The sequence below is a fragment of the Achromobacter sp. FW305-C-13 genome (genome assembly GCF_058783475.1).
The window spans coordinates 585,888-701,230 of the sequence record NZ_JBYSYN010000002.1 but is presented as its reverse complement, the minus strand read 5'-3'; the positions used below and the strand labels follow the sequence as shown (position 1 = coordinate 701,230).

The 115,343-nt window shown below is 65.5% G+C and carries 92 protein-coding genes and 2 tRNA genes (2 of these 94 cut by a window edge); 56 read left to right on the top strand and 38 right to left on the bottom strand.

All coding sequences use genetic code 11. The features are described 5' to 3' along the window. On the top strand, window positions 1-760 hold the 3' portion of the coding sequence (locus AC3WMU_RS14695) for a LysR substrate-binding domain-containing protein (RefSeq protein ID WP_280026704.1). Its footprint begins 146 nt before the window's first position; 760 of the gene's 906 nt are visible here — the last part of the coding sequence; the start codon falls outside the window, past its left edge; it ends in the stop codon at window positions 758-760. Between the two features lie 29 nt (window positions 761-789). Here the strand turns inward: AC3WMU_RS14695 and AC3WMU_RS14690 are convergent, their stop codons facing one another. Beyond that, window positions 790-1,698, bottom strand: a complete 909-nt coding sequence (locus tag AC3WMU_RS14690; RefSeq protein ID WP_492282571.1) for a LysR family transcriptional regulator — start codon at window positions 1,696-1,698, stop codon at window positions 790-792. A 122-nt stretch (window positions 1,699-1,820) separates the two neighbouring features. Between AC3WMU_RS14690 and AC3WMU_RS14685 the strand changes: the two genes are divergently transcribed. The 11 genes from AC3WMU_RS14685 (at window position 1,821) to AC3WMU_RS14635 (ending at window position 16,311) form a co-directional block, all read left to right on the top strand. Further along, window positions 1,821-2,414, top strand: coding sequence for an amino acid synthesis family protein (locus AC3WMU_RS14685; RefSeq protein WP_006222347.1), 594 nt, complete (start codon window positions 1,821-1,823; stop codon window positions 2,412-2,414). Beyond that, complete coding sequence (locus AC3WMU_RS14680; protein ID WP_492282570.1) at window positions 2,411-3,196, top strand: alpha/beta fold hydrolase; 786 nt, start codon at window positions 2,411-2,413, stop codon at window positions 3,194-3,196. The genes AC3WMU_RS14685 and AC3WMU_RS14680 overlap by 4 nt, the downstream gene beginning before the upstream one ends. Before the next feature lie 51 nt (window positions 3,197-3,247). After that, entirely contained in the window at window positions 3,248-4,219 is a 972-nt protein-coding gene (locus AC3WMU_RS14675; RefSeq protein ID WP_492282569.1) for a Bug family tripartite tricarboxylate transporter substrate binding protein, read from the top strand. A gap of 127 nt (window positions 4,220-4,346) precedes the next feature. Then, window positions 4,347-5,162: a PA3715 family protein gene (locus tag AC3WMU_RS14670; RefSeq protein WP_492282568.1), complete on the top strand. Its 816-nt coding sequence runs from the start codon at window positions 4,347-4,349 to the stop codon at window positions 5,160-5,162. A 79-nt stretch (window positions 5,163-5,241) separates the two neighbouring features. Then, the gene (locus tag AC3WMU_RS14665) at window positions 5,242-7,128 is read left to right on the top strand and encodes a sigma-54-dependent Fis family transcriptional regulator (protein ID WP_492282567.1); all 1,887 of its coding nucleotides are present in this window, start codon (window positions 5,242-5,244) and stop codon (window positions 7,126-7,128) included. A 227-nt stretch (window positions 7,129-7,355) separates the two neighbouring features. Further along, on the top strand, window positions 7,356-9,158 hold the full coding sequence (locus tag AC3WMU_RS14660) for an NAD(P)/FAD-dependent oxidoreductase (protein WP_492282566.1): 1,803 nt from the start codon (window positions 7,356-7,358) through the stop codon (window positions 9,156-9,158). 139 nt (window positions 9,159-9,297) lie between these two features. Continuing rightward, window positions 9,298-10,008, top strand: a complete 711-nt coding sequence (locus AC3WMU_RS14655) for a GntR family transcriptional regulator (protein WP_006222353.1) — start codon at window positions 9,298-9,300, stop codon at window positions 10,006-10,008. Continuing rightward, window positions 10,008-12,620, top strand: coding sequence for a Fe/S-dependent 2-methylisocitrate dehydratase AcnD (gene acnD / locus AC3WMU_RS14650; protein ID WP_492282813.1), 2,613 nt, complete (start codon window positions 10,008-10,010; stop codon window positions 12,618-12,620). The genes AC3WMU_RS14655 and acnD overlap by 1 nt, the downstream gene beginning before the upstream one ends. A gap of 79 nt (window positions 12,621-12,699) precedes the next feature. Further along, window positions 12,700-13,884 carry a 2-methylaconitate cis-trans isomerase PrpF gene (gene prpF / locus AC3WMU_RS14645; protein ID WP_492282565.1) on the top strand — a complete coding sequence of 395 codons (1,185 nt, stop codon included), beginning with the start codon at window positions 12,700-12,702 and terminating at the stop codon, window positions 13,882-13,884. A gap of 579 nt (window positions 13,885-14,463) precedes the next feature. Further along, window positions 14,464-16,158 carry a sodium:solute symporter family protein gene (locus AC3WMU_RS14640; RefSeq protein ID WP_492282564.1) on the top strand — a complete coding sequence of 565 codons (1,695 nt, stop codon included), beginning with the start codon at window positions 14,464-14,466 and terminating at the stop codon, window positions 16,156-16,158. Window positions 16,159-16,188: 30 nt separating this feature from the next. After that, a complete protein-coding gene (locus tag AC3WMU_RS14635; RefSeq protein WP_006222357.1) occupies window positions 16,189-16,311 on the top strand; it encodes a putative transporter small subunit in 123 nt (40 codons plus the stop codon). Between the two features lie 21 nt (window positions 16,312-16,332). Here AC3WMU_RS14635 and AC3WMU_RS14630 read toward each other — a convergent pair whose 3' ends face one another. After that, complete coding sequence (locus AC3WMU_RS14630; protein WP_006222358.1) at window positions 16,333-17,133, bottom strand: IclR family transcriptional regulator; 801 nt, start codon at window positions 17,131-17,133, stop codon at window positions 16,333-16,335. A gap of 168 nt (window positions 17,134-17,301) precedes the next feature. Between AC3WMU_RS14630 and AC3WMU_RS14625 the strand changes: the two genes are divergently transcribed. From AC3WMU_RS14625 to AC3WMU_RS14610, 4 genes are all read left to right on the top strand, one after another. Then, complete coding sequence (locus tag AC3WMU_RS14625; RefSeq protein WP_492282563.1) at window positions 17,302-18,888, top strand: acetate--CoA ligase; 1,587 nt, start codon at window positions 17,302-17,304, stop codon at window positions 18,886-18,888. Window positions 18,889-18,907: 19 nt separating this feature from the next. Beyond that, on the top strand, window positions 18,908-20,053 hold the full coding sequence (locus AC3WMU_RS14620) for an FAS1-like dehydratase domain-containing protein (RefSeq protein ID WP_006222360.1): 1,146 nt from the start codon (window positions 18,908-18,910) through the stop codon (window positions 20,051-20,053). A gap of 129 nt (window positions 20,054-20,182) precedes the next feature. After that, on the top strand, window positions 20,183-21,430 hold the full coding sequence (locus AC3WMU_RS14615) for a CaiB/BaiF CoA transferase family protein (RefSeq protein ID WP_492282812.1): 1,248 nt from the start codon (window positions 20,183-20,185) through the stop codon (window positions 21,428-21,430). Between the two features lie 39 nt (window positions 21,431-21,469). Further along, window positions 21,470-22,435 carry a Bug family tripartite tricarboxylate transporter substrate binding protein gene (locus AC3WMU_RS14610; RefSeq protein WP_006222362.1) on the top strand — a complete coding sequence of 322 codons (966 nt, stop codon included), beginning with the start codon at window positions 21,470-21,472 and terminating at the stop codon, window positions 22,433-22,435. Window positions 22,436-22,474: 39 nt separating this feature from the next. On the opposite strand, the gene AC3WMU_RS14605 is transcribed toward AC3WMU_RS14610, so the two are convergent. After that, a complete protein-coding gene (locus tag AC3WMU_RS14605; RefSeq protein ID WP_492282562.1) occupies window positions 22,475-23,863 on the bottom strand; it encodes an MFS transporter in 1,389 nt (462 codons plus the stop codon). Between the two features lie 167 nt (window positions 23,864-24,030). Between AC3WMU_RS14605 and AC3WMU_RS14600 the strand changes: the two genes are divergently transcribed. Further along, a complete protein-coding gene (locus AC3WMU_RS14600; RefSeq protein WP_006222364.1) occupies window positions 24,031-24,918 on the top strand; it encodes a LysR family transcriptional regulator in 888 nt (295 codons plus the stop codon). A 16-nt stretch (window positions 24,919-24,934) separates the two neighbouring features. On the opposite strand, the gene AC3WMU_RS14595 is transcribed toward AC3WMU_RS14600, so the two are convergent. From AC3WMU_RS14595 to AC3WMU_RS14580, 4 genes are all read right to left on the bottom strand, one after another. Further along, window positions 24,935-26,494: an argininosuccinate lyase gene (locus AC3WMU_RS14595; protein ID WP_492282561.1), complete on the bottom strand. Its 1,560-nt coding sequence runs from the start codon at window positions 26,492-26,494 to the stop codon at window positions 24,935-24,937. 215 nt (window positions 26,495-26,709) lie between these two features. Beyond that, window positions 26,710-28,371 (bottom strand): ShlB/FhaC/HecB family hemolysin secretion/activation protein, encoded by a 1,662-nt coding sequence (locus tag AC3WMU_RS14590; RefSeq protein ID WP_006222366.1) that lies wholly within the window; start codon window positions 28,369-28,371, stop codon window positions 26,710-26,712. Between the two features lie 106 nt (window positions 28,372-28,477). Beyond that, window positions 28,478-35,932, bottom strand: coding sequence for a YDG domain-containing protein (locus AC3WMU_RS14585; RefSeq protein ID WP_492282560.1), 7,455 nt, complete (start codon window positions 35,930-35,932; stop codon window positions 28,478-28,480). Between the two features lie 254 nt (window positions 35,933-36,186). Beyond that, window positions 36,187-38,238: a sensor histidine kinase gene (locus AC3WMU_RS14580; RefSeq protein WP_035212261.1), complete on the bottom strand. Its 2,052-nt coding sequence runs from the start codon at window positions 38,236-38,238 to the stop codon at window positions 36,187-36,189. 69 nt (window positions 38,239-38,307) lie between these two features. Here AC3WMU_RS14580 and AC3WMU_RS14575 point away from each other — a divergent pair, with 69 nt between their 5' ends. Together AC3WMU_RS14575 and AC3WMU_RS14570 are read left to right on the top strand one after the other, a co-directional pair. Further along, window positions 38,308-39,015, top strand: a complete 708-nt coding sequence (locus AC3WMU_RS14575) for a response regulator transcription factor (protein ID WP_088590781.1) — start codon at window positions 38,308-38,310, stop codon at window positions 39,013-39,015. 123 nt (window positions 39,016-39,138) lie between these two features. Further along, window positions 39,139-40,356, top strand: coding sequence for a benzoate/H(+) symporter BenE family transporter (locus tag AC3WMU_RS14570; RefSeq protein WP_424626152.1), 1,218 nt, complete (start codon window positions 39,139-39,141; stop codon window positions 40,354-40,356). 9 nt (window positions 40,357-40,365) lie between these two features. Here the strand turns inward: AC3WMU_RS14570 and pdxR are convergent, their stop codons facing one another. The 4 genes from pdxR to AC3WMU_RS14550 all read right to left on the bottom strand — a co-directional run bounded on the left by pdxR (window position 40,366) and on the right by AC3WMU_RS14550 (window position 44,880). After that, window positions 40,366-41,865 carry a MocR-like pyridoxine biosynthesis transcription factor PdxR gene (pdxR, locus tag AC3WMU_RS14565; protein WP_424626151.1) on the bottom strand — a complete coding sequence of 500 codons (1,500 nt, stop codon included), beginning with the start codon at window positions 41,863-41,865 and terminating at the stop codon, window positions 40,366-40,368. Between the two features lie 68 nt (window positions 41,866-41,933). Continuing rightward, window positions 41,934-42,710 carry an SDR family oxidoreductase gene (locus AC3WMU_RS14560; protein ID WP_492282559.1) on the bottom strand — a complete coding sequence of 259 codons (777 nt, stop codon included), beginning with the start codon at window positions 42,708-42,710 and terminating at the stop codon, window positions 41,934-41,936. Between the two features lie 31 nt (window positions 42,711-42,741). Beyond that, a complete protein-coding gene (locus AC3WMU_RS14555) occupies window positions 42,742-43,656 on the bottom strand; it encodes a beta-keto acid cleavage family enzyme (protein ID WP_280026679.1) in 915 nt (304 codons plus the stop codon). Window positions 43,657-43,665: 9 nt separating this feature from the next. Then, the gene (locus tag AC3WMU_RS14550) at window positions 43,666-44,880 is read right to left on the bottom strand and encodes an ABC transporter substrate-binding protein (protein ID WP_006222374.1); all 1,215 of its coding nucleotides are present in this window, start codon (window positions 44,878-44,880) and stop codon (window positions 43,666-43,668) included. A 226-nt stretch (window positions 44,881-45,106) separates the two neighbouring features. On the opposite strand from AC3WMU_RS14550, the gene AC3WMU_RS14545 reads away from it, so the two are divergent. Further along, the gene (locus tag AC3WMU_RS14545; protein WP_006222375.1) at window positions 45,107-45,781 is read left to right on the top strand and encodes a Crp/Fnr family transcriptional regulator; all 675 of its coding nucleotides are present in this window, start codon (window positions 45,107-45,109) and stop codon (window positions 45,779-45,781) included. Window positions 45,782-45,873: 92 nt separating this feature from the next. Here AC3WMU_RS14545 and panB read toward each other — a convergent pair whose 3' ends face one another. From panB to AC3WMU_RS14495, 10 genes are all read right to left on the bottom strand, one after another. Then, window positions 45,874-46,749, bottom strand: coding sequence for a 3-methyl-2-oxobutanoate hydroxymethyltransferase (gene panB / locus AC3WMU_RS14540; protein ID WP_492282558.1), 876 nt, complete (start codon window positions 46,747-46,749; stop codon window positions 45,874-45,876). A gap of 118 nt (window positions 46,750-46,867) precedes the next feature. Next, complete coding sequence (locus AC3WMU_RS14535) at window positions 46,868-47,923, bottom strand: RNA methyltransferase (RefSeq protein WP_492282557.1); 1,056 nt, start codon at window positions 47,921-47,923, stop codon at window positions 46,868-46,870. Window positions 47,924-47,995: 72 nt separating this feature from the next. Further along, entirely contained in the window at window positions 47,996-48,718 is a 723-nt protein-coding gene (locus tag AC3WMU_RS14530) for an SDR family NAD(P)-dependent oxidoreductase (RefSeq protein WP_006222378.1), read from the bottom strand. Window positions 48,719-48,720: 2 nt separating this feature from the next. Further along, window positions 48,721-49,764 (bottom strand): histone deacetylase family protein, encoded by a 1,044-nt coding sequence (locus AC3WMU_RS14525; protein ID WP_492282556.1) that lies wholly within the window; start codon window positions 49,762-49,764, stop codon window positions 48,721-48,723. A gap of 30 nt (window positions 49,765-49,794) precedes the next feature. Further along, entirely contained in the window at window positions 49,795-51,393 is a 1,599-nt protein-coding gene (locus AC3WMU_RS14520) for an ABC transporter ATP-binding protein (RefSeq protein ID WP_006222380.1), read from the bottom strand. Between the two features lie 3 nt (window positions 51,394-51,396). Then, complete coding sequence (locus tag AC3WMU_RS14515) at window positions 51,397-52,233, bottom strand: ABC transporter permease (RefSeq protein WP_006222381.1); 837 nt, start codon at window positions 52,231-52,233, stop codon at window positions 51,397-51,399. After that, window positions 52,230-53,207, bottom strand: coding sequence for an ABC transporter permease (locus tag AC3WMU_RS14510; protein ID WP_202803386.1), 978 nt, complete (start codon window positions 53,205-53,207; stop codon window positions 52,230-52,232). Before AC3WMU_RS14510 ends, AC3WMU_RS14515 begins: the two co-directional genes overlap by 4 nt. A 15-nt stretch (window positions 53,208-53,222) precedes the next feature. Continuing rightward, a complete protein-coding gene (locus tag AC3WMU_RS14505; RefSeq protein WP_492282555.1) occupies window positions 53,223-54,815 on the bottom strand; it encodes an ABC transporter substrate-binding protein in 1,593 nt (530 codons plus the stop codon). A 77-nt stretch (window positions 54,816-54,892) separates the two neighbouring features. Further along, complete coding sequence (locus AC3WMU_RS14500) at window positions 54,893-56,173, bottom strand: aspartate aminotransferase family protein (RefSeq protein ID WP_052017805.1); 1,281 nt, start codon at window positions 56,171-56,173, stop codon at window positions 54,893-54,895. A gap of 56 nt (window positions 56,174-56,229) precedes the next feature. Then, window positions 56,230-57,336, bottom strand: a complete 1,107-nt coding sequence (locus tag AC3WMU_RS14495; RefSeq protein WP_006222385.1) for a phosphotransferase — start codon at window positions 57,334-57,336, stop codon at window positions 56,230-56,232. Window positions 57,337-57,556: 220 nt separating this feature from the next. Between AC3WMU_RS14495 and AC3WMU_RS14490 the strand changes: the two genes are divergently transcribed. Beyond that, a complete protein-coding gene (locus AC3WMU_RS14490) occupies window positions 57,557-58,360 on the top strand; it encodes a GntR family transcriptional regulator (RefSeq protein ID WP_192816718.1) in 804 nt (267 codons plus the stop codon). A 94-nt stretch (window positions 58,361-58,454) separates the two neighbouring features. Here AC3WMU_RS14490 and AC3WMU_RS14485 read toward each other — a convergent pair. Next, a tRNA-Gly gene (locus tag AC3WMU_RS14485) sits at window positions 58,455-58,528 on the bottom strand. A 185-nt stretch (window positions 58,529-58,713) separates the two neighbouring features. Here AC3WMU_RS14485 and trmB point away from each other — a divergent pair. From trmB to lysM, 5 genes are all read left to right on the top strand, one after another. Continuing rightward, window positions 58,714-59,538, top strand: coding sequence for a tRNA (guanosine(46)-N7)-methyltransferase TrmB (gene trmB, locus AC3WMU_RS14480; RefSeq protein ID WP_006222387.1), 825 nt, complete (start codon window positions 58,714-58,716; stop codon window positions 59,536-59,538). Continuing rightward, on the top strand, window positions 59,538-60,479 hold the full coding sequence (pip, locus tag AC3WMU_RS14475; protein ID WP_006222388.1) for a prolyl aminopeptidase: 942 nt from the start codon (window positions 59,538-59,540) through the stop codon (window positions 60,477-60,479). Before trmB ends, pip begins: the two co-directional genes overlap by 1 nt. 11 nt (window positions 60,480-60,490) lie before the next feature. Then, complete coding sequence (thiS, locus tag AC3WMU_RS14470) at window positions 60,491-60,691, top strand: sulfur carrier protein ThiS (RefSeq protein WP_006222389.1); 201 nt, start codon at window positions 60,491-60,493, stop codon at window positions 60,689-60,691. A gap of 332 nt (window positions 60,692-61,023) precedes the next feature. After that, a complete protein-coding gene (locus tag AC3WMU_RS14465) occupies window positions 61,024-61,344 on the top strand; it encodes a hypothetical protein (protein WP_006222390.1) in 321 nt (106 codons plus the stop codon). Between the two features lie 45 nt (window positions 61,345-61,389). Next, window positions 61,390-61,836, top strand: coding sequence for a peptidoglycan-binding protein LysM (lysM, locus tag AC3WMU_RS14460; protein WP_006222391.1), 447 nt, complete (start codon window positions 61,390-61,392; stop codon window positions 61,834-61,836). A 118-nt stretch (window positions 61,837-61,954) separates the two neighbouring features. On the opposite strand, the gene ffh is transcribed toward lysM, so the two are convergent. Next, window positions 61,955-63,361 (bottom strand): signal recognition particle protein, encoded by a 1,407-nt coding sequence (ffh, locus tag AC3WMU_RS14455; RefSeq protein WP_006222392.1) that lies wholly within the window; start codon window positions 63,359-63,361, stop codon window positions 61,955-61,957. A gap of 106 nt (window positions 63,362-63,467) precedes the next feature. Between ffh and AC3WMU_RS14450 the strand changes: the two genes are divergently transcribed. The 4 genes from AC3WMU_RS14450 to AC3WMU_RS14435 all read left to right on the top strand — a co-directional run bounded on the left by AC3WMU_RS14450 (window position 63,468) and on the right by AC3WMU_RS14435 (window position 65,892). Continuing rightward, a complete protein-coding gene (locus AC3WMU_RS14450; RefSeq protein WP_035212267.1) occupies window positions 63,468-64,310 on the top strand; it encodes a cytochrome C assembly family protein in 843 nt (280 codons plus the stop codon). Between the two features lies 1 nt (window position 64,311). Further along, window positions 64,312-64,569, top strand: coding sequence for a PP0621 family protein (locus tag AC3WMU_RS14445; protein WP_006222394.1), 258 nt, complete (start codon window positions 64,312-64,314; stop codon window positions 64,567-64,569). A gap of 104 nt (window positions 64,570-64,673) precedes the next feature. After that, window positions 64,674-65,252, top strand: coding sequence for a 1,6-anhydro-N-acetylmuramyl-L-alanine amidase AmpD (gene ampD, locus AC3WMU_RS14440; protein WP_492282554.1), 579 nt, complete (start codon window positions 64,674-64,676; stop codon window positions 65,250-65,252). A 19-nt stretch (window positions 65,253-65,271) separates the two neighbouring features. After that, complete coding sequence (locus AC3WMU_RS14435) at window positions 65,272-65,892, top strand: glutathione S-transferase family protein (RefSeq protein ID WP_006222396.1); 621 nt, start codon at window positions 65,272-65,274, stop codon at window positions 65,890-65,892. 24 nt (window positions 65,893-65,916) lie between these two features. Here the strand turns inward: AC3WMU_RS14435 and AC3WMU_RS14430 are convergent, their stop codons facing one another. Further along, on the bottom strand, window positions 65,917-66,738 hold the full coding sequence (locus AC3WMU_RS14430) for an IclR family transcriptional regulator (RefSeq protein ID WP_492282553.1): 822 nt from the start codon (window positions 66,736-66,738) through the stop codon (window positions 65,917-65,919). 248 nt (window positions 66,739-66,986) lie between these two features. Between AC3WMU_RS14430 and AC3WMU_RS14425 the strand changes: the two genes are divergently transcribed. From AC3WMU_RS14425 to AC3WMU_RS14410, 4 genes are read left to right on the top strand one after another with little or no spacing between them, the layout of a single operon-like run. Next, complete coding sequence (locus AC3WMU_RS14425; RefSeq protein WP_427939528.1) at window positions 66,987-68,012, top strand: 2-dehydro-3-deoxygalactonokinase; 1,026 nt, start codon at window positions 66,987-66,989, stop codon at window positions 68,010-68,012. A gap of 9 nt (window positions 68,013-68,021) precedes the next feature. Then, on the top strand, window positions 68,022-68,675 hold the full coding sequence (locus AC3WMU_RS14420) for a 2-dehydro-3-deoxy-6-phosphogalactonate aldolase (RefSeq protein ID WP_280026671.1): 654 nt from the start codon (window positions 68,022-68,024) through the stop codon (window positions 68,673-68,675). Beyond that, window positions 68,672-69,820: a galactonate dehydratase gene (dgoD, locus tag AC3WMU_RS14415; RefSeq protein ID WP_006222400.1), complete on the top strand. Its 1,149-nt coding sequence runs from the start codon at window positions 68,672-68,674 to the stop codon at window positions 69,818-69,820. The genes AC3WMU_RS14420 and dgoD overlap by 4 nt, the downstream gene beginning before the upstream one ends. A gap of 26 nt (window positions 69,821-69,846) precedes the next feature. Further along, on the top strand, window positions 69,847-71,157 hold the full coding sequence (locus tag AC3WMU_RS14410; RefSeq protein WP_280026670.1) for an MFS transporter: 1,311 nt from the start codon (window positions 69,847-69,849) through the stop codon (window positions 71,155-71,157). A gap of 38 nt (window positions 71,158-71,195) precedes the next feature. Here the strand turns inward: AC3WMU_RS14410 and AC3WMU_RS14405 are convergent, their stop codons facing one another. Together AC3WMU_RS14405 and AC3WMU_RS14400 are read right to left on the bottom strand one after the other, a co-directional pair. Beyond that, a complete protein-coding gene (locus tag AC3WMU_RS14405) occupies window positions 71,196-72,374 on the bottom strand; it encodes an amidohydrolase (protein ID WP_006222402.1) in 1,179 nt (392 codons plus the stop codon). Between the two features lie 35 nt (window positions 72,375-72,409). Continuing rightward, window positions 72,410-73,636, bottom strand: coding sequence for an MFS transporter (locus tag AC3WMU_RS14400; protein ID WP_454677904.1), 1,227 nt, complete (start codon window positions 73,634-73,636; stop codon window positions 72,410-72,412). A gap of 367 nt (window positions 73,637-74,003) precedes the next feature. Between AC3WMU_RS14400 and AC3WMU_RS14395 the strand changes: the two genes are divergently transcribed. Genes AC3WMU_RS14395 through AC3WMU_RS14380 form a run of 4 tightly spaced genes read left to right on the top strand, consistent with a single transcriptional unit; the run spans window position 74,004 to window position 79,791 of the window. Further along, window positions 74,004-74,714 carry an ABC transporter ATP-binding protein gene (locus AC3WMU_RS14395; RefSeq protein ID WP_006222404.1) on the top strand — a complete coding sequence of 237 codons (711 nt, stop codon included), beginning with the start codon at window positions 74,004-74,006 and terminating at the stop codon, window positions 74,712-74,714. Further along, window positions 74,711-76,099: an ABC transporter permease subunit gene (locus tag AC3WMU_RS14390; RefSeq protein ID WP_454677905.1), complete on the top strand. Its 1,389-nt coding sequence runs from the start codon at window positions 74,711-74,713 to the stop codon at window positions 76,097-76,099. The genes AC3WMU_RS14395 and AC3WMU_RS14390 overlap by 4 nt, the downstream gene beginning before the upstream one ends. Window positions 76,100-76,110: 11 nt before the next feature. Beyond that, window positions 76,111-77,571: an ABC transporter permease subunit gene (locus tag AC3WMU_RS14385; RefSeq protein WP_492282552.1), complete on the top strand. Its 1,461-nt coding sequence runs from the start codon at window positions 76,111-76,113 to the stop codon at window positions 77,569-77,571. Window positions 77,572-77,616: 45 nt separating this feature from the next. Beyond that, window positions 77,617-79,791 (top strand): TonB-dependent receptor, encoded by a 2,175-nt coding sequence (locus tag AC3WMU_RS14380; RefSeq protein ID WP_424626575.1) that lies wholly within the window; start codon window positions 77,617-77,619, stop codon window positions 79,789-79,791. A gap of 48 nt (window positions 79,792-79,839) precedes the next feature. Here AC3WMU_RS14380 and AC3WMU_RS14375 read toward each other — a convergent pair whose 3' ends face one another. The 3 genes from AC3WMU_RS14375 to AC3WMU_RS14365 form a co-directional block, all read right to left on the bottom strand. Next, a complete protein-coding gene (locus AC3WMU_RS14375) occupies window positions 79,840-81,036 on the bottom strand; it encodes an MFS transporter (protein ID WP_035212272.1) in 1,197 nt (398 codons plus the stop codon). A gap of 162 nt (window positions 81,037-81,198) precedes the next feature. Continuing rightward, window positions 81,199-81,972 (bottom strand): IclR family transcriptional regulator, encoded by a 774-nt coding sequence (locus tag AC3WMU_RS14370; RefSeq protein WP_280026666.1) that lies wholly within the window; start codon window positions 81,970-81,972, stop codon window positions 81,199-81,201. Next, window positions 81,962-82,759 (bottom strand): IclR family transcriptional regulator, encoded by a 798-nt coding sequence (locus tag AC3WMU_RS14365; protein ID WP_427958189.1) that lies wholly within the window; start codon window positions 82,757-82,759, stop codon window positions 81,962-81,964. Before AC3WMU_RS14365 ends, AC3WMU_RS14370 begins: the two co-directional genes overlap by 11 nt. Before the next feature lie 213 nt (window positions 82,760-82,972). Here AC3WMU_RS14365 and AC3WMU_RS14360 point away from each other — a divergent pair, with 213 nt between their 5' ends. The 5 genes from AC3WMU_RS14360 to AC3WMU_RS14340 all read left to right on the top strand — a co-directional run bounded on the left by AC3WMU_RS14360 (window position 82,973) and on the right by AC3WMU_RS14340 (window position 89,565). Continuing rightward, window positions 82,973-84,139, top strand: a complete 1,167-nt coding sequence (locus AC3WMU_RS14360) for an acyl-CoA dehydrogenase family protein (protein WP_492282551.1) — start codon at window positions 82,973-82,975, stop codon at window positions 84,137-84,139. Between the two features lie 92 nt (window positions 84,140-84,231). Beyond that, a complete protein-coding gene (locus tag AC3WMU_RS14355; protein ID WP_280026665.1) occupies window positions 84,232-85,215 on the top strand; it encodes a Bug family tripartite tricarboxylate transporter substrate binding protein in 984 nt (327 codons plus the stop codon). After that, window positions 85,212-86,402 (top strand): acyl-CoA dehydrogenase family protein, encoded by a 1,191-nt coding sequence (locus AC3WMU_RS14350; protein ID WP_280026664.1) that lies wholly within the window; start codon window positions 85,212-85,214, stop codon window positions 86,400-86,402. The genes AC3WMU_RS14355 and AC3WMU_RS14350 overlap by 4 nt, the downstream gene beginning before the upstream one ends. 18 nt (window positions 86,403-86,420) lie before the next feature. Next, window positions 86,421-87,416: an acrylyl-CoA reductase family protein gene (locus AC3WMU_RS14345; protein ID WP_492282550.1), complete on the top strand. Its 996-nt coding sequence runs from the start codon at window positions 86,421-86,423 to the stop codon at window positions 87,414-87,416. Window positions 87,417-87,459: 43 nt separating this feature from the next. After that, entirely contained in the window at window positions 87,460-89,565 is a 2,106-nt protein-coding gene (locus AC3WMU_RS14340; protein ID WP_492282549.1) for an acetate--CoA ligase family protein, read from the top strand. Between the two features lie 133 nt (window positions 89,566-89,698). Here the strand turns inward: AC3WMU_RS14340 and htpG are convergent, their stop codons facing one another. Then, on the bottom strand, window positions 89,699-91,597 hold the full coding sequence (gene htpG, locus AC3WMU_RS14335; protein ID WP_006222418.1) for a molecular chaperone HtpG: 1,899 nt from the start codon (window positions 91,595-91,597) through the stop codon (window positions 89,699-89,701). A gap of 123 nt (window positions 91,598-91,720) precedes the next feature. After that, window positions 91,721-93,058, bottom strand: a complete 1,338-nt coding sequence (locus AC3WMU_RS14330) for a DKNYY domain-containing protein (protein WP_492282548.1) — start codon at window positions 93,056-93,058, stop codon at window positions 91,721-91,723. A 228-nt stretch (window positions 93,059-93,286) separates the two neighbouring features. Between AC3WMU_RS14330 and AC3WMU_RS14325 the strand changes: the two genes are divergently transcribed. From AC3WMU_RS14325 to AC3WMU_RS14310, 4 genes are all read left to right on the top strand, one after another. Beyond that, a complete protein-coding gene (locus AC3WMU_RS14325; RefSeq protein ID WP_492282547.1) occupies window positions 93,287-94,675 on the top strand; it encodes a uracil-xanthine permease family protein in 1,389 nt (462 codons plus the stop codon). 164 nt (window positions 94,676-94,839) lie between these two features. Continuing rightward, window positions 94,840-94,924 (top strand) — tRNA-Leu (locus AC3WMU_RS14320). Between the two features lie 138 nt (window positions 94,925-95,062). Then, on the top strand, window positions 95,063-96,310 hold the full coding sequence (locus AC3WMU_RS14315; RefSeq protein ID WP_492282546.1) for a hypothetical protein: 1,248 nt from the start codon (window positions 95,063-95,065) through the stop codon (window positions 96,308-96,310). An 88-nt stretch (window positions 96,311-96,398) separates the two neighbouring features. Beyond that, window positions 96,399-96,866: a MarR family winged helix-turn-helix transcriptional regulator gene (locus tag AC3WMU_RS14310; protein WP_006222422.1), complete on the top strand. Its 468-nt coding sequence runs from the start codon at window positions 96,399-96,401 to the stop codon at window positions 96,864-96,866. A 73-nt stretch (window positions 96,867-96,939) separates the two neighbouring features. On the opposite strand, the gene AC3WMU_RS14305 is transcribed toward AC3WMU_RS14310, so the two are convergent. The 4 genes from AC3WMU_RS14305 to AC3WMU_RS14290 all read right to left on the bottom strand — a co-directional run bounded on the left by AC3WMU_RS14305 (window position 96,940) and on the right by AC3WMU_RS14290 (window position 103,124). Then, window positions 96,940-98,256 (bottom strand): MFS transporter, encoded by a 1,317-nt coding sequence (locus tag AC3WMU_RS14305; protein ID WP_035212280.1) that lies wholly within the window; start codon window positions 98,254-98,256, stop codon window positions 96,940-96,942. A 62-nt stretch (window positions 98,257-98,318) separates the two neighbouring features. After that, on the bottom strand, window positions 98,319-101,336 hold the full coding sequence (locus AC3WMU_RS14300) for a c-type cytochrome (protein WP_492282545.1): 3,018 nt from the start codon (window positions 101,334-101,336) through the stop codon (window positions 98,319-98,321). Beyond that, complete coding sequence (locus tag AC3WMU_RS14295; RefSeq protein ID WP_035212282.1) at window positions 101,333-101,854, bottom strand: (2Fe-2S)-binding protein; 522 nt, start codon at window positions 101,852-101,854, stop codon at window positions 101,333-101,335. The genes AC3WMU_RS14300 and AC3WMU_RS14295 overlap by 4 nt, the downstream gene beginning before the upstream one ends. Before the next feature lie 112 nt (window positions 101,855-101,966). Then, window positions 101,967-103,124, bottom strand: coding sequence for an FAD-dependent monooxygenase (locus tag AC3WMU_RS14290; protein ID WP_006222426.1), 1,158 nt, complete (start codon window positions 103,122-103,124; stop codon window positions 101,967-101,969). Window positions 103,125-103,165: 41 nt separating this feature from the next. Between AC3WMU_RS14290 and AC3WMU_RS14285 the strand changes: the two genes are divergently transcribed. The 6 genes from AC3WMU_RS14285 to AC3WMU_RS14260 all read left to right on the top strand — a co-directional run bounded on the left by AC3WMU_RS14285 (window position 103,166) and on the right by AC3WMU_RS14260 (window position 109,231). Beyond that, entirely contained in the window at window positions 103,166-103,330 is a 165-nt protein-coding gene (locus AC3WMU_RS14285; protein ID WP_492282544.1) for a hypothetical protein, read from the top strand. A gap of 116 nt (window positions 103,331-103,446) precedes the next feature. After that, entirely contained in the window at window positions 103,447-104,223 is a 777-nt protein-coding gene (locus AC3WMU_RS14280; RefSeq protein ID WP_006222427.1) for a maleate cis-trans isomerase family protein, read from the top strand. Beyond that, window positions 104,220-105,071, top strand: coding sequence for an alpha/beta fold hydrolase (locus tag AC3WMU_RS14275; protein ID WP_492282543.1), 852 nt, complete (start codon window positions 104,220-104,222; stop codon window positions 105,069-105,071). Before AC3WMU_RS14280 ends, AC3WMU_RS14275 begins: the two co-directional genes overlap by 4 nt. Before the next feature lie 45 nt (window positions 105,072-105,116). Beyond that, on the top strand, window positions 105,117-106,190 hold the full coding sequence (locus AC3WMU_RS14270; RefSeq protein ID WP_492282542.1) for a 2,5-dihydroxypyridine 5,6-dioxygenase NicX family protein: 1,074 nt from the start codon (window positions 105,117-105,119) through the stop codon (window positions 106,188-106,190). Then, window positions 106,187-106,873: an isochorismatase family protein gene (locus AC3WMU_RS14265; RefSeq protein ID WP_006222430.1), complete on the top strand. Its 687-nt coding sequence runs from the start codon at window positions 106,187-106,189 to the stop codon at window positions 106,871-106,873. Before AC3WMU_RS14270 ends, AC3WMU_RS14265 begins: the two co-directional genes overlap by 4 nt. Window positions 106,874-106,915: 42 nt before the next feature. After that, entirely contained in the window at window positions 106,916-109,231 is a 2,316-nt protein-coding gene (locus tag AC3WMU_RS14260) for a xanthine dehydrogenase family protein molybdopterin-binding subunit (protein ID WP_492282541.1), read from the top strand. Here the strand turns inward: AC3WMU_RS14260 and AC3WMU_RS14255 are convergent. Genes AC3WMU_RS14255 through AC3WMU_RS14245 form a run of 3 tightly spaced genes read right to left on the bottom strand, consistent with a single transcriptional unit; the run spans window position 109,213 to window position 112,376 of the window. Beyond that, a complete protein-coding gene (locus AC3WMU_RS14255) occupies window positions 109,213-109,758 on the bottom strand; it encodes a GAF domain-containing protein (protein ID WP_006222432.1) in 546 nt (181 codons plus the stop codon). The two genes, AC3WMU_RS14260 and AC3WMU_RS14255, sit on opposite strands and share 19 nt — an antisense overlap. Then, window positions 109,755-111,110, bottom strand: coding sequence for an MFS transporter (locus tag AC3WMU_RS14250; RefSeq protein ID WP_006222433.1), 1,356 nt, complete (start codon window positions 111,108-111,110; stop codon window positions 109,755-109,757). The genes AC3WMU_RS14255 and AC3WMU_RS14250 overlap by 4 nt, the downstream gene beginning before the upstream one ends. 36 nt (window positions 111,111-111,146) lie before the next feature. Then, on the bottom strand, window positions 111,147-112,376 hold the full coding sequence (locus tag AC3WMU_RS14245) for a metal-dependent hydrolase family protein (RefSeq protein WP_492282540.1): 1,230 nt from the start codon (window positions 112,374-112,376) through the stop codon (window positions 111,147-111,149). Window positions 112,377-112,550: 174 nt separating this feature from the next. Between AC3WMU_RS14245 and AC3WMU_RS14240 the strand changes: the two genes are divergently transcribed. The 3 genes from AC3WMU_RS14240 to AC3WMU_RS14230 all read left to right on the top strand — a co-directional run. Continuing rightward, window positions 112,551-113,498 (top strand): LysR substrate-binding domain-containing protein, encoded by a 948-nt coding sequence (locus tag AC3WMU_RS14240; protein WP_006222435.1) that lies wholly within the window; start codon window positions 112,551-112,553, stop codon window positions 113,496-113,498. Window positions 113,499-113,608: 110 nt separating this feature from the next. Next, complete coding sequence (locus AC3WMU_RS14235; protein ID WP_035212286.1) at window positions 113,609-114,628, top strand: amino acid ABC transporter substrate-binding protein; 1,020 nt, start codon at window positions 113,609-113,611, stop codon at window positions 114,626-114,628. Between the two features lie 138 nt (window positions 114,629-114,766). Next, window positions 114,767-115,343, top strand: the beginning of a protein-coding gene (locus AC3WMU_RS14230; RefSeq protein ID WP_492282539.1) for an ATP-dependent helicase. The gene runs 1,559 nt beyond the window's last position; 577 of the gene's 2,136 nt are visible here — the first part of the coding sequence; it begins with the start codon at window positions 114,767-114,769; its stop codon lies beyond the right edge, outside the window.

Genomic DNA, 115,343 nt, shown 5'->3' with positions numbered 1-115,343 from the left:
GCGCCTGTTCGACCGCCACCCGCATGGCGTCACCCTGACGCCGGAAGGCCACAACTTTCATCGACGCACGCAGGACATCCTGGATTCGCTGGACGACGCCATCCGCGAACCCGGCTTCCAACGCTATGCGTTGCGCGGCACGGTGCGGATCGCGGCCTCCTATACCGTGCTGGGATATTTCCTGCCCGACCTGCTGGCGCGCTTTCGCCGGCGCTATCCCGAGGTGGTGCTGGACCTGGTGGACCTGGACCGCCCGGAGATCGAAGCGGCGGTGGCCAGTGGCGACGTGGAACTGGGCGTGGCGCTGCTGTCCAACGTGGAAAAGCGCGACCGTTTCGGCCATCAGGTACTGGTACGGTCGCGCCGGCAACTCTGGACGGCCTCGGGCCATCCGCTGCTGTCGGCCTCCGCGCCGTCGTTGGCCGACATCGCCCGCTATCCCTACATCCTGCTGGAAGTGGATGAAGGCGAGCGCTCGACGCTGGGCTATTGGCGCACCCACGGCCTGCAGCCCGACATCGCGCTGCGCACCCGGTCCATGGAGGCGCTGCGCGGGTTGGTGGCGCATGGCTTTGGCGTCACCATGCTGTCGGACATGGTCTATCGCCCCTGGTCACTGGAAGGCCGCAAGATAGAAGCCATGCCGATCACCGACGCCGTGCCGCCCATGGAGGCGGGGCTGCTCTGGCATCCGCGGGCCACGCTGGCCAAGCCTGCCGACGCCTTCCGGCAATTCATGATGGTGGCCTGCGGCGTGTAGGCGCAAGGCCCGGGAAGGCCAGACCCCGGCTAGACCAGCACGGCGCCCTTGCGGCGCGTGAACTGCGCAAGCGACTGCAACGCCAGCGCGTGCATGGCCGCCACCGACGGCAGCAGGGTTTCCTCCTTGCGGGTCAGCACCCCGACGATGCGTTCCACCGTCGGTTCGGCCAGCGGCACAAAGGCCAGGCCTGATCCGACGGACGGCCGCGCCAGCACGGGCAACACCGTCACCCCCAACCCGCTGACCACGCTGGCCAGCAGCGACGCGCGGTTGGACACCACCATCGCGGGGTCGTCGATGCCCCCGCCCAACTGACGGTTCTTCAAGGTGTCGAACGTGGCGTTTCCGATCAGCCGTTCGGCGTCCAGCGCCGACCAGGGCACCGCCCCCCGCCGGCGCGCCAAAGGATGCCCCTTGCGGCAAACCAGCCCGAAGGCGTCGCGCGCAACGGGCGTGAACGCGACTTCCGCCGTGCGTGGCACCTGCCCCGCCACACCAACCTGCACTTCGCCCGTCAACACCAGCCTGTGCACATCCTGCGACGATTCGTCCACGGCACGGATACGGATATCCGGGTGGCTGCGCGCATAGCGTTCCAGCAGCTTTGGCAGCCACTCATCCGCCAGCGACGGCATCACCGCCAGCGACACTGGCCCGGTATGGCCCTGCCCCAACTGGTGCGCGGCATCCAGCACGCGGTCATGCGTGGCAAGCAATTCGCGCAGCAACGGCGCCACGGCATGGCCCAACGGCGTCAACTGCGCGCGCTTGCCGGCTTCGAACAACGGCGCGCCCAGTTGCTGCTCCAGATCCTGCATGGCGGCCGACACCGCCGCCTGCGAACGGTGCGTGCCCTCGGCCGCCAGGCGAAAACTGCCGTGGTCAGCCGCCAGCAGGAACTGGCGCAAATGTTGGATCTTCAGAGGCTGGGGCATGACGGTGGGCCAATCAAATTCAGGTTTTCCGAAATTAACTTACGTTAATTTGGATTGTCAAAATTCCGTGCCGGCTTCAACAATGCACCCATCGTTCATCACATATGCATGGGAGCAATGGAATGGCTTTGCAAGTGCGAAAAATCGTCAGTTACGTCGAGAAGACCTGCATTGAAGGCGGCAAGGCGGCCGAGCGGCCGCTGATCATGATCGTGGCGGCCGCCGTGATCCGCAATCCGTGGGCCGGCCTGCCCTTCCAGGAAGACCTGCGCCCGCAGATCCTTGAAGCCGCGCCGCCGCTGGGCGAACTGCTGGTGGCAGAGATCCTGCGCCAGGCCGGTTCCGCCGACCAGATCGAAGCCTACGGCAAGGCTGCCGTGGTGGGCACCGCTGGCGAAGTCGAACATGCCTCGGCGCTGATCCACACGCTGCGATTTGGCAATGCCTACCGCAATGCCGTGGGCGGCACCAGCTACCTCAGCTTCACGAACACGCGCGGCGGACCGGGCTGCGTGATTTCGGTGCCGTTGATGCACAAGCAAGACGAAGGCCTGCGGTCGCACTACCTGACCGTGCAGACCAACATCAACGACGCCCCGGCCCCGGACGAGATCGTGATTGCCTTGGGCGCCGCCACCTCGGGCCGGCCACACCACCGCATCGGCAACCGCTATTCCGATCTGCAGGAACTGGCGCAAGAGGCGCAATCGAAATGAGCACGCCGCGCCGCCGTTCCGGCCAGGGCGCGCCGCTGGTGCTGTTGCACGGCGTCGGCCTGGACCACACGTTGTGGGATGACTTGGTCCCGCTGCTGGAACCGGATTTCGACGTGCTGCGCTATGACCTGCTGGGCCATGGCGCGGCCCCCGGCATCGCAGGCCAGGCCCGCGTGCAGGACTTCGTCGCGCAGTTAGACGCCGAACTGGATCTGGCCGGCTGGCCGCAAGCCAACGTGCTGGGCTATTCCATGGGCGGCCTGATTGCGGGAGCTTATGCGGCGGCCCGGCCGCGGCGCGTAAGCCGGCTGGTGTTGCTAAGCACTGTGTTTCAGCGCACGCCGGAAGAAGTCCGCGCCGTGACGGCCCGCCTGGCCGCCGCCGCGACCCAGGATGTGGAAGCCGCAGCCGCAATCTCGCTGCAGCGCTGGTTCACGCCCGGCTTCCAGGCCGCGCGCCCGGAGCGGGTGGCGGCCATCGGCCAGCGTCTGCTGCGCAACGACCGCGCGAATTTCCTGGCGGCTTACCGGCTGTTCGCGCAGGGCGACCCGATCCTGGCGCAGGCTGCGCCCGAAATCGCTTGCCCCACGCTTGCCATGACGGGCGAGGAAGACGTCGGGTCCACCGCCCGCATGACGCGCGGCCTGGCACGTGCGCTGCCCGACGGCCGAGCCCGCGTCGTGGACGGCCAACGGCATATGCTGCCGGTGGAAGCTCCGGCCGTGGTGGCTGCGGCACTGCAGGCCTTTTTACTGCCGACAACCGCTGAATCGTCCGCCTGACAGAGACGATCGGCCAACGCCCCGAAAGGGGCCGGAGAGGGAGACAAACCCATGCATCGCAGAACCCTACTGAAGCATCTGGCCTTGGCCGCCGCGGCGCCGGCGGCCCTGTCGCTGACCCGTCTTGCCGCCGCGCGCGAGGCGCCCTTGCGCGTGATCGTGCCGTTCCCGCCGGGCGGCGGCACCGACGTGCTGGGGCGCGTCATCGCCGCCACGCTGGAAGGCGCGCTGGACCGGTCCATCGTGGTCGAAAACAAACCCGGCGCCAGCGGCATGCTGGGCGCTGACTACACCGCCAACGGCGCCAAGGACGGCAGCGTGCTGCTGTTCGCGGGGCTGGTGCCGTCGGTGCGCTACTACGCCCGCCCGCCGGAAGAGGTGTTGAAACAGCTGGCGCCCGTCTGCCCGATTGCGCGCTCGCCCTATATGGTGGCCGTGAACAGCGACCTGCCCGCCAAGACATTGGCGGAACTGGTGGCCCAGGCCAAACGCGAACCCAAGGGTCTGACGTTCGGATCACCGGGCAACGCCACGCCGCAACACCTGGCCACCGAGCTGTTGCAGGCCGCCTGCGGCATCGACATGCTGCATGTGCCGTATCGCGGCACGGGCCCCATGATGACTGACCTGTTGGGGGGCCAAATTCAACTGGTGGTGGCCACGGTTGCCGCCGTCGAACCGTATTTGAAAAGCGGCCGGTTGCGCGTGCTGGCGGTGACCAGCCGCGAGCGCCTGACCAAATACCCCGACATTCCCACTGTCGCCGAAAGCGGTTACGCCGGCTTCGATGCGCAGATTCAATTCGGCACTTACTGCGCGGCGGGCACGCCCGAAGCTACGATTGCCGCACTGAATCAGGGCATCAATCGCGCGCTGCAAACCGACGCCGTCCACGCCAAGCTGGCCGAACAGGGGTTCCAGCCGACCGGCGGCACGCCCCAGCAGTTGCAACAGGCGTTGCTGTCCGAAATCCGCGACGTGGCCGGGCTGGTAAAGGCGGGCAAGGTGCGGGTGGACTTGTAGCGATCTGTAGCGGCCGGTAGCGAAAGGGGCGCAACGCCGGCGGGTGGCGTGATTAGAATTCGGTCTTCTTCGTCCCTGCCCGCCTACGATGCCCCGCCCCCTATCCTTCTTGACCGGCGCCCTGACCTTGTCCGCCCTGTTGACGGTTGGCGTGGCACACGCCGCAAGCGGCCCCTGCCCCGAGGCGGCCGACATCGTGCGCAGCGTGTATCAGAACCAGGACAAGCCCGACCGCGAGGGCCGCATCCGCTTAAAGCAAGGCCACGCCGTCGTGACGCTGTCTGACGCGGACGTCGGCGCGCCCTTCGCGGTGGTCTGCAAGGCCTGGCCGGCCAACCCCGACTTGCTGCTCGTGGCGGTGCCGTTGATGCAAGACACGCCCGACCCCGAAAACGGCCACGAAGGCGATCTGGAAGTGCTGGTGCTGGACCGCCAGACGCTGCAAGTGCGGCAGCGCCACACGCTGGTCGATCTGATGTCGGACGATGCCTTGCGCATCGCCAGCCTGTCGTTCGATACGGCGCGCTATGACGTCACGGCCGACCGCCGTGCGTTTGGGATCCGCATCGAACGCGAAGGCGCCTCGCGCGCCAATCCCCTGGACGAAACCAGCTTGCGGCTCTTCACCGTGGAAGACAAGGAATTGCGCCTGGTGCTCGACGGCCTGATCGTCAACCACTCGTCCGGCCAGTGGGACACCAGTTGCGCGGGAAAATTCACCGAACGCGCGGTGAGCCTGGCGATCGGCACCGCGCAAACCAAGGGCTACCGCGACTTGGTTGCCACGGACGCGCACTCGTCCAGCCGTGCCGCAGTGCAGCAAGGCGGGTGCGAGGAAAAAACCGTCAGCCAGGGCAAGACCCGCCACACGCTGCGCTTTGACGGCACGCGTTATCGGATTCCCAAGGGGCTGCGTTCGATAGACAGCGAGACCGCTGGATAACCACCATTTACAAGCGGGTCCGTCTCTGGGCATGCTGCCTTGTTGATCCGACGCAGATCGGGCGCAACATGGAGACGACATGCCTAGTCAGGAATCCCTGCATTCCGCCCATATCCGCGAGATCGAACAGGTAGGCCGCGGACGCCCCACGCAGCGCGACGCGCATGTGGTGCGCAGCTGGCTGCGCTGCCTGGATCAATACCAGCTGGACCCGGCCCAGGCTTGCGAAGCCTACATCGTGCCGGACGGCCGGCTGCGCGAACATCGCCAACAATCCGAAGCGCTGATCAACATTGCCCGCAGCGGGCTGGATCATCTGTTCAAGCAAGTGGCGGGCCAGAACTACGTGCTGCTGCTGGCCGACCGCCAGGGCGTCACCGTGGAATTTCTGGGTGACCCGTTACAGACCGACAAGCTGCGCAAAGCGGGCCTGTACCTGGGGTCTGAATGGTCCGAACCGCGCGCCGGCACTTGCGCCGTGGGCGCCTGCCTGGAAACCGGCGAAGCGCTGACTATTCACCAGACCGACCACTTCGACAACACGCACACACCGCTGTCCTGCACCGCCGCCCCCATCTACAACGCCGATGGCGAATTGGCCGCCGTGCTGGATATTTCTCTGCTCAGCTCGCCCAGCCTGAAAACCAGCCAGAATCTGGCGCTGCACCTGGTCAACAGCACCACGCGCCGCATCGAACTGGCCAACCTCATGGCGCGCACGCGCAATGAATGGGTGCTGCGCTTTGCGCGGTCACCCGAGTTTCTGGACGTGGACCCGGAAGCGGCGATCTCGCTGGACGGCACCGGCCGCATTCTGGGCATGACGCACTCCGGCGCCAAGTTGCTGGCGCGCGCAGCCGGGCTGGACTGGCGCAGCCCGGCCGGCCTGATCGGCCAGCCCGTAACCCGCTTCTTTGATGTGCAACTGGACGACCTGCCGCACTACACGCGCGGCCACGCGCCGCAAGACCGCCTGATCGTCGCCCGCGACGGCAATGCGCTGTTCGCGCACGCCATCGAACCCAACCGCCACCTGCGCGGCGCCACGGTCGCCGTGCGCGCCACGCCGTCTGCGTTGCGCGGGCTGGACGGCGGGGATGCCAAGATGGCGGCGCTGCAAGTCCGAGCCGCGAAACTCGCGCGCCAAGGCCTGCCCATCCTGCTGCAGGGCGAAACCGGCGTGGGCAAGGAATACCTGGCCCGCGCCATCCACGACGACAGCCGCCGCCCGGGCAGCTTTGTCGCCGTGAACTGCGCGGCCATTCCCGAATCCCTGATCGAAAGCGAACTGTTCGGCTACCTGCCGGGCGCCTACACCGGCGCTGCCCCCAAGGGCCGCAAGGGCCTGATCGAGGAATCCGACGGCGGCACCTTGTTCCTGGACGAGATCGGCGACATGCCGTTGCCGCTGCAAAGCCGCTTGCTGCGCGTGCTGGCGGAGTCCGAAGTCACGCCCATCGGCGCCAACGCGCCGCGTGCCGTGCGGCTGACGCTGGTGTCCGCGTCGCATCGCGACCTGGGCGCGCTGGTGCGCGAGGGCCGCTTTCGCGAAGACCTGTATTACCGCATCAACGCCGCCACGCTGACCGTGCCGCCGCTGCGCGAACGGCAGGACCTGGACTGGCTGATCGCCCGCATGCTGGCGCGGCATCAGGGCGAGTCCGGTGTGCCGGTGCTATCGCCTGCGGCGCTATTGGCGCTGAAGGCGCATGCCTGGCCGGGCAACATCCGCGAGCTGGCCAACGTCATCGCGGTGGCCGCCGCCTTGTGCGAAGACGGCGTCATCACGCCGCAAGACCTGCCGGACACCTTTGCCCCGGCGGGCGCGGCGCTGAGCGCGGAAGAAGCCACGCTACGAACCACGCTGGCCCGCTGCGGCGGCAACGTGTCGGAAGCGGCGCGGCAGCTGGGTGTGGACCGCTCTACCGTCCACCGCCAGATGCGGCGCTACGGGCTCACGCGTTAGACGCGAACTCGGCGCCTGGGCCACACCCTGCTGCAACAGGTGTGGCGCGGTGCGACAGTGCATCGCGCCGCCGTCAGCCGCGCGCCCCGTCGCCACGGCCGGTCGCAAGCTGGCACGGCATTTGCATGTGCAGTCTTGACGCCCCAGCGGCCGGCACAGGCCAGGGCGTCAATGGACGGAGCCATCCGCCATGACCACGACGCCCGCCCCGGGCAAGGAGACAAGACATGCAGACAGACCCCGCCAATGCCGCTCTGGACGCGGTGCTCGCCCGCCTGAACACCGCGTTGGGCAACAAGGAGATTGATGCCGTTGCCGGCCTGTTCCAGGACGAATGCTATTGGCGCGACCTGGTGCTTTTCAGCTGGAACCTGCGCACGCTGGAAGGCCGCGACCAGATCCGCGAGATGCTGACGCAACAGCTGTCGCAAGTGGAGCCGGTACGCTTCACCCGCGACGAACGTGAGGCTGTTTCCGACGATGGGGGCCTGCTGCAAGCCTGGCTACATATCGACACGAACCTGGCACGCGGCTATGGCCACATCCGCGTGAAAGACGGCAAGATCTGGACGCTGCTGACCACCATGTCCGAACTGAAGGGGCATGAAGAACCGAGCGGCACGCGCCGCCCCAAGGGCGCCGAACACGGCCACGACCGCGACCGCCAGACCTGGCTGGAAAAGCGCGAGCAGGAGGCGGCCGAGCTGGGCTACAAGTCGCAGCCCTACGTGCTGATCATCGGCGGCGGGCAAGGCGGCATCGCCCTGGGCGCGCGGCTGCGACAACTGGACGTGCCCACCATCATCATCGAAAAGAACGAGCGCGCCGGCGACAGCTGGAGGAAGCGCTACAAGTCCCTGTGCCTGCACGACCCGGTCTGGTACGACCACCTGCCCTATATCCCCTTCCCCGAAAACTGGCCCGTCTTCGCGCCGAAGGACAAGGTCGGCGACTGGCTGGAGATGTACACGAAGGTGATGGAGCTGAACTACTGGACCTCCAGCGTCTGCCAGTCGGCGCGCTACGACGAACAGAAAAAGGAATGGGAGGTCACGGTGCTGCGCGACGGCAAGCCCGTGGTGCTGCGGCCCAAGCAGCTGGTGCTGGCCACCGGCATGTCGGGCAAGCCGAACATCCCGCGCTTTCCGGGCCAGGACGAATTTCAGGGCGAGCAGCAGCATTCGTCGCAACACCCCGGGCCTGACGCGTACCGGGGCAAGAACGTGGTGGTCATCGGCGCCAACAATTCGGCCCACGATATCTGCGCGGCGCTCTGGGAGGGCGGCGCCAACGTCACCATGGTGCAGCGTTCGTCCACCCACATCGTCCGGTCGGACACGCTGATGGACATCGGCCTGGGCGGGCTGTATTCCGAACAGGCGCTGGCCAACGGCATGACGACCCGCAAGGCAGACCTGACGTTCGCGTCCCTGCCCTACAAGATCATGGCGCAGTTCCAGATTCCGCTCTACGACCAGATGCGCGAGCGCGACGCCGAGTTCTACGGCAAGCTGGAGAAGGCGGGCTTCATGCTGGACTGGGGCGACGACGGCTCCGGCCTCTTCATGAAATACCTGCGTCGCGGATCGGGCTATTACATCGACGTGGGCGCCTGCGACCTGATCATCGACGGCAGCATCAAGCTGCAATCCGGCACCGACGTCAGCCACCTGGCGCGCGAGGCCGTCGTGTTGAAGAACGGCGTCACGCTGCCGGCCGACCTGGTCGTCTACGCCACCGGTTACGGCTCGATGAACGGCTGGGCAGCCGACCTGATCAGCCCGGAAGTGGCCGACAAGGTGGGCAAGTGCTGGGGCCTGGGTTCGGACACCACCAAGGACCCCGGCCCCTGGGAAGGCGAGCAGCGCAATATGTGGAAGCCCACGCAGCAGGAAGGGCTGTGGTTCCACGGCGGCAACCTGCACCAGTCCCGGCACTATTCCCAATACCTGTCCCTGCAATTGAAGGCACGGCACGTGGGGCTGCCCGTCCAGGTCTATGGCGTGCAGCAGGTGCATCACAAGCGGTAGCCCGCCCGCCGAGCACGGCGCAAGCGGCCGCCCCGCCGCTTGCGCCCACGGTCCACCCAAGGTAAATTGTTGACAATCTGGCGCCATACAGCGCCTTATCCCGAATATTTCTCCTTAATCCGGATAGATTGTTGACACTATGAGCAAAGTGCTGACCCTGCCGGGCACCCCGCCCGGCGATGGCGAAACCTTGTCGGATCACATCTTCAAGAAGATCCAGGCCGCCATCGTCAAAGGCGAGATCGCCCCGGGCAGCAAGATTTCCGAGCCCGAACTGGCGCGCCAACATGGCGTCAGCCGGGGTCCGCTGCGCGAAGCCCTGCATCGGCTGGAAGGCCAGAAGCTGCTGGTGCGCGTCCCGCACGCCGGTGCGCGCGTCGTGTCGCTGTCGCAGCAAGAGCTCTCCGAGCTTTACGAGATCCGGGAATCGCTGGAAGGCATGGCCTGCCGCCTGGCCGCCGAGCGCATGCCGCCCTCTGAAATCGCCGAACTGCGCGGCGTGCTGGAAGCCCACGAACGCGACGCCGCCTTCCAGGCCGGCCTGGGCTACTACCAGCAGGAAGGCGATTACGACTTCCACTACCGCATCGTCAAGGGCAGCGGCAACCAGATGCTGTTCCGCATGCTGTGCGACGAGCTCTACCAGCTGGCGCGCATGTACCGCATCCAGTATTCGACAACGCCCAACCGCCCACGGCAGGCCTACGCCGAACACCACCGCATTCTTGACGCCATCGCCGACCGCGACGGCGAGCTGGCCGAAATCCTGATGCGCCGGCACATCCGCGTATCCCGTATCAACATCGAACAACAGATCGCCCAGAGCAACCTGCGGCGCACGGAGGCATGATGAACCACTCGTACCGCAAGACCCTGCCCGGCACCCGCCTGGACTATTTCGACGCGCGCGCCGCGGTTGAAGCCATTGCCCCCGGCGCCTACGCCGGCCTGCCCTATACGTCCCGCGTGCTTGCGGAAAACCTGGTTCGCCGCTGCGACCCGGCCATGCTGACCGACGCGCTCAAGCAACTGATCGAACGCCGCCGCGACCTGGACTTCCCGTGGTTTCCGGCACGCGTGGTCTGTCATGACATCCTGGGCCAGACCGCGCTGGTGGACCTGGCCGGCCTGCGCGACGCCATCGCCGAGAAAGGCGGCGACCCCGCCAAGGTGAATCCGGTCGTGCCGGTGCAGTTGATCGTGGACCACTCGCTGGCCGTGGAATTCGACGGCAACGACCCCGGCGCCTTCGCCAAGAACCGCGCCGTGGAAGACCGCCGCAACGAAGACCGCTTCCATTTCATCGACTGGACCAAGCAGGCCTTCCGCAACATCGAAGTCGTGCCCCCGGGCAACGGCATCATGCACCAGATCAACCTGGAGCGGATGTCGCCCGTGATCTACACGCAGGACGGCGTGGCGTTCCCGGACACGCTGGTGGGCACCGACAGCCACACCCCGCACGTGGACGCGCTGGGCGTTATCGCCATCGGCGTGGGCGGCCTGGAAGCCGAAAACGTCATGCTGGGCCGCGCCTCGTGGATGCGCCTGCCGGACATCATCGGCGTGGAACTCACCGGCCGCGCGCAGCCCGGCATCACCGCCACCGACGTGGTGCTGACGCTGACCGAATTCCTGCGCCGCGAAAAGGTCGTGGGCGCCTACCTGGAGTTCTACGGCGAAGGCGCTGCCAGCCTGACGCTGGGCGACCGCGCCACCATTTCGAACATGGCGCCCGAATATGGCGCCACCGCCGCCATGTTCTCGATCGACCAGCAGACCATCGACTACCTGCGCCTGACCGGCCGCGAAGACGAACAGATCGCCCTGGTCGAAACCTATGCCAAGACGGCGGGCCTGTGGTCCGACAGCTTGAAGACCGCCGAATACGAACGCGTGCTGCGCTTCGACCTGTCCACCGTGGTGCGCACGCTGGCCGGCCCGTCGAACCCGCACCGCCGCCTGCCGGTGTCCGACCTGGCCGCGCGCGGCATCTCGGGCGTCGTGGAAAACGAACCGGGCCTGATGCCTGACGGCGCCGTCATCATCGCCGCCATCACCAGCTGCACCAACACCAGCAACCCGCGCAACGTGATCGCCGCTGGCCTGTTGGCGCGCAACGCCAACCGCGCCGGTTTGACGCGCAAGCCCTGGGTGAAGAGTTCGCTGGCCCCCGGATCGAAGGCCGTGCAGCTGTACCTGGACGAAGCCGGCCTGACGGAAGACCTGGAAAAGCTGGGCTTTGGCGTGGTCGCCTTCGCCTGTACCACGTGCAACGGCATGTCCGGCGCGCTGGACCCCGTGATCCAGCAGGAAATCATCGACCGCGACCTCTATGCCACCGCCGTGCTGTCCGGCAACCGCAATTTCGATGGCCGCATCCACCCGTATGCCAAGCAGGCGTTCCTGGCGTCGCCTCCCTTGGTCGTAGCCTACGCCATCGCCGGCACGATCCGCTTCGACATCGAACGCGATGTGCTGGGTACGGGCGCCGACGGCCGTGAGATCCGCCTGAAGGACATCTGGCCCACCGACGAGGAAATCGACGCCGTGGTCAAGGAATCCGTCAAGCCAGAGCAGTTCCGCAAGGTCTACGCGCCCATGTTCGGCATCCAGGACGACCGCAAGGCCGGCGTCAGCCCGCTGTACGCCTGGCGCCCGCAAAGCACCTACATCCGCCGCCCCCCGTACTGGGAAGGCGCGCTGGCAGGCGCCCGCACGCTGCGCGGCATGCTGCCGCTGGCCGTGCTGGGCGACAACATCACGACCGACCACCTGTCGCCGTCCAACGCCATCATGCTGGACAGCGCGGCCGGCGAATACCTGGACAAGATGGGCCTGCCCGAAGAAGACTTCAACTCGTACGCGACCCACCGCGGCGACCACCTGACCGCGCAACGCGCCACCTTCGCCAACCCCAAGCTCTTCAACGAGATGGTGACGAATGACGACGGCACCGTGAAGCAAGGCTCGCTGGCGCGCGTGGAACCGGAAGGCCAGGTCATGCGCATGTGGGAAGCCATCGAAACCTATATGGACCGCAAGCAGCCGCTGATCATCGTGGCCGGCGCCGACTACGGCCAGGGCTCGTCGCGCGACTGGGCCGCCAAGGGCGTGCGGCTGGCCGGCGTGGAAGCCATCGTGGCCGAAGGCTTCGAACGCATCCACCGCACCAACCTGATCGGCATGGGCGTGCTGCCGCTGGAATTCAAGCCCGGCGTGAACCGCAAGACGCTGGCGCTGGACGGCACGGAAAGCTATGACGTCATTGGCGAACGCGAACCGCGCGCCGACCTGACGCTGGTGATCCATCGCCGCAACGGCGAAACGGTGCAGGTGCCCGTGACCTGCCGCCTGGACACCGCGGAAGAGGTATCCATCTACGAAGCCGGCGGCGTCCTGCAACGCTTTGCGCAAGACTTCCTGGAAGCCGAATCCGCCACCACCAAGAAGGCCGGCTGAGACCCAACCGGACTGGCGGGCGCCCCGCACGCCCGCCGCCCCAGACTCCGATACCGCACCAAGACATCAGGACGATCCCATGGCCCATGCTCCCCAAACCAAGATTGCCGCCACCTACATGCGCGGCGGCACCAGCAAAGGCGTGTTCTTCAAGCTGGATGACCTGCCCGAATCCGCCCGCGTGCCGGGCGCGGCGCGCGACGCGCTGCTGATGCGCGTGATTGGCAGCCCCGACCCCTACGGCAAGCAGATCGACGGCATGGGCGCCGCCACGTCCAGCACCAGCAAGACCGTCATCGTCGGCAAGAGCACCCAGCCGGACCATGACGTGGACTACCTGTTCGGCCAGGTCTCCATCGACCAGCCCTTCGTGGACTGGAGCGGCAACTGCGGCAACCTGTCTGCCGCCGTCGGCCCCTTCGCCATCACCAACGGCCTGGTCGACCCGGCGCGCGTGCCCGCCAACGGCATCGCCGTCGTGCGCATCTGGCAGGCCAACATCAAGAAAACCATCATTGCCCACGTTCCGATGACCGACGGCGCCGTGCAAGAGACCGGCGACTTCGAACTGGACGGCGTGACCTTCCCCGCCGCCGAACTGCGGCTGGAATTCATGGACCCTGCCGAAGACGGCGATGGCGGGTCGATGTTCCCTACCGGCAACCTGGTCGACGACCTGGAAGTGCCCGGCGTGGGCACGTTCAAGGCCACGATGATCAACTCGGGCATCCCCACCATTTTCCTGGACGCCGAAGCGCTGGGCTACACCGGCACGGAACTGCAGGACGACATCAATGGCGACGCCGCCGCGCTGGCGCGCTTCGAGACCATCCGCGCGCACGGCGCGCTGCGCATGGGCCTGATCGACAAGCTTGAAGACGCCGCCAGCCGCCAGCACACGCCCAAGGTCGCCTTCGTGGCGCGCCCCAAGGCCTACGTGTCATCCAGCGGCAAACAGATCGGGGCGGGCGACATCGACGTGCTGGTGCGCGCGCTGTCCATGGGCAAGCTGCACCACGCGATGATGGGCACGGCGTCCGTCGCCATCGGCACCGCCGCGGCGGTGCCCGGCACGCTGGTGAACCTGGCCGCCGGCGGCACCGAGCGCGACAACGTCAACTTCGGCCACCCTTCCGGCACGTTGCGCGTAGGCGCGCAAGCGCAGTTGGTGGACGGCGAATGGAAGGTCACGAAAGCCATCATGAGCCGCAGCGCGCGCGTGCTGATGGAGGGCCGCGTCCACGTGCCCAAGGAAGGCTTCTGAGCCGGTATCCGTAGATTGCGGGCCGCGAGCAAAGGCTCGCAATTTACATTTTTACCCCGGGTTTTATGGCTGCAAGGGTAGACGCTGTCCCCGTCTACCCCTATACTTAACAAATGTTGTAATTCATCACCGGACCCCGCCGATGCTCTGTCATCGAGGGCACCCGTCACATGGCCGCGCACAGCGGCCCGGCGTCAGCGCCGAAACACCACCACCCAGCCGCCGGGCCGAAAGCCGGCGGTTGCGGAACAAAAACCTGCTTACCCAGCAGGACCATTGCTCACCGCATTGAGCCGCCCCGCGTCAACGGCATCCGTGTCCGCGACGCCCCGGCCCCATGCCGAAGCAAGGCACCAATACGGTGTGTCTTGTGTTTGTCCGATCCGGGCTGCCACCCCTTGCCCGGCTGGGCAGGCACGCGATCGCGCGCTCGAAACAAAAACGAATAGCCCGCGGTCCATTGGTGTTTCGCCTGCGCCATGGGAAGGCTTGCCGCCCATCGCACTCCGCGGAAACGGCACTCACGCAGCCCCGGCCGGCAGGCCGCGACCAGGCTGTCGAGGAGTAAGGACCCACAAGATGCAAGAGACAGTTTTCTTCCAGCTATCGGCGACCACCGCCATCCTGTTGCTGGCCGGCTTCTACGGCGCGACCTTCCTGATGTCGCTATTTATTGGCGAAAAAAACGAGAACGTCGACGGCTTCATGGTGTCGAACAACGCAGTCGGCTTCGGCCTGTCGACCGCCAGCATGATCGCTACCTGGATCTGGGCCGCCTCTTTCTACGCCAGTGCCACGTCCGGCTACAAGTACGGCTTGTCCGGCCCGCTGCACTACGGATTCTGGGGCGCCCTGATGATTCTCTTCATCTACCCCTTCGGCAAGCGCTTCCGGCAACTGGCGCCGAAAGCCCACACGCTGGCAGAAGTCATTCACGCGCGCCACGGCAAGTCCAGCCAGATGATCATGGCGGTGTCGAACATCGTGGGCAGCTGCATCAGTCTGATGGTGAACTTCACAGCCGCCGGCGCACTGGTGTCAATCCTCAGCCCGCTCACGTTCATCCAGGGCGTGCTGATCGCCGGGCTGGGCGTGCTGTCCTACACCCTGTGGTCGGGCTTCCGCACCTCGGTCATGACCGACTTCGCGCAGCTGGCAGCGATGATCATCGCTGCGGTCATCATCATCCCGCTGATCTTCTTCAACGCCGGCGGACCGGACATGCTGCAAGCAAACATGTGGCGCTTGAACAGCGACCAGGCCGACTTCTATTCCTCGAAGGCGATCCTGGAGCAAGGCGCGCCGTACTTCGTCGCCGTGCTGGCCTATGCCATCGGCAACCAGACCATTGCGCAACGCCTTTTCGCCGTGCGTGAAGACCTGATCAAGCCCACCTTCCTGACCGCCACGGTCGGCTACGGCGCCGTCGTGATCGGCCTGGGCATGCTGGGCTTGCTGGCGCTGTTCGTCGGGCTGGAGCCCGCCAACGGCGACATGAACAACATCATCCCGCAGATGGCGTCCACCTATCTGCCGCCCTTCGGCATCGCGCTCTTCTTCCTGCTGGTCGTGGGGTCGCTGTCCTCCACCGCCGACTCCGACCTGGCGGCGCTGTCTGCCATCGTCATGACCGACGTCTACGCCAAGAACCTGGCGCGCGGACGCCCGGACCCGCGGCGCATGCTGTGGTGGGGCCGCGCAACCATGATCATCGCCACGATGATCGGCGTGATCTTCGCCAGCCTGCGCCTGGACATCCTGGTCATGCTGGTGTTCGTGGGCGCGCTGTGGGGCGCCATCGTCTTCCCGGTGATCGCCAGCTTCTACTGGGACCGCGTGAACAACCGCGCCTTCGTCGCGTCGGTGTTGTCGGCCGTGGTGCTGTTCACCATCGTGCGCTTTGAATTGCTGCCGATTACGGGCGTCATCGCCGTCTTCTTCGAAATCTGCGCAGCCATCGGCGGCGGCGTGGTGTTGGGATTGATGGCGTTCGGCTTCCTGGGCCGCACCGTCGCCATCACCGTGGGCACGATCGCCGTGGTGGTCATGCTGCCCGTCTTCATCGGCAGCCTGCGCGACTACATCGTGCTGATGGCCTCGCTGACCGCCTACGGCGCGAGCGCCACGATCTGCGTAGCGCTTAGCCTGCGCAACCGCGAACGATTCGATTTCAGCGTGCTGGCCGACCGCGTCACGTCCTTTCACCAAAAGCAGGACGACCTGGCGCGCGAAGCGCCGTCCAACCAACTTGCCGCAGACACCGCCGGACGCTGATCCGCACCCATTGAAAACAAGGAGATCGATATGTGGTTGACCGTTTATTTTCTGATCTGGCCGGCCCTGTCCGCGGCCATCCTGGCGCTCTTGTGCGTGACGTTAGGCAAGGACATCCGCGCCGCCCGGCGGAGCGGGCAGGCGATGGTGTAGCCGGCGAGGTCGCGTATCGGCTCAGCTGCGGGCGGACAGCAACTGTGACAACGTGTGCGCTTCGGCCTGCAGGTCCTTGGCCAAGGCGTGGGCGCGGGCGTCATCAAGCTGTTCCGCCAGCCCCGCCGCGACCAGCGAGTGCGTCATGCGGTTCTGGCTGTTCAACACAGGCACCGCAATCACCACGACGCCGTTGATGTAGTTGTTGCGGTCCATGCTGTAGCCGTCGCGGCGCACCGCCTGCACGTCCGCTTTCCAGGCTGCGAATTCAGGCGCCTGGTCCCATCGCAATGCCTTGAAGCGGCGCTCCAGTTCCTTGTCCGTCAGGTCTGAGAACGCCGCCACCAGGCGGCCGGTCGCGCTGATCAGCGCGGGAAAGCGGCTGCCCACGTCCACATGCAGCCGGAACGGCGCCGTGGAACGGGACAAGGCCAGCACCACCATGTGGTCCCCGCCCGCCACTTCCACGCCGATCGCGGTCACGTTGGCCGCGCTGGACAGCTTGTCCAGCACCGGTTGCACCAGCGTCGGAAAGGGGCTGCTTTCGATCACGCTGCGGGCCAGCGTCAGCATGCCCACGCCCAGGCTGTAGCGCTTGGTGCCGGTATCGACTTTCACCAGCCCTTCCTCCACCAGGACCCGAAGGATATGCAGGCAGGTGCTGGTCACCATCTCAAGCTCCTGCGAAATCGCCTTCAAGGTCATCGGCGCACCGCCGCGCCCCAGCAATCTCAAGATGGCGATCGACCGCGTGACGGCGGGCACGGGACGGACACGCGGCCCCGCTGCGGCGGCGGGTTCCTGGGGACTGGACTGGCTCATCTGACTCTCCGTTTTTATTGCGGCAAGCATACCCTGCGCACGGCAGGTTCTGCCTGGGACCGCCCGCCTTTAATTGTCTATAGACAATCAATAGACGTCATTGACAATTTTAAAAGCGACGCGCAATATCGCTTCAACAGATTGCGGACCCCACACAGGCACGACGACATGACGACGCTGACGCAGGCCACTTCTTATGCGGACGCGCAGGCGCTCTGCACGCCGGACAAACTCTGGGAACTGTTCGACGGCGACCGCGAATGGATGAACATCGCCCATGAGTGCATCGACCGCCATGTCGGCCAGACGGAGCCGGCGGTGATTCTGGTGCGTGCCGCCGGCGGCGACGAGACCTACGGCTTTCAACAGCTTTCCGACGCCTCATCACGCTTCGCGCACTATCTGGCCGCGCAGGGCATCCAGCCCGGCGACCGGGTCGCGGTGATGCTGGAGCCGTCGTTGGCGTTCTACGTGGCGATGTTCGGCGCGATGAAGATGGGCGCGATCGCGGTGCCGCTTTTCACGCTCTTCGGGCCGGACGGCATCCGGCTGCGCGTGCAGGACTGCAAGCCGCGCATGTTGGTGACGAATGCCGAAAAAGCCCCGCTGGCCGGCGGGCGCGACGACATGCGCGTCGTTATCGCGGACGAAGACTTCATCGGCACGCTGGCTGCGTTCCCCTCCCGCTACGAATGCCGTACACGGGCAGACGATCTGGCCATCTTCCAATACACCTCGGGCACCACCCGCGAACTGCCCGACGCGGTCAAGCACACCCACCGCGCGCTGGTGACGCTGATGCTGGCCGCCCTGTACGGCACGGGCGTGCGGCCCGGTGACCGCTTCATGTGCCCATCGTCGCCGGCCTGGGGCCACGGACTTTGGCACGGCACGCTGGCCCCGCTGGCCCTGGGCGTGACCATCGGCGCCTACGCGGGCAAATTCAACGCCGAACGCCTGCTGCAGGCGTTGCAGGACCACGGCTTCAACAACATCTCGGCCGCCGCCACTCACTACCGGATGATGCGCAACTCGGGCGTGGCGGACCAGTACCGCTATCAGCTGCAGAAGGTGTCCTTCACCGGCGAGCCCATCGACAGCGAAACGTCCGCCTTCGTGCAGGCCGCCTTCGGACGCCCGGTCTGCAGCATGTACGGAACGACGGAAATCGGGGTGTGCCTGGTGAACTACCCGGGTGCCCCGGACTTCACGGTCAAGCCCGGGTCGCTGGGCAAGCCCGTGCCCGGCCTGCGGGTGCAAGTTCAGGACGCCAATGGTGCGCCCTGCCCGCCCGGCGTGACGGGCGAACTGAAGCTCTGGCGCCGCGACGCCTGGGTCGCCACCAAGGATCTGGGCCGCGTCGATGAGGACGGCTACTTCTGGCACGGCGGCCGTGCGGACGACGTCATCATCTCGGCCGGCTGGACGATGAGCGCAGTCGAGATCGAAGACGCCATCCTGAAACACCGCGACGTGACCGAAGCCGCCGCCATCGGCGTGCCGGACGCCTTGCGCGGCCAGGTCGTCAAAGCCTTCGTCGTGTCCGGCCGCACGGGCGACGACGCCTTCGTCGAAGAGATCCAGAACACGGTGCGCAGCCAATTGGCCCAGCACGAGTATCCGCGCCAGGTGGTGTTCGTCCCCGAACTGCCGAAGACGCCCGCAGGAAAGATCCATCGCCGGAAACTGCGGGAGCAAGAGCTTGCGACCGCTGATGCTTCAACCGTAAACGCCGCGCCCGCCGCGCACGTCTGACCCATCCCCAGGAGACATCATGCTGACCAAGACCAAGACCGAAAGAAGCTTCCCCAAAATCACCGAAAGCGGCCTGGATGAACTGCGCGCCCGCATCGGCGTGAAGATCGGCGCCACTGCCGAACCGTGGTGCTACGAGGCCACGCGCGACAACATCCGCCACTACGCCCACGGCATCGGCGACGACAACCCCCTGTGGTCCGACCCGGAATACGCGGCCAAGACCCAGCACGGCGGCATCATCGCCCTGCCCAGCTTCCTGTTTTCGACCAGCCGCATCGTGTCGGGTTATGTGGGCGGGCTGCCCGGCGTGCACGCGATGTGGTCGGGCGCCGACTGGACCTGGCACAAGACCGTCAAACGCAACGACGTGATCTCGACCGAAGCGCACCTGAAGAACCTCATCGAGCACGAGACCCGCTTCGCCGGCCGTGCGGTGCAGCAGATCTATCACGTGGACTTCTTCAACCAGGATGGCGACAAGGTCGCCGAGGCCGACAGCTGGTGCTTCCGCACCGAGCGCGACCACGCCCGCGAACAAGGCAGCAAATACAAAGAGGTGCGCGCTCGCGAACCCCGCCGCTACAGCCCCGAGGAAATCAAGGAAGCCTACAAGCTGTATGCGCAGGAAGAAGTGCGCGGCGCCACCCCCCGCTATTGGGAAGACGTGAAGGAAGGCGAAGCCCTGCCCGTGATGTTCAAAGGCCCCATGACGGTGACGGGTTTCATCGCCTTCGCGCAGGGCTGGGGCGGCCTGTACATCCGCGCCAACAAGCTCGCGTGGCAACTGATCGACGCGCACCCCGGCGTGGGCATCACCAACCGCTTCGGTATTCCCGACGTGCCCGAGCGCGTGCACTGGGAAGAAGATTTCGCGCTGGAAGTCGGCGCCCCTGGCGCATACGACTACGGTCCGGAACGCAATTCCTGGCTGACGCACCACCTGACCAACTGGATGGGCGATGCGGGGTTCCTGCGCAAGTCCACGTGCAAGATCCGCCGCCACAACCCCGAAGGCGACATGCTGTTCTTCAAGGGACGCGTCACCCGCAAATACATCGAAGACGGCCGGCACCTGGTGGAAATCGAGCAGGAAGCACGCAACCAGGACGACGAGCTGTCTGTATTGGGCTCCGGCGTGGTTGAATTGCCTGCCCGCGGATGACGCGCGGGCCGCCAGACGCACGCCGCGCCTGGCGGTCTGATCTCCGACGGCTGACCGGCCGCCGCTGCCTGCCATGATCACGCGCCCGCGGTTCCCGCCCGCGCGTCGGACATGACCAACTCGAGGTCGATGATGTCTGGTTCAACGGAGCATGCTGCACATCCCCCAAACGCCCGGGCCGCCGGCGTGCTGGAGGGCATTCGGGTCATCGACCTGTCCCGGGTACTGGCGGGTCCGCTGTGCACCCAGATGCTGGCTGACCAGGGCGCGAACGTGATCAAGGTCGAGCCGCCTGGCGGCGACGAGACCCGCACGCTGGGGCCTCCCGTCAACGCGGAGGGCGACGCGGCCTACTTCACCGCCGTCAACCGCGGCAAGCGGGCGATCGGGCTGGACCTGTCGCTGGCGGGCGGGCGCGACGTCCTGCTGCGCCTGCTGGAGGACGCCGACATCCTGGTCGAGAACTTCATCCCCGGCACGATGGCCAGGTGGGGGCTGGATTACGAGACGGACCTCAAGCCGCGCTTTCCGCAGCTGATCTACTGCGCCATTTCGGGATTCGGCGACGACGGACCGCTGGGCGGGCTACCGGGCTACGACGCCATCTTGCAAGCCATGTGCGGATTGATGAGCGTGAACGGAGACCCCGCCAGCGGCCCCACCCGCATCGGCATTCCCATCGTGGACCACCTGACGGGCTACACCGCGCAAGCGGGCATCCTGCTGGCGCTGTACCACCGCGCGCGCACCGGGCGCGGCCAACGCGTGGATGCCACTCTGTTCGACACCGCGCTCAGCCTGCTGGTGCCGCACGCCGCCAACTGGATGCACACACAACACGTGCCCGGACTGCTGGGCAGCGCCCATCCGAATATCGCGCCTTATGACCGCTTCGCGTGCCTGGACGGCGAGATCTTCCTGGGCGTCGTGAACGACCGCCAATTCCGCAAATTCTGCGATTACGTCGGCCTGGCGCCCCTACTGGAAGACGATCGCTTCACGACCAACCGCCAACGGCTGCAACATCGCGACGCGTTGCGCGAGGCGATCGAAACGGCGCTGTCGACCCGCACGCGTGACACCCTCTGCCAGGACCTGATGCAGCGGGGCGTCCCCGCAGGCCCCGTCCACAGCGTGCCCGAAGCTTTCGAACAGGCGCATGCGGCGCATCGCGGCATGCGTATCGACCGCGATGGCTACCACGGCATCGGCGCCGCCACCCGGCTGGCCGAATCGCCCGCGCGCCTGCGCCGGCCACCCCCTGCCTATGCGCAGCACACCGACGAGGTCCTCCGGGAGGCCGGCCTCGACGACACCCATATCGCGGCCCTGCGGGAACAGGGCGTCCTGCCGCGCTGGCCTCCTCCCAAGCTGTAGCCCCAAATCGCTACCCATAAAAACATCGAGGAGACCACCATGAAACCCTTACGCCTCATCGCCGCGCTAGCGGCGTCCCTGCTATTCACGCAGCCCGCCGCGGCGGCGGACAAATATCCGTCCAAACCGGTGCGGGTCATCGTCCCCTACCAGGCCGGGCAAGGCACCGACGTGGCCGGCCGCTATCTGGCCGAGTACCTGGCCAAATCGCTGGGCCAGGCCTTCATCGTCGAAAACCGCCCCGGCGCGGGCGGCAATATCGGCGCGTCCGAAGTCGCCCGCGCCGCGCCGGACGGCTACACGCTGCTGATGGGCACCAACGGCACGCACGTGCTGAACCAATACATGTATGCGTCCACGGCCTTCGACCCCGAGAAGGATTTTGAACCGATCATGCTGGTCAGCTCGTTTCCGATGGTGCTGCTGTCCCCGCCAGGATCGCCCTACGCCAACTTGCCGGACCTGCGCGACGCTGCCAAGGCGAAGTCCGACAGCGTCAACGTCGGCATGCCCAGCACCACCGCGCGGCTGGTCTTCGAACTGCTCAAGCAGCAAGGCGTCGATAGCATCCGGGGCATTCCCTACAAGGGCTCGGCCACCGCGACGACGGATCTGATGGGCGGGCAAGTGCAAATCGGCATCGATACCGTCAGTGCCGCGCGTTCGTTCATCACGGGCGGCAAGCTGCATGCGGTGGCGGTGACCTCGCTGAAGGAATCCGCCCTGCTGCCGGGCGTGAAGTCCGTCGCTGAACAAGGGCTGCCGGGATTTCAGGTCATCGCGTGGAACGGGTTATACGCGCCGAAGGGCACGCCCCCCGCCGTCGTGCAGAAGCTGAACGCCGAACTCGCAAAGATTTTGGCGCGCCCGGAGGTGCGGCAACGCCTGCTGGAACTGGGCCATGAACCGGGCGGCGGCACGCCTGCGGAATTGGCCGAATTCGCGCGTAGCGAACGCCTGAAATGGCAGCCGCTGATCGTCCAGGCGGGGTTGAAGGCCGAGTAGCGGAAGCAAGGCGATCTCGACTGGCGTAGCGAGGGCCACCTAGTCCCGCCCCCGCACAATAATGACCAAGGACAGCACCAGCAGTACGGCGGCCAGCGCATAGGTCCAGCCCATGCCCGCAGCCAGCGCGGCGGGCGAGGCGATCCGAAGGTCGCCCGCCCCCGATGCCCAAGCGAATACCGCGCCCATCAACGACGCACCGGTAATGAACCCCAGATTGCGCGACAGGTTCAGCAACCCGGACAAGGCGCCGCGCTGGTCCGCGCCGGCACACTGCATGACGGCGCTGCTGTTTGCCGCCTGGAACAACGCATAGCCCGCAGTGGTCACGGCCAACGGCGCCACGTAACCCAGCGCGCCGAACGCCACGGGCGCCAGGGACAGCAAGGCCACCCCCGCCACCATGACGGCCAGCGCCACGCGCATCACGCGCTGCGCACCGTAGCGGTCCACGCCGCGGCCCGCCGGCACACCCGCCAGCGCCGCCACGGCCGGACCGCAAGACATCACCAGCCCCACCCGCGCCGCGTCCAACCCCAACGCCCCCGCCAGATAGAACGGCCCCACCACCAAGGTCGTCATCATGACCGTCGAGACCAACCCGTTGGCGGCCACGCCCGCGCTCAGCACGGGGTGGCCGAACAGCGCCAGCCGGATCAATGGCGAAGCCGACGTCGCCTGCACCCGCACAAACGCGATGGCCAGCCCCCCGGCGGCGGACAGCAGCGCCCCGATCATCCAGCCCCCGCCGACCGCCCCGGTCATCGCCAACGCATACGCCGCAATACCGGCGGCCAACAACAGCGAACCCCGCATGTCGAAAGTGGCCTGCGGCCGCCCGCTGCCCGACGGGTCCGCCGGCAAGTGGAACCAGGCCAATCCAAATGCCAGCGCGCCCAACGGCACGTTGATCAGGAAGATCGACGACCAACCCGACCCCGCAAGCAGCAATCCACCCAGCGAAGGGCCAAGCGCCGTGCCAATGGCCGACATCGTGCCCAGCAGGCCCATCACGCTGCCGGTCTTCTCCCTGGCGACGGCATCGCTAGCGTAGGCCATCGTCAACGCCATCATGATGGCAGCGCCCAAGCCCTGCAGGGCGCGTGCGGCAATCAAGCCACCCAGCCAGGGCGTGGCGCCGCACAACGCCGAGGCCACGGTGAACACGCCAATCCCCGCCAGCATCAGACGGCGCCGGCCTATCAGATCGCCCAACCTGCCGACGCTGACAATCAGCGTGGTCACGGCCAGCAGATAGGCCAGCACGACCCATTGGAGAGCGTGAAACGGCGCATCGAAGGCTTGCGCCAGCGTCGGCAAGGCGACGTTGGCAACGCTGGCGCCCAGCGCCGGCAGCAACATCGACACTGACAGGCAGGCCATGACGGGCAATGACGAGCGGGCGGAGACTAGCGGGGAAGAATTCATGGGCAACACGGTCTGGCCTACGGAAAGTCCGGGACGCCACATGACGCCCTGCACCCATCCTAGGCGCAGCCGGCATCAGGCGGAAGGCGCAGCATTTGCACTGAATACCTGCATCAAACGCCATGCCAAAGCGCGCCATCACGCGCGCGCCGTGCTACGGTTGCGGCATGGCCACCCCCGATTTAAACCTGCTGATCACCCTGGACGTCCTGCTGGCCGAAGGCAGCGTCGCGCGCGCCGCCCGCCGCTTGCGGCTAAGCCCGTCCGCCATGAGCCGGGCGCTGGCCCGTCTGCGCGACGCCACGGGCGATCCGCTGCTGGTGCGTGCCGGGCGCGGCCTGGTGCCCACGCCGCGGGCGCTGGAACTGCGCGACCGGGTTCACGTGCTGGTGCAAGACGTGGAAGCGGTGCTCCGCCCCGCAGCGCAGCTGGATGTCACGCAGTTGTCGCGCACCTTCACGCTGCGAACCAGCGACGGTTTTGCAGAGAATTTCGGTCCGGGCTTGCTGGCACGCCTGGGCGCCGAAGCGCCTGGCGTGCGGCTGCGCTTCATCCAGAAAACCGATAAGGACAGTGCCCCGCTGCGCGAAGGCGCCGTAGATCTGGAAACCGGCATCGTCGGCGTTGCGGCCAGCCCCGAACTGCGCACCCGGGCGCTATTCCAGGACCGCTTTGTCGGCGTAATGCGTGCCGGGCATCCGCTTAGCCAAGGCAAGGTCACGCTTGCCCGCTATGCGTCCGCGCGTCACATCCTTGTGTCGCGGCGCAACCTGGACAAAGGGCCGGTCGACGATGCGCTGGCCTCGCACGGCCGCGAACGCCACGTCGCCACCATTGCAGGCGGCTTTTCCACCGCGCTGGCGCTGGCACGCGGGTCCGACCTGATCGCCACCGTACCCGAACGCCACACCGGCAGCTTGCGGGCAGGCATGCATAGCTTTCCCCTGCCCTTCGCCATGCCGGCATTCACCCTGTCGATGCTGTGGCATCCGCGCATGGACGGCGACACCGCCCATCGCTGGCTGCGCGGATGCGTGCTGGACGCCGTCCGCTGACGGCGCCAGCCCGCGCTTACTTCGCCTTCGCTTCGCTGGCCGCGAGCGCGTTGAACTTCTTGTCCAGGTCCGCCAGCGACGTGTTGATGTGGTCGCGGCGGTCCTTGATCCACTTGCCTTGCGCGGTCAACTGGTCGCGTGCCTCTTTCAGCATGCGGTCCATCTCAGCAGGCTGCGGGCCGCCGCTGGTGGCGCGGTTCTTCACGATGGCCACGGGATCCAGCGTCGAACGGAATTCCGCTTCGCTCATCGGCAGCTCGTTGCCGTACTTCGAATCCTTCATGGCGTCGGCGTAGATGCGGCGGGCTTGCTCGTACGGGAAGTCCAGCGGCTTGATGTTGTTGGTCTTGGCGTACGTCACGACTTCGGAAGCAAAGTGGTGGCCGTCGCGGAACGGCAGCTTGTACTTGCGCATCAGCACATCGGCCAGTTCCTGCGAGGCAGTCCAGTCGCTGTTCAACTCTTCCAGCGCGCGGTCCGGGCTGATGACCATCGCCTTCAACACGCGGTCCCAGCGCTTGAGCGCCGAGATGCCGCTATCCACCATCGCGGAGTTCTGCTTCACGTCTTTCGGGTCGCTCATCCCCGGCGTGATGTTATGCGTTTGGATAACGGGGCCCATCGCCAGGGTCACGGCGGTAGACGCATCGCTGCGGGTGTCGTTCAACAGCCCGGGGTTGCGCTTTTGCGGCATGGCGCTGGACACGTAGGTGTTGCCGCCGCCTTCTTCCAGCAGGATCCAGGGACGCGACTGCGCATACTGCGTCATGACGTCTTCGACGAAGTTGCCCGTGCGCAGCGCGATGCTGGTCACGATCGAAGCCACCTCCACCGGCTGGTCCATGGACGAGATCTGCGAGGCGTCGTAGGCGTTGTCGACCAGTGCTTCAAAGCCCAGGTATTGCGCCATGCGCTTGCGGTCCAGCGGCCAGCTGGTGCCGTTGAGCACCGTCGTGCCCATGGGCGAACGGTCGATGCGCACATACGCTTCGCGTATGCGCTGCGCGTCGCGCGCGAGGCCGGCCGCCTGGCCCAGCAGATAGTGGCCATAGCTGTTGGGCTGCGCGGCCACGCCGTTGGTGTAGTTCGGCACGATCGTGCCCGCATGCTTGGCAGCCAGCTCGACCAGGGTGGTGGACGTCTTGTTCAACTGGTCGGCCAGTTCCAGCAGCTTGTCGCGCAGGATGGCGCTGCGGTAGGTGGCGTGCATGTCCTGGCTGGAACGGCCCGCGTGCAGCAAGGTCACGTCTTCGCCCGCCGCCTTGATCAGCAGCGGCTCGAAGGTGATGACGCTGGCAGGCCGCTTGGCGCCCGGCTGGTTGCCGTCGTTGATCACCTTGGCGACGCCCGCGGCCAGGCGCGGCGCGATGGACTTGTCCAGCAGGCCTTCATCGGTGTTGATGACCGCGGTGGCCTTGTTGATTTCTCCCAACCAGAAGAAGGGATCGCGCGGCACGGCGGTGGCAGCAGCAGGCGCGGCCGAGGAAGCGGCGGCGGGCGCCGGTTGGGCCAGCGCGGCATGCGTGCTCAGCGACAAAACCAGGGCGGCGCCCAGGGTGGGAAGAAACTGTCTCATGGCGTTCTCGTTATGGGGATCGTTATCGGGGTCGATACAGGGGCGGTCCGGTAGTTTATGGAAAAGCCTGTACCCCGAAAACCGGGTATTACACGGATAGCCCGCGAATGCGTTACAAGAACCGTCGTGGCTGAATGTTTCCTGACGCGATGACGCGACGCGAAAAAAAGCCCCTGTCCCCGGGAGGAAGACAGGGGCCAAGCCGGCGCGCTGGCTTAGAACAAGTACTGCGCGCTTACCCAGAACAAGGGTTTGTGGTCCCGGCTGTCGGACTGCGGCGCGCCGCCATCGGTGCGCCAAGCGACCGTGGCTTCGCCTCGCCAACCGCCCACGGCAACGCGGGCGCCGACGCCTGCCCCGGCGACGCGGCGGAAGTTCTCGCCGGCCTGCCAGGGATGGGAGGAAATTTCTACCCGGCCCGCGTCATAAAACGCGAACGGGGTGACAGCGCCTGCCGCGTAGCGGACTTCCACCTGCGCCAGCCAGCCCCGGTCACCGTAGCCTTCGCCCACAGGGTAGGCCCGCACGCCAGCGGGTCCGCCCAGACCGAAGTCTTCGGACGAATCCAGGTTGTCGTTGGTCCATTGGCCGCTGAAACGGCCAAACAGGCTCCAGCGCGACGACACGGATTGCAGGCGCGCAATGTCAAGATTCAGCTTGCTGTAGTGCCCCGCCGAGTTCGCGCTCAGGCTGTCGGCGGTGGCCAGATTGCCGTCCAGCTTCAAGGTGCCCGGCGTCCAGCTCAAGGCGCCATACGTCAGTCCGCCGCCACCCAGGCTGTCGCGCACATCGAACTGCGCCGCGATCGGCACGCTGTTGCTGAACTTGTTCTGCTCGATCTCGGCGGCGCGATAATCGTCGCGCAGCTTCTTGTGCAGGAAATCGATGCCGATGGTCAGGTTGCGGCTTTGCGAACGGATTAGCGGATAGCTCAGGCCCACGCTGGCCACCTTGGCGGTGCCGTGCGCATCCAGGTCGCTGAATTCCTTGCCCAGCTCATAGCCGGTGTAACCGTAGCCGACGCGGCCGCGCAGACCCGAACTGCCCAGCGGCGCGCTATAGCCCACATCGCCGTAGTTCAGGCTTTCGCTGGTGCGCTGCGCGCGCAGCGTGATCTGGTCGCCCAGCATGAAGGGGCTGTTGATCGACAGCGCTGCGTTGGCGCGGTACTGGCCCGTGTAACGGTTTCCCTGGTTGTCCAGGCCGACGCTGCCGTTGACGCGGTCGCCGCGGTCCACCTGCACGACGAGGTCTCCCGTACCCAGTTGCTGACCGGGACGGATGATCGGGCTGGCGGTCACGCCGGGCAGGTCCGACAGCAGCAGCGCCGCGCGCTCCAGCGAGGCGCTTTCGATGATGTCGCCCGATTTCAGCGGGCTCAAGTAGGCCTGGGCGCGCGCAGCCAGACCGGCATCGCCTTCGGTCTTGACCTCGCCGTAACGGCCTTCGACGACTTGCAGGCGCAGCACGCCGTTTTCCAGCCCTTGCGCCGGAAGATAGACGCGTGCAAACGGATAACCGGCATCGCGGTAGTAGCGCGTCAGCTGATTGGCCAGGTCTTGCATGCCGGCCAGGTCATAGGACTTGCCTTGATAGTCGCCCAACCGCGCCAGCAATTGCTCGGTCGAGAAGGCCTGGTTGCCCGTCAGGTCAATGCGGGTCACGCTGGCTTGCGGGCCGCCCGGCGCAACGGTGCCGGGAACGGGGCTGCTCAGGTTCAGTTCGGGCGACGGGGCCGGCGGCTGCGGCTCGGTGGCCTGTTCCTGCAGGATGCGGCCCGCGTTGGGGATCTGCTGGGCGGAAGCCGCCGCAGGCAGCAGCGCGGCAAGCGCCAGGACCAGGTAGTGCGGACGTGCGAAAGATGAAACTTGCGTCATGATCTTGTGAGAATCGGGTGTTCGGAGCGGCTGCCCACGCCCCCGTAGGGCAATGGACAGCCGGCAAGCGGATAAGTCGTGGAGTTCGCCGTGTCAGGGGCCGGGATCAGATTCCGCCCTGGACAACGCCCTCCGGCAGGCGGATACCGCCGTCGATCACCAGGACCTGAGCGGGGCCCTGCATGCTGCGCGCGCCCTGGCCCGCATTCGGCGCCGGTTTCGCAGTGCCGCCCTGGCCTTGGTTGCCGGATTCGACGGGCACGAAACTCAGCTCACCCGACAGGGTCGGCGGCGTCGTGTTGGCGGTACCCACGGCCGCCTGCAGCCATTGCGCCGTCGACAGCGCAGCGTCCCGACGGGTGTCGGGTTGCACGGCATTGCTGATGACCAGCGTGCCATCCTGCGCAGCAACCAGGTAGTTGCTGTTGGACAGGCCGCCCGCGCCGATCACGTAGTTGCCTGCCGTCTCGCCCGCCGCGCGGTTCAACACGCCAGCCAACGTGTCGCTGCCGACCAGGTTGCCCTGCGTGACGCGCCACGTCAGCGCCGGATCCACATCGCCCGCACGCTTGGTCTTGTCGTCGGCCGCGACGGTGATGGCGCGGCGATCGATGACAGCCTGATGCTGCGTGTCGGCCAGCACATAATTGCTGGCCAGGCCGTTGTCGCCGTCGGCCAAGGCGTAACGCACGTTGGCGTTACGGTTGCCGGCGTTGGCGCTGTCGAACGTTGCCGTGGTTCCCACACCCAGCGATTCGCCTTCGACCAAGTTGGTCAGCGATCCCGCGGATGCCTGGGCGGCCGTGCTGCCGTCGTAGACCTTGCCAGCAACCGTGGTGCCCTCGACACCGAGCACGCGACGCGCAATGGCGGCGCGCGCATCGGCGGCGTTCAACACATAGTTGCCGGCGTCGCCGCCAGTCAGGCCGAAGGCGACCGTCTTGCCCTCGCCCGCGTTCTTGTCGGAGAAGCTGCCCGCGACCCCCAGCGAATCGCCCGCGATGATGCCGGCAATGGCATCCGCGCCGGTAACCGTTGCCACGGTGTTGCCGTCGTAGACCTTGTCCAGCGCGCCGAGCGCGCCGTTCAATTGGCGCGCCGCGATCGTTGCCGTGGTCGTGCCGTTGGCGCTGACCGTGTAGTTGCCGGCGTCAGCGCCCGTCAGCGAACCGCTGACATTCACCAGCTTGCCGATGGCAGCATTCTTGTCCGCGAAGGCGCCCGTCGTCGTCAGCGCAACGGTGTCGCCCTGGACCACGCCGTTGAGCGAGCCCGACGTATCGGCGGCAGTGGTGCCGTCATAGGTCTTGCCGGCGGCCGTGATGGCGCCCGTCAAGGCCTTGGGCGTGATGTTGGCCAGCGTCGTGGCGTTGGTGCTCAGCAGGTAGTTGCCCGCATCGGCACCGGTCAGGACACCGTTCACCGCCACCAGCTTGCCATTGCCCACGTTCTTGTCGCCGAACAGGCCCGTGGCATTGACGGCGACGTTGTCGCCCTGCACCACGCCGTTCAGCGTGCCGGCGGCGGCGGCATCGCGCGAGCCGTCGTACACCTTGCCAGCGGCTGTCAGCGCGCCAGTGATTGCCTTGGGCGTGATGTTGGCCGTGGTGGTCGTATTGGCGACCAGCGTGTAGTTACCGGCATCCGCTCCCGTCAGCGAGCCGCCGACGTTCACCGTCTTGCCGTTGCCAACGTTCTTGTCTGCGAACGAACCGGTGCTCGACAGCGCCACAGCATCGGCCAGGATCTGGCCGGTCAGGCTGCCCGACGTGCTGGCGGCCACAGAGCCGTCGTAGACCTTGCCCGCCGCCGTGATGGCGCCGGTGATCGTCTTCGGCGTAATGGTGGCGACCGTCGTGCCGTTGGCGCTGACCGTGTAGTTGCCGGCGTCCGCACCCGCCAGCCTGCCGTTGACGTTGACTTGCTTGCCCACGCCGGCATTCTTGTCGGCGAAGGCGCCCGTTGTCGACAGCGCAACGGTGTCGCCCTGGACCACGCCGTTGAGCGAGCCCGACGTATCGGCGGCAGTGGTGCCGTCATAGGTCTTGCCGGCGGCCGTGATGGCGCCCGTCAAGGCCTTGGGCGTGATGTTGGCCAGCGTCGTGGCGTTGGTGCTCAGCAGGTAGTTGCCCGCATCGGCGCCAGTCAGGACACCGTTCACCGCCACCAGCTTGCCGTTGCCCACGTTCTTGTCGCCGAACAGGCCCGTGGCATTGACGGCGACGTTGTCGCCCTGCACCACGCCGTTCAGCGTGCCGGTGGTGGCGGCATCGCGCGAGCCGTCGTACACCTTGCCGGCGGCCGTCAGCGCACCGGTGATCGCCTTGGGCGTGATGTTGGCCGTGGTCGTCGCATTGGCAGCAAGGATGTAGTTACCCGCATCCAGGCCCGTCAGCGACCCACCAACGTTCACCGTCTTGCCGTTGCCGACGTTCTTGTCCGCGAACGCACCGGTGGTCGACAGGCCGACAACGTCGCCCAGGATCACACCCGTGACGCGGCCTTGGGTCGTGGCCGCGACGCTGCCGTCGTAGACCTTGCCCGCCGCGGTGATGTCGCCGGCAAGGGTCGCCGGCGTGATGTTGGCCTTGCCCTTGGTCACGCCGTTGCCCAGCGTGTAGTTGTTGGCGTCCGCACCGCCCAGCACGTAGGCCACGGATTTGCCGTTAGCCACGTTCTTGTCGCTGAAGCTGCCGCTGACAGTCAAGAGGTCGCCCGACAGCAGGTTCAGGCTGTTCACGCCCGTGACCGAAGCCAGCGACGAGCCGTCGTACACCTTGTCCAATGCGCCGAGAGCGCCCGTCAATTGACGGGCCGCAATGTCGGCGGTCGTGGTGGTGTTGAAGGTGACCGTGTAGTTGCCGGCATCGGCGCCTGCCAGCATGCCATTGACGTTGACCTGCTTGCCCGCGCCCGCATTCTTGTCTGCGAACGCGCCCGTCGACGACAGGCTTACCGTGTCGCCGGCGACCTTGCCGGTAAGTGTTCCGTTCGTGTCGGCCGTCAAGGTGCCGTCATAGGTCTTGCCAGCGGCCGTGATCGCGCCGGTCAGCGCCTTGGGCGAGATGGTGGCCGTCGTGGTGCCGTTATACGACACCGTGTAGTTGCCTGCATCGGCGCCCTGCAGCAAACCGGTCACCGCCACGGTTTTGCCCACGCCCGCATTCTTGTCGGCGAACAGGCCCGTGCTTGCCAGCGTGACGGTGTCGCCTTGAACGGCGCCCGTCAGTTGGCCCGATGTGTCGGCATCCCGTGTGCCGTCATAGGTCTTGCCGGCGGCAGTGATCGAACCGGTCAAGGCCTTGGGCGTGATGGAGGCGGTAGCGGTGCTATTGACCGACACCGCATAGTTGTTGGCGTCTGCGCCCAGCAGCGTGCCGCGCGTCGACACGGTCTTGCCCTGGCCCACGTTCTTGTCCGAGAAAGTGCCCGCGCCGTAGATCTGCACGTCGTCGCCCTGGATCAGGCCACCCGTCATATAGGCGCCGGCATCCGACTTGGTCGTGCCGTCATACACCTTGTCGGAAATCGTGACCACGCCTGTCAAGGTCTTGGGCGTGATGTTGGCGGTACTGGTCGCCAAGCCGCTGCCAAGCACGTAATTGCCCGCGTCCGCGCCCAGCAGGCCGAGCGTGACCAATTTGGCTTGCCCCACATTCTTGTCGGCGAAGTTCGCGGACAAGTAGACCAGATCCGTGCCGACCATCCCTTCGATCGTCGCCGAGAACGATGCGTTGGTCAGGCCGTCGTAGACCTTGTTTCCGGCCGTCACCTGGCCCGTCAACGTCTTGGCGTTGATGGTTGCCGTCGTGGTGGGCGACGTCACCGAGGTAATGAAGTAGTTGCCGGCATCCGCGCCAGTCAGCGTGATGCCGCCGACCGTGACGGTCTTGCCGGCCCCCGCGTTCTTGTCCGAGAAATTGCCGACGCCGATGGCGCCCAGGTTATCGCCGGCGATCATGTCGATGCCAGCCTGACCCCTTACGACGGCGTTGGTGGTGCCGTCATACGTCTTGTTGTCGGCCGTGACGTCCACCGTGACGCCCTTCTTCAGGACGTTCAGGCTCAAGCCATCGGCATAGATGATGTCGTAGCCTTGCTGGTTGGAATACAGGCCGCCATTGACGGTCAACGAGCCGTCCGCCACGCTGTAAGTGCCGGCGTTTTTCGAGTTGGAGGTGTAGCTGATGCTGCCGCCCAGTTCCGCGCCGGGTCGGGAAGCGATGTAGCCGACGCCCCCCGAGATCTGGCCGTCATAGACCTTGTCGGCAAGGCTGACGGTAACCTGCTTGAGGAAGCCGCGCAGCAGCGGGCCACCCGCGCCTTCGTAGATGCGCCACATCGCGCCGGTGCCGCCCGCGTTGTCGATATCCCAGCCCGCGTCCTTGAACGTAGACAGTTGGGACAATTCCGCGTACGTCTTCATGCCGCTGGCGACGTTCACGGTGCCGCCGTTCGAACCGACCAATTGCAGCGGCATGACGGAAGCCGGGTTGCCCGCGGCATCCGTGCTGGCTGCAAAGCTGTCATTCACGAAGCCGCCGTTATAGCCGACCAAGGCTCCATTGCCTGGATAGGGAAAAATGGTGTCGATCTTGGTTGTGGAATACGACTTATTGATGGTCCCCACGTTGTACCCGACCAAACCGCCGACCTGACCGATGAGGGGGCCGTTGGTGGAGACCGTACCGGAGGAATAGGCGTTGGAAATGGTGCCGAAGTTCTGCCCGACCAGCCCACCCACGCCGTTACCTAACCCTTGTGTAGACACCTTGGCGTTGGCATAGACGTTGTCAATCGTGCCGTAATTCACCGCCGCCAGGGCGCCAGCCTGAATGAAGCCCCCGACCACGGCATTCTCAAGCCCGACGCTTCGAACCGTGCCGGTCTGGCCGATGATCCCGAACAATCCCGAGAACGGCATGTTGGTGCCAACCGTCAGGTTGGAAATCACGTGCCCCTGGCCGTCAAGGCTGCCCGTGAACTGCACGCCACTGCCGATCGGGCTGAAGTTACCCGTGCCCCACATTCCGCTGCCGACGGTGCCCGTCGCCTTCGCATCGATATCGCGAACGATGTTGTAGCTGGCGTTCAGGTCATAGGACATCAGCTGCAACTGGTGGTCATTGGAAACCGCCAGGCTGTACTCGCTTGCGAGGAAGGGACGCGTCTGCCCTTCGATCATGATCCATTGCGCCTTGCCCGCCGCGTCCTTGGCGACCCAGACATTGTTCGAGTTCGGAACTTGGGACCACGTCCCCAGGTTGGCGTAGGACGTGTAGGAAAAAGCGTTGCCAACCGCCGCGGTGCCTGTCACCGTACCCCCGGCGTCCAACCCCGTGGCGTTGGCCTGGCCCGTCGTTGCGGCGTCCCAGCGCGCGTTTTCCAACACGATGCCCGTACCGGAGAACATGCCGACGATGCCCCCGGTGCGGTTCGCGCCTTCGACGCGTCCGCTTGCGAATACATTCGAGATGACGCTGTTTTCCCGCGCAGACCCGACCAGACCGCCAATGGCAAGGCCTAAACCGTCTGCGGCGGCGATCACGTTGCCCGTGGCATAGGCATTTCTGATCGTGCCGCTGTTTGCGCCGACCAGCCCGCCGGTGTCGGTGTTGCCGCCGGACACGTTGCCGGTCGAGTAAGCGTTGTTGATCGTCGCGCCTACGCCGTTATTGCCTACCAAGCCACCCAGAAAGTAGCCCTTCGACGTGCTGGTGACAGTGGTCCGTGCGTTCGATCCCGTGATCACGGAGTTGTTGGCGGCGACCAATCCGCCCAACGTCGTCTCCCCCGTGACGCTGCCCGACACAGCCACGTTGCGGATGGTGCCTTCGTTAGTGCCCGCCAGCGTGCCCAAATAGCCGGTGCCGACAATCGTGGCATTCGTCACCGCCAGGTCGCGGACTTCGCTGCCGTTGGTAATGGTGCCGATCAGGCCCAGGTTGCCGCCATTCGTCGTGCTGATGTTCAGGTTGTCGATGGTATGGCCCAGGCCGGCCAGCGTGCCTTGCAGATTCGACACCAGCGCAGTCGAGAACGTGCTGCCCTTCAGGTCAAGGTCCTGCGCCAGTGCGTAATAGCCGAACCCCAATTGGTCCAGCGACCGGATATCCTGCACAGAGCGCAACAGCGTGTAGCCCTGTCCGTTGACCTTGAACGTCGACTGCGCGCCGCTCAACGTCACCGGTGCGTTGGCCGAATAGGAGCCTCCGCTCGAGTATCCCCGCTGCTTGAAGCCACCCAGATTCAGCTCCAGGCCCGCCTCGGCGCCCGTGGCGGTAATCGGCGCGTTGATGTTGACGTCGCCATGCGCGCTGAGCGTCAGCTTCGTGCTGGCACTCCATTTCACACCCGAATTCACGTTGATATTGCCGGCCTGCGAGCCGTTATCAACGGTCCTCAACTCTACGTTGCCGTTGTCCAGGTTGGCCGACAGCGTATCGGCGCCGATGCCGCTGTCCGTCTGACCCGCCGTGCCCGCGCTGACCGTGAAGTCCGTCGGATCGATCAGCCACGATCCATGCTGGCCGCTGACCGCCTTGGTGGTGATCACGGCGCCTGCCGCCACTGTCACCTTCGCGGCCGACGTTTCCACAAAACCGCCCTTGCCGCCGTTTGGTGCGCTGGCGTCCAGCTTGCCGGCCACGGCGATGCGGTCATTGACCATGTCGCCCAGCAACACGATCTTGCCGTTCTCGCCGGTGGCCAGCGTCTTGGCTTGCGTGATGCCGGTGTGGTTGATGACGGTGCTGGCCAAATCGCCCGCGGCCTTGGCCGTCAGGTAGACCACGCCGCCGTCAGCGCGGATGGCGCCGCCTTGTTCAATCAGCGCGTCGATCGCGCCTTGTTCCACTTCAATCTTGACCGGGCCGCCCAGGTCCAGCTTGACGCGGCTGCCGGCGCCCAGCAGGACGTTGCCCTTGTCGGCCGTCAGGTTGCCGGTGTTGGTGATCTTGGCCGCGATCAGCGCAATGCTGCCGCCCGGGGCCGCCGTGATGTTGCCCTGGTTGATGATGGCGTTGCTGCTGGCGCCTTCAAACTTGTAGTTGCCCGCCAGGAAATCCTGGGTGCTGATGTTGAGCGTACTGGCGACGATGCCGCCCACGTTCACCTGCGCCGTCGGCGTGAACACCACGCCGTTCGGGTTGACCAGGAACACCTGGCCGTTGGCGTTCAGTGCGCCCTGGATTACCGACACGTCCGGACCCAGCACCCGGTTCAGCGCGACCGAATCGCGGCCCGGCTGGTTGAACGTGACGCTATTGCCCTTGCCGATGGAAAAGCTCTGCCAGTCCACGGCCATCTTGCCGGTCTGCTGGTTGATGGTCATCGCCGAGCCGTTCTGGCTGATCGACCCCGCCCCCGCCACGACATTGCCCCCGGTGGGCAGATCTGCGGCCAATGCCGGCCCTGACAGCAACAATGCCGCGGTCAATGCCGCGGCAGACCCGCTGCTGCGCTTGCGACGCGCGCTGGCGTGTTCGGCAACCGGCACGTACACGCCCAGGGCGTCATTCCAGACCAGGCGGAAGATGTGGTTAAGGGAAGGCTTTTTCATCGGATATTCCTGAATCGGACAGCGTCACAATTTGTAAATTTCGCTGCTGAAATATACCGACGATTGCGTTTTCAAATCTGAGCAAATCTAAGCAAGTCGAAAATATTCGACGGTTTGGGCTGCAAGCTTCGCAATAGCGCGACGTAGCCAGAAATTAGGCGTAGTTACCCCACCAGGCAACACTTAAGCCAGAAACATATAGATGCTTTTATGCAACAGATTGTCGGATGTCGACAACACAGGCGGCGCCGCACTCAGTCCGCCCCCGCTCCTTTCAGCCGGCGCGGCAGGCTCAGGCAGAAACACACCGGCTCAGCCCCACCCGCGCTCTTCAGGAACACCGAACCGCCCAGGCGCTCGGCGATTGTCCTGACCAGGTATAGCCCCAGACCGGCGCCCGGATGGCGCAGGGCGTTCGGACCCCGGTAGTACTTCTGGAACAGGCGGCCTTGCTCAGCGGACGCGATACGGTCGCCCGAGTTGGCCACGTCGATATGCAGGTAGTCGCCCTCTTCGCGCAGCGTCACCCGAACCGCCCTGCCCGGCGCGCAATGCCGATCCGCGTTGGCCAGCAAGTTGCGCAACGCGATGCGCAACATGCCCGCGTCGCACAGCAAGACGTGTTCGCCCGCACCATAGACGCACTGGATGCGGCCCGCAGGAAACTCGCGGTCCAGATCCGCCAGCAGCGACAACAGGTCACATTGCGTCAGGCGCAATTCCGCGCTGGGTTCGCGCATGCGGTCATGGGTCAGGTATTCGTCGACCAACGCCAGCAGGCGCATGGCCGCATCGCGGATATTCCCGCAGCGCGCCAGGCTTTTCTCGACGGGCGCGGCCAGATTGCGGCCCAGTTGCTGCGCCGATGTGGTGATGATGGCAAGCGGCGTACGGAATTCATGGGACACCATCGCCACGAATTCGCGTTGCTCGGCGAACACGCGGCGTTCCTGTTCCAGCGATGCCCGCAGCTCATCCTCAAGTTCGACCCGGCGCTGGATCTCACCCTGCATTTCGGCGGTGCGCAACGCCACCTCCTGCTCCAGCCGATGGCTGTGCTGGCGCGCCATGTCGGCCGCCAGATTGGCCTGCTGGCGCTCCATGTCGCGGCGCTGGCGCTCATAGCGTCCCACGATGAACAGGCTGAGCAGCAGCATATGCAGCATCGTGCCCAGCGTAGAGACGTATTCCGTGAACACGTTGACTGGGAGCACGCCCAGATTGCGCAAGAAGGCAATCAGCACGCCGATATAGAACACCCCGAAGGCCAGGGCGAAAAACCGCGCCGGACGCCAGCCCTTTTTCAGCAGATAGGCGGCCAGCGTCGTAAACCCCACGATCAGCGCCAAGGCCAGCAACTGAACTGGTTGCATGCCCCACCCGTAGTGCCCCGACACCACCAGCGCCGAGCACACGGCAGCGATGCCCCAGAACAGCCGCTCCAGCCAGCGCACCGCACGCGGATACAGCGCGCCCAGATTCAGCTGGGCAAACGCAATCCGCAACGCCACAGGCAAGCTCACGGCAATACCCACGCCGAGCATCCGGTCGCTCCAGCCCACCGGCAGTCCCGTCAACTGCTGTACCAGCCCCAGCGACATCACTTCGTTGAAAACACAATTGCCGATGTAGGCCAGGAACAAGCCGCTCATGGGTGCGCGCGTGGCCCACCAGAATACGGCGTGCACGCAGATCAACAGCAGATAAAAGCCAAAATACAGCCCGAACAGCAGCCCTTCGCGCCGCGATTGGTTATCGAACGCCAACCGCTGCCAGACCTCCAGGCGCGTCGCCAGGGCGTTCTTGCTTTGCAGCCGCGCCAGGATCACATAGGACCCCGGCGTGGGGGGATCAAACTGAATCACCGGGGTGCGATAGTCCACCGGCCAATCGCGCCGCCGCACATCCTCCCCGCTGTACCCCAGCGGCCTCCAGTCGCCATCCTGATGGACGTATAGGCGCACATCGTCCAGCAGCGCGTTGCTCAGCCGCAGCATCCAGCCCCCGCGCGCCAGATCATCCACCTGCACTGGCAGACGCAGCCAGACGGTGGTCGGGGTGAAACCCGCGCTCAGGCCAGCCGGCAGGCCAGCCCACCCCGATGCATCGGCCGCTTCGTCTACCGTCAACGTACCGGCCGGATCGTCCAGGCGTTCCAAATGGCCCGCGGCGTCCGCCAGCCGCACCTGCGCGTTCAGATGCAGGGGCTCTGCGCGCGCCTGCCCGGCGCCCGCCAGTGCGGCGACCAAGGTCAGCGCCAACAGCATCAATCCCGCCCACACCGTGGGGTAATATTTCCGTTTCATCGAGTCGCAATCCCGTGCAGCCACGCAGATTACACCACCCCTCCGCCGGTTTCCGCGCAGGCGCGTCCCATGCCTGAGGTCATCCTGCTGGAAGACGAACCCGTCTTGCGCCAAGAGCTGGGCGAGTTTCTGGAAGAGCTTGGCTACGCGCCCAGCTGCGTGTCCAGCCTGCAAGAATTCGACCGGCATTTCGACGCCGACCGCCATCGCCTGGCGGTGATCGACATCGGCTTGCCCGACGGTTGCGGCCTGGACCTGATCCAACGCCTGCGCCAGGAAGGTCAGCAAGTGGGCATCGTGGTGTTCAGCGCGCGTCAGACCAGCGCAGACCGGATTTCCGGACTGGGGCTGGGTGCCGACCACTACCTGGGCAAGGGCTGCGACCTGGATGAACTGGCCGCCGTGCTGGCCGCCCTGGAGCGCCGACTGGGGCTGCAGCGGCTCCCGCCGCCTGCAGTCCAACCGACAGCGCCCAACTGGACCCTGGAAGTGGGGCCCCGCCGCTTGATCATTCCCGGCGCGCCGGCCGTGCCGCTGTCGCAGCAGGACCTGTTGGTGTTGCGCTGCCTGATGAGCCAACCCGGCGAGAACATCAGCCGCCGGCAGATCATCGAAGCACTGGGCTTTGACTACCTGGACTACGACCAGCGTCGCCTGGATACGCAGATGCGCCGATTGCGGCGTCGCGTGGAAGACGTCAGCGGACAGACGCTGCCGGTCAAGACGCTGCGCAACAGCGGCTATTGCTTCTACGAGCCCGCGAAGGTGCAGGCATAGCGCCAAAAGCGGTCTGTTGAAGCATTCCTATGTGGCATGAAATGCCAGTCCACATCACTCCTACACTTTGCGCCTTGTTCCGGCTGCGCGCCCTGCGGCCCCTTTCGCAATCTGGAGTGATTCATGACGACATCGCCGGCTCGCCTTCGACCCGCCGACTTCTTTTCGCCCACCGTCGCCGCCCTGATCTCGGTCCTCGTTAACTACGGCGGGACCTTCGTGCTGGTATTCCAGGCGGCTGAACTGGCCCGGCTGACGCCCGCCCAGACGGCGTCCTGGGTGTGGGCCGTTTCCATCGGCGTCGGCGTCACCGGGGCCCTGCTCAGCTTTCGCTACAAGGAACCCATCATCACGGCCTGGTCGACGCCGGGCGTGGCCTTCCTGGCCACCGTGATGCCGTTCACGCCCTATGGCGAAGTGATCGGCGCCTATGTGATCTCGGCATTGGGCTTCATTCTGCTTGGCATGTCCGGTGCGTTTGAGAAACTGGTGCGCATGATCCCCGGCGGCATCGCGGCCGGCCTGCTGGCCGGCATCCTGCTGCAGTTCGGCGTCAACGCATTCGGCGGCGCCAGCGTCGACCCGCTGCTGGTCATCGTGCTGGTCATCTCGTATGCGCTGCTCAAGCGCTATACCTCACGCTTTGCGGTGGTCGGCATCCTTGCAATCGGCGTGGCGATGCTGATCGCACAGCACCGGATCGACTTCTCGGCCATCCACCTGCGCCTGGCCGCGCCCGTCTTCGAAATGCCCCGCTTTTCAGTGCAGGCGCTGCTGGGCGTCGCACTCCCTCTGTTCATCATCACCCTGACGGGCCAATACATGCCGGGCATGCTGGTGCTGCGCAACGACGGGTTCAAAACCAGCGCGAATCCCATCCTGACGGTGACCGGCCTGGGTTCGCTGATCATGGCCCCGTTCGGCGCTCACGCGTTCAATGTGGCCGCCATCACCGCAGCCATCTGCACGGGACCGGACGCGCACCCGGATGCGCGCAAGCGCTACGTTGCGGGGCTGGCCTGCGGGGCGTTCTACATCCTGGTGGGCACCTTCGGCGTGACCCTGGCCACGTTGTTCATGGTATTGCCCAAGGCCTTCATCACCACACTGGCCGGGCTGGCCCTGTTGGGCGCCATCGGCGGCAGCCTGGCCAACGCCATGGCCGACGCCCGCACCCGGGAAACCGCGCTGATCACCTTCCTGGCCACGGCTGCCAACGTCACGCTGCTGGGCGTGGGCGGCGCCTTCTGGGGGCTTGTCGCCGGCCTGACGGCGCACCTGCTGATGCACGGCGGCAGCCGCGCGCGGATCCCAAATTCGGCCAACCCGGCCAAACCGTAGCCTCGCCGCCTACCGCTTCCTGAGCGCGGCAGACAAGCGCCGCATGGCGGTGTCGATCTCGTGCGCGGTCAACGACGAATATCCCAGGATCCAGCCTTGCCGCTTGTCTGCACCGGCATACAGGCGGCTTAGCCCCGGCAGCAACAGGCCGGCGCCGGCCGCCTGCCGGATGGTTTTTTCTTCGGACCAGCCGCGGGCAAGCAGGCAAGGTATCTGCAACCCGCCTTCCGGCCGCAACGCCACCGCAATGCCGTCCATGTGCTTGTCCAGCGCTTGCAGCATGGCGTCGCGACGCGATGCGTACAGCTTGCGCATGGCGCGGATGTGGGCGTTGTAGTGCCCGTCTTCCATAAACCGAGCCAAGGTCAGCTGCAAGATCTGCGGCGTGTGCCCGTCCAGGATGCTGCGTGCATAGGCAAAGGCGCTGACCAGCTCGGTGGGCAGCGCCATGTAGCCCATCCGCAGGCCCGGATAGAGCGTCTTGCTGAAGGTGCCGATATAGAGCGTGCGCTGATACTTGTCCAGGCCCTGCACGCAGGCCGTCGGCAAGCCTTCGTAATGGAACTCGCTGTCGTAATCGTCTTCGATGATCCACTTGCCGTTCTCTGCCGCCCAGCGGGTCAGCTCCAACCGGCGCGCCAGTGACAGCGTCGCCCCCGTGGGGTATTGATGCGAGGGCGTCACGTAGACGCAGTTGGCGCCGCTGCGGTCGGCGCGCAGCAGATCCGTGCGAATGCCCTGCTCGTCCACGTCGATGGGCACGATCCTGGCCTCGGCCGACTCGAAAGCCTTCTTCGCGCCGAAGTAGCCCGGGTTCTCCAACAGGATCGGCTTGCCGGCATCCACCAGCAATTGCGCACACAGGAACAGGGCTTGCCGCGTGCTGCTCAGCACCAGGATCTGGTCCGCCGACACGTTGGCGCCCCGCTCCAGGTTCAGATAGGACGCGATCGCCTTGCGTAACGGCGCGGCGCCTTGCGGGTCGCCATGCAACAACACCTGGCCGCGATGTTCCTTCAGCGCCTGGCGCTGCAAGCGTTCCCAGATGTCGGTTGGAAACGTCCGGGTCTCGGGCAGTCCCGTGGCAAAGGCCCGGACCGCCTGCTGATCCGTCACGCCGCCGCTGTCGAATATCATCCTGCCCCGGCGGCTCAGGCCCGCGCCGGGCGCTGCCGCCTCGCGCTTGTCGTCGACCAGCTTGATGCGGCGCCTTGCGGCCCCGCGCAACTCCGCGCCCACGGTGTCGGACACGTAGCTGCCCGACCCCGCACGCCGCACGATGTAGCCGTCACGGTGCAACTGGACGTAGGCATTTTCGACCGTGTCTCGCGCCACCCCCAGCGAGGTGGCCATGGCGCGCGTCGCGGGCAACTTCATGCCCGGGTCCAGCGCGCCGTCCAGGATCAGGGCGCGCAGCGCCCGCTGAATGCGCTGATGCAGATCCAACGGCTGAAGGTCCGCATCGTTCATGCGGATCTTCAGCGTTTCAAGTTCGAATGCCCGGGTCATGCGGTCTGCTCGCCAGAAGAATAGTTGCCATGAAAGCAGACCATTCTATCCGGCGGCCGACCCCTGGCTTATCCCAGGTGCTCCACGTTGCCGCACACGGAAATGCTTTGCCCGCTGATCATCGCGCCCTCGTCCGAACACAGGAACGCCACTTGGTTGGCTACATCTTCCGGCTGGGTCATGCGGCGCAGCGAAACTTTTTCCACCAACTGCATACGCATGTCATCGTTGCTGACCCCGCCCGCCGTCGCACGGGCGGCGATCACGCGTTCCACGCGGTCTCCGGCCACGACCCCCGGCAACACGGAATTCACCCGGATGCCGTCGGGGCCCAGTTCCATGGCCCAGGTCTGCGTCAGGCCCGCCAAGCCGAATTTGCTGGCGCTGTAAGGCGTGCGCAACGAAAAGCCCAGGCGGCCCGCCACGGACGAGATATTGACGATGGACCCGCCCCCCGCCGCCCGCAGCAAAGGCACGGCGCTACGAGAGCAAAGGAAGGTTCCGGTCAGATTCACGTCCAGCGTATTCCGCCACGCGTCCAGCGCGGTGTCTTCCAGCCGGCTTGTCGGGCCCGACACGCCCGCATTGTTGATCAGCGCATCCAGCTTGCCCCATCGGCCGGACAGGTCTTTAAACATGGCAAGCACCTGGGCTTCGTCAGAGACGTCCGTGACGCTGGCGCTCAAGGCCGGATGCGCGGCTCGCGCAGCCTCGCACGCTTGCGCGTTCACATCGCAGATATGCACGTCGGCGCCCGACTGCAGAAACTTGCGGGCAATGGCCAGGCCGATGCCGTGCGCCCCTGCGGTGACGAGGACGCGCTTGCCTTTCAATGAGTCGATCATGTTGCTTGGTCGGTGGAGGGTTGGGGGCCGGTCACAGCGCGAACGCCGGCCGGATGCCGCTACGCAGAGGCAGGCCCAGCATTTCGCGCGCCTCGGCAGGCGTGGCCGGCTCCATGTCCATTTCCCGGATCACGCGCACGATGCGCTCGGTCAACTGGACATTGGTAGCCAATTCCCCGTGCCGGTAGTACAGATTGTCTTCCAGGCCCACGCGCGCATGCCCACCCAGCAGCAAGGCACTGATGTTGGCTTCCAGCTGGGCGGGTCCGATGCCGCTGACGCAGAAAATGCTGTTCTTGGGCAGCAGGTCCACCATCATCTGCAGATGACGCGGCGAAAACGGCATGGCGTTCTGGAAATTGCGGTGCACGTTCATCACCAGGTTGATGAAATGCGGGGCTTCGTCCAGGCCCTCGTTGATGAGCGTCGTCGCGTCCTGCAGGATGTGCGTCGGGCTGAACACCTCCCACTCCGGCTTGATGCCGCGTGCCTGCATGGCGGCCGCCATCTCGCGCGCCCGGGTCAGCGGCGTGTTCATCAGGTATTCGCGGTCGCCGAAGGCCAGGTTCAAGGTGGTGGCGTCCAGCGTGCACATCTCGGCGCCGGCGTCCATGCCCTTGAGCCGCTCTTCCCACAGGATCTCCCAGGTACCGGGCGACGTCTCCTTGACCATGTCGCCATGCACGCCTCCGCCCGTGGAGTTGTTCAGGACGATGTCGCAACGCGCGCGGATGCGCTCGTTCATGTCGCGATAGATGTCGGCGTTGCAGGTGGCCAGATCGTCCGGCCGACGCGCATGCAGGGCCACCACGCTGGCCCCGGCGTTGTAGCAGCGGTAGACGTCGTCGGCAATCTCTGCGGGTTGGGTCGGCAGATGCGGGTTCTGGCTTTTCAGCGCCATGCCCCCCGTCGGGGCGATGGTCACGATCACTTTGCGTTTAGACATGGGTTCTCCTTACTTCCACAGCGCGCAGCGGCTTTCCGCCTTGGTCGTGAAGGCCTCGCTGCCGTCGATGGTCTGCACCACGTTGAAGTAGTCCCAAGGCGCCTTCGACTGCTCGGGCGTCTTGACCTGCAACAGGTACATGTCGTGCACCACGCGGCCGTCCGGGCGGACGACGCCGTCCTTGATGTACAGATCGTTCAGCTTGTTCTCGCGCAGGTACGCCAGCACGCGGTCCGCGTCGTCGGTTCCGGTGGCCTTGACCGCACGCAGGTACTGCAACGCCGCCGAATAATCCGCCGCCTGCAGCGACGAGGGCATGGCCTTGCGCCGCTCATAGAACTTCTGGCTCCAGGCACGCGTCTCGTCCGAAGTATTCCAATACCAGCTGTCGGTCAGGTACAGCCCCTGGGCCGCATCCAGGCCCATGGCATGGATGTCGTTGATGAACATGATCAAGCCGGCCAGCCGCATCGTCTTGGTGATGCCGAATTCATTGGCCGCCTTGATAGCGTTGGTCGCGTCGGCGCCCGCATTGGCCAGGGCCAGGATCTCCGCCTTGCTGCTTTGCGCTTGCAGCAGGAAGGACGAAAAGTCACTGGAAGCCAGCGGATGCTTGACCGACCCCACCACCTTGCCGCCGCCCGCCTCGACCACCTTCGTCGTATCGGCCTGCAACGCGTTGCCGAAGGCGTAGTCCGCCGTCAGGAAGTACCAGGTCTTGCCGCCCGCTTTCACCACCGCCGCGCCCGTGCCGCGCGCTTGCGCGACGGTGTCGTAGGCGTAGTTCAGGGTGTAGGGGGTGCATTGCTCGTTGGTCAGCGCCGGGGCGCCCGCGCCCACCACGATGATCGGCTTCTTCTTGTCGGCCGCCACCTTGGACATGGCAAGCGCCGTGCTGGAATTGGTGCCGCCGATCAGCATGTCCAGGCCCCGCTGGTCGAACCATTCGCGCGCCTTGGCCGACGCGATGTCCGCCTTGTTCTGGTGGTCCGCCGTCAGAAGCTCGATCTTTTTGCCGTTGATCTCGCCGCCCATTTCCTCGATGGCCATTTTGATGGCCTCTGCCCCGCCGGGGCCGTCGGGGCCGGAATAGACCCCGGACATGTCGGTAATGAACCCGATTCGAATAACATCGTCGGAAATCTGCGCATGCGCGATGCTCGCGCTCAGCAACGAGGCAGCGCCCGCGCAAGCGAGCGCGGTGCCGGACAACATGCGTGGCATTGACAACATACCCATCTCCTCTTATGGTTTTTGGCTCTTAAGGCCTCAACTATTCTGGGACTGGACCCCGAGTGCGGACAGTCATCAAGTTGACAAAGCGCCCTAGGGTTTACCTGTGCGAAAACATCACTGCTGAATAGGGAGCACTATGCGCGGACCGCCCACCGGTACCGGCAGCGAATCGCCAGGCGCCAAACGACGGCCGGCGCCATGCCCTGTCGACAAAATGCTGGACGTTGTCCCCTGGTACAACGGCTTGCCTCAACTTGAACGTGAAGTGGTCCGCGCCGAGCTGCGTGTGGTGTCGCTGCGCACGGGCGAATACTTGTTTCGCGAAGGCGCAAAGTCCCCGGGCTGGTATGGCGTGGTCGAAGGCCTGGTGAAATGGTCATCGCGGGGATCGGACGGCCGATCCTTGTCACTGGCCGGTTTCAGCACCGGCAGCTGGTTCGGCGAAGCCACCATGATCCGCCGGGAACGCTTTGAATATGAAGTGGTGGCGCTGCGGCCCAGCCGGGTCGTGATCTTGCCGCGCGACACCTGCGAGCGCCTGTGGAACAACAATATCGAGTTCACCAAGGCGCTGATGACGCATCTGGCCCATCGGGTCAACTGGCTGATGGCCTCTTACACAGGCAACGTGCTGCAGGATGTCGACACCACGGTTGCGCGCGCCGTCGCGGCGCAATTGGACGCCGAAGCGCATTCCGGCACCAACGGCCGCTTGAAGATATCGCAGGAAGAGATCGCCAGCCTGTGCGGCGTGTCGCGCCAGCGCTGCAACACCGCGTTGGTGACATTGGCCCGGGCCGGCGTCCTGCAGACGCACTACGGCGGATTGACGGTCCTGGATCGGGCCGCACTGTATCGCCATGCAAAACTCGACCAGGAGCACTCGTGAAAAAGCCGCTCCACCCGGCCGCCTAGGCGGGCAACATTGCCGCACAAGGCACGGCTCCAGCCCCGAGGCCGGACGGCAATCGCGCCGACGGCTTACCAAGCATGCTTGGCGTCATCGGGAAATGATCCGTCTTTCACCGCCCGCACATAACGCGCGATCGCGTCCTTGACGCCATCGCTGCCGTCCATGAAGTTGTGGACGAATTTCGCCATCCGGCCCAGGTTGATGCCCAGCATGTCGTGCAGGACAAGCACCTGCCCGGCAGTGCCGCGGCCCGCGCCAATGCCAATCGTGGCGCAAACAGCCAGATCCGCCGTGATCGAGGCCGCAAGTGCCGCTGGCACCAATTCCAGGACCAGCATGGTGGCGCCGGCAGCTTCAAGCGCCGCGCTATCTTCGCGCAAGCGCGCGGCGGCCTCATCCGTGCGGCCTTGTACGCGAAAGCCGCCTAGCGACGACACCGTCTGGGGCGTCAGCCCAAGATGGCCGCATACAGGAACGCCGCGTTCCACCAGAAACCGCGCCGTTTCCGCGACCCATCCTCCGCCCTCAAGCTTGACCATCTGCGCGCCAGCGCTCATTAGCGCCACGGCCGAGGTGATCGCCTGCGCTTTGGACACCTGATAGCTGCCAAACGGAAGATCAGCCACAATCAGCGAGCGTCCCCCCGTGCGCCGGACGCCTTCCGCCACGCATCGGGTGTGATAGGCCATGTCCTCAAGCGTGACCCCGACGGTGCCGTTGCCGCCCTGGCACACCATGCCCAGCGAATCGCCCACCAGCAGCGTGTCAACGCCGGCCGCATCCGCCACCGCCGCAAACGTCGCGTCGTAGGCGGTCAGCATGGCGATCTTCTCGCCGCGGGCGCGCATGTCGGCGAAGGTCTGGACGGTGACCTTTTTCTGCGCTTCAGCAGGCCGCAACCCGTAAGGGGCAGCGGACGATTGGGAATTCTCGGGCGTATTCATCTTGGGCGACCTGGCCTTCCGTAACATCGAATTGTCTTGGAGGGTGTGCGGCCGATGCCAGCGGCCAGAAGGACCGCTTCGTACCTCACACGCTGGGACGAGCATAGCTCAGGCGGCGCTAGGCGGCTTCCAGCCTTGGCGTGCGCGGGCGACGCAGCACGACGACCTGTTCGGCGCCGACGGCCCGGGCACGCAACTGGCCGCAGCCGCCGTCCACATCCTGCCCGGCGCTGTTCCTCACCTTGGTCAACAACCCTCGGCTATGAAGGTAGTGGACGATCTCGCGGATGCGTTCGGGATCGGGGCGTTGATAGTCGTCCCCTTCAAGACTATTGAAAGGGATGACGTTGAGCACGCAGTACTTGCCCTTCAGCAGGTGCAGCACGGCGTCGAGCTCGTCGTCGCCGTCGTTGACGCCCTTGAGCAACGTCCACTGGTACTGGATCGGGTATCCGGTGTCGCGGGCGTACTTTTCGCCCAGCTCGACCAGCGCTGCCGGCGAAATTTTCGCGGCACGCGGCAGCAGGTGTTCACGAAGCTCGGTCTTGGTCGTGTGCAACGACAGCGCCAGCGCGGGTTTGACCCGCTGCTTCGGCAGGGCCTCGAACACGCGCAGGTCGCCCACGGTGGAAAGCACCAGGTTCTTATGCCCGATATTGCCTTCGGTGCCCAGCAGGTCGATCGATTCGAGCACATTCTCCAGGTTATGCGCGGGTTCTCCCATGCCCATGAAGACGACTTTCTTCACCGCGCGCAGACGCCTTGCCAGCACGACCTGAGCAAGGATTTCCATGCTGGAGACCTGGCGGATCAAACCACTCTTGCCGGTCATGCAGAAGCGACAGCCCACCGCGCAACCAACCTGAGTAGAAACGCAGAGGCCGTCACGGGGCAGCAGCACGCTTTCCACCATCTGCCCATCGGCAAGGTCGACGAGCAAGCGCGAGCCGTCGTTGCCGGCATGTTCGGAACGGATACAGGCAAGACCGTCCAGTTCCGCCGTCACGGCGGGTAGCGCATTGCGCAGCGCCAGCGGCAGGAAATCCTCTGCGCGCCGCCGCCGCGTGCCGGTGTCAAGCGCCTGCCCGTTCAGCCAGACGCGCATGAGCCGGCCGCGATGGACAGGCTGGGCGCCGAGTGCGGCAAGGCGATGATCGAAGTCGGAATAGCGCATAGGGAGCGGATTGTACCCAGCCGGGTATGGGTCGGACGGACGCCAGCCCGGCAGCGCCGCCTCGCTTCCCGATCAAAAGGCCGTTTCCACCCGCCAGCTGATCGGTATTTCCGCCACGCTGGCCGTGGCGGGAAGCTCCAGCGCCATCCGGGCGATCCTGGCAACTTCCTGGGGCTGGGTCAATTGCGCCTTGACGGAGTCGTCCACGCCGTCGGCCATGTCGGTGGCAACGAAGCCCGGGCAGATTGCGGTGCAACGGATCCGATCCCCTTCGCCGGCATGACGGATACCATGAGCCAGCATCAGTGCAGCGGCCTTGCTCATGGAATACAGCCCGCCTTCCGCCGCCCGCACGCGCTTGCCGGCCAGCGAGGCAATCACAAGCACCTTGCCCTCCGGCGCGGCCTGTAAATGGGGCCAGACCAACCGCGTCAGACGCATGGGCGACTTGACGTTGACGGCGAAGATATCGTCGAAGTCCTGGTCGCTCGCTTCGATCACGGACTTGCCGCTAAGGATGCCAGCGTTATGGACGATCGCGTCGATTCGTCCAAAATGGCCGTGCGCCGCGGCCACCCAGGCCGCTTCACTTGCCGGATCCCGCGCATCGAAGGGCGCCCCATGACAACGATCCGCTCCATACTCCGCCAGCGCCGCCACAGGCTGGCGTGTCCCCGCCGACACTCGCCAGCCATGCGCTAGCAGTTCACGTGCCAGGGCCAGCCCGATGCCCCGGCTGGCGCCGCTGATAAGCACCACACGGCCCTCACCCGCCTCGCGTTCAACAGTCATCATGCCTAGGCTCCCTGGCGGCTCAGATAGCCCTCGACCAGCGAATTGACGTTGGCGCGCAGGGTATCGACCTTGTAGCCCCCTTCCTGAACGAACAGGGTGGGCAGGCCAAGCTGGGCGATTCGATCCCCCAGTACCGCGTAATCGGCCGTGTCGATGTCCAGGTTGCCGAACGGATCGTGGCGGAACGTGTCGAAGCCCGCCGCCACCACCAGCACGCCTGGCGCGAAATCCTTGATCCGTTCCAGGGCATGGTCGAAGTGCTCAAGGTAACCGTTGATCGCCGTGCCGCCCTCCATGGGCAGATTGCAGTTGTAGCCCTCGCCGGCGCCGCTTCCAATCTCGTCGGCATAGCCGCAGATGAACGGAAACAGCGTTTCTGGCTTTCCGTGCAGCGACACGGTCAGCACGTCGTCGCGGTCGTAGAAGATCTGCTGCGTGCCGTTGCCATGGTGCACGTCGATATCCAGCACGGCCACGCGGCCAAAACGCTTGGCCAGACGCTGCGCGGCGATCGCCGTATTCGCGATGTGGCAGCCGCCCATCGCCAGATCGCGCATGGCGTGATGGCCGGCGGGCCGCAGCAGCGCGTAGGCGCTGCGTTCGCCTTCGATGATCGCGTCGGCAGCCGCCACCGCGGCGTCGACGCTGCCGTTCATGTTGACCCAGGCGTCCTGGACCAATGGCGAGCCGCCATCGCCCAGATAGCGGCCGGCGAGCGTCACCGGAATCTGCGTACGCAACGTCGGGAAATAGCGATTCGTCGTGATGTAGGGCCGCACTTCGAAAGACGCATCCGGCGCCTTGGACCATTCGTCCCAGGCGGTCTCCAGATAATGTAGATAGTCCGGGGCGTGGACTTCGAACAACTCCACTGGACGTTCGGCTGCGCGTTGCACGAATTGGCAATCCAGACGCAGGTCATCCTTCAGCGCGGCAAGGATTTCGATGCTGCGTTCGGCGCGATCGTGGTGCTGTTTGAGCAGCCCACGGATCATGGCGTTGCCAGGCCAGGGCACGTCATGGGTCGGGGAGATGAATGCTTTCACTGCGCGATCCTATAAAGCGTGTGGGTGTGTTTATTTCCAGCTTCTTCCGGGCACCGCGGCAATCAGCTCGCGGGTGTATTCGTGCTGCGGGTTTTCCAAGACCTGGGCAGTCAGGCCCTGCTCGACGATTTCGCCATGCTTGAGCACGATGACGCGGTCGCACAGCTGGGAGGCCACGCGCAGATCATGCGTGATGAAGAGCATGGAAAGATGCAGCTCTTGCTTGAGTTGGCGCAGCATGGCCAGCACCTGGTCCTGCACCGAGACGTCCAACGCCGACACCGGTTCATCCGCCACGATCAGTTCCGGCGTCACGGCGATGGCGCGGGCAAAGCCCAGGCGTTGGCGCTGGCCGCCCGAAAATTCGTGGGGATAACGATCCAGCGCGGACGGGTCCAGCTTGACCAGTTGCATCAATTCGCGCGCCCTGCCCATGGCCGCGCTGGCCGACATGCCATGCCGGCGCATGCCTCCGGTCAGGATGCGCGCCACGGTATGGCGGGGGTTTAGCGACCCATACGGGTCCTGGAAGATCATCTGCACCGAACGGCGCCGCGCCGGATCGGCGAACGCGCCCTCCGCCAGCATGTCGGCCCCGCGCAATCGCACCTCGCCATCGTCGACAGAAACCAGACCCGCCAGCATGCGGCCGATGGTCGACTTGCCCGAACCGGACTCGCCCACCAGCCCCACCGTCTCGCCGCGCCGGATGTCGAACGACACGCCCTTGACCGCCGGGAACTGCTGGGCCGGACCGAACCACTTTCCCTTGCGCACGTACGTCTTGCGCAGGTTCTTCACCGTAAGCAAGGCGTCCGGCTGAACCTCGCCGGCGGGCGGTGGCCGGAACGACGGCACGGCCGCCAGCAGCGACTGCGTGTATGCCTCCTGGGGATCGCGCAGCACCTGCTGCGCCGAGCCCGACTCGATCACGCGGCCGCCCTGCATCACGACGATGCGGTCGGCAATTTCGGACACCACGCCAAAGTCATGCGTAATGAACAGCACGGCCAGGCCCTTGCGTTGCTGGATGTCCTTGATCAGGGCCAGGATCTGCGCCTGGGTGGTGACGTCCAGCGCCGTGGTCGGCTCGTCGGCGATCAGGATGTCCGGCTCCAGCGCCAGGGCCATGGCGATCATGACACGCTGGCGTTGTCCGCCCGACAATTGGTAAGGATAGGAATCGGCAATGCGGGCATGATCCGGCAAGCCGACCGAAGTCAGCAGCTCGGCGACACGCGCGTTCACCTGTGCGGCATGGCGCATGCCGTGCGTACGCAACATTTCGCCGATCTGGCGTCCGCAGCGCATCAGCGGATTGAGCGCGCTGAGCGGTTCCTGGAACACCATGGCGATGCGCTTGCCCCGCACTTTACGCAGCTCGCCCAGGGGCATGCCGGCCAGTTGCAGTTCTCCCAGCCGGATATCACCGCCGGCGATGCGCAGGCCGCGCGGCAATAGGCCCAGGACGGCATGCGCCAACGTGGACTTGCCCGACCCGGACTCGCCCACCACGCAGACGATTTCGCGCGGGTTCAGGGCAAGGCTCACGCCTTCCACCGCAAACGCGCGGTCTCCGCCGGCCGGCAGCGAGATCGACAGGTTTTCAATCTGAAGCAACGACGCCACGGCTCACCCCTTGCGATGGAGACGGGGATTGAGCGCATCATTAAGCCCCTCTCCCATCAGGTTGACCGCCAGCACGGTGACGAAGATTGCCACGCCCGGGAACAGGCACATCCACCAGGCCAGGCGCAGAAACGTGCGCGACGCGCCCACCATGTAGCCCCAGGTCATCAGGTTGGGATCGCCCAGGCCCAGGAAGCTGATCGCGCTTTCAAGCAGAATGGCGTTGGCCACCATCAGCGAAGCCATCACGATCAGCGGCGACACGCAGTTAGGCAGGATTTCGGCAAACACGATGTGCGTGCGCGAATAGCCCTGCACCGTGGCGGCCTCGACGAACTCGCTGGACTTGACCCGCATGAACTCGGCGCGCACCAGCCGGGCGATCGGCGGCCAGCTCACCAGCGCCACGGCAGTAATCACCGAACCGAAAGACGGCTGGAAGATCGCCACCAGCACAATGGCGAACAAAAAGCTGGGAATGGTCTGGAAGATCTCGGTCACGCGCATCAGGAGCTCGTCCCAGCGCCCGCCCAGGTAGCCGGCCGGCACGCCCACCAGCATGCCGATGAACACCGCGACCACGGTCGCCACTACGCCCACCAGCAGCGAGGCCTGCGCGCCATGCACGATGCCCGCTGCGATGTTGCGCCCCATGGAGTCCGCCCCCAACCAGGCGCCGGCCTGCTCGAACGGATGCAGGAACGGCGCTTCAGTAGCGTCCCAAGGGTTGATCGGATAGAGCCACTGAGCGCCCAGGGCCATCAGCACGATGGCTGCCAGGCATACCAGCCCCACCACCGCGCCAGCATTGCTGAAATATCGCTTGATCAATGACTTCATGATTGACTCTGCATGCGAGGATCGACGACGCGGTAGATCAGGTCGGTCAACAGGTTGAACGCCACCACCACCACCGATGTGCAGAAAAACACCCCAAGCAGGACGGGATAGTCGCGCTGCTGCAGCGCGTCGAAAGCCAGCCGGCCAATTCCCGGCCAGGCAAACACCGTTTCCACCAGCACCGAGCCGCCGATCAGTTGACCCGCCTGCATGCCGGCCAGTGTGATGACGGGCAGCACGGCGTTGCGCAGCTGATGCACCCACACCACCCGGCCCGAAGACAGGCCCTTAGCCCACGCCGTCTTGACGAAATCGGCGCCCTGGATCTCGTTCATGGAGGCCCGCGCCAGACGGGTGTAGACCGCCAGGTTGAAGCCCGCCAGGGTGACGATGGGCAAGAGGGCGTGCTTGGCAATGTCCAGCATTCGCGGCACGCCGGTCAGCGACGAACCCATCGTCTCGTAGCCGAACGCCGGCAGCCAGCCCAGGCTGACCGAGAATCCCAGCACCAGCAGCAATCCGACCCAGAAGATGGGCGTCGCGTAGAACGCCAGCGATGCCGCGGTGATGACGGAATCCAGCCATGATCCGCGGTAACGGCTGGCCAGCGCCCCCAGCAGGATCCCTCCCAGCAGGGCGATGAGGAAAGCCGGGATCGCCAGCACCAGCGTGGCCGGCAAGCGGTCGGCGATCATGTCCCACACGGGGCGTTGCTGCCGGTAGCTGTAGCCCAGGTCCAGCGTGGCGATGGATTGCAGATAGCTCCCCAGTTGCACCACCAGGGGTTGATCGAGCTTGAACTCCTGGCGCAGCTGTTCCAGGAACTTCGCGTCGGACGACCCGGCTTCGCCAGCCAGCACGCTGACCGGGTCGCCGGGCGCCATGTGCACCAGGGCGAAGTTGATGACGGCGACTGCGACCAGCACCGTGACCGACTTGCCCAGCACGGAAAGTAAGGGCCGCAGCCACCTCATCATCCGTTCTCCCTCTTACTTCTCGATGTAGGTCGTCGCGAAGCTTTCCGCCACGCCGATGGCGGACGTCGTCACGTTCTTGACCTTCTTGTTGGTGATTGTGGGGAACGCCAGTTCGACCAACCAGGCGGTCGGCGCATCCTTGGCGACCTGGCCGTAGGCCTGCGTGTACAGCTGCTGGCGCTTGGCCGGGTCGACTTCCTTCGCGGCGGCGATCAGCGCGGCGTCCACGTCCTTGTTCACATAGCCCGATGTGTTGGTGCCGTAGCCGCCCTTGTGGATATTGTCCGAACGGTAGGTGCGATCCACGCCCAGCGCCGGATCCGAATACTGGTACAGGTACTCGACCACCGAATCGAACTCCCAATTGGAGTAGCGACGCGCCCAGCTGCCCGCGTCGGTGTTTTCCAGCACCACGTCCACCCCGACTTTGGACAGCGAACTCTTGACGTACTCGGACACCTTGTTCCAGGTATCGCCATAGGGCAGGCCCAGCAGTTTGATGCTGGCCCGCTTGCCGCTGGCATCCGGCTTCAGGCCCATTTCGTCGAGCAGCGCAATAGCCTTCTTCGGGTCGTAGTCATAGCGCGGCAGCTTGTCGTCGTAGAAACGCGTGACCGACGACACCGGGCCCGTGGCCGGGCGCGCAGCGCCGAAGAAAATGCGCTCGGCGATGAACTTGCGGTCAATGGCGTACTGGATGGCCTGGCGGAAACGCGCGTCATCCAGCGGTTTGGTGCGATGGTTAAGCTCGATCGCGGCGTGCGAGCCGGTGAACTCGTACCCTTGGGTCGTGATCTCCAACTGCGGGTTGGCCTTGATCTGCGGCAGGAAGGCGAAATCGATGTCGCCAAAACTGGCGACCTGCACCGAGCCGCTTTCCAGCGCGACCAGGCGCGAGTTGGCGTCCGGAATCACCTGGAAGTAGATCTTGTCCAGGTACGGCAGGTTGGGACGCCAGTATTTGTCGTTGCGCTCCAGCAGCACGAAGCGGCCGCGCTGCCATTCCTTGAACTTGAACGGCCCGGTGCCGATCGGCGTCTGGTTGGCGGGGTTGTTGCGGAAATCGGTGCCCTTGTATATGTGCGCCGGCACGATGGGCGCGGACGACACCTCAAAGGCATTGATGAATGGTGAGTACGGCTCTTTAAGCGTGATGACGACCGTGAGCGGCCCGGTCTTCTCGATATTCGCCACATGGCTGAGGTTGTTGCGGGCGCGCGCATGCACCTCGGGCAGGTATTCCTTGAGCGAGAACAGCACATCGTCGGCGCCGAACGGCTTGCCGTCGTGCCAGGTCACGCCTTCCTGCAGCTCGAAGGTATAGGTCAGGCCATCGGGCGATACGCTCCACGACTTGGCAAGGCTGGCCTGGGGATTAAGCTTGAAATCATAGGTCAGCAGGCTCTCGTAGATCTTGCCGCCGACGATTTGGGTAGGCGTCTGCTGGTTCAGGCCCAGCATCAGGACGGGAGGCTCGGGATTCAGGATGACGTTGAGCGTGCCGCCATGCGTCTGCGCCATGGCCGACGCGCCTGCGCCGAGAGCGGCTGCGCCTGCCAGCAGGACATGCAGTGCCGTTTTTCTGAAGAACATAGTGTTGCGCATGATGATTCCCTTGCTTGTTCGACGTGGTGGGGTGGGACCGGTCTTCTTATGAAGCGTCTAGTTATCTTGTTGGTGGCTCAGTGCATCGCCGTGCGGCACTGCTCATCCAGGGCAGCGGCCAGAAGGCCGGCATGCTCGGGCTGGAACACAAGCGGCGGGCGGATCTTGAGCGTCGAAGCATGCCGGCCAGCCGTGCCGAGCAGCACGCCGGACTGGCGCAACCCATTGACGATTCGTTGGGTCAGGCGGGCGGCACTCGCCGCATCCCCGTCGGGCGCGACGATGTCGACGCCCCAGTACAGGCCCTGCCCGCGCACTGCCCCCAGGCAATCGTGGCGCTGCGCCAGCTCGTCCAGCGCTTGCGCCATGACCTGGCCGGTACGCTCGACGTGGGCTGGCGCATCCATGCGCGCCAGCTCGTCCAGCACTGCCAGGCCGACGGCCGACGACACGGTGTTGCCCCCGAAAGTATTGAAATAGCGGCATTGCCGGCCGAAGACCTCTGCCAGGCGCGACTGCACGACCAGGCCGCCGATTGGATGGCCGTTGCCCATGGGCTTGCCCATGGACACCATGTCCGGGATCACGCTATCGCGCTGAAAAGCCCACCAGTTGGCGCCCATCCGGGCAAAGCCGCCTTGCACTTCGTCGGCGATGAACAGGCCGCCGCGGGCGCGCACGCGCTCGGCCGCCAACGTCAGCGCTTCGCTGGGATCGGCGTACATGCCGTCGCTGGCGAACACGGTGTCGACCATCAGCGCGGCCACTGGCGTGCCGGCGGCTTCCAGCTCGTCGGCCGCAGCATCCACGCAGGCGGCGAACTTCGCCGCAACCTCGTGCGGCGATCCCTTCAGGAGGCAAGGCGCCGGTATCGTCCGGACGTGCGCCCCGACAGGACGCAGCGAAGGCGACACATCGGCCAGCGCCATCGTCACGCCGTGATAGGCATTCTCGGTAACGATCACGCCCCGCCGCCCCGTCGCTTCGAAAGCGATGCGCAGCGCCAGATCATTGGCCTCGCTGCCCGTGCAGGTGAACATGGCGGTGTCCAGCGCATCCGGAAATAGCGCCAGCAAACGCTCGGCGAAATTAACCACGCCTTCGTGGAGATACCGCGTATGCGTGTTGAGCTTGGATGCCTGACGCGACAGCGCTTGCACCACGGCGGGGTTGGCGTGCCCGACCACGGGTACGTTGTTGTAGGCGTCCAGATAGCGACGCCCCGAGGCGTCGTACAGCCACACGCCCTCGCCGCGCACCAGTTCCACCGGTTCTTCGTAGAACAACCGGTAAGCCGGCCCCAGCGCCTTGCGCCGCGCCAACAAGTCTTGATGCGCTTCGTTGCGGTTTACTGTCATCGCATGTCCTTGGTTCGATTCGTACGCGGCGTCGCGCAGTTCCATGCAGGACGCGCTCAACGGGCGCCCCGGCTCCATTCGTCGTACAGCTCGTTGAACAACGCCGTCGCCGCAGCCCGGCTGCGCAGGATGTAGGCGCCATTACCGGGAAAGCGCAAAGCGCGCCAGGACGGAATCGCCATGCGCTGCACCAGCCGCGCCAGCACCAGGTCCAGCACGTGGCGCCGCTCTTGCGGCGTCAGCGCAGACACCGACTCGTAACCCGCCACGACGGCCGACAGCACGTCCAGGGGATTGCCGGCAGCCGTCATCTGGTAGGACGCGGCAATGGCGATCTCGGCGATCCGCGGCGCGTGGACCATATCGCCGAAGTCCAGGATGCCCGCCAGTTCCGAGCCCGCCGCATCGACCAGAATGTTGCTGGGCGACAGATCGTTGTGGATGATCTGGCTGGGTAGCGCGGCCAGCGCAGGCATGACGTCCAGCTCGAACACGTCCAGATAAGCAGCGATGCGCGCCCGTTCGTCCGCGGACTCGACTGCCCCCAGCATCGGCCGCACGCGCGCCACCTGGCAGGCGTCCCACAGGAAAAGGCGATGCGCAGCCGGATGTTCGAAGTCGGCAAGCTGCCCATCCAGTTGCCCGGCCGCCCTGCCCACGGCGTACCAGGACTGCGGCGCGGCCGACATGGCCGTTCCCGCCCGGCCAGGCAGGTAGCCATAGGCGCGCACCCGCACAGGGTCAGCAACGTCCGGCACATGAAAATCCAGCCAGTCCTGCGACGCTGAGCCATCCCCGCACCCCGGCCTGATATCCGGGTAGTCCTCTGTCAGCCTTGCCGCGTCGGCAGGCTGGTGATGCGGCGCCCGCACCGAGCCCATGCCGTGACTGCGCGCTTCCAGATGCTTCAGCACCGCAATCTGCATGCGCGTTTCGTCCAGGCTTTCCGCGCCATTGATGAACTTCAGCGTCAGCGACTCGCCGTCCGCCCGGCTGATCCGGAAATTCATGTCGCGCTCGCCCGACAACGGGGCGCACTGCGCATAACCGGGGTAGCAGGCCCTGGCGACGCGTTCCGCATCCTTGAGCCGGATCGGCGGCGGCGAATTCACCAGCAGGGCGTCCACCGGTTCTTCCAAGCCGGTGGCGGCATTCGACAGCATCACGACACATCCCGATTTAGATATTTGATGCATCATGCATCAAGATACAAAAACCCCGATATCGGTGTAATCCCGAAGACGGCAATATCCCGGGAAACCGCCCTCGAATGCCGGTTTCGCCTATAAGGCTGATAAAGTAGGGAGTGGGCAGCAAGCCCGCCATCCGCCCGCCCGGACCAACGTCTCCGTGGCGATCTTCAGACTCTTGGCACGTACTTTGATGCATCATCCGAGCGCAAGCCCGCATTCCGACCCTAACGCCGACGCGCCTGCGACATTGCTGCCGCCGCAAACAGAGGCCCGCTTTTCCGCCATGCAGTACGAAAGCATGGGCAAGCGGGTCTACACCAGAATCTGCAGCGCCCTGATGGAGGGCCAGCTACGGCCGGGAGACCGGCTGCGTATCCGGGAGTTGGCCGCAGAGCTAGGCACCAGCATCACCCCCGTGCGCGACGGCGTGCTGCGCCTGGTGCAGGATGGCGCGCTGACCATGCGTAGCGCGCGCGATATCCGGGTGGCCGAAGTCACCCTGCCCGAATACCTGGAAATCCGCGACATCCGCCTCGAGCTCGAAGGCATGGCCGCTGCGCGGGCCGCCGAAGTCGCCACCGCCGAAGACATTGCGCGCATGGAGGCGCTGATCGAGCAGAACGAACAGGCCTTGGCCGCCGGCGACGTCCTGGCGGCCATCAGCCTGAACCAGCACTTCCATTTTGAGTACTGTCGGATCGCCAACATGCCGGTGCTCTTGAGCATCCTGGAACGGCTATGGTTGAAGATGGGACCGTTGATCGCCCAGTGCTATACGGCAGGTGGGCGCGACATGATCGACGGTCACTATTCCCTGCTGGCGGCGATGCGCAATCGCGATAGCCAGGCAGCGAGGGTCGCCGTCCAGACCGACATCCTGTCGGGCGGCCAGGTCATCCTGGAATTGAAGAAACGCTCGGCGAAGGCCGCCGACAGTGCAGATACCGCGCAGGCGGCAGCGCCAGCGGCGAAACAGGCACGCACGTCAATGTGAAGGCAATGAAGTCACGCCGGTCGGGCAGGTCAGAAATCTGGGAATGGCTTGCGACGATCACCGGCGTGCGGTGGCGGTTCGTGAAAAATCGAAGTGGAGCGGGTGAAGGGAATCGAACCCTCGTATGAAGCTTGGGAAGCTGCCGTTCTACCATTGAACTACACCCGCTCGGGTGTCGTGCCGCGGCGCAGGGCCGGGGCAGAGCCGACGATTATAGCGCGCCTTTTTTTGGATTCCAGGGGGATTTTTGTCCTCCCTGCCGCGCCTTCCGGCAGCCACGGCATAAATGCGTCCCCAATTTAGTCCATCCGGCCGACTCCGCCTCGCCACACCTGCCACTACAATTCGGGGCTATGAATACGAACAACCCCGCGGACAAGCCCGCGACGCCCCCCGTGAACACCCCCGACACGACCGCCGACTCCGCCGCGCCTGCCGCTGCGCAAGCCCCCGTTTCCCCGGAAACCCAGGCCGCGCTGGCCAGCACCGCCCACGCCCCGAACAGCCCGGGCGCCACGCACATCCGCAGCTTCGTGCATCGCCGCGGCCACATCACCCAGGGCCAGTTGGCCGCGCTGGAGCGCCTGATGGGCCAGTGGTCCATTCCGTACGCGCCCCGCCGCCTGGACCCCGCGGCCGCATTCGGCCGGCAGGCGCCGACGGTACTGGAGATCGGCTTCGGCATGGGTGAGACCACCGAGAAGATCGCGCTGGCCCGTCCGGACGACAACTTCCTGGGCGTCGAAGTATTCAACGCCGGTGTGGGCTCGCTGCTGCGCCGCATTGAAGATTCCAGCATCCCGAACCTGCGCATCATCCAGCACGACGCCGTTGAAGTCGTGCGCGACATGATCGCCCCGGATTCGCTGGCCGGCGTGCATGTGTACTTCCCGGACCCGTGGCCCAAGAAGCGCCATCACAAGCGCCGCCTGCTGCAGCCCGCGTTCGTGTCGCTGCTGGCCAGCCGCATCGCACCGGGTGGCTACATCCATTGCGCCACCGACTGGGAAGACTACGCGGTGCAGATGCTGGAAGTGCTTAGCGGCGAACCGCTGCTGGCCAACACGGCGGACGGCTATGCGCCCCGCCCCGATTACCGCCCCCTGACCAAATTCGAGAACCGCGGCCTGCGTCTGGGCCACGGCGTCTGGGACCTGATCTTCAAGCGAGTCGCCTAATGCTCTACCCGCCAATCGAACCCTACCGCCACGGCATCCTGGATACCGGCGACGGCCACCAGATCTATTGGGAAATGTCGGGCAATCCGAACGGCAAGCCCGCCGTCTTCCTGCATGGCGGCCCGGGCAGCGGTTGTTCGCCCGTGCATCGTCAGTTGTTCGATCCGCAGCGCTACAACGTGCTGCTGTTCGATCAGCGCGGTTGCGGCCGTTCCAAGCCGCACGCCAGCCTGGACAACAACACGACCTGGCACCTGGTGTCCGATATCGAGCGCCTGCGCACCGAGATCATGGGCGCGGACAAGTGGCTGGTGTTCGGCGGGTCTTGGGGGTCGACCTTGGCGCTGGCTTACGCCGAGACGCACCCGTCGCACGTGAGCGAATTGGTGGTGCGCGGCATCTTCGGCCTGCGCCGCGCGGAAATCCAATGGTTCTACCAGGAAGGCGCGTCGTGGCTCTTCCCGGACCGCTGGGAAGAATATCTGGCGCCCATCCCCGAAGCCGAACGCGGCGACCTGGTGGCGGCGTACCACAAGCGCCTGACGGGCGACGACGCCGCCGAACAGCTGCGCGCCGCCAAGGCATGGAGCAAGTGGGAAGACAGCACGATCACGCTGCTGCCCAGCCCGCGCCATCAGCAAAGCCACGCCGCCGACCGCGCCGCGCTGGCCTTTGCCCGCATCGAGAACCACTATTTCGTGAACGCCGGCTTCATGGAAGAAGGCCAGTTGATCCGCGACGCCCACAAGCTGCGCGGCATCCCCGGCACCATCGTGCAAGGCCGCTACGACGTCTGCACGCCCGCGCGCACCGCGTGGGACCTGCATCGCGCCTGGCCGGAAGCTGAATTCCATCTGGTGCCCGACGCCGGCCACGCCTTCGACGAGCCCGGCACCTTGGCGCGCCTGATCGCCGCCACCGACGCCTACGCGAAACAGTGAGGAGACCCGATATGCACATCACCCTGAATGGCGACGCGCGAGAGTTCCCGCTGGACACCACCGTCATCGAACTGCTGCAAACGCTGGGCTACGCGGGCAAGCGCGTGGCAGTAGAGCGTAATGGCGAGATCGTGCCCAAGAGCCAGCACGAACAGACCACGCTGACCGATGGCGACCAGATCGAGATTGTCGTCGCGGTGGGCGGCGGCTGATTTCGCGATTGGTTTGCGCCGCACTTATTGCGCCGCAAACAGGCATTTTCAAGACGAAGGGCCGCTTGATCAGCGGCCCTTTTGCTTATGCGCTTTCCATCAGGTTCTGACGCACGGCACCATGCGCCTGATGGGGTTTGCGCCTGCCGCGCTACGCCGCCTGCAAACTGACGAGCATTCTTGCGTAGTCTGCCGCGGTACTAGCAACCTGTTACACGTTAACCCCTCGTCTGGCGGCAAGTCTGCGAGTAATAATCGTTGCTGCTGGCGTCGTTACGTTGTCTTGCTGTTGTTCTAGCGTTGCACATCGCCCCACGGGGCAAGGAGGCATCATGAACACCGCGGTCATCATCAATCTTCTCATCCAGCTTGTCGCTGGCGCAGCCGGTGGCAATGGACTGGGGAAAATGCTCCAGCAGTTCAATCTTGGCCCACTCGGCAACACCATCGCAGGGGCCATCGGCGGCCTGGCGGGCGGTTCCTGGCTGGCGCCCATGATCACCGCCGGCGCGGGAGCGGCGGCAACAGCAGGCAATACCGGATTGGATCTTTCAACGATCGCCGGTGACGTGGTGGGTGGTGGCGTCGGTGGCGCCGTGCTTACCCTGATCGTCGGGATCGTGCGCAAGATGTTCGTGGGCCGCGCGCCCTGAAAGCACTTCTCGTTTTCTCACCGCAACATAGATAAAGGAAACACTATGGGTCTGCTCAATTTCATCAAGGACGTTGGGGAAAAGCTCTTCGGCGCCAGCGAGGCCAAGGCCGCGACGGCAGACGAGTTGAAGAAAGAGCTGGATAAGCACGGCCTGAACGCGGACGGTCTGCAAATCACGGTGGATGGCGACAAGGTCACGGTGGCGGGCGAAGCCCTCAGCACCGAAGCGGCCGAGAAGATCTCCCTGGCGCTGGGCAACACCGTCGGCGTGGCCGCGGTGGACAATCAATTGAAAGTGAAGCAGGCCACGCCCGAAGCCAAGATGTACACGGTGCAAAAGGGCGACAACCTGTGGAAGATCGCCGAGGCGCAATATGGCAAGGGCCAAGGCGCCAAGAACTCGCTGATCTTCGAAGCCAACAAGCCGATGCTGACCAGCCCCGACAAGATCTACCCGGGCCAGGTGCTGCGCATCCCGCCCCTGGCGTAAGCCGCGACGAAAATCCAACAACCCGGAGAACACCCATGCGTTTTCCGGCTTGTGTCGCGGCGAGGCGCCCCCTGCCTGCCGCGATTGCTTGGCCAGACGCAACGTCTGGCCATTTTTTTTACTTCATTCCGAAACGCCCAAGGCCCTTCATGCCGCCCATGGCGCGCATCATCTTTGCCATGCCGCCCTTCTTCATCTGCTTCATCATGCCCTGCATCTGTTCGAACTGGGCCAGCAGGCGGTTGACCTCTTGCACCGGCACGCCGGAGCCCGTTGCGATGCGGCGCTTGCGCGAGGCCTTGATGAGTTCCGGCTTGGCGCGTTCGGCGGCCGTCATGGAATTCAGGATGCCTTCCGTACGGCGCAGCTGCTTTTCAGCCTGACCGCCTTGCAGCTGACCGGCGGCCTGCTGGAACTGGGCCGGCAGCTTTTCAAGCAGCGACCCCATGTCGCCCAGCTTCTTCACCTGACCGAGCTGGTCGCGGAAGTCGTTCAAGTCGAACTTGTTGCCCGACTTGATCTTCGCCGCCAGCTTCTGGGCTTCGGCGATGTCGATGTTCTTCTGCGCCTGTTCAACGAGCGAGACGATATCGCCCATGCCCAGCACGCGTTGTGCCATGCGGTCGGGGTAGAAAGGCTCAAGGCCGTCCAGCTTTTCCGACACGCCGACGAACTTCAGCGGCTTGCCGGTGACGTGGCGCACCGAGAGCGCCGCGCCGCCGCGGGCGTCGCCGTCCAGCTTGGTCAGCACCACGCCGGTCAGCGGCAGCGCATCAGCGAAGGCTCGTGCGGTGTTGACCGCGTCCTGGCCTTGCATGGCGTCCACCACGAACAGCGTTTCAACCGGCTTGACCAAGTCATGCAGGGCGCGGATTTCGCGCATCATGGCTTCGTCGATGCCCAGGCGTCCGGCCGTGTCCAGGATCAGCACGTCGTAGTGATGCCGCTTGGCATGGTCCACCGCGCCGCGCGCGATGTCTTCAGGCTTCTGGCTGGGATCGGAGGGAAGGAAATCCACGCCGACCTGCGCCGCCACGCTCTTTAACTGGTCGATAGCCGCGGGACGGTAGACGTCGGCGGACACCACCAGCACCTTCTTCTTGCCGGTCTTGCGGCCGTGCTGCGTGTGCTGGCCTTCGGACAGCCAGCGGGCCAGCTTGCCGGTGGTGGTGGTTTTACCCGCGCCTTGCAAGCCAGCCATCAGGATGACGGCGGGCGGCTGCACGGCCAGCGACAATTCGTTGGAATCCGCGCCCAGGTCGCCGCCCATCAAGGCGGTCAGTTCCTTGTGGACGACGCCCACCAGGGCCTGGCCGGGGCTGAGGCTGCCGGCGACTTCTTCGCCCAGCGCCTTGTCCTTCACGCGGGCGATAAATTCGCGCACGACGGGCAGCGCCACGTCGGCTTCCAGCAGCGCCATGCGCACTTCGCGCAGCATCTCCTGGGTGTTGGCCTCGGTCAGGCGGGCTTCACCGCGCAGCGTCTTGACGACGCGCGATAGGCGTGTAGTTAGGTTATCGAGCATGAGAGGCGTTTCCGCTTAAACTAGTTGATTGAACGGTGGCCGCAGGCGCGGATTCTGCGCTTTCGGGTGACATGCACCCCAAGGCCCCATCCAGACAACGGTTTCTATGTCACTAGGCATTGTATTTCACACAGCGGCTGCCTTGGCGTACGCAGTGCTAGGAGGGTCACTTTGGATCCGACTGGCCGGCGCCGGGGAAGTGGAAAAGACGGGCAGAATCGCCCGTCTGTGCCTGCTGGGGGCCCTGGTTCTCCATGGAATCGGCCTGCAACAAGCCATGCTGGGCGCCCAGCATCTGTTCATTGGGTGGGCACTTGCCCTGTCGGCAGCCATCTGGCTGGGCATGGTGGTCTTCTGGCTGGAAAGCCTGCTGGTGCGTATCGACGGCCTGCAATTGCTGCTTTTGCCCGCCGCCGCCATCGCCAGCGCCCTGGCCGCGCTGTTCCCGCAGGGGCAATTCGTGCCCCACGCCGACGACGCCTGGCTGCGTGTCCACCTGCTGATCGCCCTGGCCGCCTACGGCCTGATCACCATCGCCGCCCTGCACGCCATGATGATGGCGCTGCTTGACCGCCATCTGCACCGCCCGCTGGACGCGCCCACCGAACGCAGCATCATTGGCCGCGTGCTGGACTCCCAGCCCCCGCTGCTGGTGCAGGAACAACTGCTGTTCCGTATCATCTGGATCGGTTTCATTGTGCTGACGTTGGCCGTGGGATCCGGGTCCGTGGCGTCCATGAAGCTGACCGGCAAGATCCTGCCCTTTGACCACAAGACCGTCTTCACCCTGCTGTCCTGGTTGACGTTCGGCGTACTGCTGGCGGGCCGCCATATCTGGGGCTGGCGCGGCCGCGTAGCCCTGCGCTGGACCTTGACGGGCTTTGGATTCCTGATTTTGGCGTACACCGGCAGCCGGTTCGTGCTGGAAATGATTTTGCATCGAGGCTGACGTGGGCAAGTTGCTGTTTTGGGTGGTTCTGATCATTGCGGTGCTGTTCGTGGCCCGCATCGCCGCCCGCATGGCGGCGGCAAAGCAGGCAGGCGCGCAGAACAGCGCACGCCGCAGCCAGCCTGCGCCGGCTGCCCCGGAGTCCATGGTGCGCTGCGCGCACTGCGGCATCCACCTGCCGCGCTCCGAGGCCGTGCTGCAGAACGGGCTGACCTGGTGCAGCACGGAACACGCAAGGCTGGGGCCCGCGAAGAAGTAACCAACGCGGCGCGCTGGGGTTCACGCGCCGCGCAAGTGCTGATTTGGGAGGCTGCGGCGACCACGGCATAATGCCTGTTGGATTCACCACGCATGCTCTCTCCCATGGCTCTGCTTCTGGATCGACATGGCTGGCTGGCGCCGGCCCCGGGCGTCACCCTTCTGCCTTCGCCCAACCGCGACGCGCGCCCCCCTGGCGCGCAGGTCTCGCTCTTGGTGCTGCACAACATCAGCCTGCCGCCCGGCCAGTTCGGCGGCCCCGAGGTTGCCGGCCTGTTCCTGAACACGCTGGACTATTCCTCGCACCCCTGGCTGGAACGCCTGCGCGGCTTGCGCGTGTCGGCCCACTTCTTCATCCGCCGCGACGGGCGCATCATCCAGTTCGTATCTACCGAGCAGCGCGCGTGGCACGCCGGCGTGTCGCGCTTTGGCGGACGTGAACGCTGCAATGACTTCTCCATCGGCATCGAACTGGAAGGCACCGACACGCTGCCCTACGCCGACGAGCAATACCTGGCGCTGCGCAAGCTGACGCCGGTGCTGCGCACGCGCTATCCCCTGGCTGCGGCCTGGGGCCACGAACACATCGCCCCGGGCCGCAAGACCGATCCGGGGCCCGCATTCAACTGGACGCGCTTTTCGCGCGACAGCGGCTTTGCGCGGCGGCAATTGCCGCCCGCCTGACACAACTCAAGGACTGGATATGTTGAAGATCTGGGGACGCCTGACTTCCGTCAACGTGCAGAAAGTGATGCTGGCCGTGCGCGAGCTGGCGCTGCCGCACACCTTCATCCAGGCCGGCGGGCCGTTCGGCGTGGTGGACACGCCCGAATTCGCCAAGCTGAATCCCAACCGCACCGTGCCCGTCATCGATGACGGCGGCTTCGTGCTGTGGGAATCCAATGCCATCGTCCGCTACCTGGCCGCACGCTATGGCGCGGGCACCTTGTGGCCGGAAGACGCGTGTATGCGCGCGGACGCCGACCGCTGGATGGATTGGCAGACGACCGAATGGCAGGGCGCGATGGCGCCGGCCTTCCTGGGCCTGATCCGCACGCCGGAAGACAAACGCGACCGCGCCGCCATCGACAACTCGGTCAAGCGCTCCAACGCCCGTGCGCAGATCCTGGACCAGGCCTTGCAAGGCCGCGAATTCATCGCCGGCCGCCATCTGACCATCGGCGACATCGCGCTGGTGACGTCCGCGCACCGCTGGCTGGCCCTGCCGATCGAACGCCCGGACACCCCGGCACTATCCGCCTGGTACCGCCGCGTAATGATGCGCCCCGCCCCGCAGGGCGTGCTGACGCTGCCGCTGGAATAATCGCTGAAGGGGGCAGACGCCCCTTCAGCCGCGCTCCACCTTCCACCCCATCTCCGCAGAGATCTCCGCTGCGGCCCCCTGCACCACCGCGACCATGTCGTGCATGCGTTCCAGCGACATGTACGGCACCGTGCTGGACACGCTGATGGCCGCCACGATGCCGCTGGACGCGTCGCGCACGGGCGCGGCCACGCAACGGATCGAGGGTTCATTGTCTTCCAGGTCGAACGCATAGCCTAGCGCGGCGTACTCGCGCATGCGGTCGCGGAACGCCTCCCAGCTCTGCTGCCCGCCGGGCGCGCGCGACGAGACCGGTGCGCCGATGCGGTGCAGCGCCTTCCATTGCGGTTCTTCGGTGTCCAGCAGCAACGCCTTGCCCACGCCCGTGGCGGCCAGCGGCATGCGGTGGCCCACCCGCGAACGCATCTCCAGCCCCTTCTTGCCGGGGATCTTCTCCAGGTACAGCACTTCGTCGTTGTCGCGCACGGCCAGGTGGATGGTGTCGCCCGTCAGCTCGGCCAGGCTATCCAGGTACGGCCGGGCCAGCGTGGCCATCGGAAACGCCTCGCGCGCCTGAAAGCCCAGTTCGATCAGCTTGGGACCCAACACGTAGCCCACGCCCGGCAGGGCACGCAGATAGCGCTCCTGCACCAGGCAACTGGCCAGCCGGTGCGTGGTGCTGCGCGCGACACCGATACGGGCGCAGATCTCTTTCAAGTCGCGCGCGCCATCGGCAACGGCTTGCACCACGGCCAGGCCGCGCATGAGGGTCTGCGTGCCGGCCGGCGCGGCGCCATCGGGGTCCAGCGAGGGGGAGCGTACGGAAGTCAGGGCGGTAGCGGTCATGAAATGTCGAGAAGGCGGGGATACGAGGCAGGGAGTGCGCTTATGGAGCTGCAGTAATTCCCTGTATGTGGGATTTAATTCTATATTTTGAGATTTTTCAAGCGCTGATCTAGAATTTTTGGCAAACCGCGCCGTCTGCGTTCTTGCGGCTGGCGCGTCCGACAACAAGGTCTGCAACGCCCGCCCCACCGCGCCCTCCCCACGTGGCCCCGGCACCGGGCGCTGCGGCCAGAGACGAGACAGATCAGATGACTACCGGATCGCCCGCCCGCGCGGCGCTTATCGCGCTGGACTGGGGCACCTCATCGTTGCGCGCCTACCGCCTGGACGCCCGGGGCAACACCCTGGACACCCGCCATCTTCCCTGGGGCATCATGCGCCTGCCGCAGCCCTTGCAGGACGGCGCGGCCAGCACTGCGCTGTCCGGATTCGACTTGGCGTTCGAGCAAGCCTGCGGCGACTGGCTGCGCGCCGAACCCGCGCTGCCGGTGATCGCTTGCGGCATGGTGGGCAGCGCGCAAGGCTGGAAAGAAGCGGCTTATCTGGATGTGCCCGTCGACCTGGAACGCATCGGAACGCTGCTGACGAAAGTCGAACGCGGCAACGCGACCCCGGTGCACATCGTGCCTGGCCTGATCCAGCGCCATGGGCTACCCAATGTCATGCGCGGCGAAGAGACGCAAGTCTTCGGCGTGATGTTCGACCAGGCACGCACTTCCGACCCGCACGCGGCCGACAGCGTGCTGATCGGCCTGCCCGGTACGCATTCCAAATGGGTCAACGCCCGCCGTGGCCGCGTCACGCATTTCGACACCTTCATGACCGGCGAGGTCTACGCCGCGCTGCGCGGCCACACCATCCTGGGGCGCACCATGAGTGAAGCGCCCGCCGCCGACATGGCCGCCTTCGAGCGCGGCGTGAAAGTCGCCGGCGCCCCCGCAGGACGCGCCGGCGTGCTGTCCACCATCTTCAGCACGCGCGCCCTCGGCCTGACCGGCGAACTGCCGTCCGCCTCGCAAGCCGACTACCTGTCGGGCCTGTTGATCGGCCACGAAGTCGCCGCGCTGGCCGAGATGCTGCGCCAGCAAGGCGAGCCGCCCCGCATCGTGCTGTGCGGCGAACCCGCCTTGTGCCAGCGCTACATCCTGGCCATGCAGCACTACGGCCTGGGCACACCTGAACAAGCGCAGAACGCCACCGAGCGCGGCCTGTGGCATCTGGCCGTCTGTGCCGGACTGGTCGCGGCAGAAACCCCTTCTTCGGCATCCGTCTAGGAACCCACCATGAACCACCCTGGTCTGCAAACCGCCATGGCCCACTGCGGCCTGATCGCTATCCTGCGCGGCATCAAGCCCGCCGAAGCCGAGGCCGTCGGCAACGCGCTCTACGACGCGGGCTTCCGCCTGATCGAAGTGCCGCTGAATTCGCCGGACCCGCTTGCCAGCATCCGTGCGATGCGCGCTGCCCTGCCCACCGATTGTCTGATCGGCGCCGGCACGGTGCTGAACCCCGACGACTGCGCCCGCGTCCAGGATGCGGGCGGCGAACTGATCGTCATGCCGCACAGCGACGCCGCGGTGATCCGCACCGCCAAGCAGCTGGGCATGGCGTCTTGCCCCGGCGTCGCCACGCCCACCGAGGCCTTCGCCGCGCTAGCTGCCGGCGCCGACGTGCTGAAGATGTTCCCCGCCGAACAGCTGGGCCCCGTCGTGCTGAAGGCCTGGCGCGCCGTGATGCGCCCGCCCATCGCGCTGGTGCCCGTCGGCGGCATCACGCCCGACAACCTTTCCATCTATGCCCAGGCGGGCGCCAGCGGCTTCGGCCTGGGCTCCGCCTTGTACAAACCCGGCCTGTCGGCCACCGAAGTCGGCCAGAACGCCCGCGCATTCATCGCGGCCTGGCAACGCGCCTATCCCGTCCAGGAGACCCAAGCATGAAGATCACCAAGCTCACTACCTACATCGTGCCGCCCCGGTGGTGCTTCCTGAAAATCGAAACGGACGAAGGCATCGTCGGCTGGGGGGAACCCGTCGTCGAAGGCCGCGCCCACTCGGTGGCTGCCGCCGTGGAAGAACTGTCCGACTACCTGATCGGCAAAGACCCGCGCAACATCGAAGACCACTGGACGGTGCTGTACCGCGGCGGTTTCTACCGCGGCGGCGCCATCCACATGAGCGCGCTGGCCGGCATCGACCAGGCGCTGTGGGACATCAAGGGCAAGCACCTGGGCGTGCCGGTGTCGCAACTCTTGGGCGGCAACGTGCGCGACCGTATCCGCGTGTATTCGTGGATTGGTGGTGACCGCCCGGCCGACACGGCCGCCGCCGCCAAGAGCGCGGTGGACCGCGGCTTTACCGCCGTGAAGATGAACGGCACCGAAGAACTGCAATACATCGACTCGTTCGACAAGGTCGAGAAGTGCCTCGCGAACGTGGCCGCCGTGCGCGACGCCGTGGGCCCCAACGTGGGCATCGGCGTGGACTTCCACGGCCGCGTCCACAAGCCCATGGCGAAGGTGCTAATGAAAGAGCTGGACCCGTTCAAGCTGATGTTCATCGAAGAGCCCGTGCTGAGCGAACACTATGAAGCGCTGAAGGAGCTGGCCCCGCTGACGTCCACGCCGATCGCGCTGGGCGAACGCCTGTTCTCGCGCTGGGACTTCAAGCGCGTGCTGTCCGAAGGCTATGTGGACATCATCCAGCCCGACCCCTCGCATGCCGGCGGCATCACCGAAACCCGCAAGATCGCCGCCATGGCCGAAGCCTATGACGTGGCGTTGGCGCTGCACTGCCCGCTGGGCCCGATCGCGCTGGCCACCTGCCTGCAGATCGATGCGGGCTGCTACAACGCGTTCATCCAGGAACAGAGCCTGGGCATCCACTACAACGCCGCCAACGATCTGTTGGACTACGTCAGCAACCGCGAGGTGTTCGCGTACGAAGACGGCATGGTCACGATCCCCCAAGGCCCTGGCCTGGGCATCGAGGTCAACGAGGAATACGTGAAGGAACGCGCCGCCGTGGGCCACCGCTGGCGCAACCCGATCTGGCGCCATGCCGACGGCAGCTTCGCCGAGTGGTAATCGGATAAAAGAGAGAGGAGACAACCTTGTCCACCGTCACCCACGCGGGCCTGCAAAGCGCCCAGCGGCCTACCCGCAGCCGCTACCTCATCATGGTGATGCTGTTCATCACCGTCGTCATCAACTACCTGGACCGCAGCAACCTGTCCATCGCCGCGCCCGCACTCAAGGACGAGTTCGGCCTGGACACGGTGCATGAAGGCCTGATCCTGTCCGCCTTCGGCTGGACCTACGCCGCCATGCAAATCCCCGGCGGCTGGCTGGTGGACCGCGTGTCGCCCCGCGTGCTGTACGCCGCGGCGCTGATCCTGTGGTCGGCCGCCACCTTCTTCATGGGGTTCGCTGGCAGCTTCGTCATCCTGTTCGTGCTGCGCCTGGCGGTCGGCGCGCTGGAAGCGCCCGCCTACCCGATCAACAACCGCGTCGTCACCACCTGGTTCCCGGAAAAGGAACGCGCCACCGCCATCGGCTTCTACACGTCGGGCCAGTTCGTCGGCCTGGCGTTCCTGACGCCCGTGCTGGCCTGGCTGCAGCACCACTACGGCTGGCATATGGTGTTTGTCAGCACCGGCTTGCTGGGCATCGTCTGGGGCGTGCTGTGGTACCTGATCTACCGCGAACCGCGCCAATTCAAAGGCGCCAACGCGGCAGAGCTTGAGCTCATCCAGAAAGGCGGCGGCGTCATCGACCTGGACCGCAACGTCAAAGCGAAAAAGGCGCCGTTCGACTGGAATGACCTGGCGCTGGTGATGACCAAGCGCAAGCTCTGGGGCGTGTACCTGGGCCAGTTCTGCCTGACGTCCACGCTGTGGTTCTTCCTGACGTGGTTCCCCACCTATCTGGTGAAGTACCGCGGCATGGATTTCATCAAGTCCGGTTTCCTGGCGTCGGTGCCTTTCCTGGCGGCGTTTGTGGGCGTGCTGTGCTCGGGCGTGCTGTCCGACTTCCTGATCCGCCGCGGCGCCACCGTGGGCCTGGCGCGCAAGCTGCCCATCATCCTGGGCCTCTTGATCTCGACGTCGATGATCGGCGCCAACTTCACCGATTCCACGCCGTGGGTGATCTTCTTCCTGGCTGTCGCCTTCTTCGGTAACGGACTGGCGTCGATCACATGGTCGCTGGTGTCGACGCTGGCCCCGGTGCGCCTCTTGGGCCTGACCGGCGGCGTCTTCAACTTCGTCGGCAACCTGTCGTCGATCTGCACGCCGATCGTGATCGGCTTCCTCGTGTCGAAAGACAGCTTCGCGCCGGCCATCGTGTACGTATCGTCGCTGGCTTTGCTGGGCGCGCTGTCGTACATCCTGCTGGTGGGGAAAGTGGAGCGGATCGAGGCTTGATCCCGCGGCCCGGGCCTGGCACCCGGGCCCGCCTTCCCCTAGCGCAACAGCGTTTGCGCCAGATGCACCCAGAAACTGCCGCCGACCAGGATCAGGTCGTCATTGAAATCATATCGGGCGTTGTGAAGCGCGGGCCCTTCGCCCGCCCCGATATTGATATAGCAACCCGGCACTTTCTGCGCCATGAACGCGAAATCGTCTGCCGCCAGAATTGGCGGATGGTCCACCACCACGTAGTCCTTGCCGAAGTGCCGCGTGGCGACCTCACGGGCCGCTTGTGCCGCCGTTTCCGCATTCACCAGCACCGGATAGCGCGCCGCCGCCTCAACCACTCGCGCATTGGCGCCGAAGCTGGCGGCCTGGGCTTGGACGATATCGTGGATGCGGGCCAGCACCTGGCTGCGCAGCGCTTCGTCGTAGGTCCGAATCGAGAGTTTCATTTCAAGCTCGCCTGGAATCACGTTGAACGCGCCGCCCGAGTGAATACTGGTGACGCTGACGACCGCGCAGTGGTAAGGGCTGACATTACGCGAGACGATCGTCTGCAGCACCTGGACGATGGCCGCCCCGGCCACGATGGGGTCGCACGTGAACTCCGGCGAGGCCGCGTGTCCGCCCCTGCCGCTGACCACCACGATCAGGCTGTCGACCGAGGCCATGATCGCCCCCGTACCGATGGCCATCTGCCCGAACTTCAGCGTTGGCGTCGGATAGTTGTGCAGGGCGTACACGGAATCGCAAGGCGCGTGATCGAAGAGCCCGTCGTCCAGCATCGCCAACGCGCCGGCGCCGCCTTCCTCGGCGGGCTGGAAGATCAGATTCAACGTGCCGGAAAACGCACGAGTGGCTGCCAGGTGCTTGGCCGCGGCCAGCAGCGTCGCCGTGTGGCCGTCGTGGCCGCAGGCGTGCATGACGCCTTCGTGCACGCTGGAATGGGATTGCCCGCTGGCTTCGCTGATGGGCAGGGCGTCCATGTCCGCGCGCAGCCCGATCGACCGATTGCCGTCCCCCGCCTGCAGCGTGCCCACCACACCAGTTCCCCCCACCCCGCGCCGTACCCGGTAGCCCCAGCGCTCCAGGCAGTCCGCCACGATCGCGCTGGTGCGATGCTCTTGATAGCCCAGCTCAGGATGCCGGTGGATGTCCCGGCGGATGCGCTTGATGTCTTCGAACGAATCCAGCAACCCGGGAACAATTTTTCGATGCAAGTCTTTCATGCCGTCGGTCTCCTCATGCGGCCTTTTCCCTGTGGCTATTCGCCACGGCGTTCCTTGAATATGCACGTGGCGGCAAGGCTGACAGCCAGCATGCCGATCACGTACCAGGCGGGTGCCATGGTGTTTCCCGTCACCTTCAACAGCCATGTGACGACCAGTTGCGCGGATCCGCCAAAGATCGTGACGCCGAACGCATAGATCATGGCCAAGCCCGTGGCCCGCACGGCGCGCGGCAGCGCTTGAACGATCAGCATGGTGCTGGTCAGCATGTTCACACCAAGGGCCGCGATGAGCAGCATGCGGAATATGACAGCCAGCCACAGATAGTCGGGAAGCGCCAGCAAGCGGAAGGTGGGATAGGCCATCGCCATGCCGATCAGGATTGAAACGATCATGGCCTTCTTGCTGTTCTTGACCCGGTCTACGTATCGTCCCGCGCCATAGACCGACACCACCTGCACGATCGCCGCCAGGCAACTGAATAGATAGGCGGTGGGCGCCGCAATGTGGTGGGTCTGCATCATGTACGTCGGCATGTAGAACAGCACGACGTACACCATCACCGTGCCAGACATGATCATCAGAATGCCCAGCACCAGATCGCGTGTGTGGTTCGACAGCATCGCCTGGACGGGGGCCTTGCCCTTGGAGGCGTCCTCGTCGCCGACGTAAGTCTCGTGGATGTTGCGCCGGATGTAGATGCCGACCGGGATGATCAGAAGGCCCAGGACGAAGGGCACGCGCCACCCCCAGGAATACAGCGCGTCTTCCGGCAGCACCGAGGTCAGCAGCAAGCCCGATGACGCGCCCAGCAACGCGGCGATGCCCTGGCTGATGGACTGCCAGCTGACAAAAAATCCACGCTGGTTGGCGCCAGCGGATTCCAGCAGAAGCGTGGTGGCCGCCCCGACCTCTCCGCCGGCTGCGAACCCTTGCAGCAGGCGTCCCGCGATGATCAAGCCTGGCGCGAACACGCCGATCTGCGCATAGGTGGGGGCAAACGCGATGAGTGCCGTGCCTGCCCCCATCAGCACGATGGTCGCCAGCATCGCGGCCTTTCTTCCTTTGCGGTCCGCATACGCCCCGAGCACCATGCTGCCCAGCGGTCGCATGACGAAGCCCACGCCGAAGACCGCCACGGCCATCAACAGCGAGCCGTAGGCCGAGTCGCTGGGAAAGTACAGCTTTCCGATCACGCTGGCGAAAAAGCTATACACCGTGAAATCGAATATCTCCAACCCATTGCCAAGACTGGCACCCACGATCACCCGACGGTTTCCGGCCCGGCTTTCCGGTATTGGCCGGGCGCGCTGGCTGGCGCTTGCTGCGGCAGTTCTTCCCACGGATTCCCCTTAAGTCTGTCTGTTGCAAGAGCCACCCCGGATGCGCGCCGTCTTCAGGGCGCGCAACACAACGCCTCTTGTATATACAAGACTAGACAGGAAGGATGACGAGCACAACCTAGGGAAAACCTTCACGCTCTCTGATCCGGGAAGGCGATGTCAGACGGCATTGCCAGGCGATCCCATGCGGGCGCCAAAGCGCCGCCATACATCGCCGCCGAGCCATTTTCTTTAGTTATGATATAACATATCATTATTGACACTCCTGATTGAACAAGGACCCGTAGTGCTTGAAGCCATCGGCCTGACCAAACGTTACGGCGATCAGATCGCGCTGCATCCGCTGCATCTGCGCATCGAGCCTGGCGAGATCTATTGCTTGCTCGGCGCCAATGGCGCCGGCAAGACCACTACCATCAACCTGTTTCTGAACTTCATTCAGCCTGACGGCGGGCAGGCGCTGATCCATGGCCTGGACGTGGTGCGCGAGCCCCTGGCCACCAAGCAGCACGTGGCATACATCCCGGAACAGGTAAACCTCTACGGCACGCTGACCGGGCTGGAGAACCTGAGCTACTTCGCCGCGCTGGCGTTGGGGCACGTCCTGCCGCGCGAGCGCCTGATGGCGCTGCTGGATGAGGTCGGGCTGGACGCCGCCGCGGCGGACAAGCGCGTCGCGGCATATTCCAAAGGCATGCGCCAGAAAGTCTGGATCGCGGTGGCGCTGGCCAAGAACGCCCGCGCTCTGCTGCTGGACGAACCGACCTCTGGATTGGATCCGGCGGCAGCAGCCGAATTCACCCGGCTGCTGCAGCGGGCGAGCGAATCCGGCGTGGCCATCCTGGCCACCACGCACGACCTGTTCCACGCCCGGCAGACGGCGACCCGCGTCGGCATCATGAAGCGTGGCCAGCTGGTCGACAGCCTGGACAGCCGGCAGATCGCCGCGACCGACCTGCAGGCCCTGTACCTGGACCACATGAGGGCCGACGCATGATCCTGCTGATCGCGCTCAAGGATCTGCGCGAACGCCTGCGCGACGGCCGGCTTTACTGGGCGGGTGGCATCGTGGCCCTGCTGCTGCTGACGGCGCTGGCCGTGGGCTATTCGCACCAGCAGGACGCGCGCGCCGAACAGGCCGCCGCGCAGAATGCCGACTACCGCGACTGGTTGCGCCAAGGCGCACGCCATCCGCATGACGCGGCGCATCAGGGCATGCACGTCTTCAAGCCCGAGGCGGCGCTGTCCTTGCTGGATCCCGGCATCAATCCGTACATCGGCAGCACCGTTTGGCTGCAGGCTCATCGCCAAAGCGAAGTCAAGTTCCGGCCTGCGCAGGACGCCACGGGACTGCAGCGCTTTGGCGACCTGTCGGCCGCGTGGATCTTGCAAGCGCTGGGGCCGCTGCTCGTCATCGTATTGGGATTCAACGCCTTTTCGGGCGAACGCGAACAGGGCATCCTGCGCCAGACGCTGAGCCTGGGCGTTGCTCCCTGGCGCCTGTTGTGGGGCAAGGCGGCGGCGCTGGGCATGAGCCTGGGACTGTTGCTGGCGCCCGCGGCGCTAGTCGCGGCAGGCGCCGTCTGGATCGCCGGCGGGCGTGCCGATGCGTTGTGGCGGTTCGTGGCGCTGGCGTCCGGATATGCGCTGTATCTGGCGGCCTTCGTCTTCATCACCCTGGGCGTGTCGGCCGCGGCCCGTTCCTCCCGCATCGCCATCACGCTTCTGCTGGCCGTCTGGATCGCCAACACCGTCGTGGCGCCCCGCGTGATGGCCGAGCTGTCGCGTGCCCTGTATCCCAGCCCGACGCGGCTGGAATTCAACCAGGCGCTGAACGCCGACCTGAAAGCCACGTCCGACCGCGTCTGGATGCAGGCTTTCGGCACCACGGCACGCTGGAGCCGCGATGTGCCGCTGAATAAATGGGGCCTGGCCCTGAAGCTGGATGATCAGTCCAGCTATGCCGTCTACGACCGCCATTTCGGCGGATTGTGGGATACGTGGGAACGACAGCAGACGGTGCAGGAAGGCGCGGGATGGCTAATGCCCATGCTGGCCATCCGCGCGTTCTCGGCCGCCATGGCCGGCACCGACTTCGCGCACCACCGGAACTTCACCGTGGCCGCCGAACAGCAGCGGCGCGTCATCCAGGACATCGTCAGCCAAGACCTGGTGCAGCACGCAGATACCCAAGACCACGCGCACTTTTCATATCAGGCCGATCCCGAACTCTGGGCGCGCGTACCTGAATTCCAGTACCAGACGCCGACGGCCGGCTGGGCGTTGCAGCGCGGCGCCATGGGCCTGCTGATGCTGTGCGTCGGCCTGCTGCTGAGCATGGCCTTTGCGTGGCGCGCCGTGGCCCGGCAGCAACCCCTGTAGGAGCCTTTCCGGTGCACGCTTTCCAGTTTCCCCGTTTCCGGCTGATCGTCCGGCATGAACTGCGCTTGATGGCGAAAGAGCGCCTGCTATGGATCGCCGGCGGCCTGTTCCTGCTGCTGGTCGGCTACGCCGTCTTCAACGGTTTGCTGCAGACGTCCCTGCGCGACAACGCCCAGACGGCGCTGACAAACGCCGATACCCAGGCACGCGGCGAACAGCTGGCGCAGTTGAACCGCATCATGGCCGGCATCGAAACGCCAACCCCGTTCGGCAACCCCGCCAGCCCGGCCAACATGGGCGGTGGCCTGGGCGCGCACTACGCCATCATGCCCAGCGTCGCCATGGCACCCGTGGCGTTGGGGCAGACGGACCTGTTCCCGTCCCAGTTTCGCGTGACCTATCAAAGCAAGGTCAATTTCATCCATAACAACGACATCGAAAACCCGTGGCATCTGCTCAGCGGGCACTTCGACCTGGCGTTCGTCGTGGTCTACCTGCTGCCGCTGCTGATCTTTGCGTTGGGCTACAACCTGCTGTCCGGCGAAAGGGAGGACGGCACGCTACGGCTGCTGCTATCGCAACCGCTGGCCCTGGCCACGCTGATCGCGGGCAAGATCGCGGTGCGAGCGGCCGTGCTATTGGGTGCGGCCGTACTGACGCCGCTTGCCGTATTGCTGATCGCCCGCCCCCAGGTCTTGCAGGCGGCGGACGCCACGCTCTGGTGGGTGCTCTTGGTCGGCGCCTATGCGCTGTTCTGGTTCTCTGCGGTTGTCGCAGTCAACGCCTTCGGCAAATCATCCGCGGCCAATGCCATGATGCTGATGGTGGGGTGGGTCGCACTGGTTCTGGTGACGCCTGTGCTGCTGAACATCGCGGCCGCGTTCGCCAGCCCTGCCCCGTCGCGCGCCGAATTGGCCACGCGCACCCGCGTGGCGACCGCCGAGGCCATGCATGCCAATGCAGCGCTGCTGTCCTCCGACTACGAACACATGGACAAGCCCGATGCGCTGATGCCGCGCGACGGCACCATTCACATCAGCGGACGCCCCTTGGGGCAGGCTCGGGTAGAACGCCAGGTGGACGACACCATGGCGCCGGAACTTGCGCGCTTCGAGGCGCAGCTTAAACGCCAGCAAGCACTGGTGGCGCGCTACAGCGTGTTGTCCCCCGCGGCGGCGGCCTATGAAGGGATCACCGCGCTGGCGGGCACCGGACAACGCAGGCACGCCCATTTCATGGCGCAGATCGACACCTATCACCAGGCCTGGAAGGCGTTTTTCCTGCCCCGCATCGAACACGGACGCGCCATCACCGCCGCGGATTTTTCGGCCATGCCGGCGTTCCATTGGCAAGAGGAAAATCGCGGCGCCGTCCGCACGCAGGCGCTGCGGGCGCTGCTGCAACTGCTGACGCCGGCCTTGCTTCTGCTTGGTCTTGCGGCGTGGCGGTTGCGCCGTTACCGCGTCGTCTGACTCCCCACGTTTACCCATCACTCATCAAGTCCATCGGGAAAGATCATGAGGAAAGTCGTATCCGCCGCCGCGATCGCGGCGTGCGCAACCGTGCCTGCCGTTCAAGCGCAGGAAGAAGACAATGAGCTGCCGGCCATCCGCGTCGAAGCCGCCGGCGAAACGGAAGGCCTGGGGTTGAACGCCAAAAGCGGCACGGCGTCGCGTCTGGGCCTGACGCTGCGTGAAACCCCTGCGTCAGTGGAAATCGTCTCGCAGGAAGCGATGCGTCAACGCGGAGCCAGCACGCTGAGCGAAGCGTTGCGCGGCGCGACCGGCATGGCGGGCGGCGGCCCGCCTTCGTCGCCCACCACGCTGTCTTCGCGCGGCTTTACCGACATCCTTTACCTGTACGACGGCCTGCGCATGTCCGGCGCCGGCTCGACCAACCGCGTCCAGGACACCTGGAACTACCAACGCATCGAAGTGCTGAAGGGCCCGGCGTCCGTGCTGCAGGGCGACAGCGCCATCGGTGGCATCGTCAATTTCCAGACCAAGCGTCCCGATCGCGACAACCCCGGCCGCGAAGCGATGGTGTCTTATGGCAGCTATGGCACCACGCGCACGGGCATCGGCCTGGGCGACAATTTTGGCGAGACCGGCGCCTACCGCATCGACTACAGCCATAACCAGACCCAAGTCGGCACCATCGAACGCAACACCAACAAGCTGGACCATCTGACCACAGGCGTCGCCTTCGACGTGGCCCCTGCCACCCGCCTGGACTTGTCATTCGACTATTCCCGCGATACCGGGCACGCCTACTGGGGCACGCCGCTTGTTCCGCGCAGCGTCGCCACATCGCCCACCGGCGTCGTCAGCACGCCCGACGGCCGCGTGCTGGACCGGGACCTCGTGCGCAACAACTACAACGTGCTGGATGATAGAAACGAAGCGGAGGCCTACTGGCTGCGGGCGCGGGTCACCCACAACCTGACCACGGCCTGGAGCCTGCGCAACGAATTCGCGGTGAACAAGGTCAACCGCCTGTGGAAGAACTCTGAGTCCGCCGTGTTCCGCGCGCCGTCGTGGGTGGATCGCGACCAGACGACGATCACTCACAATCAACGCTACATGATCGACCGCTTCGACGCGACGCATGCCGGCCAGATCGCCGGCTTACAGAACAAATTCGTGATTGGCGGCGAACTCAGCAAGACCCGCCTGGATAGCGAACGGCGCTTCTCGAACAGGACCGCCGCCACGGGCGACGCGCTGCGCGTCTCACTGCGCCAACCGGATGTGGGCTACTACAACGACGACCCCGCATTGATGAGCGGCCCCGGCAACCGCACCGACTTTTCGACGGACGTGCGGGGCGCTGCGCTGTTCCTGGAAGATTCGCTCAAGCTTGCCGACCCGTGGACCGTCGTGGCCGGCTACCGGTACGACCGAATCCGCGTGGACCGCGGCGTGACCGACCTGAACGCCGGCACGCGCAGCGAATTCGGCACGCGCTACTCCGCCAATTCCGCGCGCCTGGGTACGGTGGTGGACCTGACGCCCTCGTCGTCGGTCTACGCGCAATACACCAACGCCACGCTGCCCGTGGGCTCGCTGTTCCTGCTGTCACAGTCCAATGCGGACTTCCCGCTGTCCAAGGGCGAGCAATGGGAACTGGGCTTCAAGCAAAGCCTGGACAATGTGGAATGGACGGCGGCCGTCTATCACATCACGTTGGACAACGTGCTCTCGCGCGACCCGGCCAACGCCGCCCTGACGGTGAACAACGGCAAGCAATCTTCACGCGGCGTGGAGCTCTCGGCCGACTGGCGCGTCACGCCCCAGTTCACGCTGTCGGGCAACGTCGCCATGTTGAATGCCCGCTATGATTCCCTGATCGAAGGCGATGGCACGTCGCGCATCGGCAACACGCCGCCGAACGTGCCCGAGCGCATCCTCAATCTGTACGCCAACTATCGATTCAAGGACGTGCCGATGAATCTGTTCGTTGGCCTTAACCACACCGGCAAGATCTACACCGACCGCGCCAACCAGATCCGCATTAACGGCTACACCACCGTGGATGCGGCCGTGAGCTACCGGATCCGGCCCGCCCTGCTGACATTCCGAGTGCGCAACCTGACGGACAAGCTGTATGCGTACTACGGCGGGCGCGACACCGGGCAGGTCCTGGTCGCGCCCGGGCGGACTTACGAGCTGGTGGCGTCATTCGATTTCTAGACAAAAAAAACCGGCCCGGTCGACCCGGGCCGGCAATCCGCGCAGGGCTCAGCAGCCCTGCACCGCCAGCCTGCGGCGCTGATTGGCGGCGCGCTGCACCAGCACCAGCACCAGACCAGCCGCGGCGATGACGGCGCCGGCGATCGGCACGGCGGCATAACCCATGCCGGCCGAAATCACCGCGCCACCCGCTGCGGCGCCGACCGCATTGCCCAGGTTGAAGGCGCCCACGTTCACCGACGATGCCAAGCCCGGCGCATCGGTCGCGGCACGCATCACTCCCATCTGCAGCGGCGGCACCACGGCGAAGGTGGCCACACCGAAGATCAGCAACGAAATCGCGGCGCCGACAGGGGTTGAACCGATCCACGGGAACGCCAGCAGGTCGATGATGACGATTACCAGGAACGTGATCAACGTGCCGTCCAGCGAGCGGTCGGCCATGCGGCCACCCAGGCCGTTACCCAGCGTGAAGCCCAGGCCAATCAGCACCAGCATGCCAGTAATGAAAGCGGGCGATGCGCCGGTGATGTCCGCCAGGGTCGGGGCGATATAGGTGTACAGCGTGAACATGGCGCCTGCGCCCAGCACCGTGGTCAACAGCGCGAGCAGCACGACGGGGCTCTTCAGCACGGCCAGCTCATGGCGCACGTTGGGACGGCGCCCGGCTTCACCCGCCGGCAACGCGAACCACAAGGACAGCATGGCGATCAGGCCCAGCACGGCGGTGGCCGCAAACGACATGCGCCAGCCGATCACCTGCCCCAGCCACGTCGCGGCGGGCACGCCGCCCACGTTGGCAATGGTCAGGCCCATGAACATGGTCGCCACCGCACTCGCCTGCTTGTGGCGCGGCACCACGCTGGCCGCCACCAGCGAGCCCAGGCCGAAGAACGCGCCATGGTTCAGGCTGGTGACCAGACGCGCCAGCAGCAGCGTCGTGTAATTCGGGGACAGGGCGGACAGGATATTGCCGATGGTGAAGATCGCCATCAGCAGGATCAGCGCCTTGCGCCGCGACCAGCGCGAAAACGCCAAGGTCATCAGCGGCGCGCCGACCATCACGCCGATCGCGTAGGCGCTGATCAGCATGCCCGCGCTGGGAATGGACACGTTCACGCCCTCGGCGATGACGGGCAGCAGGCCCATGGGGGAAAACTCGGTCACGCCGATGCCAAACGCACCGACGGCGAGCGCCAACAACGGCAGGCCGGCTTTCACCGGTTGGGTATCTTGCGGGTTCATGCAGGTTCCTTGGGTTCGATCGCGCCGGCAGGGTGCCCTGGGGCGTGGCCGGCCAGAATTGGCGGGCATATCGGGGAGACAGGGCTGCAGTATGACGGCTGCATCCTTGCGGAAAAAGCCGTCTGACGGGTAAACACTTTTGACTTGGGGTCACGAATCCGGTCAGGAAAGCCCCAGCAACTGCTCCGTTTCCCGCGCCAGGGCCACCAATCGGGGCCCGATGTCCGCCGCGCGTTCCCGGTAGGGGCCATCGCCTGACGGCACGCCGCAGTTGAATACGTACAACAGCGACTGGTAGGGGCGGCATAGCGGCGCTGCAAAGCCGAAGGCGTCCGGGCGCCACTGCATGTTGTTGCCGCAATAGCCCTTGCGCTCCAGATCGCGGGCAGCAGTCTCCAGGCTGGCGAAATGCTGGGCGTAGTGACCGGCGTCGGCTACGCGCAACTGGTTCAGCACGGCCGCCCGCTCGCTGTCCGGCGCCCGGCACAGCCAGGCCTTGCCGGCGGCACTGGCCAAGAGCGGCAACGACCCGCCGATGTCCGGACGCGTCTGCAAGGCGTCGTTGGATCGGGCGGTTTCCACGAACACCATCTGCAGGCGGTCGCGCACCACCAACGACACCGCGCCACAGGCGTGGTCGGCCAATTGCTTCATCAACGGCCGCGCCAATTGGCGGATCTGCATGCTGGCCAGCAAGGGGTAGCTCAGCGCCAGCACCGACGCACCCAGCCGATACCGGGCAGGCGGCCCCGACCGCTGCAGGAAACCCAATTCCACCAGTGTGTGCGTCAAGCGCGCCACCGCGCTCTTGGACAAGCCGGTCTGCAGCGCGAAATCCTTGTTGGCCAGTTCGGGACGATCCGCCCGGAAACACGCCAGGATATCGATGCCGTGCGCCAAGGTGGTCGCAAAGTCGCGATCGCGGTCAGGCGCCATCCTGACGCTCCAGCATTTTTTCCACCCGCGCCACCAGGCTGACGAGGCGCGGCGCGATGCGCCGGCGCAAATCCCCCCCACGCAGCCGCCGCACGGGCACGCCGCAGTTGAAGACGAATATTTGCCCGTCCACGCGCCGGCGCATGGGCACGGCCACGGCGTGCACATCGGTGTGCCAGTCGCCCTCGGCCAGGCAATAGCCATGCAGGGCGTAGTCGCGGCGCGCCTGCTCCCAGCCGGCCACATTGCGCTGCCACGCCGCAGGGTCCTGCTGGCGCGATGCCTCCAGCAGCGACTCGGCCTGCCCGGCGTCGGCCTGCGCCAGCCAGGCGCGTCCCATGGCGGACTGCAGCAGGGGCAGCATGGCGCCGATATCGGGGCGGAACGCCACGGCGTCATGGCCGCGGCAGGTCTCCAGATACACCATGTGCATGCCATGGTGCATGCCCAGCGACGCCGAACCGCCTGCCGAATTCGCCAACCGAGTCATCAGGGGCCGCGCCAGTTGCCGCAGCTTGATGCTGGCCAGCAGCGGGTAGCTCAACGACAACAGCGCCGTGCCCAGCCGGTAGCGGCGCAGGCTGCTGTCGTAGCGCAGCAGGCCGCGTTGCACCAGCGTCGAGGTCAGCCGCGAGATCGTCGCCTTGGACAGGCCGGTGCGGTCGGACAGTTCGCGGTTGCTGAGCGCCGGTTCGCCATGCCGGAAGGTCTGCAACAGCGACAGGCCATGGGCCAGCGTGGTGGCGAATGCGGGGTCAGGGTGGCGGCCGCCCAGGGGCGTGGTCATGGTCGCAATCCGGAAGTCGGCGCCGCGTCGGATGCGCGGGGCCCCTGATGCCGATGATAGAGCAAGGCCACGCGGTTCCGGCGCGCCGCACGTTCAAGATAGCGAAACACTTGTCTCGCATTGGGCGGCGCTTTGCTAGCCTGAATCATCAGTCGCCCCGGACCAGACATCCCAATCCGGCAGGCGCCGCAACTAGAAAAATGGAGACACTTCATGATCAGAGACCCCGACGGCTTCCCCGCCTTCCTGGAATCGCTGCGACGCTTTGTCCGCGAACAGCTCGTGCCCCGCGAAGCCGAAGTGGCCCGCCTGGACGAGGTGCCCGACGATCTGGTGCGCGCCATGGCCGCCCAGGGCATGTTCGGCTATTCGATCCCCGAGGCCTACGGCGGCGCGGGCATGAGCACCGAAGAACTGATCCGGGCCGCGATCGAACTGTCGCAATGCTCCGTGGCGTTCCGCGCGCGGGTCGGCACCAATACCGGCATCGGTTCCGAGGCCCTGGTGGCCGACGGCACCGAGCAGCAGAAGGAACGCTACCTGCCCCGGATGGCGTCCGGCGAATTGACGGGATGCTTCGCGCTGACCGAACCGCAGGCGGGATCCGACGCCACGGCGCTACGCACGACCGCCGTGCGCGACGGCGACAGTTTCGTGTTGAACGGCGAAAAGTGCTTCATCACCAATGCACCCCTGGCCGGCTTGTTCACCGTCATGGCGCGCACCGATCCCGATGCGCCCGGCGCCAAGGGGATCTCGGCCTTCATCGTGGAACGCGGCACGCCGGGACTGTCCACCGGCCAGCCCTACGACAAGATGGGCCAGGCCGGGTCGCCGGTGTCGTCCGTCCATTTCGACAACTGCCGCGTGCCCGCCGCCAACATCATCGGCGGCCAGGCAGGCATGGGCTTCAAGACGGCCATGAAAGTCCTGAACAAGCAACGCATCCATCTGGCCGCGCTGTGCATCGGCCCGGCCATCCGCATGCTGGACGACACCATGCGCTTCGTGGCTGAGCGCCAGCAGTTCGGCAAGCCGCTGATGGACTTCCAGTTGATCCAGGCGATGCTGGCCGATTGCCAGACGGAAATCCAGGCCGCACTGGCGCTGGTGCTGCAAACCGCGCGCGAACGCGACGCCGGCCAGGACGTGACGGGAAACGCCTCGATCTGCAAATACTTCGCGTCGGAAATGTGCGGGCGCGTGGCGGACCGCTGCGTGCAGATGCATGGCGGGTACGGCTACATCGCCGACCAGGGCATAGAACGCTTCTATCGCGACGTGCGCCTGTTCCGCCTGTACGAAGGCACGAGCCAGATCCATCAACTGACCATCGCCCGCCATACGCTGACCCAGGCAGGTTATACGCCCGGCCGCTAGGCTTGGGCGAACCCGGGACCGCAGCCAGTAGAAGCCTGCGGCCCACCGGGCCTGTACCCAGAAACAGGCCTTGAACCAAAGGAGAGACTGACATGCTGCACAAGCACCTGCCCAAATGGATCGCCGCCACGGCGGCCGCGCTGGCGTTCACCGCGGTCGCGCCACAGGCGGCGGCCGCCTATCCCGACAAGCCCGTCCGATTGATCATTCCGTTCGCTCCCGGCGGCTCGACCGACATCCTGGGGCGGTTGCTGGCCGAAGCGCTGCACCCCATTCTGGGCCAGCCCGTCATCGTCGAAAACAAGCCCGGGGCCGGCGGCAACATCGGCGGCGACTTCGTCGCCCGGTCCGCCCCCGACGGCTACACGTTGCTGCTGGCCGCAGCCGGCCCCACCGTCATCAATCCCAGCCTGTACGCCAACATGCCGTTCAATCCGGCCAAGGACCTGACCGCCATCACCTGCATCGAAAAAGAGCACAACCTGATGGTGGTGACGAAGTCCCTGCCCGCCAAGACCCTGCAGGAATTCCTGCAATATGCCCGCGCCAATCCCGGCAAACTGTCTTTCGGTTCGCCCGGCAACGGATCGCCCGCGCAACTGGCCGGAGAACTGCTGAAGCAACAGGCCGGCCTGCAAGCCGAGCATGTGCCCTACAAGGGCACGGGCCCGGCCGTCACTGACCTGGTGGCCGGCCATATCGACTTCATGATCGACAACATGCCCGCACTGCTGCCGCAGGTGAAGGCGGGCACGATCCGCGCCTTGGCCGTGCCCAGCGACCAGCGCGCTTCCGCCGCCCCCGATATCCCCACGTTCGACGAAGCCGGCCAGACGGGATTCGTGGTGATGGCCTGGAAAGGCCTGATGTCGCCGGCGGGCACGCCCCCGGCCGTGGTCGACCGCCTGCACGCCGCCGTGGTCAAGGCCTTGCAGGATCCGCAACTGCGCACCCGCTTCCAGGAACTGGGCGCAGAGCCCTTGGGTAGCTCGCCCACCGAATTCGCCAAGCAGATCGCCGACGAAACCGTGTGGTGGGGCAAGCTGGTGCAGTCCACCGGGACCAAGATCCAATGAGCCCCGCCAACCCAACCGCCATGCCGGTGGATCAAACCCCTGACACCGACGCCATCGCAGACCTGTGCGAACGCGTCCGCCGCTTCGTGGACGAGGTCGCCATCCCCGCGGAATCTCCTGCCATCGCGCGGGACGTCGCCGCCTTGGACCGATGCGTGGCGCGCCTGCGCGACCAGGCGCGCCAGGCGGGCCTGTATGCGCCGCAACTGCTCGTCGAATGGGGCGGGCTGGGCCTGGGCTGGAGTGCGCTGGCCCAGGTGCTGGAGGCGGCAGGACGCGGGTTCCTGGGGCCTGCCGCCCTGAACTGCGCCGCCCCCGATCAACCCAACATGCTGACGCTGCTGCGCCTGGGCACGCCCGCCCAGCAGGAGCGCTACCTGCGGCCCCTGGTCCGCGCCGAACAGCGCGCCTGCTTTGCCATGACCGAGCCCGCGCCGGGCGCCGGTTCCGACCCGTCCATGCTGCGCACCCGCGCCGAACGGCGCGGGCAGCGCTGGGTGCTGAACGGGCACAAGCAGTTCATCAGCGGTGGCGTGGGCGCAAACTTCGCGTTGGTGCTGGCGCAAACGGACGCGGGCGCCACGCTGTTCGTGGTGCCTGCCAACACCCCGGGCTATCGCGTCGTGCGCGATATCGGCATGGTCACGGGTTACCAGATCGGTGGCCACGCCGAGATCGAACTGAACGGCTGCGAAGTCGGTAACGACGCCGTGCTGGGCGAACCCGGCCGCGGCCTGGAATACGCGCAATTGCGGCTGGAGCCCGCCCGCCTGTCGCACTGCATGCGCTACATCGGCCGCGCCCGCCGGGCGCTGGACACCGCGCAGGCCTACGTCATGCAGCGTGAATCCTTCGGCTCGCGCCTGGCCGACCTGCAGCAGATCCAGGCCATGGTGGCGGATTCGCACATCGACCTGCACGCCAGCCGGCTGATGACACTGGATTGCGCCCGCCGCATGGACGCAGGGCTGTCGGTGAAACAGTACAGCGCCATGACCAAGGTCTTCGTGTCCGAAGCCGTGAACCGCGTGGCCGACCGCGCTGTGCAGATGATGGGCGCGGCGGGGCTGTCGGACGACACCCCCGTGGCCATGATCTGGCAGGAAATGCGCCCGTTCCGCATCTACGACGGCGCCAACGAGCTGCACCGCGCCACGCTGGCGCGCCGCCTGCTGGCGAACGCCTGACCGCCTATTGGAGCCCCCATGAGCACTCCTGAATTCCAGGCCTATCGCCTGCATGCCGGCCTGGCCGGCGAGGCCCCGCAAGGCCGCTTCGACACGTTGACGGTAGATCAGCTGTCCGCCGGCGATACCTTGATCAAGGTGGCCTACGCCGGCCTGAACTACAAGGATGCGCTGGCGCAAGCCGGGCGCGGCAACGTCGTCCGCGACTATCCGCGCATCGGCGGCATCGACCTCTCGGGCACCGTCGTGCATTCCGCGGACCCGGCGCTGCCACCCGGGCAGGAAGTCGTGGTGCACGGCTTTGGCATCGGCGTGGACTGCGACGGCGGCTATGCGGAATACGCACGCGTGCGCCACGATTGGGTACTGCCCCTGCCACCCGCCATCAGCTTGCGCGACGCCGTCGTGCTGGGCGCTGCCGGCTACACCGCCGCCCTGTCGCTGCACTGGATGGAGCACTGCGGGCTGACACCCGAACAAGGCGAAGTGCTGGTGACGGGCGCCACGGGCGGCGTCGCCAGCATTGCCATCGACATCCTCAGCCAGCGCGGTTACACGGTGTGCGCCATGTCCGGCAAACCCGAGGCCGGCGATTACCTGCGGTCGCTCGGCGCCGCCGAGGTCATCGCGCCGCCCGACCTATCGGGTCCGCAGAAACCGCTGATGAGCGCCCGTTGGGCCGGCATCATCGATTCCGTGGGCGGCAAACTACTGGCCCACGCCCTGGCCAGCCTGCGGCCCGACGGGGTCGCCGCCGCCTTCGGCAATGCCGGTGGGGCCGACCTGCCCGCCTCGGTCATTCCGTTCATCCTGCGCGGCGTCAAGCTGCTGGGCATCAACGCCAACAGCCCGATGCCGCTGCGCCGCGCGCTGTGGCAAAAGCTGGCCGCCGACTACCGCCCCGCGCGCCTGGACCTTGCCTCGCGCGTGATCGAACCCCGCGACCTGCCCCAGGCGCTGGCCGCCATGCTGGAACGCGGCAGCACCGGCCGCAGCGTCGTGCGCTTTGCCTGAACGCGTATCCCGCTTGCGTTCGCTGAACCTTCTTGCCCAGACCATGACCCAGAATCCCGATTCCTCGCTGACCCGTTTGTTCAACCCGCGCAGCATCGCCATCGTCGGCGCATCCGCCACGCCCGGCAAGATCGGCGCGATGCCCGTCAGCCTGCTGCGCCAGCATGGCTATGACGGCCGCATCCTGCCCATCAACCCGCGTGCGGAATCCATTCAGGGCTTGCCCGCGGCCCCCGATCTGGCGGCACTGGGCGGCGAGGCCGATCTGGTCATCCTGGCCGTACCTGCGGCGCTTGCCGCGCAAGCGCTGGAACAGGCACGGCCCGGCCAGGTCGGGGGTGCCGTGGTGTTCACCTCCGGGTTTTCGGAGACCGGCGCCGCGGGCGTCGCCATGCAAGAACAGCTATGCGCCATCGCCCGCGAGCGCGGCATCCGGCTGCTGGGCCCCAATTGCCTGGGCTACATGAACATCCGGCGCAACATCTACGCCACGTTCTCCCCCGCCCCCGCCAACGGCACGGTCGCCCCCGGCGGCATCGGGATGGTGTCGCAAAGCGGCGCGTTCGGCGCCTACGCCTACTGCATGGCGCGCGACCGGGGCTTAGGGCTGTCGCACTGGATCAGCACCGGCAACGAGGCCGACGTCGACGTGGCAGACTGCATTGAATGGCTGGCCCGCGATGCCGACACGCGGGTCATCATGACGTACATGGAAGGCTGCCGCGACGGCGACAAGCTGCGCCGCGCCCTGTCCGCGGCGCGCGAAGCCGGCAAACCGGTCGTCGTCACCAAGATCGGCCGCACCCAGGCCGGTGCGCAGGCCGCCGCCTCGCACACCGCCGCGCTGGCGGGCGACGACGCGGTCTATGACGCCCTGTTCCGCCAATACGGCGCGGTGCGCGCCCGCACCATCGAAGAATTTTTCAACCTGGGCTATGCGCTGGACACCTGGAAGCAACTGCCCCAAGGTAAACGCCTGGGCATCTTCACGATATCCGGCGGCGTGGGCGCGCTGATGGCGGACGACGCCCAGGACGCGGGGTTGTCGCTGCCCGAACCCGCCGCTCACGCCCAGACCCGGCTGCTGGAACGGGTGCCGTTCGCCAGTGGCCGCAACCCGGTCGATGTCACCGGACAGGTTGTCTCCGAACCCGGGCTGCTATTGGCCACCGCCGAAGACATGCTGGCCGATGGGCGCTATGACGCGTTGGCGGTCTTCCTGGCCGCGGCGGGCTCGTCCGAGGCCCTGTGGCCCACCTTTGAAACCTTCGCCCGGGAAATGCGCGCACGCCGACCTGATGTGCCGCTGGCCATCAGCGCGCTGTTTGCGCCCGAACGCCGCCGCGAACTGGAAAAGCTGGGCACCCTGGTATTCACGGACCCCAGCGCCGCGATCCGTACGATCGGCGCGGTGGCGGGCCTGGCTGCGCAGCCGGATGCCGACCTGGATGAGGCCACCCCTTCTGCGCAAACGACAGCGCCGCTGCTGGCGTCCTACAACGAAGTGCAAGCCATGGACGTGCTTCGCCAAGCCGGCCTGCCGGTGCCCGAGTGCACGCTGGCTGCCGACGCCGACGCTGCCACACGCGCGGCGGCCGGAATGGGTGGCCCGGTCGTGCTGAAAGTGGTGTCGCCCGACATCCTTCACAAGAGCGATGTGGGCGGCGTGAAGCTGGGCCTGTCCGGCGACGACGCGGTACGCGGCGCCCATGCCGCCATCCTGGACAGCGTCCGTACCCACCGCCCCGACGCGCGCATCGACGGCGTGCTGGTCGCGCCGATGGCAAAAAAAGGCGTGGAGTGCATCGCGGGTGTGCATTGCGACCCGGTGTTCGGGCCGGTGGTCATGTTCGGGCTTGGCGGCGTGTTCGTGGAAGTGCTGAAAGACGTCAGCTTCCGCCTGGCGCCGTTTGGCCGCGAGCAGGCGCTGTCGATGATTCGCGAAATCAAAGGCTATGCGTTGCTGCAAGGCGCACGCGGCACGCCGCCGTGCGATATCGAGGCGCTGGCCGATGCGCTGGTCGCGCTGTCGCGCTTCGCCTACGCGCGGCGCAACGACTTCAGCTCAGTCGAGATCAACCCGCTGCTGGCCTTGCCCGAAGGCAGCGGCGCGCTGGCCCTGGACGCGGTGCTTATTCCCACCGCTTAGCGTGTCATGGAAGGCGCGGAGGCTTGTGCACCACTTGCACTTCCAAGCCAAGCCACGCAGATTCCGCATATTCCCTACCCAAACAAAAAGGGCGCCCTCACAGGCGCCCTTTTCTCTTCACTCCGCTTGCCGTTTACTTCAGCAGCAGCGCGTTCAAGCGCTTCACGAAGGCAGCCGGGTCCGCGATCTGGGCGCCTTCGGCCAGCAAGGCTTGATCCAGCAGCAGACGCGCCCATTGGTCGAATTCGCCATCTTCCGCTGCGCGGATGCGCGCCAGCAGCGGGTGTTCCGGATTGATTTCCAGCACCGGCTTCACATTGGGCGCTTCCTGGCCGGCGGCCTTCAGCATGCGCAGCAGGTGCGGGCTGAGTTCGTTCTGGCCCACCACCACGCACGCCGGCGAATCCACCAGACGCAAGGTCACGCGCACTTCCTTGACCTGCTCTTCCAGCGTCTTCTGCAGGCGCTCGACCAGCGGCTTGAAGTCTTCGGCCACTTCGGCCTGGTGCTTCTTCTCTTCTTCGTCAGCCAGTTCGGCCAGGTCCAGGCCGCCCTTGGCCACCGACACCAGCGACTTGCCGTCAAATTCGCGCAGGTAGGACAGCATCCATTCGTCCACGCGGTCCGACAGCAGCAGCACTTCGATGCCCTTCTTGCGGAAGATCTCCAGATGCGGGCTGTTGCTGGCCGCGGCGAACGTATCCGCCGTCACGTAGTAGATCTTGTCCTGGCCTTCCTTCATGCGCGACACGTAGTCGGCGAACGACACCGTCTGCGCCTGGTCGCCCGAATGCGTGGACGCAAAGCGCATCAGCTTGGCGATGCGTTCCAGATTGGCCGAGTCTTCGCCCGCGCCTTCCTTCAACACCTGACCGAACTCCGACCAGAACGTGGCGTAGTCTTCCGGCTTGTTCTCGGCCAGGTCTTCCAGCAGCGACAGGATGCGCTTGGCGGAACCTTCGCGGATGGCGCGCACATCGCGGCTTTCCTGCAGGATTTCACGCGACACGTTCAGCGGCAGGTCCGCCGAGTCGATCACGCCGCGCACGAAACGCAGGTACGACGGCAGCAGCTGATCGGCGTCGTCCATGATGAACACGCGCTTGACGTACAGCTTCACGCCATGGCGGCCGTCGCGGTCCCACATGTCCATCGGGGCATGCTTGGGCACGTACAGCAGCTGCGTGTATTCGCTACGGCCTTCCACGCGGTTGTGCGTCCAGGCCAACGGGTCGTCGTAGTCGTGCGACACCGTCTTGTAGAACTCGCGGTACTGCTCCTCGGTTACGTCCGACTTGCTGCGGGCCCACAGCGCATTGGCCTGGTTCACCGTTTCCAGTTCGTCGGTCTTGACCTGTTCGCCCTTCTCTTGATCCCACTCTTCCTTGGCCATGCGGATGGGCAGGGAAATGTGGTCCGAGTAGCGGCGCAGGATCTCGCGCAGCTTCCAGCCGTTCAAGAGATCATCTTCGTCGGCGCGCAGATGCAGCGTCACGTCCGTGCCGCGCGTGGCCTTCTCGGCGGCGGCAATCGTGAATTCGCCCTGCCCGTCCGATTCCCACTGGATCGCGTCCGTGGCACCGGCGCGGCGGCTGACCACCGTGACCTTGTCCGCCACGATGAACGACGAATAGAAGCCCACGCCGAACTGGCCGATCAGTTGCGCATCCTTCTGCTTGTCGCCCGTCAGCTGGGAAAAGAATTCCCGCGTGCCGGAACGTGCGATCGTGCCCAGGTTGGACACGGCCTCTTCACGCGACAGGCCGATCCCGTTGTCCGAGATCGTGATCGTGCGGGCGGCCTTGTCGTAGCTGACGGTAATGGCCAGTTCGCCATTGCCTTCCAGCAACTCGGGCTGGTCGATGGCTTCAAAGCGCAGCTTGTCGCAGGCGTCCGATGCGTTCGACACCAGCTCGCGCAGGAAGATTTCCTTGTTGCTGTACAGCGAATGGATCATCAGGTGCAGCAGTTGCTTCACCTCGGCCTGGAACCCCAGGGTTTCGGACGTGGAAGACGTGGCGGTTTGGCTCATAGTTTTACGGGAAGGTCGAAAAAATTAGGGACAAATAACAATACGGGTGCCGGGGCGGCAATGCTGCGCGGCATCCCGGAAACCCTACTGTTGTGGGGGCTATCGGGCACTTTTCAAGACGGGTCAAAACCACGACAGGAACCCTCGATACCGGACCTTCGCCTCCAGCACCTCGTCGCTAGCCGGCGCCGCCAGCTTTCCGGCCCGGATCAGTTTGCGGATATCGTCCATCCGGATATCCAACGTCTTCTGCGAGCGCAGCAGGAAATCCGCCGTTTCGCGATCCATGATCCGGTAAATGGGGCTGAAGACCAGTTGGCTGCTGCCCGTCTGATCCAGGTAATACCGCTGGTCGCCGTTCTGCCAGACCGAACCGAATTGGTGATACACGTCGCCCAGCTTTTTCCATTCGCCGCCCGGTGCGTCCTTCAAGCGCTTGATCAGCGTCGAGCGGGAAATCAGCCCGCCGCCGCCCCGGGAAGAACTCCAGGATTCCGCCCCCTTCAAAAGCAGCACCTGCTTGCCGTCCGAAAACACAAAAGGCGACAGCGCCGTAAACCCGCCAGAGGCGAACGGATCATCGCCCGCCCGCTCCATCCGCCGCTTTTGGCCGTTATAGAAATAAATGCCGTCGCGACCGGCAAACAGCGCCTGGTTCACGTGCTGCCCGTCCTCGCTAAGCAGCCGGTACGGCGCGTGCGCCGCATCAAAGGCGTGGGTACCCACGTACACCATGCCGTCGCGCGAGTCATAGAGATAGGGCTCGCGATCCAGGTCTCCGACCATGAACGCACGCAGTCCGGGATCGTCCGACAGGGGCAGCAACGCTTCACGGAAATAGACCCGGCGCCCGTCGCCAAAGAAGTCGTCGCTTAGCAGCTCCCTGCCATCACGGGACGCGGGCAACCGCCGCAACGTATCCGGATTGGCTTGCGGCACTTCATTGCCGCGGTAGAACACCTTTGCCCCATCGGTCGCCAGGTCACGGTCCAGCAGCGCCCGATAAGGCTGCGCGCTGGCGGGCAGGGCTTTGAAGGGGTACAGGTAATTCTGCGGCTTGGTGCCGCGCCCCAACCCGAAGAGGATCGTCTGCCAGACCTCGGTCACGGGGCCTAATTCGGGGTTCACCACGGAAAACAGCGAGCAGTAATAAGTCGTCGACCCATCGCCGAAATAGCTGTTGCCCAGGTATTGCGTGGACGCCGGCAACATGCCCGGCAGGATCCGGTTGCCGCAATACACGTGACGGGCGTCTTTTGCGGCTTGGCGGCCGTCGTAGACCGGCGTGTCGAACGGCTTGAAGCCTGCCGGGTCCGCCTCGTCCATCCGGTAATAGCCGTTGCTGGGCACGGCGGCATAGACCGCGCCCTGATAACGCTTGTAGATACTGGCCCGATACGATTCGCCCTTGTCGGCCGCCGCATACGGATCATCGTCCAGCACGAATATCAGCAGGGACATCGGCAAACCGGCGATGACCAAAGCCAAGGCAATCCCGATCCATCTAGTGCGTTTCTGCATCAATATCCGGCCCGGCGGGCTCTCGGCGACATTCGGTTGGCGGCCCGAAATTCTATCAAGCAGGCGTGCCCCCAACGCCGGGCCCATGCCGCCCCCGGGCGGGCCGGGGCCTTCCCCGCTAAAATCCCGCACTTTCCCCTCCTACCCCCACCTGGCCGGCCTCCCGCCATGCAACCCGCCTCCCTCTCCCAACCCGCCCCCCATAGCGCCACCGACGACGCGCCCAGCCATGACCTGGTCTACGGCCCCGACGATCGCCCCGCGCCTCCCGTCGCCTTCGTCGCCGCGCTTCAGCACCTGCTGGCCATCCTGGTCCCCATCGTCACCCCTGGCCTCTTGATCTGCCAGGCGCTTGGCGTCAGCAGCCGCGACACCACGCTGATCGTGTCGATGTCGCTGGTCATCTCCGGCATCGCCACCTACGTGCAGTGCAAGCGCTTCGGCCCGCTGGGCGCAGGCCTGCTCATCGTGCAGGGCACCAGCTTCAACTTCGTCGGACCGCTGATCGCGGGCGGCTCGGTCATGGTCAAGCAGGGCACCCCGGTCGAAGCCGTCATGGCCGCGATCTTCGGCGTCGTCATCGCCGGCTCGTTCGTCGAGATGGGCATCAGCCGCATCCTGCCCTTCGTCAAACGCCTGATCACCCCGCTCGTCACCGGCATCGTCGTGCTGCTGATCGGCCTGACGCTCATCAAGGTCGGCCTGATCAGCATGGGCGGCGGCTTCGGCGCCATGGCCAACGGCACCTTCGCCAGCGCAGAAAACCTGACGCTGTCGGGCCTGGTGCTGGGCACCATCATCCTGCTGAACCGCGTGCCGGTCGTCTGGATCCGCAGCACCGCGCTCGTCCTGGCGCTGGCCGTCGGCTACATCGCCGCCGCCTCCATGGGCCGCCTGGACTTCACCGGCGCCCGCGAAGCCGCGCTCTTCCAGATCCCCGTGCCGCTGCACTTCGGCCTGGGCTTCTCGTGGGCGCTGTTCGTGCCGATGCTGATCATCTACCTGATCACGTCCCTGGAAGCCATCGGCGACGTCACCGCCACCAGCAAGGTGTCCAAGCAGCCCGTCGAAGGCCCGCTGTGGATGCAGCGCATCAAGGGCGGCGTCCTGGTGAACGGCGCGAACTCGCTCCTGGCCGGCGTGTTCAACACCTTCCCCAGCTCGGTCTTCGCGCAGAACAACGGCGTGATCCAGCTGACCGGCATCGCCAGCCGCCACGTCGGCGTCTGGATCGCCGGCATGCTGATCCTGCTGGGCCTGTTCCCGGGCGTGGCGGGCGTGCTGCAAGCCGTGCCGGAACCCGTCCTGGGCGGCGCCGCCATGGTCATGTTCGGCGCCGTGGCCGCCTCCGGCATCAACATCCTGGCCGGCATCCACCTGGACCGCCGCGCCCTGCTGATCATTGCCGTGTCCCTGGCCCTGGGCCTGGGCGTGTCGCAAGTGCCGGAAATCCTGTCGCACCTGCCGCATGCGGTCAAAAGCGTGCTGGAGTCGGGCGTGGCCACCGGTGGCATCTGCGCCCTGGTGATGAACTGGTTCTTGCCCGAAAAGAAGTAAGTGTTGGAAGGGGCCGATCCGGGTTGCCGCCTGCGGGCAGCGCCCGGAATTGGCCCGGTCAGACGGCCCCAATACGGGGCCGCCTGACAATTTATGAAAGTCCGCATATAATCGCTGTCTTCGTTCTCCCGCAGCCGTCATTTGGACGTGTTCGCGACCCCCTTGCCCGGGTGGTGAAATTGGTAGACGCAGGGGACTCAAAATCCCCCGCCGCAAGGCGTGCCGGTTCGATTCCGGCCCCGGGCACCATCAAATAGCTTTCAGCATGCACGTCGCTGGAAGACCTCGCAGTCCAAACCCCGCCTCGGGGACATCCTCATCGTCGTGTCAGGTACAGTTCCGGTACCGTAATGTGGCGCATGCCCCAGACATTCCGCACCCCGCGCGATGACGACAAAAACCTACCGGCACTACCTCTTCGGCATCATTATCTCGATCGCGTTGGCGGGCTGGCTTGCCGCGCTTGGCATCATCGCCGTGGCCTCCCCGAACCTGGGCTGGGGCATCGTGGCCTTGATCACGGCGGCGATCTGGGTGGGGGTGCCGCTAGCGATCGTGCTGGTGATCACCTGGTTTGCCTACATGGCGCGCGACCGCGGGCAGGTGCCCGGACGCGTGCACGCGGTGCTTTTCCTGCCGACCTTGGCGGCCTTGATGATTTATCCCATCAGCGAATCCATCGAGCAGGGAAAGTACGATTCGTTCAGCGCCGCCCATCCGCCCATTGCCGAGACGCATGTGAATCTGAGCGGCAAGGACTTGTGGATCGATACCAAGCCGTATGCCAGCACTTCTTCGGGTACGGGCCCGGAGATGCCGCTCGCGGCTAGCGAACCCGCCCGGTTCGCGCCGTTCATCCGCTATCCCAACCCGCAAGCGGACGCCAGCGCGCCCGGCACGTTTCCTTATACGGGCGCGCGTTTGAACGACAAGCTGGAACGCTACACCTATCGTGTTGCGTCCGGTGAAACCGGGGATTCGCTACCGTTGACCCGTCTGCCCTACCCCGACGTATCGCCGTTCTTTCCGATCCTTGGCAAGAAGGAAGCGACGATGCTCAGGCATCTCTATTTCCACTATCCCGACCACGTGGAAGTTGCACCCGCGCTGCAACGCCTGGCGGGCATGACCGAGCAACAGCTGGACGGCAAAAAGCTGAAAGGGCTGGTGTTGTTCAAGGCCCAGAACTACACGCCGAACGGGATTGCTCGGCTGGAGATCAATGGGCGAACGCTGGACGTCGGTGACCGCGCACTCGCGTCGGTTGCGCCGCTACCCGCAACCTGCCACGACTTCGCGTACCCGGTGGGCGGAGCGTTCCTGGATCTGGACCAACCGCTGACCGTGCGTTGGCAGACGGTTGATGCGCCGCAGGCCTGGCAGACGGCGACCTTGCAAGTTCCAGCCTTCCGGCAGCCTCGGCCTATGGACGGGGAATCGACGCTGTTGCGTGTCCAGCTATATTTCCTGCCGGATGGCAGCGTCGAGGGCGAACGTTTTGTCGAGGTCCGGCAGTCTCGCAATCAACTGGCCATACGCGCGACGGGCGTCCCGACGCGGGCGGCCGCTTATGCCGGCTGCGGCGGCGCATTCAGTGCGTTCAATCCGCAAACGGTGAAGCTGCTGGCGGACTAACTTTCGGTTCAAACGAAACCCACCGCCGCTCAAACCGTGTACCGTTGACAAAAGTCATGATATTCACCGCAGCACTTCAGATAGGCTTATGCGCAATATGAAAGGCAAGTCCTCGTCCACGAAGGATGGCTATTTGTTTTCTGATCAGATAGGTCACCTGCTGCGGCGGGTCTATCAGCGGCATACCGCCCTATTCCAGCAATACATACCCGACTCCCAACTCACCGCCGCGCAGTTCGTCGTGCTGTGTTCGGTGCGGGACAATGGCGCGAGCTCGTTGGCTGATCTGGTCAAGGCCACGGTCATCGACCAGGCCACCGTGCGCGGCGTGGTTGACCGGTTGAAGCAGCGCGAACTGGTCCAGGTGGACCACGACCCGATCGACCGCCGCAAGGTCGTCATCAATCTGACGCCTATCGGGCAGGAACTGGTTGCCCAGATGGAACCGTTTGCCAAGCAGATCACCGAGAGCACGTACGGCAACCTGAACCCCGCCGAACGCCTGGCGCTGGATTTCCTGCTGACCAAAATGCTGAACGGCGACGAACAGGCATAAGGCCCGCTGGTCGCCGTTCGTCGCCGTTGGTCATTCTGCCTGGCAATCAACCAGGCGATCCATCAACCGTAGATCACTCCAGCGCGCGGTTGCGCGACTCCACGTCCACCGACCAGATGGCGACGGCGCCCGCCACCAGCATGCTGGACAGCACGACGAGCGACAGCGTGAAGTGGCTGGTCATGATGGGCGCGATGATGGCCGGCGCAAACAGGCCGCCGAAGCGTGCCACCGCCCCCGCCATGCCCATGCCGCTGGCGCGCAGGTCGGTCGGGTAGACCTCGGGCGTGAACGCGTACAAGGCGCCCCACGTACCCAACAACGAGAAACTCATCAGCAAGGTGGAACCGATCACGACGGCCGGCGACGTACCCAGGCTGTACAGCATGCACCCTACCGCGCTCAGGATCAGGAAGCCGACCAGCGTGGGCTTGCGGCCCCAGCGTTCCACGCCATAGGCCGACAGCGCGAAGCCGGGCAACTGCACCAGCGCCAGCAACACCAGGAATTCCTGGCCGCGCATGAAGGCGAAACCTTCCGTGCTGAGCTTGACGGGCAGGTAGACGAAGACGCCGTAGTAAGCGATGGAGATCAGCGCCCATGCCAGGAACAGCCCGATGCTGCGGCGGCGGTAGCTGGCCGAGAACAACGCGAACATGGACTTGTGCACCGGCACTTCCGGCTGCAGATGGGGCAGATCGACGTCGCGGCGGTTGACCCGCGCCACGCGCTCCAGCACCTTGCGCGCCTGATCCGATTTGCCGTTGCGGTTCAAGTACATCGGCGACTCGGGTATGTAGAACCGCAGCACCACGCCGATCAAGGCGGGCAGCCCAGTCACGAAGAAGATCACGCGCCAGGCGTCATCGCCCCAGGACGTTGCGGCCAGCGCCAGCAGCGCCAGGAAAATGGTGCCCACGGCCCAGAACGATTCCAGCAGCACCAACCAGCGGCCGCGACGGTCGCTGGGCAGGAATTCCGCCATCATCGTGTAGTCCACAGGCAGCGTGCCGCCCACGCCGATGCCCGTCAGGAAACGCAGGAACAGCAACCACGTGAACTCCGGCGCGAAGGCCGATGCCACGCCGGCGCAGGCGTCGATGACCACGGCGATCATCAGGACCGGACGGCGCCCGATGCGATCGGCCATCCGGCCGAACACGAACGCGCCGATCAACATGCCGATAAAGAAGAACGTGCCGCTCTGCAATGCCTGCGGCACGGTGATGCCGAAGGTCTTGGCGATCGACGGCGCACTGAAACCGATCGACAGCACCTGCATGGCATCCGCCATCCAGACCAGGCCGAATATCACGAAGAGCCGATACTGGAACTTGCCGACACCTGCCACCTGGATGGCCTTGTCCACTGAAACCAATGAAGCTGACATAGATGAAAAACCCCTTGTTGTGATCAACACAAACTGCTGCACGCGTTGTGGCCGCGCTTCCTTTAGTTCAGCTCCGCGTGCTCGCGCAGCCTGCTAATCGTGTTCGTCGGGTCTGGCCAGGGGTCTTTGCCTGGCGCATGGCGTTCCCGCAAATAGCCCACCAAATCCGCGATCTGCCTGTCGTCCAGCGCGTCCTTGAACCCCGGCATGTAGCCCAGCTCGTCGTTGGCCGGGGTCTGGATGCCGTTGAGGATCACCTGGATCAGGTTGTCGGGCGTTGCGGCGTGCAAATTGGTGTTCGAGCTCAACAGGGGCTTCACGCCGAACAGCGTGGGGCCGCTGCCGGCTTCATGGCAGACGGCGCACGCGTTCTGATAGACGCGTTCGCCGTTCACGCGCCGGCCCTGGAGGGATTGAATCGTGGCCGCCGCCGGCACAGGTTGCGCGGCGGGTCTCGCTTCGGATTGCGATGCGGGAGCGGGAACGGGCGTCGGCGCCGGCATGGCGTCCGCGGGCTGCTTGGCGACCGTGGCACCCGCCGCTTGCGGCAGGTCCAGCAAATAGGTCGTGATGGCCTTCACGTCGCTGTCGGGCAGTTCGGCCAAGCCGTGGATCACCGGCGCCATCGGCCCGGCCGCCACGCCGTGGCGAGGCGAATATCCCGTGCGCAGATACTGGAACAGTTCGTCTGCCGTCCAGCCGCGCGCGCCGGTGGCCAGCTGGTTCAGGGCGGGCGCGGTCCAGCCCTCGGCCTCGCCGCCAGCCAGGTAGTGCTCGCCCGTCTTCTCCGCGCCCAGACGGTTGCGCGGCGAGTGGCAGGCCGTGCAGTGGCCGGCCCCCTGCACGAGATAGGCGCCGCGCAGCCATTGCGCGCTGCGCGACGGATCCGGCGTGAAAGGCGTAGCGTCGTGGAACAGCGCATTCCAGCCCGCCAACAGCGGACGGAAATTGAACGGGAATGCCAGCTGCGTCTTGGGGGGCTCGGCCCGCACGGCGGGCTGCGACATCAGATAGCCGTACAGCGCCTGCATGTCCGCATCGCTCAGCTTGGCGTACGCCGTGTACGGAAAGGCGGGATACAACTGCCGCCCGTCCTGGTGCACGCCTTGGCGCATGGCGCGCTCGAACGCGGTGTACGACCAGCGGCCAATGCCGGTGTCGTTGTCGGGCGTGATGTTGGTGGTGTAGATCGTGCCGAAGGGCGTATCCAACGCCAGTCCGCCCGCATTGGCTTTGCCGCCGGGCGCGGTGTGGCAGGCGACACAATCGCCCGCGGCCGCCACCAGGCGCCCGCGTTCGATGGCGCGCATTGAATACAGCGACACGTCAGGGCCGGCGGTCAGCGGCAGCGCCGGCTTCATCGGCCACAGCGCGGCGGCCATGCCGGCCAGCCCCGCCATGCCGGCGGCCAGCCACACCCAGCCGCGCGCCAAGGGATTGCGTGTACGCTCGCGCCGGCGGTCAGCCAGCGCCAACCGCAACTGCTCGGAATCAAACGGCACCTGCCGCAGGCGCACACCCGTTGCGTCCTGAATGGCATTGGCGATGGCGGCAGCGGCCGGTAGCGTTACGACGCCATCCAGACCCAGCTGCCCCTGCGTCACCAGACCGTCTTCGGCGGAATCCACGCCGGACAGGTCCTTGGCGCCTTCGCGTCGACTCAATGCGCCGGTCTGTTCATCCGCGGCGTTGATGGCGGGGCTTGACCAGTCATCGAATGCCCGCGGGCCCGCCAGCAGGCGGCGGGCGTTGGCCAGCAATCGCGGCGTCTGCTGCTCGATTTCGGGCAGGATCGGCGCGCGCTGCGTCGGATGCAGATGTTGGCTATCGTGGCCGGCGACCACGCGTGTCACGTCGACCTGACCGGTTTGGGGCTGGACGGTGACCTCCGCCACCCAGGCGCTCCATACCGTGCGGGCCGTACCGCTCTCGTCCACACACTGCACCTGCGCCGTGGCGAAGCCCGTGCCGCGCAACATGCCCAGGCGCGGCGCACCCTCGTCATCTGCCGCAGGCAACCCCGCCTGCTCCACGACCCGTTGCGCCAGCGCTCGGCCCTGGCCCTCGGGCAGGTGCTGCAACCGCCACGCCAGCGGATCTTCATCACGGGCCAGCGCCTGCTCATGCCAGAGGCTTTCCTGGGCGAACACCTGTGCCGCGTTCAGCTCGTCGACGCTGGCCCGTAGCGGGACGGATGCCTGCTTACCGGCCTGCACCGCTACGTCGCTGTGCACTGTCGGCTGCGCGGCCGCCCGCGCCTGCGCCGGCTGGCTCAACAGGCGCGCCAAGCTGGGGCGCATCGCCCAAGGCGCGTCGGCCGCAAATACGGTGGTCAAAGCCTGATTGCCATCAGCGCCGGGCGCCATCGCGGCCGGACTTGGAACGGGCTCGATCGAGTCTGCCGCTTGCGGCACGTACAGCACCAGTCCATCAGCCGCCTCGGTGTGGCAGGCCACGCAGACCGGCCGGCCGACCGATTGCGACAGCAACGCCGCATCGGCGGCCGCATCCATCAGATCCAGCGGATGCACCGCATCTAGTTGGTCGACGAGCGCGTCATCGGCGCCAACAACCATCAGCCGTATCGTAGCTTCGGGCTGTTGCAGCACGGCAGCCAGCTCGCGTCGCAGTATCTGTTGAACAGCCTGCGTGCAGGCCGGCAGCCACACGCTGGTATGCCCGTTCAGGCTCCATGCGGTGACTCGGGAGCCAGGGCTGGGGTCAACTGAAGGAAGCCGCAGGCCGTAGCGGACCTGATCCGCGTCGGGCGGGCCGGAACGCGGGGTCTCGACCGCATGGGCGGCTTGCCAAACGGGCGCGAGATCCGCCGCGGCCTGGCGGGCATATAGCGGCGATACCGCCACGACGCCCACGAAGTGCATGTGCTGCACCGTTGCCACCACGCCGGCCAGGGTTCGAACCTCGGCCAGGCGCACGCCCAGCAATTGGCTCCCGCGGTAACGCGTCCCGTCCCACGCCAGTTCAGGCGGACGCAGCGCAATGCCGTGCAACAGATCGGCGGGCAGCGCAGCCGGCAGGCCAGCGTTACCCGACGACGCCGCGCAAGCGTTCGCGCTCATCGGGCGGGCTCTTCCGTGACGGCAGCCGCGCGCAATTGCACGGCCCGCAACGCCGCCTGCATGATTTCCACATGCGTGCCGCAGCGGCACAGGTTGTGGTGCAGTTCGCTGCGCAGCGCTTGCTCGGTGGGGCAGGGATTGCGGCGCAATAGGGCCTCCACCGTCATGATCATTCCGTTCAGGCAATAGCCGCACTGCGCCGCCTGGCAGTCGATGAACGCCTGTTGCGTCGGCCCTGGCTGCTGCCGCGTGCCCAGCCCTTCCAGCGTGGTCACTGCCCGCCCCTGCGCCGCCCTGACCGGGATCACGCAAGACCGCGCCGCCACACCGTCGATCAGTACCGTGCACGCACCGCATTCGCCCAGTCCGCAGCCGTACTTCGGGCCGTTCAGCTCAAGGTCATTGCGCAGCACGTGCAGCAGCGCCGTATCGGGCGCTACCGGCACGTCGTACACGCCCCCATTGACCGTCAAACGGATCGGTGGCGGGGCGCTGCTTGGATTGACTGTGGATCCCATGGGCGTGGCGCGTGGCTACAGGTTGAAAGGGTGAAAGGTTGCCGTTACGCGGGCCAGGGATCAAGTCCCTTCTTTTGCCGGGGCCCCTTGTTGCCCGGCGTCGCGGCGCCCATCATGCTGCAGCCCGGGCTTTGGGTTCTACGAGCGGCTCGCTGAACACGTCGTAGCCGAAGCACCACGACGGGTCTTCATTGGTGCGTAACCAGGTGTTGTCGTGCGAAATGCGCTGCACCTTGCTCGCGCGTTCGGCGCGGTTCGCTTCGTACAGCGCAAACGCCAGTTCGTGATTATTCACGCCCACTTCCTTGAAGCACCGCGCCAGCATCGCGCCGTCTTCAATGGCCATGGCTGCGCCCTGCGCCATATGGGGCTTCATCGGATGGCAGGCGTCGCCCAGCAGCACCAGGCGGCCGCGGCTCCACAGCGGCAGCGGATCCCGCTCCAGCAATGACCACTTGGTTACCTCTACCGTGGCGTCGATCAGCGCCTGCACCGTGGGGTGCCACCCGCTGAAGGCCTCGCGCATTTCATCCTTGCTGCTGGGCAGCCAGCGGTCGTTCAAGTCCCAGTGCTCTACGGGCACGCCCGTGACGTAGTAGAGCTCGTCGGCCTTGCCGGTCACGAAGTAGGTCATCATGTGGCGATCATCGCTCCACCACTTCACGCAGGCATCGAAGGGCAACATGCCGCCCTTGACCTGCGGCGTCGGGAACACCGCGCGGTGCGCCAGATACCCCGCGTACTTCGGCAGTTCCGGCCCCAGCAATTCTTCGCGAATCCGCGAGTTCACGCCGTCGGCGCCGATGACGATGTCGGCCTCTTCCGACGTGCCGTCGGCAAAGTGCATCACCACCACGTCACCCCGGTCTTCCACCTTGGTCAACGACTTGTCGTAGACGACGGCGCTTTTCGGCAGGGCGTCGATCAGCAAGGCGTGGAAGTCGCCCCGATGCACCGTGAGATAGGACGCGCCGTAGTTTTTGACGGCGTAATCGCCCAGCGGAATCTGCGCCAGGATGTCGCCCGTTTGCCAGTGGCGGCTGTACCAGTAGTCGGGATGGGAGCCCTGGGCGTTCAGCGCGTCTTCCACGCCGATGCGACGCAGGATCTTCATGACGTTGGGCCCCACATGGATGCCGGCCCCTAGCCGCGAAAAACCCGGCGCCTGCTCATAGACGCGGACGTTCAGTCCTTCGTTGAGCAGCAGCGCGGCGGTTGCGGCGCCGCCAAGACCGGCGCCGACGATGGCGATACGGGGGGATGTAGACACGGGGCTTCTCCTTGCTGGATGGTGAATGACTGGATAAGTAGATGCTTGAACACGTTGCCGGCCACCGTCAGGGCGACACCTGCGCACGGCCTTGGGATTTGAAAAATTATGAAGTACACACTTCATTTTTAGATATCAAATTTTTCAAAACCCGCGTAAACCCGAAGACAGATCACCAAAATAGTGCACGTTTTTCACAGCATTAGGTGAAAACCACTACGAAAACCAGGTTGGCTATCTGCCTCGCTCTTTGCAAGAATAGAGCGTATACGCTTCTTTTGAATTTATCGGAAACCCTAGTCCCACCCTTTCAAGGCACCTCATGACGAAGAATTTTCGAATCGGCCAGATCGTCCCCAGTTCCAACACGACCATGGAAACCGAAGTCCCCGCGATGCTGCAGGCGCATTCGTCCCTGCGGCCCGAGGACCGCTTCACATTCCATTCCAGCCGGATGCGCATGAAGAAGGTGCAGAAGGAAGAGCTGGCGGCCATGGATGCCGAGAGCGACCGCTGCGCACTGGAGCTCAGCGATGCGCGAGTCGACGTGCTGGGCTACGCCTGCCTGGTGGCCATCATGGCGATGGGCCGGGGCTACCACCGCGTCTCGCAGAAGCGCCTGTCTGAACGCACCGCCGAAAACGGCGCGGCCGCGCCGGTCATCACCAGCGCCGGGGCCTTGGTTGACGCACTGCACGTCATGGGCGCAAAGAAGATTGCGCTGGTGGCGCCCTACATGGTGCCGCTGACCGAACTGGTCATGGACTACATCGCCGCCGAGGGCTTCGAGATCGTCGACTGGCGTGCCCTGGAAATTCCCGACAACCTTGAGGTGGGCCGCCACGACCCCGCCCGCCTGCCCGGCATCGTCGCCGGCATGAATGTGGCCGACGCCGACGTGATCGTGCTGTCCGCCTGCGTGCAGATGCCGTCGCTGCCCGCCGTGTCGCAGGTCGAAGCCGAAACGGGCAAGCCCGTACTGACGGCCTCCATCGCCACTACCTACGCCATCCTCAAAGCGCTTGGCCTGGACCCCGTGGTGCCCGGCGCGGGTGCCCTGCTCTCCGGCGCCTACCCCTATTCCAGGAACCCGCAATGAGCCACGCAGCCAGCACCTATCCTGCCAGTACCCACCTCTACGGCGGCCACGTCCACGCCAACGGCATCCGCCAGCACTATCTGCGCTACGGCGGCAACGCCGGCGAACGCGCCGAACGCCTTGCCGTCATCGTCATCCCCGGCATCACCAGCCCCGCCGTGACGTGGGGTTTCGTGGCCGAACACCTGGGCCGCCAGTTCGACACCTATGTGCTGGACGTTCGCGGACGCGGACTATCGGCATCCGGGCCCGACCTGGACTACAGCCTGGACGCGCAAGCGGCCGATGTAACGGCCTTTGCCCAGGCGTTGGGGCTAGAGCGCTACGCACTGGTCGGCCACTCCATGGGTGGCCGCATCGCCATTCGTGCCGCCCGCCAACAGCCGCAGGGCCTGGCACGCCTGGTGATCGTGGACCCGCCCGTGTCCGGCCCCGGCCGCCGCGCCTACCCCGCCAATCTGGCCTGGTACGTGGATTCCATCCGCCAGGCCACCCGGGGCATGACCGCCGAAGACATGCGGGCGTTTTGCCCCACGTGGACCGAAGCGCAGCGCCAACTGCGCGCCCAGTGGCTGCACACGTGCCATGAACCCGCCATCGTCCAAAGCTTCGAGGACTTCGGGCGCGACGACATTCACGCCGACCTGCCCGGCATCGCGCTTCCGCTGCTGTTGATGACCGCGGAAAAAGGCGGCGTCGTGGGCGACGACGACGTGGCCGAATGGCAAACCCTCGCGCCACAGACTCAGCACGTGCGCGTGCCCGGCGCGGGTCACATGATCCCCTGGGACAACGAAGCCGGGTTCTACGCCGCCTTCGGCGACTTTCTCGGTCGCCCGGTGGACTGACGCGCCGCCCTCTTTCCCCCAAATCTGCCGACCCAAGGAATCCCCATGTCCGTCAGCGATATCGATCTGATCCACGCCTGGAAGCAGGTGCTTACGCTCTCCCGGCTTGAAGCCGGCCAGATTGTCACGGTGCTCACCGGCGCCGACACGCATCCGCAAACCCTGCGCTGCGCCATCGCCGCCGCCACCGACATGGGCGCCCGGGTCAACCGGCTGGACCTGCCGCCCGTCAATGCCGACAAGTCGATCAGCCGCGACGCCCTGGCCTACCTGGGCACCACGCCGCTGACCGGTAACCCGGCTGCCATTGCGGCGCTTACGGCCAGCGATCTGGTGCTGGATCTGATGACGCTGCTGTTCTCGCCGGAACAGCACGAGATCCTGCAGACCGGCACCAAGATCCTGCTGGCGATCGAGCCGCCAGAAGTGCTGTGCCGGCTGGTGCCCACCGAGGCGGACCGCACCCGCGTGCAGGCCGCCGCCCGCCAGATCGAGGCGGCGCGCCAGATGCACATTACTTCCAAGGCTGGCACCGACCTGCGCTGCCAACTGGGGGAATTTCCGGCGATCTCGGAATACGGCTTCGTCGACCAACCCGGCCGCTGGGACCATTGGCCCAGCGGCTTCGTGCTGACCTGGCCCAACGAAGGCCAAAGCGAAGGGCGCGTGATACTGGACCGCGGAGACATCCTGCTGCCCATGAAAGACTACGTGACCGAACCGATCGAGCTCGTCATTGAAAAAGGCTACGTCACGCGCATCAACGGCGGGTTGCAGGCGGACATCCTCAAGGAATACATGGCCGCCTACGAAGACCCCGAGGCTTATGCGGTGTCTCACATCGGCTGGGGCCTGCAACCGCGCGCGCAGTGGTCCATGCTGGCCCACTACAACAAGGAAGCCCACATCGGCATGGACGCCCGCGCCTTCGAGGGCAACTTCCTGTGGTCCATGGGCCCCAACAACGAAGCCGGCGGCAGCCGCAATACCGCCTGCCATATCGACATCCCGATGCGCCACTGCAGCGTCGCGCTGGATGACCAGCCTGTCGTGATCAACGGCGTCGTGCAGGACGAACCGGGATTGGCCCGCGCCGCCCGCCGCAAGGAAGACAAATGAACGCAACCGTCCAGACCATCCCCTCCCAAGGCGCTTCCGGCGACATTTCCGCTTACTCGCGCCAAGGCTTCGGCACGCCGCTGCCGCTCAAGGCCCCCTTCGGGCTGCTGATCGTCGACTTCGTCAACGGCTTTGCCGATCCGGCGGTGCTGGGCGGCGGCAACATCCCCGAGGCCATCGCGCAGACCCGCCACCTGCTGGCGCACGCCCGCGCACAGGGCTGGCCGGTGGCGCACAGCCGCATCGTCTTTTCCGACGACGACGCCGACAGCAACATCTTCTGCCTGAAGGTGCCCGCGATGCTGGCCCTGAAGGAACACAGCAAGAACAGCGCCATCGTGCCGGAACTGGCCCCGGCTGCGGGCGAATACGTGGTGCGCAAGAGCACCCCGTCCGCCTTCTTCGGCACCATGCTGGCGCCGTGGCTCGCGCAGCGCGGCGTGCAGACCCTGCTGGTTGCCGGCTGCGTCACCAGCGGCTGCGTGCGGGCCAGCGTGGTGGACGCGATGCAGGCGGGTTTCCGGCCGCTGGTCGTGTCCGACTGCTGCGGTGACCGCGCCTTGGGGCCGCACGACGCCAACCTGTTCGACATGGCGCAGAAGTACGCCGCCGTCATGCCCCTGGCCCAGGCCATATCCGATACCGACGCCCTGGCGCAAACCCCGCTGTCTGGCGCCAGGTAATGCCGGCATAATCATTAGCCTGGCCCGAATGCCCTTTGCCCCATGACCCTGCCTCAGCCTCAAGCATTGGTTGGCACGCTGCTCGCCCACCCCGACGCGCTGCTGGTCGTGCGCGAGCCTTCGGCGCCGCCGCGCCCTGCGCCGGGCCAACCCGGGACCGCGACCGATTACGTTCAGGCGACGCCGGAAATCTTCATCGCGGTGCTGGGCGGCACCGGCCTGCCCCTCGAAGGGTCAGACCCTTCCGGCTGGCGCGTGCTTGCCTTCAACGGCCATGTGGATCTGGGTACGGGCATCAAGACCTCGTTGGCCCAGATCGTCGCCGAAGAACTGGATGTTCCGATGGCACGCCTGGAGATGGTGCTGGGCCACACCAACGCCGCCCCCAACCAGGGGCCGACGATCGCCAGCGCCAGCATCCAGATATCGGCGGTTCCCTTGCGGCGCGCCGCCGCTCAGGCCCGCGAGCATCTGCTTGCCATGGCAGCGCAACAGTGGAACCTGCCGCGCGATGCGCTACGGGTGCGCGACGGCGTGATCCGGCCCCGGGACGACAGCGACCCGCGTCGACTGCACTACGGCCAGTTGGTGCGCGGCCAGCACACGCGGCTGACGCTGGCGCCCCCCGACCAGCCCGTCCGCCTGAAACCCGCCGAAGACTACCGGATCGTCGGGCAAGGCGTGGCCCGGGTCGATATCCCGGCCAAGGCCGCCGGCGAACTCAGCTTCGTGCATGACGTGCGCGTGCCCGGCATGCGCCATGGGCGTGTCATCCGCCCGCCCCATCCGGGACGCGACGCCGGTGACTTCATCGGGCGCTGCCTTATTGATGTGGATCGGGAATCCGTCGCCCACCTGCCCGGTAACGTGCAGGTCGTGGCGCAGGGCGACTTCATCGGCGTGGTGGCGGATCGCGAAGAACAGGCCATCGCCGCGATGCGGGCGCTGAAGGTCCGCTGGAAGCCCGTGCCCCCCGCGCCCCGCCTGGATAATCTTGCCGAGGCCATCCGCGCCCAGCCCGCGCGCGCCCGGCCGCTGATCGAAGACGGCGATGTCGACGCCGTGTGTGCCGACGCCGCCACGCACCTGCGCCGCAGCTACGTCTGGCCCTACCAGATGCATGCCTCCATCGGCCCCTCGTGCGCCGTCGCCGACTTTCGCGACGGCCGCCTGACGGTCTGGACCGGTTCGCAGAATCCGCACATGCTGCGCACCGATCTCGACCGCCTGCTGAAACTGGGCGAAGGCCAGATAGAACTGATCCGGCTGGAGGCCGCCGGCTGCTACGGGCGCAATTGCGCCGATGACGTCTGCGCCGACGCGGCGTTGCTGTCGATCGCGGTGGGCGCGCCGGTGCGCGTGCAGCTCACCCGCGAACAGGAGCATCAGTGGGAACCCAAGGGCACCGGCCAATTGATGGACGTGGGCGCTGCCATCAATGCCAATGGCGATCTGCTCGCCTACGACTTCGCGGTGCGATATCCCTCCAATGACGCGCCCATCCTGGCGCTGCTGCTGACGGGTGCGATCTCTACCGAACCGCGCACACTGGAAATGGGCGACCGCACGGCGGCACCGCCCTATCGCTATCAGAACCGGCGCGTCGTCTGCCACGACATGGCGCCTTTGGTGCGCGCATCGTGGCTGCGCGGCGTGTCGGCGCTGCCCAATTCGTTCGCGCATGAATGCATGATCGACGAACTCGCCCACGCCGCCGGCGCGGATCCTGTCGAATACCGCGTTCGGCATCTGGGTGATGCGCGCGCCGTCGCGCTGATCGACGCCACGGCCCAGCGCGCAGGCTGGCGTCCCTTCACGCCAGGCAGCCGCGGCACGCCCGACGCCGACGGCCAGTTGCATGGGCGCGGCGTCGCGTACGCCCGCTACGTGCACAGCAAGTTCCCCGGCTTCGGCGCTGCATGGGCGGCGTGGGTCATCGACCTGCGCGTTGACCCGGCCACCGGCTGCATCACCGTCGAGCGCATCGTCGTCGGCCAAGACACGGGCATGATCGTCAACCCCGACGGCGTGCGCCACCAGATCCACGGCAACGTGAACCAGACGCTAAGCCGCAGCCTGCTGGAAAAAGTGGATTTCGACACCGCGGGCGTGGCCAGCCGCGAATGGGGCGGCTACCCCATCATCGGCTTCAAGGACTTGCCGCCCATCGACGTGCTGCTGATGCCGCGCCAGGACGAACCGCCCATGGGTGCGGGCGAGTCCGCCTCCGTTCCGGGCCCCGCCGCCATCGCGAACGCCCTCTTCGACGCCACGGGGCGGCGCTTCTATGAAGCGCCCTTCACGCCGGACGCGGTACGCGCCGTGCTGGCTCAGCAAGCTCAGACGCTATCGAGCTGAGACCGGTCCACCTGCGCGGCCGCCGACTGCGCAGCCCGCATTTCCTCAAGGAAAACCGGCGCGCACAAGCCGGCAATCACCGCCGCCAGGTCCTGATCGGCTGCGTCATAGGCATGGCGGCCAGCCAGCAGGTTCAGCGATCCGATCACCCGGCCTTCGTGGCGCACCGGAATATTCAGCGCCGATTGCAGGCCGCGGTCGATCAGCATCGGCGCTTCGGAAAACACCGACCGCACATCGTCTTCGTTACTGGCCACGTACAAGCGCCCTTGCTCCAGCACATGGCGCGACCACGGACCGTTTCCCGTCGCCTTGAAGCCGCCCAAGGGGCTGGTGCTCTCGTCAGACGTGTACAGCCGCTTCATCAGACGATGTTCCTCCAGATACAGCAGCGCGGTGAATAGCCGATGTCCAAAGGCGGCTTCCAGAAATCCGGACACCACGTCCCACTGCGCTTCGCGGCCGCTAGCCAGCCCCAAGGCACGCGCGTACCCGGCCCAAGGCGAAAACACGGATGCCGGCGTCATACGTTGATCTCCTCAAGCACCACGCCGCGCGTGTTCTTGCCGAAGAACAGGATGCCCAGGCCGCCGACCAGAAGAATCGCCGTCATCATCGCGAACACGCCGGCAAACCCCAGCACCGGGTACGCCACGCCCACGATGGTCGGCGAGGCGATCGAGCCGATCCGTGCGAAGGCGGAGGCCGCGCCCATGCCGGTCGCCCGGATCGACGTGGGATAGATTTCAGCCGTGTAGGTGTACTGGCCCGCGATCACGCCATTCATGCCGAAGGACAGCAGCATGCTCAACATGATGATCTGATGTTCGCCGCTGGCCAGCGCCAGGCCCAGCGCCGACAGGCACGACAGCAGCATGTAGATCAGGATCGTGTACTTGCGGCCGATCTTGTCGTTGAAGTACGCGGCCGAGAAATAGCCCGGAATCTGCGACAGGTAGATCAGGATGGTGTACGAGAAGCTCTTGGTGATGGTGAAGCCGCGTTCGACCAGCAGGCTGGGAATCCACACCAGGAAGGCGTAGTAGCAGAACAGCACGGTGATCCAGAACACCCAGACCAGCACGGTCGTGCCCAGATACGTCCTCGAAAACAGCGAGGCCAGCTTCGCCATCGCGCCTTGGGGCTCGGCAGCGGCGGAAGCGGCCTTGCGGGTGGCGATGGGCGTGGGCAGCGGGCGGCCCAGCTTTTGCTGCACTTCGGCTTCGATCGCCGAGCAGATGCGGTCGGCTTCGGCGGTCTGCCCGGTATGCTCAAGCCAACGGGGCGACTCGAACAGCGACTTGCGCCACCACAGCAGGAACACGACGGGCACCGACGCAATGATCATGATCCAGCGCCAGCCGTCATCGCTCAACGGCACGATGAAATAGCCCAGCAAGGCCGACAGCACGAAGCCGAACGAGAAGAAGCCGGCCAGCGCGCCCGTGAAACGGCCGCGGTACTTGCTGCTGACGAACTCCGCCAGATACGGCGCGATGATGGCGCCTTCCGCGCCCATGCCGATACCCGCGATCATGCGCAGGATGTAGAACTCGTGATAGTTACGGGCGAAGGCGTTGAAGAACGTCGCCACGCAGAACAACAGCAGCGCCCACATCATGATCTTCTTGCGGCCGTAGCGGTCGCCCAGAATTCCCGAGAACAGCGCGCCGACCAGGAAGCCCACGTAGGTGCTGCTGGCGATCCAGCCGATCTGGCCGGTGGACAGGCCCCACTGCACGCGCAGCGAGGGGATGATGAAGGCGATGATGCCGGCGTCCAGCGCTTCAAAGGCAAGCCCCAGGCCACCGATCATCAGCAGCCTGAAATGGAAGCTTGAGAACGGCAGCCGCTCCAGGCGGTCTGATACGGAATACATGGTGGAGATTTCCGGAGAAAGGGGAATAAGAGAACGTCAGCAGGCGTTCTTGTGCAGCAGGCCGCGGTTCATGATCAGCTTGATCGAATCGGGTTGGGTCAAGAGCGCGATGTCGTCCAGCGGGTTGCCGTCAACAAGCAGCAGGTCGGCGTAAGCTCCTACGCAGACCTCGCCCAGCAAGCCTTCCTGGTTCAGGATTTCGGCGCCGATCAGCGTCGCCTGCTGGATGACCTTGGCATTGCCCAGCACGCGGCTGCGCAGCACCAGCTCGTCCGCCTGCATGTAGTGGGTTTCGCCCAGCAGATCACTGCCGTAACCCATCTTCACGCCCACTTCGTCCAGGATCTCAAGCGCCTTCAGCCCGTGCGTGCGCACGGTGGCGATCTTCTTCACGGAGTCCAGCGGCAAGCCATAGCGCTCGCCGTCGTTGGCCAGGCCTTCATAGGTGATCAGCGTGGGCACCATGTAGGCGCCATGCTCTTTCATGACCAGCGCCGCCTCGCGGTCGACCAGGTTGCCGTGTTCGATGGTGCGCACGCCGCAGCGCACGGCGCGCGAGATCGCGCGCGGCGTGTAGGCATGCGCCATCACGTAGGTATTGGCGTTGCTGGCCTCTTCCACGATGGCAATCAGTTCCGCCTCGGAGAATCCCAGGTTCTGGATCGGATCGTTGGGCGAAGCCACGCCACCCGACGCCATGACCTTGATCTGCGTTGCGCCCTTCAGGATTTCTTCGCGCACCGCCAGCCGGCAGTTGTCCACGCCATCCACCACCCGGCCGATGTTGCCGATCTTGACCGAGCAGGGGCAAGGATCAAGCTCATCATTGCGTTGACGGAAATCGCCATGCCCGCCGGTCTGCGACAGCGCCTTGCCCGAGCAGAACAGGCGTGGCCCGTCGATCACCCCGTCCAGCACCGCCTGCGCCAGCGCCCAGTCCGCGCCGCCCGCATCGCGCACCGAGGTAAAGCCCCGGTCCAGCATGCCCTGCATGATCGGCAAGGCGCGCAGCAGCGCCAGCGCGTTCGGCAGGGCCGCCACACGGCCCAGATTGAACGACGAGGCCACCACATGCACGTGGCAATCGATCATGCCGGGCATCAAGGTCATGCCTTTGGCATCCACCATCTCGGCATCGGGCACCGCGATATCGTCCGCGCTGATGCGCGAGATCATCCCGTCTTCGATCAGCACATTCGCCGCGGCTTCAAGGGCCAGCGATCGGGTATTCAAAATCTTGCAATTCTTGACAACAACCGGCTTCATAAATAAATCACGCTATCCGTTCGACATGCAGGAAATTCAGCATGGCGAACTCTACCGGTACAATCCAAACGTCCGATACCGGGTCTCCCCTTAGGCGTCCGACACAAATTCGAACAGCCTTATGAGCATTACTCATACCCTCCTATGAGACGTCGCTGCCCCACCCTTTCTGAGTTGAATGCGTTCACCGCGGCGGCCCGTCATCTGTCGTTTTCGAAGGCGGGCAAAGAGTTGTTCGTCACGCAAAGCGCCATCAGCCGGCACATCGCCACGCTGGAAAGCTACCTGGGGCACGCGCTGTTCATCCGCGCCACCAACGGCCTGCAACTGACCCGCATGGGCGCCACCTACCTGAGCCTGATCCGTCCCGCGCTGCACACGCTGGAAAGCGCCACGTCGCAGGTCATGGCCACGCAGCAGTCCGCCAAATCGCTGAACGTATCGGCCGCGCCCACCTTCGCGGCGCAATGGCTGTTTCCCCGGTTGAAAACGTTTCGGGACGCCAACCCGGACATTTCCATCAATTTCGTCCGCTACAGCGTGGCCGATTACAAAAGCACCGAACTGGATTTCGATGCGTCAATCCAATATGGCTATGGGGATTGGCATGACGGGGACGCCATGTACCTGACCGGCCGGGAAACGCGGCTGGTCTGCTCACCGGAATATCTGGAACAGCATCCGATAAGCAGCCTGGAAGACATCAAGCGATGCACGCTGCTGCAGCACATTGAAATTCCCCTCTCTTGGGAATACTGGTTTTCAACGTATATCGGCGATTATGACCGCGCACGATTCGGGCCCGGGTTCAATCTGTTTTCGATGATTATCCAGGCGGCCTCGTCGGGCTTTGGCGTCGCGCTGATGCCGCACTGCCTGATCGAAAAAGAGCTGGCGACGGGACAACTGGTCGACATCTTCGACCGCACGTTCGAGAGTCCCCTTGGCTACTACCTGTGTGCGCCCAACTGGCGCAGCAATATGGAAAGCTACGACCGGCTGAGCCAATGGCTGTCGCATGAGTGCTTTCATGGCGGGCGCACCGACCTGCAAGATGGCAAGCCCGCGACCGGTAAAAGCGGCGACGCCGAATGCCGTTATTGCGACGCAAATTCCGCTTAGTGGATTTAACGGGAATTCCCTGATATTCCCGTTTCGACCCCGTAGCTACCATTCCGCGCACATCCGCCCACCGGCGGACGAATACCATGCGCATTCTGCGCGGAGACACCATGAAAGCACTCAAACATGTTGCGGCAGGCACCGCCTTATTCCTCTCGTCCTGGGCCGCTGCCAACGCCGGCGTGACTTTCGACAGCGTGAAGAACAAGGGCTTCGTCCAATGCGGCGTCTCCACCGGCGTCGCGGGCTTCTCCGTGAACGACAGCAAGGGCGGTTGGATCGGCCTGGACGTCGACCTGTGCCGCGCGCTGGCCATCACCATGTTTGGCGATGCTTCCAAATCCAAGATCATGGCGGTCAGCGCCGTGCAACGTTTCACCGCGCTGCAGTCCGGTGAAGTGGACGTCCTGCCGCGCAACACGACCCTGTCGTTGACGCGCGACACCACCCTGGGCCTGATCGGCGTCGGCGTGAATTACTACGACAGCCAGGGCATCATGGTGAACAAGTCCCTGAACGTGAAAAGCGCCAAGGAACTGGACGGCGCGACGGTATGCGTGCAGCCGGGCACGACCACCGAGCTGAACCTGTCCGACTGGTTCCGCTCGCAGAACATCGTGTTCAAGCCGGTTGTCGTGGAACGCCTGGACGAGATCATCCGCGCCTTCGCGGTGGGACGCTGCGACGCGTTCACCGGCGACAAGTCCCAGCTGGCCGCGGCCCGCACCAACCTGGAGAACCCGGAAAAGTACGACATCCTTCCGGAGAACTTCTCGAAGGAACCGCTGGGCCCCATGGTGCGCCAGGGCGATGAGCAATGGTTCAACGTGGTCCGCTGGACCATGTTCGCCATGCTGGAAGCGGAAGAGTACGGCATCACGTCGAAGAACGTGGACGAGATGCTGAAAAGCACGAACCCCAACGTGCAGCGCCTGCTGGGCGTGACCCCGGGCATGGGCAAGAACCTGGGGGTCGATGACAAGTGGGCGTACAACATCATCAAGCACATCGGCAACTACGGCGAAAGTTTCGAAAAGAACCTGGGCCCCAGCAGCCCGCTGAAGCTGCCGCGCGGCTTGAACGCGTCTTATCGTGATGGCGGCCTGATGTACGGCTGGCCGGTACGCTAAGCGGCAGGATTTCAGCCTGAACGGCCGGCAGGTGCCCCGCGCACCCGCCGGCCGCTTGCATTGGGCGGAGCGGCTTTTGGAATCGTTACACTGGCGGCTGACTCCAGCGACATTTCTGCTCGCGCCTTTACCGCCCCGATGACGACAAGCTCCCCTTCCACCCAGTTCTTCCCTGCAGGATTTGTTCCCACCGAAGAACAGAAAAAGATCCAGGCTTCGCGCAATCGTACGAGCCTTGTGATCGCCAACGCGGGGGCCGCCAAGACCACCACGCTGGCCCTGCGCATCGGGGAGTCGCTTGCCAGGGGACTGGCGCCCGAAGACATTCTGGCCCTGACCTTCACCGACGAAGCCCGGCAAGTCCTGCAGGCGCGTTTGGTGGAAGTAGGCATCGCCTACAACACCGCCAAGCGGATTCCCGTCCAAACGGTTGAAACGTTTGCCCAGCAGGTCCTGTCCCGCATCGAGGACGCCAAGCCGGAACGGCTGCCCTCCACGCGCGAACAGCAAAGCTATGCACTGTCCGTGCTGGACAACGTGGCCCATAACCACCCGCAGTACGCGGACATGCTGGATATCCGCACCCACAATACCGCCGTCAGCCAGTTCCTGGACAACTTGCTGAAGTTGAAAGCAACGATGATGCTGGCGCCAGACGGCGACGACGATCCCGAATATGCGGCAGAGACGTTGGGGCTGCCGCTGACGGATTATC

Excerpts from the sequence above, each read along its gene's own strand:
- AC3WMU_RS14615 (WP_492282812.1), top strand. The coding sequence starts at position 20,183 with ATGATGTCTGGTTCAACGGAGCATGCTGCACATCCCCCAAACGCCCGG.
- AC3WMU_RS14495 (WP_006222385.1), bottom strand. The coding sequence starts at position 57,336 with ATGCTGTCGAATGCCGCCACCGGCTTGGAAGAACCGGTGGACGCCCTG.
- AC3WMU_RS14595 (WP_492282561.1), bottom strand. The coding sequence starts at position 26,494 with ATGAGACAGTTTCTTCCCACCCTGGGCGCCGCCCTGGTTTTGTCGCTG.
- AC3WMU_RS14690 (WP_492282571.1), bottom strand. The coding sequence starts at position 1,698 with ATGCCCCAGCCTCTGAAGATCCAACATTTGCGCCAGTTCCTGCTGGCG.
- AC3WMU_RS14560 (WP_492282559.1), bottom strand. The coding sequence starts at position 42,710 with ATGATCGACTCATTGAAAGGCAAGCGCGTCCTCGTCACCGCAGGGGCG.
- AC3WMU_RS14315 (WP_492282546.1), top strand. The coding sequence starts at position 95,063 with ATGACGACAAAAACCTACCGGCACTACCTCTTCGGCATCATTATCTCG.
- AC3WMU_RS14245 (WP_492282540.1), bottom strand. The coding sequence starts at position 112,376 with ATGAAGCCGGTTGTTGTCAAGAATTGCAAGATTTTGAATACCCGATCG.
- AC3WMU_RS14265 (WP_006222430.1), top strand. The coding sequence starts at position 106,187 with ATGAACGCAACCGTCCAGACCATCCCCTCCCAAGGCGCTTCCGGCGAC.
- AC3WMU_RS14675 (WP_492282569.1), top strand. The coding sequence starts at position 3,248 with ATGCATCGCAGAACCCTACTGAAGCATCTGGCCTTGGCCGCCGCGGCG.
- ampD (WP_492282554.1), top strand. The coding sequence starts at position 64,674 with ATGGCTCTGCTTCTGGATCGACATGGCTGGCTGGCGCCGGCCCCGGGC.
- panB (WP_492282558.1), bottom strand. The coding sequence starts at position 46,749 with ATGAATACGCCCGAGAATTCCCAATCGTCCGCTGCCCCTTACGGGTTG.
- AC3WMU_RS14390 (WP_454677905.1), top strand. The coding sequence starts at position 74,711 with ATGATCCTGCTGATCGCGCTCAAGGATCTGCGCGAACGCCTGCGCGAC.
- AC3WMU_RS14270 (WP_492282542.1), top strand. The coding sequence starts at position 105,117 with ATGTCCGTCAGCGATATCGATCTGATCCACGCCTGGAAGCAGGTGCTT.
- AC3WMU_RS14555 (WP_280026679.1), bottom strand. The coding sequence starts at position 43,656 with ATGTCTAAACGCAAAGTGATCGTGACCATCGCCCCGACGGGGGGCATG.
- AC3WMU_RS14295 (WP_035212282.1), bottom strand. The coding sequence starts at position 101,854 with ATGGGATCCACAGTCAATCCAAGCAGCGCCCCGCCACCGATCCGTTTG.
- acnD (WP_492282813.1), top strand. The coding sequence starts at position 10,008 with ATGAACCACTCGTACCGCAAGACCCTGCCCGGCACCCGCCTGGACTAT.
- AC3WMU_RS14515 (WP_006222381.1), bottom strand. The coding sequence starts at position 52,233 with ATGAAGTCATTGATCAAGCGATATTTCAGCAATGCTGGCGCGGTGGTG.
- AC3WMU_RS14655 (WP_006222353.1), top strand. The coding sequence starts at position 9,298 with ATGAGCAAAGTGCTGACCCTGCCGGGCACCCCGCCCGGCGATGGCGAA.
- AC3WMU_RS14345 (WP_492282550.1), top strand. The coding sequence starts at position 86,421 with ATGAGCACTCCTGAATTCCAGGCCTATCGCCTGCATGCCGGCCTGGCC.
- AC3WMU_RS14545 (WP_006222375.1), top strand. The coding sequence starts at position 45,107 with ATGCTGGACGTTGTCCCCTGGTACAACGGCTTGCCTCAACTTGAACGT.
- AC3WMU_RS14500 (WP_052017805.1), bottom strand. The coding sequence starts at position 56,173 with ATGACAGTAAACCGCAACGAAGCGCATCAAGACTTGTTGGCGCGGCGC.
- AC3WMU_RS14680 (WP_492282570.1), top strand. The coding sequence starts at position 2,411 with ATGAGCACGCCGCGCCGCCGTTCCGGCCAGGGCGCGCCGCTGGTGCTG.
- AC3WMU_RS14665 (WP_492282567.1), top strand. The coding sequence starts at position 5,242 with ATGCCTAGTCAGGAATCCCTGCATTCCGCCCATATCCGCGAGATCGAA.
- AC3WMU_RS14630 (WP_006222358.1), bottom strand. The coding sequence starts at position 17,133 with ATGAGCCAGTCCAGTCCCCAGGAACCCGCCGCCGCAGCGGGGCCGCGT.
- AC3WMU_RS14330 (WP_492282548.1), bottom strand. The coding sequence starts at position 93,058 with ATGTCCCTGCTGATATTCGTGCTGGACGATGATCCGTATGCGGCGGCC.
- AC3WMU_RS14250 (WP_006222433.1), bottom strand. The coding sequence starts at position 111,110 with ATGTATTCCGTATCAGACCGCCTGGAGCGGCTGCCGTTCTCAAGCTTC.
- AC3WMU_RS14375 (WP_035212272.1), bottom strand. The coding sequence starts at position 81,036 with ATGAACCCGCAAGATACCCAACCGGTGAAAGCCGGCCTGCCGTTGTTG.
- AC3WMU_RS14420 (WP_280026671.1), top strand. The coding sequence starts at position 68,022 with ATGAACCACCCTGGTCTGCAAACCGCCATGGCCCACTGCGGCCTGATC.
- AC3WMU_RS14505 (WP_492282555.1), bottom strand. The coding sequence starts at position 54,815 with ATGCGCAACACTATGTTCTTCAGAAAAACGGCACTGCATGTCCTGCTG.
- AC3WMU_RS14275 (WP_492282543.1), top strand. The coding sequence starts at position 104,220 with ATGAGCCACGCAGCCAGCACCTATCCTGCCAGTACCCACCTCTACGGC.
- AC3WMU_RS14580 (WP_035212261.1), bottom strand. The coding sequence starts at position 38,238 with ATGAAACGGAAATATTACCCCACGGTGTGGGCGGGATTGATGCTGTTG.
- prpF (WP_492282565.1), top strand. The coding sequence starts at position 12,700 with ATGGCCCATGCTCCCCAAACCAAGATTGCCGCCACCTACATGCGCGGC.
- AC3WMU_RS14260 (WP_492282541.1), top strand. The coding sequence starts at position 106,916 with ATGACCCTGCCTCAGCCTCAAGCATTGGTTGGCACGCTGCTCGCCCAC.
- AC3WMU_RS14570 (WP_424626152.1), top strand. The coding sequence starts at position 39,139 with ATGACGACATCGCCGGCTCGCCTTCGACCCGCCGACTTCTTTTCGCCC.
- dgoD (WP_006222400.1), top strand. The coding sequence starts at position 68,672 with ATGAAGATCACCAAGCTCACTACCTACATCGTGCCGCCCCGGTGGTGC.
- pdxR (WP_424626151.1), bottom strand. The coding sequence starts at position 41,865 with ATGACCCGGGCATTCGAACTTGAAACGCTGAAGATCCGCATGAACGAT.
- AC3WMU_RS14235 (WP_035212286.1), top strand. The coding sequence starts at position 113,609 with ATGAAAGCACTCAAACATGTTGCGGCAGGCACCGCCTTATTCCTCTCG.
- AC3WMU_RS14305 (WP_035212280.1), bottom strand. The coding sequence starts at position 98,256 with ATGTCAGCTTCATTGGTTTCAGTGGACAAGGCCATCCAGGTGGCAGGT.
- AC3WMU_RS14370 (WP_280026666.1), bottom strand. The coding sequence starts at position 81,972 with ATGGCGCCTGACCGCGATCGCGACTTTGCGACCACCTTGGCGCACGGC.
- AC3WMU_RS14660 (WP_492282566.1), top strand. The coding sequence starts at position 7,356 with ATGCAGACAGACCCCGCCAATGCCGCTCTGGACGCGGTGCTCGCCCGC.
- AC3WMU_RS14325 (WP_492282547.1), top strand. The coding sequence starts at position 93,287 with ATGCAACCCGCCTCCCTCTCCCAACCCGCCCCCCATAGCGCCACCGAC.
- pip (WP_006222388.1), top strand. The coding sequence starts at position 59,538 with ATGCTCTACCCGCCAATCGAACCCTACCGCCACGGCATCCTGGATACC.
- AC3WMU_RS14280 (WP_006222427.1), top strand. The coding sequence starts at position 103,447 with ATGACGAAGAATTTTCGAATCGGCCAGATCGTCCCCAGTTCCAACACG.
- AC3WMU_RS14340 (WP_492282549.1), top strand. The coding sequence starts at position 87,460 with ATGACCCAGAATCCCGATTCCTCGCTGACCCGTTTGTTCAACCCGCGC.
- AC3WMU_RS14605 (WP_492282562.1), bottom strand. The coding sequence starts at position 23,863 with ATGAATTCTTCCCCGCTAGTCTCCGCCCGCTCGTCATTGCCCGTCATG.
- trmB (WP_006222387.1), top strand. The coding sequence starts at position 58,714 with ATGAATACGAACAACCCCGCGGACAAGCCCGCGACGCCCCCCGTGAAC.
- AC3WMU_RS14355 (WP_280026665.1), top strand. The coding sequence starts at position 84,232 with ATGCTGCACAAGCACCTGCCCAAATGGATCGCCGCCACGGCGGCCGCG.
- AC3WMU_RS14490 (WP_192816718.1), top strand. The coding sequence starts at position 57,557 with ATGCATCATCCGAGCGCAAGCCCGCATTCCGACCCTAACGCCGACGCG.
- AC3WMU_RS14550 (WP_006222374.1), bottom strand. The coding sequence starts at position 44,880 with ATGCCACGCATGTTGTCCGGCACCGCGCTCGCTTGCGCGGGCGCTGCC.
- AC3WMU_RS14255 (WP_006222432.1), bottom strand. The coding sequence starts at position 109,758 with ATGACGCCGGCATCCGTGTTTTCGCCTTGGGCCGGGTACGCGCGTGCC.
- AC3WMU_RS14600 (WP_006222364.1), top strand. The coding sequence starts at position 24,031 with ATGGCCACCCCCGATTTAAACCTGCTGATCACCCTGGACGTCCTGCTG.
- AC3WMU_RS14620 (WP_006222360.1), top strand. The coding sequence starts at position 18,908 with ATGCTGACCAAGACCAAGACCGAAAGAAGCTTCCCCAAAATCACCGAA.
- AC3WMU_RS14285 (WP_492282544.1), top strand. The coding sequence starts at position 103,166 with ATGCTTGAACACGTTGCCGGCCACCGTCAGGGCGACACCTGCGCACGG.
- AC3WMU_RS14430 (WP_492282553.1), bottom strand. The coding sequence starts at position 66,738 with ATGACCGCTACCGCCCTGACTTCCGTACGCTCCCCCTCGCTGGACCCC.
- AC3WMU_RS14510 (WP_202803386.1), bottom strand. The coding sequence starts at position 53,207 with ATGAGGTGGCTGCGGCCCTTACTTTCCGTGCTGGGCAAGTCGGTCACG.
- AC3WMU_RS14685 (WP_006222347.1), top strand. The coding sequence starts at position 1,821 with ATGGCTTTGCAAGTGCGAAAAATCGTCAGTTACGTCGAGAAGACCTGC.
- AC3WMU_RS14590 (WP_006222366.1), bottom strand. The coding sequence starts at position 28,371 with ATGACGCAAGTTTCATCTTTCGCACGTCCGCACTACCTGGTCCTGGCG.
- lysM (WP_006222391.1), top strand. The coding sequence starts at position 61,390 with ATGGGTCTGCTCAATTTCATCAAGGACGTTGGGGAAAAGCTCTTCGGC.
- AC3WMU_RS14465 (WP_006222390.1), top strand. The coding sequence starts at position 61,024 with ATGAACACCGCGGTCATCATCAATCTTCTCATCCAGCTTGTCGCTGGC.
- AC3WMU_RS14310 (WP_006222422.1), top strand. The coding sequence starts at position 96,399 with ATGCGCAATATGAAAGGCAAGTCCTCGTCCACGAAGGATGGCTATTTG.
- AC3WMU_RS14365 (WP_427958189.1), bottom strand. The coding sequence starts at position 82,759 with ATGACCACGCCCCTGGGCGGCCGCCACCCTGACCCCGCATTCGCCACC.
- AC3WMU_RS14360 (WP_492282551.1), top strand. The coding sequence starts at position 82,973 with ATGATCAGAGACCCCGACGGCTTCCCCGCCTTCCTGGAATCGCTGCGA.
- AC3WMU_RS14405 (WP_006222402.1), bottom strand. The coding sequence starts at position 72,374 with ATGAAAGACTTGCATCGAAAAATTGTTCCCGGGTTGCTGGATTCGTTC.
- htpG (WP_006222418.1), bottom strand. The coding sequence starts at position 91,597 with ATGAGCCAAACCGCCACGTCTTCCACGTCCGAAACCCTGGGGTTCCAG.
- AC3WMU_RS14380 (WP_424626575.1), top strand. The coding sequence starts at position 77,617 with ATGAGGAAAGTCGTATCCGCCGCCGCGATCGCGGCGTGCGCAACCGTG.
- AC3WMU_RS14450 (WP_035212267.1), top strand. The coding sequence starts at position 63,468 with ATGTCACTAGGCATTGTATTTCACACAGCGGCTGCCTTGGCGTACGCA.
- AC3WMU_RS14300 (WP_492282545.1), bottom strand. The coding sequence starts at position 101,336 with ATGAGCGCGAACGCTTGCGCGGCGTCGTCGGGTAACGCTGGCCTGCCG.
- AC3WMU_RS14530 (WP_006222378.1), bottom strand. The coding sequence starts at position 48,718 with ATGATGACTGTTGAACGCGAGGCGGGTGAGGGCCGTGTGGTGCTTATC.
- AC3WMU_RS14585 (WP_492282560.1), bottom strand. The coding sequence starts at position 35,932 with ATGAAAAAGCCTTCCCTTAACCACATCTTCCGCCTGGTCTGGAATGAC.
- AC3WMU_RS14435 (WP_006222396.1), top strand. The coding sequence starts at position 65,272 with ATGTTGAAGATCTGGGGACGCCTGACTTCCGTCAACGTGCAGAAAGTG.
- AC3WMU_RS14535 (WP_492282557.1), bottom strand. The coding sequence starts at position 47,923 with ATGCGCTATTCCGACTTCGATCATCGCCTTGCCGCACTCGGCGCCCAG.
- AC3WMU_RS14635 (WP_006222357.1), top strand. The coding sequence starts at position 16,189 with ATGTGGTTGACCGTTTATTTTCTGATCTGGCCGGCCCTGTCCGCGGCC.
- AC3WMU_RS14610 (WP_006222362.1), top strand. The coding sequence starts at position 21,470 with ATGAAACCCTTACGCCTCATCGCCGCGCTAGCGGCGTCCCTGCTATTC.
- ffh (WP_006222392.1), bottom strand. The coding sequence starts at position 63,361 with ATGCTCGATAACCTAACTACACGCCTATCGCGCGTCGTCAAGACGCTG.
- AC3WMU_RS14640 (WP_492282564.1), top strand. The coding sequence starts at position 14,464 with ATGCAAGAGACAGTTTTCTTCCAGCTATCGGCGACCACCGCCATCCTG.
- AC3WMU_RS14575 (WP_088590781.1), top strand. The coding sequence starts at position 38,308 with ATGCCTGAGGTCATCCTGCTGGAAGACGAACCCGTCTTGCGCCAAGAG.
- AC3WMU_RS14625 (WP_492282563.1), top strand. The coding sequence starts at position 17,302 with ATGACGACGCTGACGCAGGCCACTTCTTATGCGGACGCGCAGGCGCTC.
- AC3WMU_RS14425 (WP_427939528.1), top strand. The coding sequence starts at position 66,987 with ATGACTACCGGATCGCCCGCCCGCGCGGCGCTTATCGCGCTGGACTGG.
- AC3WMU_RS14350 (WP_280026664.1), top strand. The coding sequence starts at position 85,212 with ATGAGCCCCGCCAACCCAACCGCCATGCCGGTGGATCAAACCCCTGAC.
- thiS (WP_006222389.1), top strand. The coding sequence starts at position 60,491 with ATGCACATCACCCTGAATGGCGACGCGCGAGAGTTCCCGCTGGACACC.